The 114741-nt window shown below is 64.0% G+C and carries 95 protein-coding genes, 3 tRNA genes and 1 pseudogene (1 of these 99 only partly in view); 52 read left to right on the top strand and 47 right to left on the bottom strand.

Annotated features, from left to right (window positions below; all coding sequences use genetic code 11):
* Positions 1–135, bottom strand: the 5' end (the start) of a protein-coding gene (locus AC07VL_RS22195) for an aldo/keto reductase (RefSeq protein WP_494807766.1). The gene continues 882 nt to the left of window position 1, outside the view; the window shows 135 of its 1017 coding nt (coding positions 1–135); the start codon lies at positions 133–135; the stop codon falls past the left edge of the window.
* Between the two features lie 102 nt (positions 136–237).
* On the opposite strand from AC07VL_RS22195, the gene AC07VL_RS22190 reads away from it, so the two are divergent.
* Positions 238–1140: a LysR family transcriptional regulator gene (locus AC07VL_RS22190; protein ID WP_494807765.1), complete on the top strand. Its 903-nt coding sequence runs from the start codon at positions 238–240 to the stop codon at positions 1138–1140.
* On the opposite strand, the gene AC07VL_RS22185 is transcribed toward AC07VL_RS22190, so the two are convergent.
* The 3 genes from AC07VL_RS22185 to AC07VL_RS22175 all read right to left on the bottom strand — a co-directional run bounded on the left by AC07VL_RS22185 (position 1137) and on the right by AC07VL_RS22175 (position 2748).
* The gene (locus tag AC07VL_RS22185; protein WP_494807764.1) at positions 1137–1610 is read right to left on the bottom strand and encodes a DUF6328 family protein; all 474 of its coding nucleotides are present in this window, start codon (positions 1608–1610) and stop codon (positions 1137–1139) included. The two genes, AC07VL_RS22190 and AC07VL_RS22185, sit on opposite strands and share 4 nt — an antisense overlap.
* A 74-nt stretch (positions 1611–1684) precedes the next feature.
* Entirely contained in the window at positions 1685–2464 is a 780-nt protein-coding gene (locus AC07VL_RS22180; RefSeq protein WP_494807763.1) for a hypothetical protein, read from the bottom strand.
* Positions 2465–2535: 71 nt separating this feature from the next.
* Positions 2536–2748: a hypothetical protein gene (locus AC07VL_RS22175; protein ID WP_102299139.1), complete on the bottom strand. Its 213-nt coding sequence runs from the start codon at positions 2746–2748 to the stop codon at positions 2536–2538.
* 263 nt (positions 2749–3011) lie between these two features.
* Between AC07VL_RS22175 and AC07VL_RS22170 the strand changes: the two genes are divergently transcribed.
* On the top strand, positions 3012–3431 hold the full coding sequence (locus AC07VL_RS22170) for a YidB family protein (protein ID WP_494807762.1): 420 nt from the start codon (positions 3012–3014) through the stop codon (positions 3429–3431).
* Positions 3432–3555: 124 nt separating this feature from the next.
* Here the strand turns inward: AC07VL_RS22170 and AC07VL_RS22165 are convergent, their stop codons facing one another.
* A complete protein-coding gene (locus AC07VL_RS22165) occupies positions 3556–4653 on the bottom strand; it encodes a LacI family DNA-binding transcriptional regulator (RefSeq protein WP_494807761.1) in 1098 nt (365 codons plus the stop codon).
* A gap of 201 nt (positions 4654–4854) precedes the next feature.
* Positions 4855–6924, bottom strand: a complete 2070-nt coding sequence (locus AC07VL_RS22160) for an Ig-like domain-containing protein (RefSeq protein WP_494807760.1) — start codon at positions 6922–6924, stop codon at positions 4855–4857.
* Between the two features lie 179 nt (positions 6925–7103).
* On the opposite strand from AC07VL_RS22160, the gene AC07VL_RS22155 reads away from it, so the two are divergent.
* From AC07VL_RS22155 to AC07VL_RS22140, 4 genes are all read left to right on the top strand, one after another.
* On the top strand, positions 7104–8354 hold the full coding sequence (locus AC07VL_RS22155; protein ID WP_494807759.1) for an Hsp70 family protein: 1251 nt from the start codon (positions 7104–7106) through the stop codon (positions 8352–8354).
* A 53-nt stretch (positions 8355–8407) separates the two neighbouring features.
* Positions 8408–9037 carry a 3'-5' exonuclease gene (locus tag AC07VL_RS22150; protein ID WP_494807758.1) on the top strand — a complete coding sequence of 210 codons (630 nt, stop codon included), beginning with the start codon at positions 8408–8410 and terminating at the stop codon, positions 9035–9037.
* Positions 9038–9254: 217 nt separating this feature from the next.
* Positions 9255–10655 carry a tetratricopeptide repeat protein gene (locus tag AC07VL_RS22145; RefSeq protein ID WP_494807757.1) on the top strand — a complete coding sequence of 467 codons (1401 nt, stop codon included), beginning with the start codon at positions 9255–9257 and terminating at the stop codon, positions 10653–10655.
* A 99-nt stretch (positions 10656–10754) separates the two neighbouring features.
* On the top strand, positions 10755–11231 hold the full coding sequence (locus AC07VL_RS22140; protein WP_494807756.1) for a DUF4262 domain-containing protein: 477 nt from the start codon (positions 10755–10757) through the stop codon (positions 11229–11231).
* Between the two features lie 75 nt (positions 11232–11306).
* Here the strand turns inward: AC07VL_RS22140 and AC07VL_RS22135 are convergent, their stop codons facing one another.
* Positions 11307–13094: a GGDEF domain-containing protein gene (locus AC07VL_RS22135; RefSeq protein ID WP_494807787.1), complete on the bottom strand. Its 1788-nt coding sequence runs from the start codon at positions 13092–13094 to the stop codon at positions 11307–11309.
* A gap of 475 nt (positions 13095–13569) precedes the next feature.
* Between AC07VL_RS22135 and AC07VL_RS22130 the strand changes: the two genes are divergently transcribed.
* On the top strand, positions 13570–15690 hold the full coding sequence (locus AC07VL_RS22130) for a prolyl oligopeptidase family serine peptidase (protein ID WP_494807755.1): 2121 nt from the start codon (positions 13570–13572) through the stop codon (positions 15688–15690).
* 185 nt (positions 15691–15875) lie between these two features.
* Here AC07VL_RS22130 and AC07VL_RS22125 read toward each other — a convergent pair whose 3' ends face one another.
* The 6 genes from AC07VL_RS22125 to AC07VL_RS22100 all read right to left on the bottom strand — a co-directional run bounded on the left by AC07VL_RS22125 (position 15876) and on the right by AC07VL_RS22100 (position 21740).
* Positions 15876–16754: an STM4011 family radical SAM protein gene (locus AC07VL_RS22125; RefSeq protein ID WP_494807754.1), complete on the bottom strand. Its 879-nt coding sequence runs from the start codon at positions 16752–16754 to the stop codon at positions 15876–15878.
* Entirely contained in the window at positions 16748–18127 is a 1380-nt protein-coding gene (locus AC07VL_RS22120; protein ID WP_494807753.1) for an STM4012 family radical SAM protein, read from the bottom strand. Before AC07VL_RS22120 ends, AC07VL_RS22125 begins: the two co-directional genes overlap by 7 nt.
* Positions 18124–18972, bottom strand: coding sequence for an STM4013/SEN3800 family hydrolase (locus AC07VL_RS22115; RefSeq protein WP_494807752.1), 849 nt, complete (start codon positions 18970–18972; stop codon positions 18124–18126). Before AC07VL_RS22115 ends, AC07VL_RS22120 begins: the two co-directional genes overlap by 4 nt.
* Positions 18965–20047 (bottom strand): STM4014 family protein, encoded by a 1083-nt coding sequence (locus AC07VL_RS22110; RefSeq protein WP_494807751.1) that lies wholly within the window; start codon positions 20045–20047, stop codon positions 18965–18967. Before AC07VL_RS22110 ends, AC07VL_RS22115 begins: the two co-directional genes overlap by 8 nt.
* 21 nt (positions 20048–20068) lie before the next feature.
* Positions 20069–20995 carry an STM4015 family protein gene (locus AC07VL_RS22105; RefSeq protein ID WP_494807750.1) on the bottom strand — a complete coding sequence of 309 codons (927 nt, stop codon included), beginning with the start codon at positions 20993–20995 and terminating at the stop codon, positions 20069–20071.
* Positions 20996–21164: 169 nt separating this feature from the next.
* Positions 21165–21740: a helix-turn-helix domain-containing protein gene (locus AC07VL_RS22100; RefSeq protein WP_152282974.1), complete on the bottom strand. Its 576-nt coding sequence runs from the start codon at positions 21738–21740 to the stop codon at positions 21165–21167.
* Between the two features lie 222 nt (positions 21741–21962).
* Here AC07VL_RS22100 and kbl point away from each other — a divergent pair, with 222 nt between their 5' ends.
* The 3 genes from kbl to AC07VL_RS22085 are packed head-to-tail and all read left to right on the top strand — an operon-like array spanning position 21963 to position 25633.
* The gene (gene kbl, locus AC07VL_RS22095; RefSeq protein ID WP_494807749.1) at positions 21963–23189 is read left to right on the top strand and encodes a glycine C-acetyltransferase; all 1227 of its coding nucleotides are present in this window, start codon (positions 21963–21965) and stop codon (positions 23187–23189) included.
* 30 nt (positions 23190–23219) lie between these two features.
* The gene (locus AC07VL_RS22090; RefSeq protein ID WP_494807748.1) at positions 23220–24185 is read left to right on the top strand and encodes an NAD-dependent epimerase/dehydratase family protein; all 966 of its coding nucleotides are present in this window, start codon (positions 23220–23222) and stop codon (positions 24183–24185) included.
* A 47-nt stretch (positions 24186–24232) separates the two neighbouring features.
* Positions 24233–25633: an L-serine ammonia-lyase gene (locus tag AC07VL_RS22085; protein ID WP_494807747.1), complete on the top strand. Its 1401-nt coding sequence runs from the start codon at positions 24233–24235 to the stop codon at positions 25631–25633.
* Positions 25634–25758: 125 nt separating this feature from the next.
* On the opposite strand, the gene AC07VL_RS22080 is transcribed toward AC07VL_RS22085, so the two are convergent.
* A complete protein-coding gene (locus AC07VL_RS22080; protein ID WP_494807746.1) occupies positions 25759–26499 on the bottom strand; it encodes an AAA family ATPase in 741 nt (246 codons plus the stop codon).
* 298 nt (positions 26500–26797) lie between these two features.
* On the opposite strand from AC07VL_RS22080, the gene thrC reads away from it, so the two are divergent.
* From thrC to moaD, 3 genes are read left to right on the top strand one after another with little or no spacing between them, the layout of a single operon-like run.
* On the top strand, positions 26798–28279 hold the full coding sequence (gene thrC, locus AC07VL_RS22075; protein ID WP_494807745.1) for a threonine synthase: 1482 nt from the start codon (positions 26798–26800) through the stop codon (positions 28277–28279).
* Positions 28279–29505 (top strand): molybdopterin molybdotransferase MoeA, encoded by a 1227-nt coding sequence (locus tag AC07VL_RS22070; protein WP_494807744.1) that lies wholly within the window; start codon positions 28279–28281, stop codon positions 29503–29505. Before thrC ends, AC07VL_RS22070 begins: the two co-directional genes overlap by 1 nt.
* A 10-nt stretch (positions 29506–29515) precedes the next feature.
* Positions 29516–29770, top strand: coding sequence for a molybdopterin converting factor subunit 1 (gene moaD, locus AC07VL_RS22065; RefSeq protein WP_494807743.1), 255 nt, complete (start codon positions 29516–29518; stop codon positions 29768–29770).
* A 50-nt stretch (positions 29771–29820) separates the two neighbouring features.
* Here the strand turns inward: moaD and AC07VL_RS22060 are convergent, their stop codons facing one another.
* Positions 29821–30060, bottom strand: coding sequence for a hypothetical protein (locus AC07VL_RS22060; RefSeq protein WP_494807742.1), 240 nt, complete (start codon positions 30058–30060; stop codon positions 29821–29823).
* 164 nt (positions 30061–30224) lie between these two features.
* On the opposite strand from AC07VL_RS22060, the gene AC07VL_RS22055 reads away from it, so the two are divergent.
* Positions 30225–31466, top strand: coding sequence for a TIGR03862 family flavoprotein (locus AC07VL_RS22055; RefSeq protein WP_494807741.1), 1242 nt, complete (start codon positions 30225–30227; stop codon positions 31464–31466).
* A 153-nt stretch (positions 31467–31619) separates the two neighbouring features.
* Here AC07VL_RS22055 and AC07VL_RS22050 read toward each other — a convergent pair whose 3' ends face one another.
* The 6 genes from AC07VL_RS22050 to hpnC form a co-directional block, all read right to left on the bottom strand.
* A complete protein-coding gene (locus tag AC07VL_RS22050; protein ID WP_494807740.1) occupies positions 31620–32426 on the bottom strand; it encodes a head GIN domain-containing protein in 807 nt (268 codons plus the stop codon).
* Positions 32427–32436: 10 nt separating this feature from the next.
* Positions 32437–33222 carry a DUF1700 domain-containing protein gene (locus AC07VL_RS22045; protein ID WP_494807739.1) on the bottom strand — a complete coding sequence of 262 codons (786 nt, stop codon included), beginning with the start codon at positions 33220–33222 and terminating at the stop codon, positions 32437–32439.
* A gap of 23 nt (positions 33223–33245) precedes the next feature.
* Positions 33246–33401 carry a hypothetical protein gene (locus tag AC07VL_RS22040; RefSeq protein WP_494807738.1) on the bottom strand — a complete coding sequence of 52 codons (156 nt, stop codon included), beginning with the start codon at positions 33399–33401 and terminating at the stop codon, positions 33246–33248.
* A 130-nt stretch (positions 33402–33531) separates the two neighbouring features.
* On the bottom strand, positions 33532–34914 hold the full coding sequence (gene hpnE / locus AC07VL_RS22035; RefSeq protein WP_494807737.1) for a hydroxysqualene dehydroxylase HpnE: 1383 nt from the start codon (positions 34912–34914) through the stop codon (positions 33532–33534).
* Complete coding sequence (hpnD, locus tag AC07VL_RS22030; RefSeq protein ID WP_494807786.1) at positions 34907–35740, bottom strand: presqualene diphosphate synthase HpnD; 834 nt, start codon at positions 35738–35740, stop codon at positions 34907–34909. Before hpnD ends, hpnE begins: the two co-directional genes overlap by 8 nt.
* Before the next feature lie 46 nt (positions 35741–35786).
* Positions 35787–36668 carry a squalene synthase HpnC gene (hpnC, locus tag AC07VL_RS22025; RefSeq protein ID WP_494807736.1) on the bottom strand — a complete coding sequence of 294 codons (882 nt, stop codon included), beginning with the start codon at positions 36666–36668 and terminating at the stop codon, positions 35787–35789.
* A gap of 241 nt (positions 36669–36909) precedes the next feature.
* Here hpnC and AC07VL_RS22020 point away from each other — a divergent pair, with 241 nt between their 5' ends.
* The 3 genes from AC07VL_RS22020 to AC07VL_RS22010 all read left to right on the top strand — a co-directional run bounded on the left by AC07VL_RS22020 (position 36910) and on the right by AC07VL_RS22010 (position 41427).
* Positions 36910–38073 carry an efflux RND transporter periplasmic adaptor subunit gene (locus tag AC07VL_RS22020; protein ID WP_494807735.1) on the top strand — a complete coding sequence of 388 codons (1164 nt, stop codon included), beginning with the start codon at positions 36910–36912 and terminating at the stop codon, positions 38071–38073.
* The gene (locus AC07VL_RS22015; RefSeq protein WP_494807734.1) at positions 38070–41168 is read left to right on the top strand and encodes an efflux RND transporter permease subunit; all 3099 of its coding nucleotides are present in this window, start codon (positions 38070–38072) and stop codon (positions 41166–41168) included. The genes AC07VL_RS22020 and AC07VL_RS22015 overlap by 4 nt, the downstream gene beginning before the upstream one ends.
* Before the next feature lie 176 nt (positions 41169–41344).
* A tRNA-Leu gene (locus AC07VL_RS22010) sits at positions 41345–41427 on the top strand.
* A 57-nt stretch (positions 41428–41484) separates the two neighbouring features.
* Here AC07VL_RS22010 and AC07VL_RS22005 read toward each other — a convergent pair.
* A complete protein-coding gene (locus tag AC07VL_RS22005) occupies positions 41485–43050 on the bottom strand; it encodes a hypothetical protein (RefSeq protein ID WP_494807733.1) in 1566 nt (521 codons plus the stop codon).
* Complete coding sequence (locus AC07VL_RS22000; protein WP_494807732.1) at positions 43013–43195, bottom strand: hypothetical protein; 183 nt, start codon at positions 43193–43195, stop codon at positions 43013–43015. The genes AC07VL_RS22005 and AC07VL_RS22000 overlap by 38 nt, the downstream gene beginning before the upstream one ends.
* A gap of 602 nt (positions 43196–43797) precedes the next feature.
* Here AC07VL_RS22000 and tig point away from each other — a divergent pair.
* From tig to AC07VL_RS21960, 8 genes are all read left to right on the top strand, one after another.
* Complete coding sequence (gene tig / locus AC07VL_RS21995; protein WP_494807731.1) at positions 43798–45138, top strand: trigger factor; 1341 nt, start codon at positions 43798–43800, stop codon at positions 45136–45138.
* Positions 45139–45223: 85 nt separating this feature from the next.
* Positions 45224–45841 (top strand): ATP-dependent Clp endopeptidase proteolytic subunit ClpP, encoded by a 618-nt coding sequence (gene clpP, locus AC07VL_RS21990; RefSeq protein WP_369811567.1) that lies wholly within the window; start codon positions 45224–45226, stop codon positions 45839–45841.
* 199 nt (positions 45842–46040) lie between these two features.
* Entirely contained in the window at positions 46041–47309 is a 1269-nt protein-coding gene (gene clpX / locus AC07VL_RS21985) for an ATP-dependent Clp protease ATP-binding subunit ClpX (RefSeq protein WP_101481168.1), read from the top strand.
* Positions 47310–47582: 273 nt separating this feature from the next.
* Entirely contained in the window at positions 47583–49994 is a 2412-nt protein-coding gene (gene lon, locus AC07VL_RS21980; RefSeq protein ID WP_494807730.1) for an endopeptidase La, read from the top strand.
* 204 nt (positions 49995–50198) lie between these two features.
* Positions 50199–50471 carry an HU family DNA-binding protein gene (locus tag AC07VL_RS21975; protein WP_010398442.1) on the top strand — a complete coding sequence of 91 codons (273 nt, stop codon included), beginning with the start codon at positions 50199–50201 and terminating at the stop codon, positions 50469–50471.
* A 125-nt stretch (positions 50472–50596) separates the two neighbouring features.
* Positions 50597–50673 (top strand) — tRNA-Asp (locus AC07VL_RS21970).
* 18 nt (positions 50674–50691) lie between these two features.
* Positions 50692–50768, top strand: a tRNA-Asp gene (locus AC07VL_RS21965).
* Between the two features lie 423 nt (positions 50769–51191).
* Entirely contained in the window at positions 51192–53114 is a 1923-nt protein-coding gene (locus AC07VL_RS21960) for a SurA N-terminal domain-containing protein (RefSeq protein WP_494807729.1), read from the top strand.
* Positions 53115–53323: 209 nt separating this feature from the next.
* Here AC07VL_RS21960 and AC07VL_RS21955 read toward each other — a convergent pair whose 3' ends face one another.
* Positions 53324–54013 (bottom strand): arylesterase, encoded by a 690-nt coding sequence (locus tag AC07VL_RS21955; RefSeq protein WP_494807728.1) that lies wholly within the window; start codon positions 54011–54013, stop codon positions 53324–53326.
* Here AC07VL_RS21955 and AC07VL_RS21950 point away from each other — a divergent pair.
* Positions 54012–54764 (top strand): ABC transporter ATP-binding protein, encoded by a 753-nt coding sequence (locus AC07VL_RS21950; RefSeq protein WP_494807727.1) that lies wholly within the window; start codon positions 54012–54014, stop codon positions 54762–54764. The genes AC07VL_RS21955 and AC07VL_RS21950 overlap by 2 nt on opposite strands.
* Positions 54765–54911: 147 nt before the next feature.
* On the opposite strand, the gene AC07VL_RS21945 is transcribed toward AC07VL_RS21950, so the two are convergent.
* Positions 54912–56456: an NAD(P)H-hydrate dehydratase gene (locus AC07VL_RS21945; RefSeq protein WP_494807726.1), complete on the bottom strand. Its 1545-nt coding sequence runs from the start codon at positions 56454–56456 to the stop codon at positions 54912–54914.
* Positions 56457–56588: 132 nt separating this feature from the next.
* Here AC07VL_RS21945 and AC07VL_RS21940 point away from each other — a divergent pair, with 132 nt between their 5' ends.
* Positions 56589–60161, top strand: coding sequence for a hydantoinase B/oxoprolinase family protein (locus AC07VL_RS21940; protein WP_494807725.1), 3573 nt, complete (start codon positions 56589–56591; stop codon positions 60159–60161).
* Here the strand turns inward: AC07VL_RS21940 and AC07VL_RS21935 are convergent.
* Positions 60143–61108: an AraC family transcriptional regulator gene (locus tag AC07VL_RS21935; protein WP_494807724.1), complete on the bottom strand. Its 966-nt coding sequence runs from the start codon at positions 61106–61108 to the stop codon at positions 60143–60145. The genes AC07VL_RS21940 and AC07VL_RS21935 overlap by 19 nt on opposite strands.
* 178 nt (positions 61109–61286) lie before the next feature.
* Between AC07VL_RS21935 and AC07VL_RS21930 the strand changes: the two are divergent.
* From AC07VL_RS21930 to AC07VL_RS21920, 3 genes and pseudogenes are all read left to right on the top strand, one after another.
* A pseudogene (locus tag AC07VL_RS21930) lies at positions 61287–62347 on the top strand (NAD(P)-dependent alcohol dehydrogenase).
* A 326-nt stretch (positions 62348–62673) separates the two neighbouring features.
* Positions 62674–65109, top strand: a complete 2436-nt coding sequence (locus AC07VL_RS21925) for a membrane-bound PQQ-dependent dehydrogenase, glucose/quinate/shikimate family (RefSeq protein ID WP_494807723.1) — start codon at positions 62674–62676, stop codon at positions 65107–65109.
* 11 nt (positions 65110–65120) lie between these two features.
* Complete coding sequence (locus tag AC07VL_RS21920; RefSeq protein ID WP_494807722.1) at positions 65121–65771, top strand: TetR/AcrR family transcriptional regulator; 651 nt, start codon at positions 65121–65123, stop codon at positions 65769–65771.
* Between the two features lie 213 nt (positions 65772–65984).
* On the opposite strand, the gene AC07VL_RS21915 is transcribed toward AC07VL_RS21920, so the two are convergent.
* On the bottom strand, positions 65985–67004 hold the full coding sequence (locus AC07VL_RS21915) for a cyanobactin maturation protease PatG family protein (RefSeq protein WP_494807721.1): 1020 nt from the start codon (positions 67002–67004) through the stop codon (positions 65985–65987).
* Between the two features lie 81 nt (positions 67005–67085).
* Positions 67086–68711: a response regulator gene (locus tag AC07VL_RS21910; protein ID WP_494807720.1), complete on the bottom strand. Its 1626-nt coding sequence runs from the start codon at positions 68709–68711 to the stop codon at positions 67086–67088.
* A 320-nt stretch (positions 68712–69031) separates the two neighbouring features.
* Here AC07VL_RS21910 and AC07VL_RS21905 point away from each other — a divergent pair, with 320 nt between their 5' ends.
* Both AC07VL_RS21905 and purL read left to right on the top strand, forming a co-directional pair.
* Positions 69032–70096, top strand: a complete 1065-nt coding sequence (locus tag AC07VL_RS21905) for a GGDEF domain-containing protein (RefSeq protein ID WP_494807719.1) — start codon at positions 69032–69034, stop codon at positions 70094–70096.
* A gap of 193 nt (positions 70097–70289) precedes the next feature.
* Positions 70290–74327: a phosphoribosylformylglycinamidine synthase gene (purL, locus tag AC07VL_RS21900; RefSeq protein WP_494807718.1), complete on the top strand. Its 4038-nt coding sequence runs from the start codon at positions 70290–70292 to the stop codon at positions 74325–74327.
* Positions 74328–74446: 119 nt separating this feature from the next.
* On the opposite strand, the gene AC07VL_RS21895 is transcribed toward purL, so the two are convergent.
* Together AC07VL_RS21895 and AC07VL_RS21890 are read right to left on the bottom strand one after the other, a co-directional pair.
* The gene (locus tag AC07VL_RS21895) at positions 74447–76759 is read right to left on the bottom strand and encodes an AAA family ATPase (RefSeq protein WP_494807717.1); all 2313 of its coding nucleotides are present in this window, start codon (positions 76757–76759) and stop codon (positions 74447–74449) included.
* A gap of 60 nt (positions 76760–76819) precedes the next feature.
* A complete protein-coding gene (locus AC07VL_RS21890; RefSeq protein ID WP_494807716.1) occupies positions 76820–77626 on the bottom strand; it encodes a lipid II flippase Amj family protein in 807 nt (268 codons plus the stop codon).
* A 479-nt stretch (positions 77627–78105) separates the two neighbouring features.
* Here AC07VL_RS21890 and AC07VL_RS21885 point away from each other — a divergent pair, with 479 nt between their 5' ends.
* Complete coding sequence (locus AC07VL_RS21885) at positions 78106–78249, top strand: TerB family tellurite resistance protein (RefSeq protein WP_494807785.1); 144 nt, start codon at positions 78106–78108, stop codon at positions 78247–78249.
* 36 nt (positions 78250–78285) lie between these two features.
* Here the strand turns inward: AC07VL_RS21885 and AC07VL_RS21880 are convergent, their stop codons facing one another.
* The 5 genes from AC07VL_RS21880 to AC07VL_RS21860 all read right to left on the bottom strand — a co-directional run bounded on the left by AC07VL_RS21880 (position 78286) and on the right by AC07VL_RS21860 (position 81617).
* Positions 78286–78810: a hypothetical protein gene (locus AC07VL_RS21880; protein WP_494807715.1), complete on the bottom strand. Its 525-nt coding sequence runs from the start codon at positions 78808–78810 to the stop codon at positions 78286–78288.
* A 97-nt stretch (positions 78811–78907) separates the two neighbouring features.
* Positions 78908–79351, bottom strand: a complete 444-nt coding sequence (locus AC07VL_RS21875) for a hypothetical protein (protein WP_494807714.1) — start codon at positions 79349–79351, stop codon at positions 78908–78910.
* Between the two features lie 172 nt (positions 79352–79523).
* On the bottom strand, positions 79524–79967 hold the full coding sequence (locus tag AC07VL_RS21870) for a hypothetical protein (protein ID WP_494807713.1): 444 nt from the start codon (positions 79965–79967) through the stop codon (positions 79524–79526).
* An 85-nt stretch (positions 79968–80052) separates the two neighbouring features.
* On the bottom strand, positions 80053–80502 hold the full coding sequence (locus AC07VL_RS21865; protein ID WP_494807712.1) for a hypothetical protein: 450 nt from the start codon (positions 80500–80502) through the stop codon (positions 80053–80055).
* Between the two features lie 188 nt (positions 80503–80690).
* On the bottom strand, positions 80691–81617 hold the full coding sequence (locus AC07VL_RS21860; RefSeq protein ID WP_494807711.1) for a helix-turn-helix transcriptional regulator: 927 nt from the start codon (positions 81615–81617) through the stop codon (positions 80691–80693).
* Between the two features lie 692 nt (positions 81618–82309).
* On the opposite strand from AC07VL_RS21860, the gene AC07VL_RS21855 reads away from it, so the two are divergent.
* The 5 genes from AC07VL_RS21855 to AC07VL_RS21835 are packed head-to-tail and all read left to right on the top strand — an operon-like array spanning position 82310 to position 88783.
* Entirely contained in the window at positions 82310–82993 is a 684-nt protein-coding gene (locus AC07VL_RS21855; protein ID WP_494807710.1) for a vWA domain-containing protein, read from the top strand.
* Between the two features lie 14 nt (positions 82994–83007).
* Positions 83008–83766 (top strand): PP2C family serine/threonine-protein phosphatase, encoded by a 759-nt coding sequence (locus AC07VL_RS21850; RefSeq protein WP_494807709.1) that lies wholly within the window; start codon positions 83008–83010, stop codon positions 83764–83766.
* Entirely contained in the window at positions 83763–86087 is a 2325-nt protein-coding gene (locus AC07VL_RS21845; protein ID WP_494807708.1) for a hypothetical protein, read from the top strand. Before AC07VL_RS21850 ends, AC07VL_RS21845 begins: the two co-directional genes overlap by 4 nt.
* A gap of 9 nt (positions 86088–86096) precedes the next feature.
* Complete coding sequence (locus AC07VL_RS21840) at positions 86097–87443, top strand: toxin-antitoxin system YwqK family antitoxin (RefSeq protein WP_494807707.1); 1347 nt, start codon at positions 86097–86099, stop codon at positions 87441–87443.
* Positions 87428–88783 (top strand): toxin-antitoxin system YwqK family antitoxin, encoded by a 1356-nt coding sequence (locus AC07VL_RS21835; RefSeq protein ID WP_494807706.1) that lies wholly within the window; start codon positions 87428–87430, stop codon positions 88781–88783. The genes AC07VL_RS21840 and AC07VL_RS21835 overlap by 16 nt, the downstream gene beginning before the upstream one ends.
* 399 nt (positions 88784–89182) lie before the next feature.
* On the opposite strand, the gene AC07VL_RS21830 is transcribed toward AC07VL_RS21835, so the two are convergent.
* From AC07VL_RS21830 to nadB, 3 genes are all read right to left on the bottom strand, one after another.
* Positions 89183–89758 carry a hypothetical protein gene (locus tag AC07VL_RS21830; protein ID WP_494807705.1) on the bottom strand — a complete coding sequence of 192 codons (576 nt, stop codon included), beginning with the start codon at positions 89756–89758 and terminating at the stop codon, positions 89183–89185.
* 65 nt (positions 89759–89823) lie between these two features.
* Positions 89824–90216, bottom strand: a complete 393-nt coding sequence (locus AC07VL_RS21825) for a hypothetical protein (protein ID WP_494807704.1) — start codon at positions 90214–90216, stop codon at positions 89824–89826.
* 127 nt (positions 90217–90343) lie between these two features.
* Positions 90344–91957, bottom strand: coding sequence for an L-aspartate oxidase (gene nadB / locus AC07VL_RS21820; RefSeq protein ID WP_494807703.1), 1614 nt, complete (start codon positions 91955–91957; stop codon positions 90344–90346).
* A 204-nt stretch (positions 91958–92161) separates the two neighbouring features.
* On the opposite strand from nadB, the gene AC07VL_RS21815 reads away from it, so the two are divergent.
* From AC07VL_RS21815 to AC07VL_RS21790, 6 genes are all read left to right on the top strand, one after another.
* The gene (locus tag AC07VL_RS21815; RefSeq protein WP_494807702.1) at positions 92162–93550 is read left to right on the top strand and encodes a TIGR03013 family XrtA/PEP-CTERM system glycosyltransferase; all 1389 of its coding nucleotides are present in this window, start codon (positions 92162–92164) and stop codon (positions 93548–93550) included.
* Positions 93547–95598, top strand: coding sequence for an XrtA/PEP-CTERM system histidine kinase PrsK (gene prsK / locus AC07VL_RS21810; protein WP_494807701.1), 2052 nt, complete (start codon positions 93547–93549; stop codon positions 95596–95598). The genes AC07VL_RS21815 and prsK overlap by 4 nt, the downstream gene beginning before the upstream one ends.
* A 17-nt stretch (positions 95599–95615) precedes the next feature.
* Positions 95616–96971, top strand: coding sequence for a PEP-CTERM-box response regulator transcription factor (gene prsR / locus AC07VL_RS21805; protein WP_494807700.1), 1356 nt, complete (start codon positions 95616–95618; stop codon positions 96969–96971).
* A 97-nt stretch (positions 96972–97068) separates the two neighbouring features.
* Positions 97069–97512, top strand: coding sequence for a hemerythrin domain-containing protein (locus tag AC07VL_RS21800; RefSeq protein WP_494807699.1), 444 nt, complete (start codon positions 97069–97071; stop codon positions 97510–97512).
* A gap of 39 nt (positions 97513–97551) precedes the next feature.
* Positions 97552–98481, top strand: a complete 930-nt coding sequence (locus AC07VL_RS21795; RefSeq protein WP_494807698.1) for a hypothetical protein — start codon at positions 97552–97554, stop codon at positions 98479–98481.
* A gap of 212 nt (positions 98482–98693) precedes the next feature.
* On the top strand, positions 98694–99263 hold the full coding sequence (locus AC07VL_RS21790; RefSeq protein ID WP_494807697.1) for a DUF1439 domain-containing protein: 570 nt from the start codon (positions 98694–98696) through the stop codon (positions 99261–99263).
* A gap of 8 nt (positions 99264–99271) precedes the next feature.
* Here the strand turns inward: AC07VL_RS21790 and AC07VL_RS21785 are convergent, their stop codons facing one another.
* From AC07VL_RS21785 to lpxO, 6 genes are all read right to left on the bottom strand, one after another.
* The gene (locus tag AC07VL_RS21785; protein ID WP_494807696.1) at positions 99272–100099 is read right to left on the bottom strand and encodes a DUF6624 domain-containing protein; all 828 of its coding nucleotides are present in this window, start codon (positions 100097–100099) and stop codon (positions 99272–99274) included.
* A gap of 337 nt (positions 100100–100436) precedes the next feature.
* Entirely contained in the window at positions 100437–100781 is a 345-nt protein-coding gene (gene fdx, locus AC07VL_RS21780) for an ISC system 2Fe-2S type ferredoxin (RefSeq protein WP_494807695.1), read from the bottom strand.
* A 61-nt stretch (positions 100782–100842) separates the two neighbouring features.
* The gene (locus AC07VL_RS21775) at positions 100843–101229 is read right to left on the bottom strand and encodes a DUF6331 family protein (RefSeq protein ID WP_494807694.1); all 387 of its coding nucleotides are present in this window, start codon (positions 101227–101229) and stop codon (positions 100843–100845) included.
* 86 nt (positions 101230–101315) lie between these two features.
* Entirely contained in the window at positions 101316–103637 is a 2322-nt protein-coding gene (locus AC07VL_RS21770) for a glucose/quinate/shikimate family membrane-bound PQQ-dependent dehydrogenase (protein ID WP_494807784.1), read from the bottom strand.
* A gap of 268 nt (positions 103638–103905) precedes the next feature.
* Positions 103906–104361, bottom strand: a complete 456-nt coding sequence (locus AC07VL_RS21765; protein WP_494807693.1) for a MarR family winged helix-turn-helix transcriptional regulator — start codon at positions 104359–104361, stop codon at positions 103906–103908.
* 133 nt (positions 104362–104494) lie between these two features.
* Positions 104495–105394: a lipid A hydroxylase LpxO gene (gene lpxO, locus AC07VL_RS21760; RefSeq protein ID WP_290606169.1), complete on the bottom strand. Its 900-nt coding sequence runs from the start codon at positions 105392–105394 to the stop codon at positions 104495–104497.
* A 133-nt stretch (positions 105395–105527) separates the two neighbouring features.
* Between lpxO and AC07VL_RS21755 the strand changes: the two genes are divergently transcribed.
* The 8 genes from AC07VL_RS21755 (at position 105528) to AC07VL_RS21720 (ending at position 112466) form a co-directional block, all read left to right on the top strand.
* Complete coding sequence (locus tag AC07VL_RS21755) at positions 105528–105977, top strand: hotdog fold thioesterase (RefSeq protein WP_494807692.1); 450 nt, start codon at positions 105528–105530, stop codon at positions 105975–105977.
* A 250-nt stretch (positions 105978–106227) separates the two neighbouring features.
* Positions 106228–107808, top strand: coding sequence for a methyl-accepting chemotaxis protein (locus AC07VL_RS21750; protein WP_494807691.1), 1581 nt, complete (start codon positions 106228–106230; stop codon positions 107806–107808).
* Between the two features lie 90 nt (positions 107809–107898).
* Complete coding sequence (locus AC07VL_RS21745) at positions 107899–108438, top strand: hypothetical protein (protein WP_494807690.1); 540 nt, start codon at positions 107899–107901, stop codon at positions 108436–108438.
* 217 nt (positions 108439–108655) lie between these two features.
* Positions 108656–109153 carry a VOC family protein gene (locus tag AC07VL_RS21740; RefSeq protein WP_494807689.1) on the top strand — a complete coding sequence of 166 codons (498 nt, stop codon included), beginning with the start codon at positions 108656–108658 and terminating at the stop codon, positions 109151–109153.
* A gap of 111 nt (positions 109154–109264) precedes the next feature.
* Positions 109265–110500: a formate-dependent phosphoribosylglycinamide formyltransferase gene (gene purT / locus AC07VL_RS21735; RefSeq protein ID WP_494807688.1), complete on the top strand. Its 1236-nt coding sequence runs from the start codon at positions 109265–109267 to the stop codon at positions 110498–110500.
* Positions 110500–110946 carry a DUF6678 family protein gene (locus tag AC07VL_RS21730; RefSeq protein ID WP_494807687.1) on the top strand — a complete coding sequence of 149 codons (447 nt, stop codon included), beginning with the start codon at positions 110500–110502 and terminating at the stop codon, positions 110944–110946. Before purT ends, AC07VL_RS21730 begins: the two co-directional genes overlap by 1 nt.
* A gap of 138 nt (positions 110947–111084) precedes the next feature.
* A complete protein-coding gene (locus tag AC07VL_RS21725) occupies positions 111085–111822 on the top strand; it encodes a hypothetical protein (RefSeq protein WP_494807686.1) in 738 nt (245 codons plus the stop codon).
* A 41-nt stretch (positions 111823–111863) separates the two neighbouring features.
* Complete coding sequence (locus AC07VL_RS21720; protein ID WP_494807685.1) at positions 111864–112466, top strand: hypothetical protein; 603 nt, start codon at positions 111864–111866, stop codon at positions 112464–112466.
* Between the two features lie 9 nt (positions 112467–112475).
* Here AC07VL_RS21720 and AC07VL_RS21715 read toward each other — a convergent pair whose 3' ends face one another.
* The 3 genes from AC07VL_RS21715 to AC07VL_RS21705 are packed head-to-tail and all read right to left on the bottom strand — an operon-like array spanning position 112476 to position 114708.
* Positions 112476–113174 carry an ABC transporter permease gene (locus AC07VL_RS21715; RefSeq protein ID WP_494807684.1) on the bottom strand — a complete coding sequence of 233 codons (699 nt, stop codon included), beginning with the start codon at positions 113172–113174 and terminating at the stop codon, positions 112476–112478.
* Complete coding sequence (locus AC07VL_RS21710) at positions 113171–114436, bottom strand: glycosyltransferase (RefSeq protein WP_494807683.1); 1266 nt, start codon at positions 114434–114436, stop codon at positions 113171–113173. The genes AC07VL_RS21715 and AC07VL_RS21710 overlap by 4 nt, the downstream gene beginning before the upstream one ends.
* Before the next feature lie 38 nt (positions 114437–114474).
* The gene (locus AC07VL_RS21705) at positions 114475–114708 is read right to left on the bottom strand and encodes a hypothetical protein (RefSeq protein WP_494807682.1); all 234 of its coding nucleotides are present in this window, start codon (positions 114706–114708) and stop codon (positions 114475–114477) included.
* Positions 114709–114741: the final 33 nt, after the last annotated feature.

Below are 114741 nucleotides of genomic sequence, written 5' to 3'. Positions count from 1 at the left end.
GAAATAGCGGATGCCCGAGTCCCACGCCGCATCGACGGTGGCCAGCGCTTCTGCTTCGGGAATGGCGCGGAACATATTGCCCAGCGGCGCCGTGCCGAAACCCAGTTTGCCTGTCAGTAAGTGTTTGATCGTCATGGTGTTTTCCTTCAATGAGTGAGTGAATGGAGACAGAATAGCTGGACAAGTTAAGCCTGTCCAAGACATAATTTGCGCAACTTGAGTCCTGAAAGGTCTGATATGCTGGACATGCGCCAATTGCAATACTTCATCGCCGTCGCCGAGGAAGAACACGTGGGACGGGCCGCCGAGCGCCTGCATATTTCCCAATCGCCGCTGAGCCGGCAGATCGCCCAGCTCGAAGACAAGCTGGGCCTGACCCTGTTCGAGCGCAGCGCGCAGCGCATCCGCCTGACGCGCGACGGCCATACCTTCCTGGCCGAGGCGCGCGCTTTTATTACCCACGGGAACCGCCTGGAAGCGCTGGCGAAACGCCTGGGACGCGGCGATGAGGGCGGCCTGTGCATCGGCTACATCGAAAACGCCATGCATGCGGGCGTCTTGCCCGATGGCTTGCGCACCTTGCGCGCCACGCGGCCGCAGGTACACGTGGCCCTGTACAACCTGCATTCGGCGGAGCAGATCGAAGGCTTGCGCCAGCGCAGTCTCGATATCGCCCTGCTGTGCGAGCCGCCGCTGCCGAACGACCCCGACCTCGACTGCGCGCAAGTGCTGAGCGACCCCATGCTGCTGGCCTTGCCGCAGACGCACCCGCTGGCGGCCAAGGCGGACCTCACGCCGGACGACCTGGCGGGCCAGGAATGGATTGCCGTGCTGCACAAGGAAAGCGTGCTGAAGCACGATAACTTCATCGCCGCCTGCGCGCGCGCCGGTTTTACGCCCGATATCCGCCTGGAAGCAACGGAGCCGCTGACGGCGCTGGGCCTGGTGGCGGCCGGTCTCGGCATGGCCATGATCCAGCACAGCCTGCGCCAGCACGCGCCGGCCGGCGTCGTCGTGCGCGAATTGCCGTGGTTCAGCTACCGCACGCCCCTGTGGCTGGCCTGGCACAGGGTGAATTTGCGCCCGCTGGTGGGAATTTTCCGCGCAACCCTGCTGGAGCAGGTGGGGGCGATAGCCTAGATTTTCCTGGCATGTTTCAGGTGCAGGGGCAGCCACCACCACATGCAGGCGATGAGCGCGCCCATCAGCGTGCAGGCGGCGATGCCGGCGACGTGGCCGAAGACTTCCGACATCACCAGGTTGGTGCCGAGGATGAAGGCCAGCGCCAGCGAAAAGGCGCCGCACATCATGATGCGGTCGGCTACGCGCTTGAAGCGTTCGCGGTCTTGCAGGGGGCGCATCACGCGGTGCTGGATGGCGGGCGCGCTGAGCAGCACCAGGCTGGTCATGGACAGGAAGAACGTGGCGAGGAAGACGATCTTTTCCGCCTGCACGATCTTCGCGAAGCCGCCGTTGAAGGGCAGGATGATAAGGAAGGCCGTCAGCATCTGCGCGCCGGGCAGCAGGATGCGCAGTTCGCTGAGCAGGTCGGACAGGTCGCCGGCGTCGCCTGGCGGGCTGTCGTCGTCGCGGGGTTGGGCGTGCGGCATGGCGGCATTCCTGGCAGTGGCAATGTGCCCAGTCTACGCACAAGCGCCACGGCCGACTGTGGGCGGGCGCACCTTCAGCCGCATTGCGCGAAGCGCCGCGGCTGGCGCCGGGCGAAGTCGCGCAGGCGCCACAGCGGCGTCGAGACGATGGCGGTGGCGCTGTAGCTGGCGTCGTGGCCGCACTGGCCGCAGGTATGGCGGCGGTGCGGCGCCAGCGCGAAGTCGCCCAGGTCCAGGTGCGGATGGCCGCAGCGGGCGCAGTCGCTGCAGCCCAGCGGCACGCCGGCCTGCAGGGCGGCCAGCCACGCCTGCGCGGCCGGCGGCGTGATATTCAGTTGCACGACGCCGGGGGCAAACAGGCCGGGCAGGGCGCGGCAGTCGATGGCCAGCACCGGCGCATCGCGGGCCAGCAGGGTGCCGCCGTCATCGGCCCTGGCGCGCAGCTGCAGCAAGCCATCCTCGCCCGGGCGCAGGCAGATGTCGTGATGGCGCGCGGGATCGAACCGTTCCGGGTACAGCACATAGCCCATGGGGCTGGCATGCAGGCGGCAGCGCAGCTGGCCGGACGCCTGCCGGCCGGCCACGTCCGCCTGCGTGCCCCAGTAGCACTGGTGCGTGCGGCACCAGTGGCGGGCCGCGCCGTTGCGGAACTTGCCGGCGGGATGCACATCGCACGCGACGATGGCGTCCATGCCCGCGCCGGCGCGAAAGTGGCCCGTGATGTGTTCCGTGGTCGCGGCAAGATGGCCCGTGCTGGCCTGCAGGGGCCAGCACATGCCGGGCAGGGTCAGCGGCGCGGCCAGGCCGGCCTCCGCGCGGCTATCGCCTTGCCAGCCATCAGCGTGCGAAAGCACTTGCCGCAATGCGCAAGCCCGCCGTCACGGGCGGGCCTGGCAGTGTCCAGCATGGGGGGCATGGCCGCGACTTATTCTTCCGTATCGGCCAGGGTGACGATGGCGCGCGCCCATTTCGCGTACTTCAGGTTGGCCAGGTCACGCACGGTCTTGACGTTGAATGCCTGCTTGAGCAGCTCGGCATCCTTCTCGCTCACGCCTTGCAGCGCATCGACGGGGGCATCGGCGATTTCCTTGAACGTCTTTTTTTCGTAGGCCTTGTCTACCGCTTTATTGATGTTCATATCTTGATACTCCTCAGTAAGTGGGAAAATTTATTCTACACGGTTTTGTTTTTGCTCAATTTACGCTTGCATGTTGTGCCGAAGTAAATATGATGGAGGTGGGCGCAGCTGCAGGCTAGCCCGTATTTCAACTGCCTGTTACATTGCAATGATGGCATTTTTATTATTCATAGTATAATTGTTGCACATGTCGGAGATGACACTCCGGCCTTAGCGGATGCCGCAGTGTCGCGGCCCGAATTGATCGCGTTCAGGAGATTACGATGAGTTTGCTAGACCAACTTGCAGGACAGGCGATGAGCGCTTTGGGCAACAAGGGTGCGGATGGGGAAGCCCAGTCGGGGCTGATGGCCAGCGTGATGGAGCTGGTCAACCAGCATGGCGGCTTGCCCGGCCTGCTGCAAAAATTCCAGGAAAGCGGCCTGGGCGACCAGGTGGCCAGCTGGATCGGCACCGGCGCCAATGCGCCCGTGTCCGGCGAGCAGATCAAGGATGCCCTGGGCACCGACACCATCGCCCAGATCGCCGAGAAAGCGGGCGTCGCGCCGGACGCCGCATCGGGCGGCCTGGCGGCCCTGCTGCCGCAGCTGATCGACAAGCTGACGCCGAACGGTCAGGTACCGGAAGGCAATGACCTCGTCAGCCAGGGCTTGAATATGCTCAAGGGTAAGTTTTTCGGTTGATACCCTGGTCCTGAAAGTGAACAACCTCGCAGCGATGCGAGGTTTTTTTATGTGCCAGGTTTTGTGTGCGAACGATGAACGTCTGAAAACGCCCAGGGGCAGGCAACAGCGCCATGGGCGTTTCTCAGGCGGCGGCCATCATGCCGAAACGTTGCGGCTCGGCAGTCAGCCGCGCCGTGCTGCCTTCCACCAGGTAGGAGCAATAGCGGCGCCGCTCGGCGCTGCCGCCGCGCCGTTCCATCAATTCGCCCAGCATGGCGACGGCATCGGCGGCCATTTTCTGCACGGGCTGGCGCAGGGTGGTGATGTCGTAGCTGAGCCAGCCGGACGCTTCCAGCGCGTCGAAGCCGGCCACGGACATCTGCAGCGGCACCTGGATGCCCATCTGGTGGCGCGCCGTGTCCAGGCAGCCGATGGCCATGATGTCGTTGCCGCAGATGACGGCGTCGGGCACGCGGCCCAGGCGGTCGATGACCTTGCGCAAGCCCAGTCCGCCGCTGGCGTAATCGTAGTTGCCGCTGACGACGATGGGCGCGGGCAAGCCCAGGACCAGCAGGCGGTCCAGCACGCCTGCCTTGCGTTCCTGCGCCACGGCCGAATCGCCGGGGCCGTCGATGATGGCGAACTGGCGGTGGCCCGCCTCGGCCAGGCGCGACACGAGCAGTCGCGCCGCTTCCGCCTGGTCGCACAGCACCGCGTGCACGGCGTGTTCGCGGGGGCTGCGGTTGAACAGCACCAGCGGCACCGCGCGCTTGCCGAACTCGGCCATCTGCTCGTCGGACAGGGCGGCGGCGACGATGGCGCCATCGACCTGGTATTGCCACACATCGCTCAAGACCTTGCCGACGTCCGCTTCGCGCTCCAAGGTAAACAACAATAAACGCTTGCCCTGGCGGGCGATTTGCTGGCTCAGGTCGGACAGCACTTGCGGGTAGTACAGGTTGGCCAGGTTGGAAATGATGACGGCAACCAGGTTCGAGCGGCGCGTGATGAGGCTGCGCGCGGCCGCATTGGGGATGTAGTCGAGGGTGATGGCCGCCTGCATGACCTTGGCGTGCGTCGCTTGCGAGACGCTGGCGCCCGGCTTGAAGCAGCGCGACACGGCCGATTGCGAGACCCCCGCCAGCAGGGCCACGTCATACGAGGTGACGCGGCGGGCGGCGCCGGGCAGGATGCAGGCGGTGGTGCTGGAGTTCCGGACGGCAGTATTCTTTTTTCGCATATTGGTCTGGCAAGCAACCTGTCTCAAAGTATTCCTGCAGGCCCGGCCGCTAGTGGCGGCCTGGGCGGAAAGAATGAGCATAACGAAAATATTTCTACGTGGCAAGACTGCATGCTTGTTCACGTTTATTATTTTTGTTGCAAAATAATAGGATGCACTGGCAAGCGGCATGGCCGCCCGTCGCGGCGGGCCGCGCGCGCCTCAGTCGGCGCTGTCGCAGGGGCCGCTGCCATAGGGGCTGATGCGTCCCGGCGGCGGCACCCTGCGCGCGCTGAAGTCGCTGGCCAGGGTGGCCAGCGGCAGTTGCGCCGTGGTGCTCGCTTCCGTGCCGCTCACCGTGCCCCGCACCGTCAGCGCCAGTTGCACCCAGGAACCGTAGTTGCGCGGATAGCTGACGGTGACGGTGGCCATGCCCAGCGCATCGCTGGGGCCGCTGGCGCTGACGGTGAGGGGGATGCCCGGGTCCAGCACGCCATTGCCGTTGCGGTCATAGGCGGCGTCGTAGATGCCGTTGCGCAGCACGTCTTCGTTGGGGCAGCTGTAGTGGGGCAGGGCCAGGCGCCACACGCCCGTGTCGGGGAATTCCGGCTTGTCCGCCTGCCACACATAATAACCCTTGGCATACTGGCCGGGCCAGGCGGCGGCCGTGATGGCGACGCCGGGCACGGCGTTGCCGGCGCTGTCGGAGACGAAGACGGCAAACTCCTTCTGCAGCACGCTGGCCGAATACTCGCGCACCTGGTTACCCGTGCCCAGCTTGATCGACAGGGCCTGGCGCGCCACCGTCAGGCTCACCTGTCCGCTTGCCGCCGCCTGCGCGGCACCGTCGATGCGGGCCTGGATCAGCACGCCGTCGCGGCCGCTGTCGGCCGGTCCCGCCACGTAGACGGCCCGCGCCAGCCCGTCGCTGCCCGTGTAGACGCGGCCCGCCTGCCGCAGGAAACCGCCGCTGGGGTCGCTCACGATGGTAAACACGACGGGCGCATTCTTGACGAGGTTGTTCGTCGCGCCATCGCGCACGACGGCGCTGATGACGCTGGCCTGCTCGCCCGATGCCGCCGTGCTGGCGCGCAGGACGGCCGGTTCGGCCTGCACGGCCAGCTTGCTGGCGCCGCTCAGGGGGGCGACGAACTCCAGCCGCGTCTGCGCCGTGGGGCCGCCCGCTACGGCGGCCGTGACGGTGGCCACGCCCGCATGCGCCGACTGGATATAGCTGCGCGGCAAATTGCCATTGTTAAAGGTCAAGCTGGGCGGCAGCGCCTGGCTGCAGCCGCTGTCGCCGAACAGGCTGCCGCGCGACGTGGCCAGGCTGGCGTTGCCGGACTGCGCCACGCCCGCCTTGTCGTAGCGCACGTCGACGGCCTGGCATGCGAGGGTGGGAATTTCCGGCAGCACGTCCGCGCCGCTGGCGTCCTGGCCGATGGCCGGACTCAGGCGCAGGTCGCTGCCGGCCACGGCATAGGCTTGCGCTGCGCTGGCGCCCAGCGCGCCGGCGGACACGGCATCCTTGCCCAGACCGCCCGCCGTCAGGCGCAGCAGCAGCTGGCCTTGCGCATTGCTGACGGCCGCGCCGCCATCCTTCACGCGCAGGCTGTTGCCGGCGCCCGTGCCGTAGCTGACGGCGGCGCCGGCCACGGGGCGGCGCGCCGAGTCGCGCACGGTGACGGTGTAGTCCGCGCCCTGGCCCAGCAGCAAGGCCGATGGCCCCAGCAGTTCCACCGTGCTGCCCGTCACGGCCACCGTGCCGCTGCCGCTGCGCGCGCCCACCGTGGCCGTCACCGTGATGGGGCGGTTGCCGTTGGCCCCGCCCGTGCCCAGCAGGGCGCGCGCCTGGCCATTCCTGTCCGTCACGCTGTCGACGCTGCCGAGGATGCCCGAATCGGCGGCAAAGGAAATTTTTGCGTTCGGCAAGGCCAGGTTGGCGCCATCCTTGACGAGGGCCGTGACGGCCACCTCGCCGCCGGGCAGGCCCGCCGAGGCCAGTTCCGTGCTGGAAAACACCAGCTTGACGTCGCTGGCCAGGCTGGCCGGCTCGGGCGGCGTGACGGGGGGAATCACCGGAGGCGTCACGGGTGGCGTCACGGGCGGCACGACGGGATCGGGCAGGGTGCCGCCGCAGCCGGCCGTTCCATGCAGGCTACAGCCGCCGGACGCCTGCGTCCCGGCGCTGCCTGCGCCGCCGCAGCCGGCCAGGCAGGCGAGGAAGGCGGCGCACAGCGTGGCCGGCAGGTGGCGCAGGGGGAAGGCGTGGCGCAGGCGGGCGTAGGGCACGATGGATCTCCGGGAGCTTGCCGAATTGCTCGGCGTCAATTTCTAAAGAGTAGCTTTTGCGCGCGGCAGCTACTTGATGCAAAGCAAGCTTGTTGTCCGGGCCATGGCGGAAGTATTTTTCTGGTGCAATGACGTCCGTTCTGATAACATAACGCCCCTTTATTCAGGGAAGGGTCGACATGGCCAATGCTTGCGGCGTCGATTTCGGCACGTCAAATTCCACGGTAGGCTGGGCGCGTCCCGGGCAGAGCACCATGCTCGGCCTGGAAGATGGCAAGACCACCTTGCCATCCGTCGTCTTCTTCAATGCGGAAGACGAGGAAGTCAGTTTTGGCCGCGCGGCGCTGGCCGGCTATCTGGCCGGCTACGAGGGGCGCCTCATGCGCTCGCTCAAGAGCTTGCTGGGCACCAGTCTCATCGATGGCCAGACGGAAGTGGGAGGCCGCGCGCTGCCGTTCCGCCTGTTGCTGTCGCAGTTCATCGGCGAAGTGAAGCGCCGCGCCGAGCAGTCCGCGGGGCGCGAGTTCACGTCCGCCGTGTTCGGCCGTCCCGTCTTCTTTATCGACGACAATGCGCAGGCCGACCAGCTGGCGCAGGATACCCTGGCCGAAGTGGCCCGCTCCGTCGGCTTCAAGGACGTGGCCTTCCAGTTCGAGCCGATTGCCGCCGCCTTCGACTACGAGTCGCAGATCGCCAAGGAAGAACTGGTGCTGATCGCCGACATCGGCGGCGGTACTTCCGACTTTTCGCTGGTGCGCCTGTCGCCGGAGCGGGCGAAGAAGGCCGAGCGCCGCGACGACATCCTCGCCACCGGCGGCGTGCACATCGGCGGCACGGACTTCGATAAATACCTGAGCCTGTCTTCCGTCATGCCCTTGCTCGGCTATGGCAGCCGGCTGCACAACAATAGCGAAGTGCCCTCCAGCTATTATTTCAACCTGGCGACCTGGCACACCATCAACCTGGCGTACACGAAGAAGATCTGGGTGCAGCTGGCCGATGTGTGCCGCGATGCGCGCGAGCAAGACAAAGTGAAACGGCTGCAAACGCTGATCGACGAGCGCGCCGGACACTGGCTGGCCATGAAGGTGGAAGAGGGCAAGATCGCCCTGTCCGATGCGGCAGAAGTGCAGCTGGAACTGGACCGTTTGTCGCCTGCGCAAAGCCTGCTGCTCAAACGCGGGCAGTTCGACGACGCCATCGGCCACCTGTGCGGTTCCGTGGAAGAAACCGTGCTCCGGCTGCTGCGCGACGCGGGCGTGGCGCAGCAAGACGTCGATACCGTCTTCTTCACGGGCGGCTCTTCCGGCGTGCGCCTGCTGCGCGAAAAGATCGCGGCCCTGGTGCCGGCGGCGCGCAAGGTCGAAGGCGATTTGTTCGGCAGCATCGGCGCGGGCCTGGCGCTGGACGCGGTACGTAAATTTGGTTGATAATCAGCACCCATTGAGTATCACCCACTGCTGCACCCACGAAAGAGCGCCCCATGCATGTGTTTGACAAACCGATCGTCATGATCGACTTCGAGACGACCGGCCTGTCACCCGACATGGGCGACCGCATCACGGAAGTGGCCGCCCTGCGCATCGAGGGCGGGCAGATCACGGACCGCTACGTGACCCTGATCAACTGCAATGCGCGCATTCCCGCGTTCATCACGGGCTTGACGGGCATCACGCAGGCCATGGTGGACCATGCCCCGCCCGTGGCGGAAGTGGTGCCGCAGCTGCTCGATTTTATCGGCAGCGATGCCCTGTCGGCGCACAACGCCAGCTTCGATGAAAAATTCCTGCGCGCGGAAAGCGCCCGCCTGAACCTGGCGCCCGCGCACGAGGCGCTCGTGTGTTCCTTGAAACTGTCGCGCCGCGTGTTTCCCGGCCTGTCCAGCTACAAGCTGGGCTTGCTGTCGAGCCAGCTGGGCATCGCCTTCAAGAGCGCCGCCCACAGGGCCGAGTCCGATGCCGAGGTGGCGGCGCAGGTGCTGATCCATATCGGCCGCCATTTGCGCAGCAACTACGGCATCGCCGACGTCGATGCGGGGCTGCTCGTGTCCCTGAACAAGCTGGCGGCGGCGAAGGTCCCGCAATTCCTGCACAAGCACCCGTCGCGCCGCTAGCCGCCGCTATCCCTTGCCGCGTGCCCATTCTGGCGCGCACGCTCCCGTTTCCCCTTGAAGCGAACTCATCAAAGCGATGTAATTTTGTTATTTCCTTTGAGTTCGCTCAAGTCCTCCGCGCCCAGCGAATTTAAAATTTAAGCAACACACGATTTCGCCGCCCTGGGCCGCCGTTTTGCGCGCGCCGCCGGCAAGCGCAATGTGGATGGGGGCGCACATGGACAAGCACCATACTGCCAGAGACAGCCATCAGGCCTACATCTGGTTCCGCACGGCTGCCGAACAGGGCAATCCTTATGCCCAGTTCAATCTGGGGCTGATGTACAAGAAGGGCGAAGGCGTGGCGCACGACGATGCGCGGGCCTTCGTCTGGCTGCGCCTGGCGGCGCTGCAGGGGCTGGCCTTTGCGCAAAACCACCTGGGCGCCCTGTATTACCATGGCCGCGGCGTGGCGCAGAGCGACGAGGAGGCCGTGCTGTGGTTCCGCCGGGCGGCCGCGCAGGGCGATGCCTCGGCCCAGCAGAACCTGGGCCAGATGTACCGCAAGGGACGGGGCGTGCTGCAAAGCGACGAGCTGGCGCTGGCCTGGTTCTACCGCGCCTCCGAGCAGGGCGTGGCCAGCGCGCAGTCGCTGCTGGGCGAAGCGTATGCGCAGGGGCTGGGGGCGAAGAAGAACGATGCCCTGGCCCTGGCCTGGTTCCGCAAGGCCGCCCTGCAGGGCGATGCGCAGGCGCAGCTGAACCTGGGCCTCGTCTACAAGCGGGGCCAGGGCGTGGCGCAAAGCGATGCGCAGGCGCTGGCCTGGTTTCGCCAGGCGGCCGCCCAGGGCCTGGCCGTGGCGCAGCGGCAACTGGGCGTGGCGTACGCGGAAGGCCTGGGCGTGGCGCCCGACCAGTTGCGCGCCTACGCCTGGCTGCAGCGTGCCGCCGAGCAGGACGATGCCGATGCCCAGTTCAACCTGGGCGTGATGCTGGCGCGCGGCCAGGGCGTGGACAAGGACGAGGCGCGCGCCGTCGCCTGGTACCGCCGCGCCGCCCTGCAGGGCCACTGCATGGCGCAATACAATCTGGGCGGCATGTACGCGGGCGGGCGCGGCGTCGCCCGCGACCTGCGCCAGGCCCTCGACTGGTACGCCAGGGCGGCGGCCCAGGGCGCCTCGAATGCCCAGTTCAACCTGGGCGTGATGTATGCCAATGGCCATGGCGTGGCCCGCGACGAAGTGTGCGCCGTGCGCTGGTACCGCACGGCCGCCGAGCAGGGCGATGCCAGCGCGCAAAATAACCTGGGCGTCATGTATGCGAACGGCCATGGCGTGCCGCAGGACGATGGCCTGGCCGTGCACTGGTATGCGCGCGCCGCCGAGCAGGGCCATGCGCTGGCGCAGTACAATCTGGGCGGCATGTACAACGGCGGGCGCGGCGTGGACAAGGACCCCGTGCGCGCCTACATGTGGCTGGCGCTGGCGGCCGACGGTGGCGATGGCACGGCGGCCGGCGCGCGGGAATCCACGGCCGGCAAGCTGGCGCCGCCACAATTGCAGGAAGCCCGGGAACTGACGCGGCAGTGGCGCCTGGCCCATGCACAGGCCGTGCCGCCCGAGCCGCCGCCACGCGCCTGAGGCAGGTCTGCCGTGCCAGCGGACCGCATGCGATAATGGCCGCCCTGCATGCGGTTCGATCCCGCATGCGTTTTCAGGCGGCACAGCGAAAGGACGGCGATGGTAAGGCAGGCAGGCGACGATGCATCCGAACAAAAGGTCATAGACGATATCGCCACCTATGGCTGGCACTGCGTGCATATCGGCGGCGATGAAGAAGGGCCGGGCTACACCTTCACGATAGGCGCTTTCCACAGCTTCGGCTTGCCCGAATTCCTGATCATGGGCTTGCCGCAAGCGACGGCCCACCAGATCGTCGACCTGGCCCTCGATGCGGCGCGCAGCGGCGCCATCACGGATTTCACGCAGAACACGGGCGTCTTGCTCGATGGCCATCAATGCGCCTTCGTGCGCGTGCCCGAGGCGCGCTACCGCGACTGGGCCGGCTATGCGCGCTGGTTTTACCAGGGCAATGACTTTACCTTGTACCAGATCGTCTGGCCATCGCGCGACGGCCATTTTCCCTGGGATGCGGCCGCCGCCCAGGCGTATGTCGCCAGCCAGCCGCTGCTGGGTCCCGCGCCACGGCCGGACTGAACCCGCCCGGGCGCCGGCGCTTGCTGCCGGCGCGTTCCTCAGCGGCGCGGCCAGTTTGCCGGCGTTTGAGCCATCCTAGGCATCCATGCGGGCCGCGCCCATGCCCTGGCGGCGGTCCAGGAACAGGCTGTTGCCGTGGATTTTCTTGGCCTGCTTCTTCGCTTCCGCCGCCCGCGTGGCTATCTGGTGGTGCGTGTAGTACTGGTGCGCCTCGACCTTGATGACGCCCAGCGACAGGCTGATGAGCGAATAGAACACCTTTTTTCCTTGCCGGTCTTCGCTGATATAGCCGCCCCGTTCGCAGTCCACCGTGCTGTAGCAGGCCAGAATGGCGGCCGCAAAATCGTCCAGCATGGCCTGGCAGCGCGCTTCCCAGTCCTCGCTCTGGAACAGGATCATGAAATCGTCGCCGCCGATGTGGCCGATGAAGTCGCGGTTCGGGTCGCAATGGCCGCTGAGGATTTCGCCCGTCAGCTGGATCACGTCGTCGCCCTTGCGGTAGCCATACACGTCATTGAAGGGCTTGAAGTGGTCGAGGTCGCAATAGCAGACCCAGAAGCGGCTGCCGCTGTGCAACAAACGGTCGATGTGTTCGTTGATGGGCACGTTGCCGGGCAGCTGCGTCAGCGGGTTCGCGTAGCGGGCCGCATTGATCTGCATCTGCGTGATTTCGCGCATCAGGTCGTGTCCCGTGCCCATGCCCAGGTAGCGGCCGTGTTCGGTAATGATGAAGCCGTTGAACAAATGGTGGGCATCGGACTGCACCATGGTGTAGCTGAGTTCCTGCAAGCTCGTCTCGTGGTCGGCGATGAGGGGATTGGCATCCATGAACAGGCTGCAGGATTTCTTGCCATACAGTTCCCGCTGGTAGGGGCGGGCGAAGTGGTCGATCATCTCGAAGCGGCTGATCAGGCCCAGCGGCACGCCGTCGTCGACGACGGGGATGATCATCAGCTTCGGTTCCTTCAGGAAAATGTCGTACACCTCGTTATTGTTCTTGTCCGGCGAGACGGCCGCCACCCGGTGCAGCAGCTTGCGGATGCTGGCGCCGTTCTTTTCCAGGCTGCTGCGCTGCGGATATACGGCCACGCCATTGCGCCCCAGCGCCTGCACCACTTCGGCCGGCAGGGCGCGCGCCGGCACCATATTGGGCCGCCCCAGATGATAGCCTTGGCCAAAGGCCACGCCCAGGTCGCGCAGCACGAGCAGTTCCGTCTGCGCCTCGATGCCTTCGGCGATCACCAGCGTGCCCGATTTTTCCGCGATTTCCTGGATGGAGCGCACGAATTGCAGTTTCACGGGGTCATGATTGATGCCCTGGATGAAATGCATGTCGATCTTCACGTATTCGGGCCGCAGTTCCGACCACAGGCGCAGGCTGGAAAAGCCTTCGCCCAGGTCGTCGATGGCGATCTGGAAACCCATGTTGCGGTAATGCAGCACCGCTTCGCGCATCAGATCGTAGTCGTAGGTGGGCTGGTTCTCCGTCAGCTCGATGATGACCCGGTCCGGATTGATGCCGATGTGTTCGATGTATTCCAGGGTTTCGCCATGGCGTGCATTGCGCAGCAGCAAGCATTCCGGGCTGACGTTGAGAAACAGCTTGCCCGGTAGCTGCAGTTCGGCAAAGCGTTCCAGCACCACCTGGCGGCACAGGTGTTCCACTTCCAGGGTCAGGTCGTTCGCGCGCGCCACCTTGAACAGGTTCATTGGCGCGTGCAGGGGGCTGTCCGACGGTCCGCGGATCAGGCCTTCGTAGCCGATGATTTCGCCGCTCTGCATGTGGATGATCGGTTGAAACAGGGCGCTCAGCTTGCGGCCCGCCAGGATTTCGTGCAAGGCATCCGTCCCTTCGATGCTCATGGGTGTTGAAGGTGGCTTCAGATACGCCACATTCGATGGCGTCGCGGCGGCAGGCGCGGTAGTGGCGGCGGGGAAGGCGAGAGTAGGCATAGGGGAGTCTGGCGGCACGGCCTCTGGACGGGCCATGAACATGTTGCCGATAGTAAAGAAGATTTATGACGGCTTGATGAAACGTATTTGCTTTTGACAATATTTATTGCTGACCGTCAGTTTGCCGATTCTTCCCAAAAACGCGATTTATGACGGCGATACACGTGAAATCCCCAAACAAAAGACGGCAAATTCCCCCGATAACTGTGCTTTAAAAGTGCCATTCCGCGCTATGATTTCTCTTGGCGAAAGTCAACATGGGCAGCCGCGGTGCTGGATAGCGCGGCCTGCTTTCTTCGACATCCAACAATGAGACAAACAACCCATGCAATTACGTAGTGCAACCCTCATATTCAGCCTGCTGGCCGCTTTCGGTGGCAATGCCATGGCACAATCCTGCCCGGCCGGCGACGGCACGCCTGTCACGTACCCGGTCAGCAAGAAAGTCGACCAGCAAGACAGCTATTTCGGCACCACCATCGCCGATCCTTACCGCTGGCTGGAAGATGCCAACAGTGCGGAAACGGGCGAGTGGGTCGTGGCGCAAAACAAGCTGACGCAAGCGTACCTGGGCACCATTCCCGAACGCGAAGCGATCAAGCAGCGCCTGACCAAGCTGTGGAACTATGAGCGTTTCTCTACGCCAAGCAAACAGGGTGGCCGCTATTTCTACAGCCGCAATGACGGCTTGCAGAACCAGGCCGTGCTGTACACGGTGAAAAAGCTGACGGACGAACCGCGCCTGCTGCTGGACCCGAACACCCTGTCCACGGATGGCACGGTGGCGCTGGCCGGCACCTCGATCAGCCCGAACGGCAAGTACCTGGCGTATGCCACGGCCGCCTCCGGTTCCGACTGGAACGAGTGGAAAGTGCGCGACATCAAGACGGGCAAGGACTTGACGGACCACATCAAGTGGGCCAAGTTCTCGGGCGCCTCGTGGACCAAGGATAACAAGGGTTTCTTCTACAGCCGCTATGATGCGCCGAACGAGGCGACCAAGCTGGCCGATATCAATTACTTCCAGAAATTGTATTTCCACAAGATCGGCACGCCGCAAAGCGATGACGTGCTCGTCTTCGACCGTCCCGACCAGAAGGAATGGGCGTTCGGCGGCAGCGTCGTCAGCGACGACGGCAATTACCTGATCATCACGGCGTCGCAGGGCACGGAACGCAAGAACCGCGTCTTCTACAAGGACTTGCGCCAGAAGAACGCCAAGGTGGTGGGCCTGCTGGAAGCGTTCGACGCCTCGTATTCCTTCATCGACAATGACGGCCCCGTGTTCTTCTTCAAGACGGACAACAATGCGCCGAAATCGCGCGTGATCGCCATCGACACGCGCAAGCCCGCGCCTGCCGACTGGAAGGAAATCGTGCCGCAAAGCGCGGAAACCCTCGTCGCCGTCAACCTGATCAACAACCAGCTGGTGCTCGATTACTTGAAAGATGCGCAAACGCAAATCAAGATCGTCGACCTGAACGGTAAACTGGTGCGTGAAGTGGCCTTGCCGGGCATCGGTTCGGCCGGCGGCTTCGCGGGCAAGCGTGGCGACACGGAAACCTTCTACTCGTTCACCAGCTTTACGACGCCAGCCACCGTCTACCGCTACGACATGAAGACGGGCAAGAGCACGGTGTACCGCCAGCCGAAGGTCGATTTCGACCCGAACGCCTTCGAGACGCGCCAGCAGTTCTTCACCAGCCGCGACGGCACCAAGGTGCCGATGTTCATCGTCTCGAAAAAAGGCATGAAGCTCGACGGCTCCAATCCCACCTATCTGTACGGCTATGGCGGCTTTAACATTTCCCTGACGCCAAGCTTCTCCGTGGCCAATCTTGCCTGGGTGGAAATGGGCGGCGTCTACGTGATGGCCAACCTGCGCGGCGGCGGCGAGTACGGCGAAGCCTGGCACCAGGCTGGCACCAAGCTGAACAAGCAAAACGTCTTCGACGATTTCATCGGCGCAGCCGAATGGCTGGTGGCCAACAAGGTCACTTCGCCATCCAAGCTGGCCATCGGCGGCGGCAGCAATGGCGGCCTGCTGGTCGGTGCGGCCATGACGCAGCGTCCCGACCTGTTCGCCGCGGCCATCCCGCAGGTGGGCGTGCTCGACATGTTGCGTTTCCACAAGTTCACCGTGGGCTGGGGCTGGGTGCCTGACTACGGTTCCTCGGACGATGCCGAACAGTTCAAGGCGCTGGTGAAATACTCGCCGCTGCACAACCTGAAGGCGGGCGGCTGCTATCCGGCCACCATGATCACGACGGCCGACCACGACGACCGCGTCGTGCCTGCCCACAGCTTCAAGTTTGCCGCCGCCGCCCAGGCAGCGCAAGGCGGCCCGGCACCCGTGCTGATCCGCATCGACAGCAAGGCGGGCCATGGCGCCGGCAAGCCGACGACCAAGCAGATCGAAGAAGTGGCGGACCGCTGGGGCTTCCTCAGCCGTTCGCTGAAGATGACGCCGGTAGCGGCGGAGCCGGCGAAAGTGGCGGCGCAGTAATCTAGCTAAGGACACCGACCCAAACCTACTGCGCGTCGTGATTTACGGCCTGCGATGCTCACTGTACCTTCGTACAGTTGCGCTTCTCGGCCGCAACTCCCTTCCGCTCGCTACGGTTTTGTTCGGCGTTGTAAGTATCGTAATCTGATTGATAAAAAGCGCGGGTGCGGTTGGCCCGCGCTTTTTTACGTCCGGTGCAAGGGCGCGATGCGCGCCAGTACCCCGTTGGCAAACGTGGACTGGAACGGCAAATCCTTGCGCTGCGCGTAGCCGATGTAGCAATCGCACTTGAAGCGGGGGCAGGGGCGTTCCTGCAGCATGTCGGCCAGGTCATCCTCATATAGATTCCCCAGCCGCTCGGGCACGAAATGGCAGCGCGCCAGTTCGCCGTCGCCATCGACGGACAGCGAGGCTTCGCCCGCCAGGCAGGGCTTGCCGCGCGAGGGCGACGGGCGGCGGTTCTGCGCGAACCACGGGTCGATGGCGTCCAGCCAGGCCAGGTCTTGTTCGCCGTAGTAGCCGGGACCGCGCCGGTCGTAGGCGTTCAGCCACAGGTAGACGTGGGCTGGCAGGGCGGCGCGCAGGGCGCGGATGGCGTCCAGGTGTTCGTTCATCGCCACGACGCCGACGGAGTAGCGCACGCCCATGGCGTCCAGGCGCGCGCAGCGTTCGAGAAAGCGCGCCAGGGTCGTCTGGTCCGGGTGGTAGGTGCACCACAGGCCGATCTTTTCCAAGCCATCCATTCCATCCAGCCAGTTCAGGGGGCCGGACAGATTCGTCTGCAGCGCCACCTGGCGCACGTGCGGCAGGCGGGCCAGGGCCTGCATGGCCGTGCGGTAGTGGCTCCGCACCAGCGCTTCGCCCCAGGGCGTGAACAGCACGCCGATGGGGCGCGCTTGCGCCGCCACCCAGCCGGTAAAACGCGCCACTTCGCGCGCATCGCGGGCCAGCGCGGCGCGGCTGTCGCGCTTCTTGGCGAAGGGGCAGTAGCCGCAGGCGTAGTTGCAGCTGGCTAGCGTGCCCCGGTACAGCAGGGACAAGGTGCCCGGCTGCGTTGTCAGCACGCCTGCCCCTCCTGCGCCATCAGCGCGCGCACCGTCTCGGATGCCAGCCAGGGGCCGATGGTGTCGGCATACGAGTAACCACGGTCATTCAGGCGCAGCAGCGGGCCGTCTTCCGCCACCAGGTCCAGGGCGTGCAGCTCGGCCAGTTGCGGCAGGTCCGCTTCGCAGCGCGTGCCGAAGCGGGCCGCGTAGGCGTCGCGGTCCAGGCCCGGCTGCGTCAGCAGCGACTGGATCACGTAGCGGCGGCGCTGTTCTTCCTCGCCCAGCACGTAGCCGTGTTCGGCCTGGGCGAAGCGGGTTTCATCGAGCGCCAGGTAGCGCTCGATGATGTTGACGGTGTCCGTGCGCGCTACCGCGTATTGGCTCGAATAATGCAGGCTGGCCGTGTAGGAGCGGGCGCCTGCGCCCAGGCCCACCATGCCGTCATTCTGGCAGCAGTACGACGGTCCGTCCTGTTCCGGCGCATGGGGGGCGCGGAACATGCGCATGGACACCTGCTCGTAGCCCCGGGCGCGCAAATGGTCGCGCGCGGCCGCGTACAGGGCCAGGCGGCTGTCGCCGTCCTGCGCCAGCTTGATGGGGGCCAGCGACTGCGCGCCCTGGCGGCGCGCCACTTTTCCAAGACCCGTCTGCTCGCGCACGTACAGCGGATACAGATAGAGCTCCTCGGGGGCGAAGGCCAGCGCGCTGTCGATGGAGGCGAGCAGGCTGGCCACGGTCTGCCCGGCGATGCCGTAGATCAGGTCCAGATTCAGGGTGGGAAAGCCGGCCGCGCGTATCAGGCCGATGGCGTGCTGGACGGTGGCGTTCTGCTGGGGGCGGGCCAGGGCGCGCATTTCGCCGGCGGCAAAGCTCTGGATGCCCAGGCTGACCCGGTCGATGCCATGCGCGCGGCAGACGGCCAGGCGTTCCGCCGTGATGGTTTCGGGCGATGCCTCGATGCCGGCCGGCGTGTGCTCCAGGTCGATGCCGAGGATGTCGCGCGCGCCGCACAGCAGGGTGCCCAGCTGCGCGGGCGACAGGTAGGTGGGCGTGCCGCCGCCCAGCGCGAAGCGGGCGAAGCGCCGTTCGCCCAGTGCGCCGTTGAGTGCGCGCATCTGCACCAGCACTTGCTGCACGTAGCGTTCGACCATGTCGGCGCCGGGACGGGCCATGGCGAACAGGTTGCAAAAGCCGCAGCGCATCTCGCAGAATGGAATATGGATGTAGGCGAACAGGGCGGAGCGGTCCTGCCGCGCCCACAGGGGCGCCAGCGGGGCCGCCTGCGGCAGGGCGCGGTAGGCCGCCTTGTGCGGGTAGGAATACGAATAGGCCTGGTAGGGCGTGTGGCGCATGCGCTGCGCCAGGGTGCCCGGCTGTTCGGATGGATTCACGGTGGGGACTCCTTGGGAGGTATATCGGTATCGGGGGCGATGAGAAAGTGCGCATACGGCACGCTCCACACGCTGTCGTGGGCGACTCTGTGGCCCCGGTAGCCGTCTTCGCCATAGGCGCTGCCGTGGTCCGAGCAGACGATGGCAAAGGTGGGCGCGCGCGCGGCGCAGGCGGCAAACAGGGGAGCCAGCGCGCCGTCCACATAACGCAGGGCGGCCGCGTGGCTGTCCAGGCAATCGGCGCGGCAGCCGGGCAGGTAGGCGCGGTTCGGCGCGTGCAGGGCGGCCACGTTGATGAACAAAAAAGTGCGTTGATCGTTTTGCGCCAGCAGGCGGGTCGCCAGCGCCACCTGTTTTTCGGTTGAGTGGCGGCTGGCCACGCCCATGCCCGCGCTCCAGTGGCTTTCCTGGAACAGCGACGGCAGCACCGTGCCCAGCGCCGTCTGTTTGTTGAAGAAGCCCACGCCGCCGATGCAGAGGGTGCGGTAGCCGCGCGCGGCCAGCGCGGCGGGCAGATCCGCTTCCTCGAAGGCAAAGGTGTTTGGCGACGTCGTCTCGCTGCCCGCAAACGCGCTGGCGAACAGGCGCGGATGGCGGCCCGGCGCGGCCGGCGTGGGCAGAAAGCCCGCGAAGAAGGCCTGGTGCGCCGCGTAGGTAAACGTGGCGGGCGAGTGGCGGCGTTCCCAGCCGCCCGGCGGCAGAAAACGCCCCAGCACGGGCAATTCGCCCGCCTCGTACAGCGCTTGCGCCACGTCAAAGCGCAGGGTGTCGAGCGTGAGGAAGACGATGTCGTGGCTGCCGACGACTGCGTGCATGTCGGGGATGGCCGGTGTTTCTTTAAGCATGGGCCAGTTGTGCCGTGTAAGTATCGATGCCTTGCCAGAGCAGGCCGGGCAGCAGGTCGCCGAAGGCGTTCGCTTCCAGCACATGGGCCTGGCCCTGGCGCACGACGAGGTCGTAGCCCGTCACGTGGCTGGCGGGGAAGGCGCGCGCGGCTTGGGCGGCGGTTTGCTCCAGTGCCCGCATGTCGGCGTCGTCCAGCAGGCCCGCCGCCTCGCCGCGCCGATTGTCGAGGTGCAGATTCGTCATCATGTGCTGTCCGATGCGCGCCACCCGGTGCGCGGGCTGGCCCGCCACGGTCACGACGCGCAGGTCGTAGTGGCTGTCGCCGCAGCGCGGCTTGTTCAGCCACGCTTCCCCGTACAGTTCCTGCGTGGCCAGCGCATCGACGAGGGCCGCGATGTCGGCGGCCGTCTCGTAGCGGGCCATGCGCTTGACATTGAACAGGCGCGCCGCGCCGTCCTCATGCTGCAAGGCGGCCGAGGTGGTGGCTTGCTGCCGCCCCGCCTTGTTCCTGCGGTAGGCGATGACGCCGGACGCGGACGAGCCGTAGCGCGGTTTTAAATAGACGCGGTCCAGCTGGTGTTCATGCAGCAGCGACTGCAGGTGCTCGTAGCCGTGCACGGGTCCCAGCAAGACAGGTATCGGCACGCCGTGCGCGGCCAGGTGGCGCTGGCAGGCCAGCTTGTCCGTCATGAGGGTGATCTCGCCCGGCGCATTGAAGACGCGGGCCTGCGGCAGCCGGGCCAGTTGCGTCGCCAGGTCTTGCATGGCATGGGAAAAGCCGGCAAACCACGCATCCATGGCCAGCAGCTGGCCGAGCGCGGGGGCGGCGACCGGCGGGCGGTCCAGCAGGCGGCAGCCCGCCCGCAGCAACAGCAGGTGGGCGGCGGGATCGTCGCCGGGCGGCTCGATTTTGAGTATGCCTGGCTGGCGCAGGGCGTGCTGCAGCAGCGCCGGCCGCGCCAGCCAGTCGCGCCATTCCAGCACCTGCGCGGGCGGCAGGCGCAGCTGCGCGCGCGCCGCCTGCATCAGGCGCACGCGCTTGCTGCCCTGTGTCGCCAGCAGGGTGAGAGGCATCAGCAAAGGATAAAACTCCGCTTATTCGCCCACGGCCACGTAGCGGTAGGTGTCGCCGTCGTCTTCGTCCTCTTCCTGCGGGTCGTCCAGCACCACCTCGAAGGGCAGCGCCTTCAGCTTCGCCTGGTTTTCCTCGGAAATGTAGTGGTGCGACAGGTCCAGGCGCGTCAAGCCGCCCAGCTGCGTGTGCTGGAGCACGGCCACGGCGCCCAGGTCGCCGATGGTGCCCAGCGACAGGTCCAGGGTGTGCAGCTGCGCCACCAGCGGTTCCTCGGCCAGCCACACGGCCAGGTCGTCGGCGATTTGCGCGTCGCGCAGGCCGAGATACTTCAGGGTGGGCACGGTCAGCTGCGCCAGCACCTTGCGGTACAGGTCCACGTCGCCCGAGAAACCATAGTCGTCCGTGCCCAGCCACAGTTCCAGGTGTTCCAGCTGCGGCATGCTCGATTGCGCCAGCGCTTCGGCGATCTTTTGATCGAGGCCGCCCGCTTCGATGGTGAAGCGGCGCAGGTGCTGGTGCGCGAACGGTTCGATGACGAGTTCATTGCCGCCGCGGATGCGCAACTCCTCCAGCAGCGGGAAGGCGTCCAGCAGGGGCTTGTAGCTGCCCTGCACGATCCACGAGATTTCGCATTCCTCGTACGTCATGTCGCCGATGAACAGGGCGCGCAGCTTCGGCAGCTGCGGCGCGTGGGCGATCAGCGCGGCCATCACCTCGTCGGCGCCCGATTCGTAGGGGTCGCCCCACATGCCGATGATCAGCGCTTCGAGCGCGCCTTTGTCGGCCTGGTCGAGAAAGCCGGCGATCAGTTCATCCATCTTGCGCTCGTCGTCGTAGTCGAGCGACAAACGGTAGACGATGTCCGGTGACGCATCGAAGGGCAAATCAGGGTCGTACTGCACGACTTTCTTGTGGTGGAAGGTGGTGGTGCTGTCGGAAATGGTCATCGCGGTGGCTCCGTGTAGGCGTTGGCAGCCTGGATGCCGCGCGTGACCGCGTGACTGGACGAGCCGGGATGTGCCGCGACGCTCTGCGAAGACATCCAGGCCTGGAAATCTTGTCTATACTAAAATCTTAGCATAGCCATATGAACCTATTGCGCACTGCTGGCGGCGCCTACCTGTGGATGACTACGAGCAGCGCCTTGCCCTCGGTCTTGCCCAGATTGCGTATCGTGTGCGGCAAGTCGGCCGGATAGCGCGCCGTGCCGCCATTCTTGACCTTTTTCTTTGCCGCGCCCACTTCCAGTTCCAGGTTGCCGTGGATCACCGTCAAATGCTCGGTGGTGCCCGGGTCGTGCGGCTGCGACGCCAGTTCGCCGCCCGGCGCCAGCGTCACTTCATACCATTCGTACTTGCCCGCCAGTTCCATCGGCCCCAGGATGCGCAGCACGTAGCCCGCGTGGTCGCCGGGCAGGGTGGGGGTTTCGTGGGCGTCCGTGACGCGGATGGTTTCCACGGCTTTTTCCGCGCTGGACAGCAATTCGCCGATCTGCACGCCCAGGGCGTTGGCCAGGCGCCAGGTGATGGCGATGGTGGGATTGGCTTTTTCGCGCTCGATCTGCGACAGCATGGACTTCGACACGCCCGCGATGCGCGACAAATCCTCCAGTGTCAGGCCGCGCGCCAGGCGCAGCCGTTGCAGGGTGGCACCCACTTCTGGGGGGGAATTGGTCGAAACGCTGGTTTTCATCGGCAGGTGGCTTGCAAAGTTCAATAGGCTTGGGTAATATCCACTATATTGAATTTCAGTTCGAAATAGTGGATTTTGAGGAAAAACACGGAAACGTGTAGACTTCAAACAGCGCTTCACGGTACAGCATTGTGCGCGCACCGGTCAAGCGACGGCTTTTCCCCTATGGCGGCTGAAACCACACGCACACCACACGCATCCATCAGGGACACAAGGAATATCATGAGCGAGCAAGCGAAGAACACCTTTTTCAGCGGTCTGCAACAGAATCTCGATCAACTGCGCCAGCAGGGCTTGTACAAGCCCGAGCGCGTGATCGCCTCGCGCCAGGGCGCCGAAGTGGTGTGCGACGATGGCCGTACCCTGATCAATATGTGTGCAAACAACTACCTGGGCCTGTCCGGCGACGTGCAGACGCAGGAAGCGTCTATTGCCGCCACGCAAAAATACGGCTACGGCCTGTCGTCCGTGCGCTTCATCTGCGGCACGCAAACCGTGCACAAGGAACTGGAACAGGCGATTTCCGCCTTCCTGGGCACGGAAGACACGATTTTGTACGCAGCGGCCTTCGACGCCAACGGCGGCGTGTTCGAACCCCTGTTCGATGAAAACGACGCCATCATCTCCGACGCGCTGAACCACGCTTCCATCATCGACGGCATCCGCCTGTGCAAGGCCGGCCGCTACCGCTACGCCCACAACGACATGGCCGACCTGGAAGTGCAGCTTCAGGCGGCGGTTGCCGCCGGCAAGCGCCACAAGGTCATCGTCACGGACGGCGTGTTCTCGATGGATGGCACGATTGCGCAGCTCGACAAGATCTGCGACCTGGCCGACCAGTACGGCGCGCTGGTGATGATCGACGAATGCCACGCTTCCGGCTTCATGGGCGCGACGGGCCGCGGCACGCACGAGCACCACAATGTGATGGGCCGCATCGACATCATCACGGGCACCCTGGGCAAGGCCCTGGGCGGCGCCATGGGCGGCTTTACCTCGGCGCGCAAGGAAGTCATCGACACCCTGCGCCAGAAATCGCGCCCCTATTTATTCTCGAACACCCTGGCGCCATCGATCGCCGGCGCCTCGCTGTCGGTGCTCGAGCGCCTGGCCAAGTCGACGGAACTGCGCGACCGCCTGCATGAGAATACGGCTTTCTTCCGCAGCGAAATCGAGCGCATCGGCTTTACCATCAAGCCGGGCACCCATCCCGTCGTTCCCGTGATGCTGTTCGAGGCCCCCGTGGCACAGAAATTCGCCGCCCGCCTGTATGAACTGGGCGTGCTGGTGACGGGCTTCTTCTACCCCGTCGTGCCGATGGGCCAGGCCAGGGTGCGCGTGCAGCTGTCGGCCGCCCACACCCGCGCACAGCTGGTGCAGGTGCTGGCCGCCTTCGAGCAGGCCGGCAAGGAACTGGGCTTGCTGCCGACAACCACGACTAACAATTAATAATAACTAATAAGATATCAGGACAAGACTATGGAACGCATTTTAGTTATCGGCGCAAACGGCCAAATCGGTAGTGAACTGGTGGGCGCGCTGGCGCAGCAGCACGGCGCGGACAACGTCATCGCCAGCGACATCGGCACGAACAATCTGTACCAGGCCAAGCGCTACGCGCAGCTGAATGTGCTGGACAAGGACGGCCTGGCAAAGCTCATCGCCGACGAGAACATCACCCAGGTCTACCAGCTGGCGGCCATGCTGTCGGCCACGGGCGAAGCGGCCCCGCTGAAGGCGTGGAGCCTGAACATGGATGGCTTGCTCAATATCCTGGAGCTGGCGCGCGAACGGGGCGAAGCGGGCAAGCCGCTGCGCATCTTCTGGCCGTCGTCGATCGCCGCCTTCGGCCCGAACACGCCGCAAGTCAACACCCCGCAAATGACGGTGATGGACCCGACCTCGATGTACGGCATCAGCAAGCTGGCCGGCGAGCGCCTGTGCGAATACTATTTCAACAAGTACGGCGTGGACGTGCGCAGCATCCGCTACCCGGGCATCATCAGCTACAAATCGCCTCCGGGCGGCGGCACCACGGACTACGCCATCGCCATCTTCCACGCGGCCTTGCGCGGCGAGCGCTATGACTGCTTCCTGGACGCGAACACCACCTTGCCGATGATTTACATGCCCGACGCCATCCGCGCCACCATCGAACTGATGGACGCGCCGGCGGCATCGATCAAGATCCGCTCCTCGTACAACGTGGCCGGCGTGTCGTTCAACCCCGAGCAGCTGGCGAAAGCCATCGTGCACATGGTGCCGGACTTCAAGATCAGCTACAAGCCGGACAGCCGCCAGGCCATCGCCGACAGCTGGCCGCAAAGCCTGGACGACAGCAAGGCCGGCGCCGACTGGGGCTGGAAGGCGCAGATCGGCGTCGAGCAGATGGTCACGGACATGCTGGCCAATGTCGACGCAGGGCAGGCGGCCAAGGCAGCCTGAGCACGCACGAGCATTTATAAAAACATACTAATATAAAGAGACACTACATGGATATGAGCGTATTTGACCTGTTCAAGATCGGCATCGGGCCGTCGAGTTCCCACACCGTGGGACCGATGGTGGCGGCGCGGCGTTTTCTGGTCGAATACGGTCCGCTGGACCAGGTAGTGGGCGTCGAGGCGGCCCTGTATGGCTCGCTGGCGCTGACGGGCGTGGGCCATGCCACGGACAAGGCCGTCATTCTGGGCCTGATGGGCGAGACCCCGCAGCACGTGGCGCCCGACGCCGTCGACAGCATGCTGGCCGCCATCGAGGCGGCCGGCGAGATCGCGCTGCTGGGCACGCACGTGGTGCCGTTCACGGCCGCCACTGGCTTGATCTGGCACAAGAGCGAATCCTTGCCCGAGCACCCGAACGGCATGCTGTTTACCTTGAAACTGGCGGACGGCAGCCGCGTCGACAAGGTGTATTACTCGATCGGCGGCGGCTTTATCCGCGAAGCGGGCGAGGCGCAGGCCGAGGCGGCGGTGGAATCGGCCGCTGCTGCCCGCGTCGTCTTCCCTTTCGATACCATGGAGCAACTGCTGGCGCATGGCGTGGAAAGCGGCCTGTCGATCCCGGAAATGCTGCGCGCGAACGAATGCGTCAAGCGCAGCGAGACGGAACTCGATGCAGGACTGGACCGCATCTGGCACGTCATGCGCGACTGTATCGCGCATGGCCTGGAAACGACGGGCAACCTGCCGGGCGGCTTGAACGTCAAGCGCCGCGCCGCCAAGCTGTGGCGCCTGGCGCAGGAAGCCAAGGCGTCCGACAACCGCGCCAACGACTTGCCGCACGACGCCGTGCACCTGGTCAGCCTGTACGCCATGGCCGTCAACGAGGAAAACGCGGCCGGCGGCAGGGTCGTGACGGCGCCGACCAACGGCGCCGCCGGCATCATCCCGGCCGTGCTGCGCTACTACGCGCAGGATTGCCGCCCCAGCGACCCCGTGGGCGGCGTGCGCCGCTTTATGCTGACGGCAGCCGCCATCGGCATGTTGTGCAAACGCAATGCCTCCATCTCGGGCGCCGAAGTGGGCTGCCAGGGCGAAGTGGGCGTGGCCTGCGCCATGGCGGCGGCCGGCCTGGTGGCGGCCCTGGGCGGCACGAACGAACAGATCGAGAACGCGGCCGAAATCGGCATCGAGCACCACCTGGGCATGACCTGCGACCCCATCGGCGGCCTGGTGCAGATCCCGTGCATCGAGCGCAACGGCATGGGCGCCGTGAAAGCCATCACGGCCGCCTCGCTGGCGCTCAAGGGCGACGGCACCCACTTCGTCAGCCTCGACGAAGTCATCGAGACCATGCGCCAGACGGGTGCGGACATGCAGGACAAGTACAAGGAAACGTCCTTGGGCGGCTTGGCCGTCCACGTGATTACTGTCAATCACGCCGCTTGCTGATGTGCCGGTGATGTTGTCGGATTACGCGCGCCGCGCTAATCCGACCTACGCCATGACGCAAGCAACGCAGGTCGGCTTAGCCCGCAGGGCGTAAGCCGACATCACCAAAGCAGCAAGCCACCACCTCACTCCTCCTCAAACAGCTGCTCCAGCCTTCTCGGGTAGTGATTCAGAAAATCGCGCGTCACGGCATAGTGTTCCGTATCCTCATACGCCACTTCGTGGATGCCGCCGCCCGTAAACATCAGGATTTTCGCGTTCGGGTAGGCCAGCAGGATGGGCGAGTGGGTGGCGATGATCAGCTGCGAGTCGTCCTGCACCAGCTGATGGATCACCGATAGCGCGGCCAGCTGGCGGCTGGGCGACAGGGCCGCCTCCGGCTCGTCCAGCAGATACAGTCCCTTGCCCCGCAGCTTGTTGATCAGGGTCGCCATGAACGCTTCGCCGTGTGATTGCGCGTGCAGCGACTTGCCGCCGTAGCCGGCCAGGTATTCGGGCATGCCGTCCATGTAGGTGGCGACGTTGAAAAAGCTTTCCGCGCGCAGGAAATAGCTGTCCTCGGGTTTTTTATAGCTCTTGCTCAGGCGCAAATGCGCATGCAGGCCCGATTCCTCGTCCGATGGCAGGGCGATGCGCACGTTGCGCGTGCCGCCATCCTTGCCGAAGCCCAGCGCCACGGCCAGCGCTTCGAGCATGGTCGACTTGCCGCTGCCGTTCTCGCCCACGAAAAACGTCACGTCGCGGTGGAAGTCCACGTGCACGAAGTCGCGGATGGCGGGGATGGTGAATGGATAGCGGTCCAGGTCGACGACGGCATCGGGGCGCAGGGCGGCGCTTTGCAAATACGGTTTTTTACTCAGCGACATGGCCTGTTCCATGAATGGCCGCAATGCGGCCGACAAGCGCCAGTGTGGCGCAAATCCGGTGCGCACGCCAGCATGCGGGCGCATCTTTATGCGCAGCGTTGATCTCGGCCTGAAAAATTTCCAAAGTGCAATGCTTTTGCCATGATTCCGGCAATGCCGGACGCTGCTGTTTGACAACAGGCGGGGGGGCCAGGGCGCCTGGGTACGCTTGCGATTCGCCTTGGGCAGCGCCTGGCACTATAATATCCGCTGCCATTCATGATCAACCGCACTCAGCTCAACTGGACTCTTCAAATCTATGCATTACGTGTCTACCCGCGCTGACAAAGCGCCATCGAATCTGCAGCAATTCTCCGACATCCTCCTGGGCGGCCTGGCCCCCGATGGCGGACTGTATCTCCCTGAACACTACCCGCAAGTCACTGGTGCCGAGCTCAATGCCTGGCGCACATTGTCGTATGCCGACCTGGCCTACGAAATCCTGAAGAAGTTCGCCACCGATATCCCGGCCGCGGACCTGAAGGCATTGACGGCGAAAACCTATACCAAGGCAGTCTACAAGAACGCCCGCGCCGGCGAAAACGCGGCCGACATCACGCCGCTGCGCGTGCTGGAAGAAAACGTCGTCAAGGGCGGATCGACCACCCTGATCCTGCAGGCGCTGTCGAACGGCCCGACCCTGGCCTTCAAGGACATGGCCATGCAGCTGCTGGGCAACCTGTTCGAATACACCCTGGCCAAGACGGGCGCCGAACTCAATATCTTCGGCGCCACCTCGGGCGACACGGGCAGCGCGGCCGAATACGCCATGCGCGGCAAGAAGGGCATCCGCGTCTTCATGTTGTCGCCGCACAAGAAAATGAGCGCCTTCCAGACGGCGCAGATGTTCAGCCTGCAAGACCCGAACATCTACAACATCGCCGTCGAAGGCGTGTTCGACGACTGCCAGGACATGGTGAAAGCCGTGTCGAACGACTTGGCCTTCAAGGCGCGGCAGAAGATCGGCACCGTCAACTCCATCAACTGGGCGAGAGTCGTGGCGCAGGTCGTGTACTACTTCCGCGGCTACCTGGCGGCCACCACCAGCAACGAGCAGAAAGTGTCGTTCACCGTGCCTTCTGGCAACTTCGGCAATATCTGCGCCGGCCACATCGCCCGCATGATGGGGCTGCCCATCTCGAAACTGGTGGCCGCGACGAATGAAAACGACGTGCTCGACGAATTCTTCCGCACGGGCGTCTACCGCGTGCGCAAGTCGGCCGAAACCTACCACACGAGCAGCCCGTCGATGGATATCTCGAAGGCGTCGAACTTCGAGCGCTTCGTCTACGACCTGGTGGGGCGCGACAGCGAACGCGTGCGCGCGCTGTTCACGAAAGTGGAAACCCACGGCGGTTTTGATTTGTCCGGCAAGCCGGGCAGCGACGGCGACGAATTCAAGTTGGTGGCCAAATACGGCTTCAAGTCGGGCAAGTCCACGCACCAGGACCGCCTCGACACCATTCGCGACGTGGCCGACGACTACGGCATCACCATCGACACGCACACGGCCGACGGCATCAAGGTGGCGCGCGAGCACCTGGAGCCGAACGTGCCGATGATCGTGCTGGAAACGGCGCTGGCGGCCAAGTTCAACGAAACCATCCTCGAAGCGCTGGGCGTGGACGCGGAACGCCCGGCCGGTTTCGAGAACATCGAGGACTTGCCGCAGAAGTTCGTCGTGATGGAGGCCGACGTGGAAAAAATGAAGGCGTACATCGCCGCCAATACGGGCTTGTGATGACGGACGCCAGCACTGTACGTAAACCCATGCTGTCGGTGGCCGAGGCGCAAGCCTTCATGCTGGGCGCGGCGCGCCCGGTGGCCGAGGTGGAGCTGGTCGACACCCTGCGCGCCAACGGCCGCGTGCTGGCGGCCGCGCAAACGTCGACCCTGGACGTGCCCGAGCGCGACAACACGCAGATGGATGGCTATGCCGTGCGCGCGCAGGATTGCGCCAGCGGCGCGGCCAGCCTGCCCGTGTCGCAGCGCATCGCGGCCGGCCACGTGGGCCAGCCATTGCAGCCGGGGACGGCGGCGCGCATCTTCACGGGCGCCTTGCTGCCCGACGGCGCCGACTGCGTGGTGATGCAGGAGCAGTGCAGCGTGCTTGACGGCGTGGTGACGGTGAACCACGTGCCGCAGGCGGGCGAATGGGTGCGCCGCCAGGGCGAGGATATCCGCGCCGGCAGCGTCATCCTCGGTGCGGGCCGGCGCCTGCGCAGCCAGGAAATGGGCCTGGCCGCCTCCGTGGGCCTGGCGCAGCTGCCCGTGCTGCGCAAGCTGCGCGTGGCCGTGTTCTTCACGGGCGACGAGCTGGCCATGCCCGGTGAACCTTTGGCGCCGGGCGCCGTCTACAACTCGAACCGTTTTACCTTGCGGGGCCTGCTGGAAAACCTCGGCTGCGAGATCACGGACCTGGGCATCGTGCCCGACAGCCTGGAAGCGACGAAGGCCGTGCTGCGCCAGGCGGCCCAGGGCAATGACCTGATCATCACCTCGGGCGGCGTGTCCGTGGGCGAGGAAGACCATATCAAGCCGGCCGTGGAAGCGGAAGGGCGGCTGAACATGTGGCAGATCGCCGTCAAGCCGGGCAAGCCCCTGGCCTTCGGCGAAGTGCAGGACGCCTTCTTTGTCGGCCTGCCCGGCAATCCCGTGTCCAGTTTCGTCACTTTCCTGCTGTTCGTGCGTCCCTTCATCCTGCGCCTGCAGGGCGTGGCAGGCGACGTGGCGCCGCGCGGCTACGCGTTGCCGGCCGCTTTCGAGCGCCTGAAGGCGGACAAGCGCAACGAATTCCTGCGCGCCAAAGTCAATGAAGACGGCGAGCTGGAACTGTTCGCCAACCAGAGTTCGGGCGTGCTGACGTCCACCGTGTGGGGCGACGGCTTGATCGATTGCCCGCCGGGACTGTCGATTGCGCGCGGCGACAAGCTGCGCTTCATCCCGTTCAATGAATTGCTGTACTGAGGAAGCCTTGATGAAGATCAATCTGCGATTTTTCGCCAGCGTGCGCGAACTGGTGGGCACGGCCCAGGAAGTGCTGGAAGTGGCCGGGCCGCTGACGGTGGGCGAGGTGAGAACCCTGCTGATCGCCCGCGGCGGCAAGTGGGAACAGGCGCTGGCGCAGGGACGCGCGCTGCGCATGGCGCATAACCAGGTGATGTGCGATGCCGATACCGTGATCGCTGAAGGAGACGAGGTGGCCTTCTTCCCGCCCGTGACGGGCGGCTGACCCCCCCCGTGCTCCAAGGCGGCCACTTCATCGAAGTGGCCGTTTTTGCGTCACGCCCGGGTTTTCGGCTTGCCGGCCGTCGTGTCGCCGCACGCGGCGCAGGCAATGGCCTTCTTGTAGCGCCAGTATTTCGAGCCGATGAAGATGGCCGATGCCACCAGCGACCAGGCCAGCGCGCTGAGGATGTCGGCCCGGCTGGTGGTGCCCTTGCTGTACTCGACCACCGTCAGGATGATGAATAAAATCGAGCTGGCCAGCAAATAGCGGGAAATCCAGAATCCTGCACCCATGTGTTTCTCCTCTCGTCGTCTCATTGTTCCATGAAATAAACCGCTGATCGTCGCAGCATGTCCGCGCAGTATGCCCCATTTTTGGGCGCGAGCGCCATCGGCCGGCCATATCCCGCCCAATCTCGACTAAAATGCCGGGGTTTTCACCGTCTTCCCAGCCTGCCATGACCCAATCGACTTCCCCTCCGTTTCACATCGCCGTCATCGGCGGCGGCCCCGCCGGCCTGATGGCCGCCCAGGCGGCCGCCGACGGGGGCGCCAGGGTGGAGCTGTTCGACGCCATGCCCTCCGTCGGCCGCAAATTCCTGCTGGCGGGGCGGGGCGGCATGAACATCACGCATGCGGAAGGCTACCAGGCCTTCGTCTCGCGCTATGGCAGGCAGGCGCACCGCGTGAAAGCGGCGCTGGACCAGTTCGGCCCGCAAAAGGTGCGCGACTGGGTGCACGGCCTGGGCGTGGACACCTTCGTCGGCTCGTCGAACCGCGTCTTCCCCACGGACATGAAGGCGGCGCCCCTGCTGCGCGCCTGGCTGCACCGCCTGCGCGAAGCGGGCGTGCAATTTCACATGCGCCATCGCTGGACGGGCTGGCAGGACGGCCAGCTGGCGTTTGCCACCCCGGACGGCGAGCGCCTGTGCCGCTTTGACGCCGTCATCCTGGCGCTCGGTGGCGGCAGCTGGGCGCGGCTCGGGTCGGACGGCGCCTGGGTGCCGCTGCTGCAAGGGCAGGGCGTGGCCGTGTCACCCCTGGCGCCGGCCAATTGCGGCTTCGACGTGGACTGGAGCGCGCATTTCAGCAGCCGCCATGCGGGCGAACCGCTGACGACGGTGGCCATCTCGGCGCGCGACAGCGATGGCTGCATGATCCGGCGCCAGGGCCAGTTCGTCATCACGGCGGGCGGCGTGGAAGGCAGCCTGATTTACGCGCTATCGTCCGCCTTGCGCGAACAGATCGCCGCCGAGGGCAGCACCACCATCTGGCTGGACCTGGCGCCCGACCACAGCCATGAGCGGGTGTTCGAGGAAGTGACGCGCCCGCGCGGTGCCCGCTCCATGTCCAGTCATTTGCAAAGTCGGCTGGGCATCAAGGGCGTGAAATCGGGCCTGCTGCGCGAATGCCTGGGCGCGGCCGACTTCGCCGACGAAGCGAGGCTGGCGGCCGCCATCAAGCTGCTGCCCGTCACGCTCAAGCGCCCGCGCCCCATCGATGAAGCCATCAGCAGTGCCGGCGGGGTGGGGTTCGACGGCATCGACGGCAGCATGCTGCGCGCCATGCCGGGCGTCTTCGTCGCGGGGGAAATGCTGGACTGGGAAGCGCCGACGGGCGGCTACCTGCTGACGGCCTGCCTGGCGCAAGGCAAGGCGGCCGGCGAGCAGGCCGTGGCATGGCTGGAAAAGAGTCGCTGAAAGAGAAATGTTTCAACGCCACGACGCAGTTCACAATCGCAGCGGGCGGCGGTGGCTGAGAAGCGCAGCTGTACTCTGGTACGGGGCCGCCGGGGCAGCGAGCATCGCCGGCCGCACATCGCGCCGCGCAGTAGATTGTGAGCTGCGTCATCATTAATGCCAGATGATATCGCCGGAACCGCTTTTCTGCGCATCGCGCTGGCGCGGGTTGCCGTGGACGTGGATGTCGCCGCTGCCGCGCAGGGTCAGGTTGGCGGCGTCGCGCACGAAGACGGTGCTCTGGCCCGAGCCTTGCAGGCTGACGCTGGCCTTGTCGGCGGCCAGGTGTTCCGCATCGATATCGCCCGAACCGCTCAGGTCGGCGCGCACGAACTTGGTATTGCCGCTGGCGGCGATGCGCCCGGAACCCACCATCTCCAGCACCACGCTGTCGCTGTTGCCCGCGTTGATGTCCAGGTCGCCGCTGCCGTTGACGGTGGCTTGCACTTGCTTGTAGCGGCCCGTGAAGCTGACGTTGCCCGATCCCATCAATTCCAGGATAAAACTGTCGCCGGAAAAGCCCGTGATCTTGCTGTCGCCATTGCCGTGCACTTCCAGGCGGACGAGGGCCGGCAGCACCAGTTCTACCTGCAGGGGCTGGCGGTGGTGGAACAGCATGCCTTTCGGGCCGATATGCAGGGTCGTGCCATCGACGTTCGTCTCCACGTTCGACAGCAGGCGCTGTTCGCCGCTCACCTTCAGCGACGGCGTGCTGCCGCGCCGCAGCACCAGGTCGATAGGGCCGGCCAGGTCGATGCTGGTGATGCTGGCGGAAACGGGCCGCGTGTCGCTGCGCACGGCGCGGCCGGCAGCGCTGCTGGGGCTGCTGATGCCCTTGGCGCGCAGGGCCGCATACGACATGGCGATGAGGACCAGGGCCAGCAGGAACATGGACAGGCCCACTTTGAATAAGCGTTTCATGGCAGCCTTTCTAGTGACCTTTGAGGAGGGAGACATTCATGGCGATGTAGCGCTTGATGCCGATCAAGGTATAGCGCGTGACCACCAGGCTGAGCAGGAAGATGACTATGCCGCCGAGCAACATTCCCATGCCAAACACGGTTTGTGTCGTGCGCGCATCGCGGTCCATGTCGGTCGAGATGCGGATGCCGCTGCCGGCCAGCGCCTCGGCCCGTTCGATGACGCGCGAGGACGGCGTCGGCGTCTCCGCCGCGTCCCTGGCGGGGCCGGGCACGTGGTGCACCTCGATGCCCGTGTCGCCGATGGTGATGCGGGTTTCGCGCCGGTCATCGCCGTCGCCGCCGTCGTCATCATGGATGAGCATGTAGCGCAGGGGACCGTCGAGCACCAGTTCGTTGGCGCCGGACAGGCCGCTGGCCGTGATGGCGATGCCGGCCAGGTACAGGCTCAGGCCGACGGCGTACAGCGTGGCCAGCAGGGCCGCATACACGGCGGCGGGCACGACCATGAACAGGTTGAAGATGGCCAGGCCCACCAGCGAGACAAGCAGGCGCAGCAGGTTGACGGGCGTCTTCCTTTGCTCGAAGGCCTGGCGGTGCGTGCTGCTGCGCAGGGTCAGGGCGATTTTCTTCGGATCGCCCAGGTCGTCGGCGATCTCGCGCTCGCTGCGGCCGGCCGCCGCGCCTTCGTTGAAGGTCTGTTCGTAATAGTCGAGCGTCTTGGCCGCCAGGTCGGGCGGCAAGCCCGCCAGCGCGCGCCGCAGCGCGTCGAGAAACTCTTGTTTGTGCATAGTCATGGTTTCGGGTCCGTAAGGCCGTGTCAGCCGACTGCCGGCAGCAGCATGCTTGCCTGGCTCAGCAGCATCGGCGCCTGCCGCGGCTGCTGGCCATCGGCCACGCTGAACACGGCCAGCGCCACGATGAGTACCAGTGCCACGGCTTTCAGGCTGGTTTTCAAGTGCAAGGTGGTGGGCATGGCGTTCCTCGTGGCGGGTGGTTTGTCGATGATCAAACTGTACCCAAGCGGAGGCGGCCGCACCAGCGCGGTGCGACAGAATGCAATTTGGCAGGGTCCAGCGACACCAGGGGAGGATGCACCGTCAAGTCTACTTTACCGTCGCGCCCGTCCTGCCCGCGCCGGCACGCATGGCCCGGGCTGCCGCCACGCCGCTGCGCACGGCCGCTTCGATGGTGGCCGGGTAGTCCTGCGCGCGGTCCTCGCCGGCCGTGTAGTCGCCCGCCAGCAGCAGGCCAGGCACGCCGCTGGCGTTGCCGGGGCGTAGCAGATCGGGCGTGCAGGCAAAGGTGGCGCGCTTTTCCGTGATCAGCTGGGTCCAGGCGGGCTGTGCCAGCTCCGGCCGCCGCAAGACCTGCGCCAACTGGGCGGCGATGGCGTGCGCCAGCGGCCCGTGGCCCTGCTCGGCGGCCGTGCCGGACGCGCTGATGACGACGGCCAGCAGTCCCGCCTGGCGGGCGTCCAGCTGGCCCCGGTCGAAGACGAACTGGCCCCAGTGCTGCAGCTCCGGCGCATCGACGAGGGCGTGGAACGGCAAGTCCAGGCGCACGGCGGCGTCGTACTGCAGGTAGCAGGTGCTGATGGCTTCCGGCGTGAACGCCTGCATGCGGTCAATCGCATCGGCCAGGCGCGCGTCCTGCACGCCTTGCAGCAGGCTGGCGGCCTGCACGGACGAGGTGGCCACGATGATGCCGTCATGCGTGTCGGCATCATCGACTTGCCAGCGGCCATCGGGCAGGGCGCGTACGGCGTCCACCTTGGCGCCCGTGCGGACCTCGCCGCCATGCCGCGCCACGTAGCGGGCGGCCGCGTCGGGCAGCAGGGCACTCAAGTCCGCCTTCGGGACCAGCATGTCGGAGGCGCTGCGGCGGCTTGCCCCCAGGCTGTCGCGCAGCACGTTGATGAAGACGCGGGCCGAGGCCCGCCCGGGCGGGGTATTCAGCGCCGCCAGGCACAGCGGATGCCACATCAGCCGGCACAAAGTGTCCGTCTGGTCGAAACGCTGCAGCAGTTCGCTGACGGTGCAATCGTGGTACAGCTGCCAGCCCATCCAGCGCATGGCCGTGGAAAAGCGCATCAGCGACAGCTTGTCGGCGCGCTGCAGCCCCTTGGCGCGCAGCAAGGCCCACGCCAGGTGCAGCGGCGCGGGCAGGCGCGGCGCGACGAAGTCCATCCCGCCCGAACCGGCCGGATAGCGCATCTGCAGGGGCAGGGTAAGGATCAGCTCGCCAGGGTCCTGGCCCGCCAGTGTCATCAGGCGCAAGGTTTCCGTGTAGGCGCCCAGCAAAATGTGCTGGCCGTTGTCGAGCACGGTATTTTCTCGCTCGACGCGGCGCGCGCGGCCGCCCAGGGTGCGCGCCGCCTCGTAGACGGTGACGGCATGGCCGGCGCGGGCCAGTTCCATGGCCGCCGCGCAGCCGGCCCAGCCTGCGCCGATGACGGCATAGCGCCCCGTCACGGCCTGGTCAGCCACGGACCCAGGTCTTCCACGCCAGCCACAGTTTGCGGATGGGGGTGAGCGAGATGCGCTGTTGCAGCACATGGTAGCCGTCGCGCTCGACTTCGTTGAGCACGGTGCGGTAGATGGCGGCCATGATCAGGCCCGGGCGCTGGGCGCGGCGGTCTTCGGCCGGCAGCAGGGCCAGGGCGTCGTCATAGGCCTGCTGCGCGCGCGCCGCCTGGAAGCGCATGAGGTTTTCGAAGTTGTCGCTGTGGCGGGCGTTCAGCAGGTCGGCCGCCGTCACGTTGAACTGCTGCAACTCGTTGATGGGCAGGTAGATGCGCCCCTTGCGCGCATCCTCGCCCACGTCGCGGATGATGTTGGTCAGCTGGAAGGCATGGCCCAGCTTTTCCGCGTACAGCAGGGTTTCCGGGCGCGTGGCGCCGAAGATGCTGGCCGACAAGATGCCCACCACGCTGGCCACGTGCCAGCAATAGCGGCTCATGGCCTGGTAATCGAGGTAGCGGGTCTGGTTCAAGTCCATTTCCATGCCGTCGATGATGGCCTGCAAATGCTTTTCTTCCAGTTTGTAAACGTCCAGGTGCGGCTGCAGCGCCCGCATCACGGGGTGCGTGGGCTTGCCCTCGTACATGGCCTTGACTTCCTTGCGCCACCAGACCAGCTTGGTGCGTGCCACGGCTTCGTCCGTGCACTCGTCGACCGTGTCATCGACTTCGCGGCAGAAGGCGTACAGGGCCGTGATGGCCTTACGGCGTTCGGCGGGTAGGAACAGGAAGCTGTAGTAGAAGCTGGAGCCGCTCTGGGCGGCCTTTTGTTGGCAGTATTCGTCGGGAGACATAGTCAAAAGAGCAAGGGTTGCAGATCGAAGCCGCTATTCTATCGTCTTACAGAGTGGGCGACGGGGGAAAAGCCGTTTTTACTTGCGTCTCTTGACGCAGGCTTTTGCGCGACATGCGCAGGGCGCGCCAGAATATGATCAGCCAGTCGCGTTTCTCCAGCTTCGGGCGGCGCCGGAAGACGTCGTAATTGACGGCCTCGATACATTCGAGGATGCGCAAGCCCCCTTGCACCACGAGGCGCAATTCCCAGCCGATGCGCCCCCGCAGCCGCAGGGCCAGCGGCGCGCCGGACAGCATCAGGGCCCGCGTGCGCGCCACCTCGAAGCGCATCAGCGCGCTCCACTTGCCGTGCGCCTCGGGCCGCTCGAAGGCGGCGGGCGAGACGGCAAAGCGGCTCAGGTCTTCCATCGGCAGGTAGATGCGCTCCTTTTGCTGGTCGATGGCGACGTCTTGCAGGAAATTAATTAGTTGCAACGCTGAACATATCGCATCGGAATCGCGTACATTCTGTTCATCGGCCGCACCGTACAGGTGCAGCATTAGCAAGCCCACGGGATTGGCGGAACGGGCGCAATAGTCGAGCACGTCCTCGTAGCGGGCGTAGCGCGTCGTTTCCACGTCCTGCCTGAAGGCCGACAATAAATCGCGGAACGGTTTCAGCGGCAGCTGGAACTTGGCGATGACGGCGGCCAGGCGCTCGAACATCGCGGCGTTCTCGCCGGCATGGCCTTCTTCGCGCTCGATGCGGCCCAGCGCCTCTTCGTAGGCGTGCAAGGCGGCCAGGCGTTCGGCCGGCGTGGCGTCGCCCTCATCGGCCAGGTCGTCGGCGCTGCGGGCGAAGGCATAGATTGCCTCGACGGCCGGCACGAGGCGGCGCGGCAGTAAAAATGATGCAACAGGAAAATTTTCGTAATGGTCTACAGGCATTGAATACGCTTCTTTTTGTAATCGCGAGATTAGTGACGCAAAAGTCACTAAAAACTTTTAGGCGCGATTATAATTAATAACCAGAAAGTCAGTAAGAGGCCGCAGCTGCCTCCGATGATCCAGCTGATATTGTCACAAATTTAAGGATATCGCGTGCGGAAAATTTTTCCTGGGGCCGTCCGGCCAGAGAAAAGTTTCCTCACGCAAAAATCCAACAGCCCGCATAGTAAAGGAAAATACCTTGTTTGCCCTGAAAACCCTGCGCCGCGAGACCGGCGCAACCGCTCTTCCTGCCCTGCGCCTGATGGCCGCCGCCGCCCTGGCCGTTTCCCTGGCCGCCTGTTCCAAGCCGGTGCCAAAGGTGGAAGACGTGCGCCCCGTGCGCGCGATTGTGTTGTCCAGTAGTAATGTCGACGTGAGTGCCGAGCTGGCGGGCGAGGTCGTGCCTCGCGTGGCGTCGCAGCTGGGATTCCGCGTGGGCGGCAAGATCGTCGCGCGCAAGGTGGACGTGGGCGCCGTCGTGAAAAAGGGGCAGGTATTGATGCAGCTCGATCCCGTCGACCTGCAGCTGTCGCAGGCGCAGGCCAAGGCGGCGCTGGCCAGCGCGGAAACGAACCGCGACCTGGCACGTGCCGAGCTGAAGCGTTATCAGGACTTGCGCGAGAAAAATTTCGTCAGCCAGGCCGTGCTCGATGGCAAGGACGCCACCTACAAGGCGGCGCAATCGAACGTGGAAGCGGCGCAAGCCCTGTACCGGGGCCAGGCCAACCAGTCCGGCTATGCCAGTCTGCTGGCCGATGCCGATGGCGTCGTCACGCGCATCGATGCCGAAGTGGGGCAGGTGGTGGCGCCCGGCACGCCCGTCGTGGTGGTGGCGAAGTCCGGCGAGAAGGAAGTCGTGATCGGCATTCCGGAAGATAAGGTCGAGACCTTGCGCGGCGTCAAGGATGTCACCGTGCGCCTGTGGGCCGACCCGAAGCAGGCGCTGCCGGGCAAGATACGTGTAGTGGCGCCCGTGGCCGATGCGGCCACGCGCACCTACCTGGCCAAGGTCAGCATCCCCGACGCGCCGCAGGCACGCCTGGGCATGACGGCCGTGGTGCAGTTCGCCTCGCAGACGGCCACGCCGCAGATCAAGGTGCCGCTGACGGCCCTGTTCAACGAGAAATCGCAAAGCTCCGTGTGGGTGGTGGAAAACGGCGCCGTCAAGCTCGTGCCCGTGACCGTCGGTGGCGTGGCCGGCAATGAATTGCTGCTGACTTCGGGCGTGAAGGCGGGCCAGACCGTCGTCACGGCCGGCGTCAACCTGCTCAAGCCGGGCCAGAAAGTCACCATCCTCGGCGCGGAAACGGCCGCGCCGGTGACTGCCGCCGCGTCGCCCGTCAGCGTGGGTGCCGCCAAATGAAGGGCGGTTTCAATCTGTCGCGCTGGGCGCTCGAACATATCCCGCTGACGCGCTACCTGATGGCCGTGCTGCTGATCGGCGGCATGCTCAGCTATGCCAGCCTGGGCCAGGATGAAGATCCCCCGTTCACCTTCCGCGCCATGGTGCTGCAAGCGTACTGGCCGGGCGCCACGGCCCTGCAGATGGCCGAGCAGGTGACGGACAAGCTGGAAAAGAAGCTGCAGGAAACGCCCTACATCAATGAAATCACCAGCTATTCGAAGCCCGGTGAAACCCTGATCCTGCTGGAGTTGCGCGAATCGGCGCCGCCCAAGGAAACGGCCGCCGCCTGGTACCAGGTGCGCAAGAAGATCGGCGACATCAAGGGCACCTTGCCGGCCGGCGTCGTGGGGCCGTTCTTCAATGACGAGTTTGGCGACACGTATGGCTCCATCTTCGCCCTGTCCGGCGACGGTTTTACCTACGCGGAAATGAAGGATTACGCGGACAAGGTGCGCCAGGAACTGCTGGCCGTGGGGCAGGTGTCGAAGGTGGAACTGTTCGGCGTGCAGGATGAAAAGATCAATATCATCTTTTCGCACAAGAAATTCGCCCAGCTGGGCATTCCGTTTGACGCCATCGTGCAGCAACTGTCCGAGCAAAACAGCATCAATGCCACGGGCGTGCTGGTCACGCCGACGGACAATCTGCAGGTGCGCGTGACGGGCGCCATGGCCACCGTCAAGGACCTGGAAAACCTGGAGCTGCGGGCCAACGGCACCACCTTCCGCCTCGGTGACTTTGCCACGGTGAAACGCGAATTCACGGATCCGCCGAAGGACAAGATGCGTTTCAATGGCAAGGAAGTGATCGGCCTGGGCGTGTCGATGGAAAAGGGCGGCAACATCATCGACATGGGCAAGGCCCTGCAGGCAACCGTCACGCGTATGAAGAGCGAGTTGCCGGTCGGCATAGAATTGCAGCGCGTGTCGAACCAGCCTGAAGCCGTGTCCGCTTCCGTGGGCGAGTTCGTGCATACCCTGATCGAAGCCATTCTCATCGTGCTGGCCGTCAGCTTTGTCGCGCTGGGCCTGCACACCAAGCCGCTGCGCATCGACGTACGCCCGGGCCTGGTGGTGGCGCTGACCATCCCGCTGGTGCTGGCCGTCACTTTCCTGTGCATGCGCCTGCTCGACATCGACTTGCACAAGATTTCCCTGGGCGCCCTGATCATCGCGCTGGGCCTGCTCGTCGATGACGCCATCATCGCCGTCGAAATGATGGTGCGCAAGATGGAAGAGGGCATGTCGCGCTTCGACGCGGCCACCTTTGCATACACGTCGACGGCCATGCCCATGCTGACGGGCACCCTGATCACGGTAGCGGGCTTCTTGCCCATCGGCCTGGCCAAGTCGGCTGCCGGCGAATACACGTTTTCCCTGTTCTCCGTGAATGCACTGGCCCTGATCATTTCCTGGGTGGTGGCCGTCGTCTTCACGCCCTACATCGGCTATATCTTGCTGAAAGTGAAACCGCACGCGCATAACGACCATGAACTGTTCGATACGCCGAACTTCCGCCGTTTCCGCCGCACGGTGGCCTGGTGCGTGGAGTGGCGCAAGACGACGATCGCCGCCACCCTGGCCATCTTTGCGCTGGGTATCTACGGCTTTAACTTTATCGAAAAGCAATTTTTCCCCGATTCCAGCCGACCCGAGCTGATGGTGGAACTGTGGTCGCCCGAAGGCACGACGTTTGCTGCCAACGAGAAACAGGTGAAGAAGTTCGAGGCTTTTGTGGGCAAGCTCGACGGCGTGGAAAGCGTCACCAGCTATGTGGGAACCGGTAGCCCCCGTTTCTACCTGCCGCTGGACCAGATCTTCCCGCAGACGAATGTATCGCAAGTGGTGGTCTTGCCAAAGAGCCTGGCCGACCGCGAACGCCTGCGCCAGCAAATCGTCGACGTCTTCAAGAAGGATTTCCCGGAAGTGCGGGGCCGCGTGAAACTGTTGCCGAACGGGCCGCCCGTGCCGTATCCCGTGCAATTTCGCGTCACGGGGCCGGAAGTGGCGGGCGTGCGCGTCATCGCCGACCAGGTCAAGGATATCCTGCGCGCCAATCCGAACACCCTGGGCGTGAACGACAACTGGAATGAATCCGTGAAAGTGCTGCGCCTGGACCTGGACCAGGACAAGATGCGCGCGCTGGGCGTCACCTCGAAAACGGTGATGCAGGCGGCCAATACGATTCTGTCGGGCACCGTCATCGGCCAGTTCCGCGAAGACAATAAGCTGATCGATATCCAGGTGCGCCAGCCGCTGGAAGAACGGGCGACGATTTCCGTGCTGAACGACACGAATATCCCGACGGCGACAGGCAAGTCCGTGCCCATCTCGCAGCTGGCCCGCGCGCATTTCGTGTGGGAACCGGGCGTCGTCTGGCGCGACCGCCGCGAATGGGCCATTACCGTGCAGTCGGACGTGGTCGACGGCATCCAGGGCGCGACGGTCTCGACGCAGCTGGCGCCGCAGCTCGATGCCTTGCGCGCCAAGCTGCCGGCTGGCTACCGCATCACCGTGAAAGGCGTGGCGGCCGACAGCGGCGAGGCGGAAGCGTCGATCGCGGCGAACTTGCCGCTGGCCATCTTCATCATCTTCACCCTGCTGATGCTGCAGCTGCACAGTTTCTCGCGCGCCTTGCTCGTGTTCCTGACGGGCCCGCTGGGCGTGGCGGGCGCCGCCTTTGCCTTACTGCTGCTGCACCGTCCGCTGGGTTTCGTCGCCAACCTGGGCGTCATCGCCCTGTTCGGCATGATCATCCGCAATTCCGTGATCCTCGTCGACCAGATCGAGCAAGACATCAAGGATGGCTCCACGCCGTGGGACGCCATCATCGACTCGGCCGTGCGCCGCTGCCGCCCCATCGTGCTGACGGCGGCCGCCGCCGCGTTGGCCATGATCCCGCTGTCGCGCTCCGTTTTCTGGGGCCCGATGGCGGTCGCCATCATGGGGGGATTGATCTTGGCGACGGCTCTGACCCTGCTGTTCCTGCCAGCCCTGTATGCGGCCTGGTTCCGTGTCAAGAAGCCGGAGCCGGCGAGCGCAAAAGAGGGCTAGGAGGCAGCGCCAAGGTGCAGCCATAAAAAAGGCGGCATTCCTCTGGGAAATCCAGTAGAATGCCGCCTTTGCTTTACCGAGCGCTTGCTCCGGGCTTGTTCAATGAGTCCGCGGTAGCCAGATCGCTCCCGAGTTGTTAAAATCAAGGGAGCAGCCTGTTACAAGCAGTGCAAAATGCGGATGTGGTGGAATTGGTAGACACGCTGGTCTTAGAAGCCAGTGCTTCGGCTTGGGAGTTCGAGTCTCCCCATCCGCACCAGTCCGGGTTGCTCCAGCCCGGAAGTGCAGCACCATCAATATTTTCTCCAAGGCAGCATCAGCCCAGTGCACCGAGGGCGGCCAGTTGCCGGCTCGACTGCTGCACCATCTGCGTGATCAGGGCCTGCGCCTGCGGGTAGCCCGTTCTTTCCATCATGGATACATCCTGTGCCACCGGCAATAGTGCCTGTAGTACATATTGTCGCGTCTGTGACCAGCTTTGCTCCTGCTCCTGCGTCGGCGCTGGCGGAGGCATCTCCCTGTCCAGCAGTTGCAGCGCCGCCTGCGCCATCGCCCGTTCCTGTTTCGCCTGCACGTCCAGCGTGTCGCTGCGGGGCGGCGGCTGCTGCGCAAGATACGTGTCGAGCTTGCGGCTCTGGCGCTCGTACAGGTCGAGCAGCAGGTGGACGGTGGCGCCGGCGGGGCGCCGCTGCGTGTCGAGCGTGTCGAGCACGTCCACCAGCCAGTCCGTCATCTGGCGGCCGGCCAGCCCCAGTTCGGGCCAGGTGACGGCGCGTAACTGCTCGCCCAGGTAGCGGGCCCGGTCGATGGCGCGGCGGCTGCCGCTCATGTGCGTGCCGATGGGGCCATACAGGGGCGCCAGGGCAGCCTCGTGCCGCTCCGCAAGCAGGCACAGCAGAGCCAGCTGGACGTAGACGTGGAAGGCGGCCAGCACGCGGTGGGCATCCCAGTAATGATTGCCGTCCTCATCGGGCGCATTCCACAGCGAACATACCCTGGCCCCGTCCTCGCGTTCATAGCCTGGCAGCAGCAGGCTGTGGCCATGGCGGAAATCGTACAGTTTCTGGTGCAGCGCCTCGTGCAGCAGGTGCTCGGCCAGCCACCAGGGGTTGCCGATCAGTTCCTGGTTCAGGAACACGCTGCCATTGACGCGGAATTGCGAACTGGAAGCCTTGCCGCGCCACGTGCCCAGCGTGGGAAACAGGGCGATCAGCTGCACGTGCGACAGGGCGCTGGCGCTCAGGCGGGGCAGCAGGGCGTCGAGCAGGCGCAGGCCCCGGCGCAGCAGGGCGCGCTCGTGCGGCGTGGGCGTGGCCAGCGGCGCGCCGTAATTATCTTCCATCACGGCAAGAAACGCCGCGGCATAGGGTGTGTCTTGCTGCCAGGCATGCCATATATAAGTGTCATCCTCATGCATGGCGCGTCCGTCGTGCAGCCGCGCCAGGGCGGGCAGGCGGGCCGTCAGCGGTCCTCCCGGCAGGCCGGCGCGCAGGTGTGCGGCGGCGGCCTGGAACAGGGCTGCGCAGCGGGGCAGCGGCAAGCCATAGTCGTCGCCGAGGTGCAGCTGGCGCATGGCGTGCTGCACGGCGCAGCGCAGCACCGTGTCGCTCAGCAGCTGGCGCTGGCGGGCAGGCGCCGCCGCGTCCAGCAGCCGGGCCAGGCTTTCCGCCTCGGGCAGGGCGCTGCCCAGCTTGTGCAGGCGCCGCCGGTAGGCGACGGCCAGCTGGTCGCGGATATAGGTGCTGTCGCCAAAGGCGCGGTGGCGTACCAGCGCCGTTTCGACGGCGTCCAGCATGTCAGGGCCGGGCGGCGCGGCGCGCGGGGTGGGCACAGCCGCTGCCGCGTCAGGCGACGGTGGGATGGTCGTGGTCGTGGTGGCCATCGCCCGTCATGCGCAATTCCATTTCATCGACTTCCGTCTGGATTTTTTGCAGGTCGTCATCGGTGACGCCGTCGAGCAGGCGGCTGAGGACCATTTGCAGCTTGGCTTTGGCGTTGCTGGAACCGCCGGGTGCGCTGTCGCTCATGATGTTTTCTCCCTTAAATTCACTTGGAGAGGGAGCAGGGGACTTAGGTTTGCCTGAAAAATGGCCAAATTGAGGCAAATCAAAGGTTTTTTGCCTTAAATTCTCATCGGGAGCGCATTTCTTTGTTTCGGACGGGGCGACAGTTCGCATATACTACGAGACGAAACAGGCTGGAAAGCCTGTCTCTGGCGAAATGAAGAATGCCGGGGCAAGAGTAAAGACAGGGCAGACCCGGGCTGCGGCGATTCGTTCGCTGCCGCTGGCATCACCTGTGGCCGGGCCGCAAAGCCAGCCACTTCTCCGAAGTCCTTTGTTATAATGCCACGCTTTACCGAATGATGGCCGGCCCTGCGATTTACCTTGAAGCATGGCTGGACGCTCGGAGCCCTGTCGCAGTACTGGACGCGGCGGATTGTTTGGTGCCTGGTGCGGGTTTTCCCCTCAGCCGGGTAGACCAGGTCCATCGTCCTGCTTTCAGTACTTTTACAGATGAATATGCGAGCGAGTGAAGCTGGACCCATGTCTTGCCGCCAGTGATGGCGCAAGGGGTCGGGTCTTCTTCTCTCGTACCAACAGTGTTTATTTTTTGGACGATTTTTTACATGGCAACTGCAGTCGAAACCTTGGGCAAACTCGAACGTCGTATCACGATCTCCTTCCCGCTGACGGACGTCCGCACGGAAGTTGAGAAGCGCCTGAAAGTGCAAGCCCGTACGGCTAAGGCACCGGGCTTCCGTCCGGGCAAAGTGCCGTTGAAAATGGTCGCAGCACAATACGGCTACCAGATCGAATCCGAAGTGCTGAACGACAAAGTCGGCCGCGCTTTCAACGACGCCGCCAACGAAAACAACCTGCGCGTGGCCGGTTTCCCAAACATCGTGCCGAAAGAAGAAGCAGCCGAAGGCCAGCTGGCTTTCGATGCCACTTTTGAAGTGTATCCGGAAGTCGTCATCGGCGACCTGACGGCCGTGGAAATCGAAACCGTGCAAGCCGACGTGTCGGAAGCCGAAATCGACAAGACCATCGACATCCTGCGCAAGCAGCGCGTGCACTTCCACACCAAGGGCGAAGCTGGCGAACACGGCGACGGCGGCGAGGCTATCGCTGCCAACGGCGACCGCGTGACCGTGGACTTCGTCGGCTCGATCGACGGCGTTGAATTCCCGGGCGGCAAAGCCGACGGCTACGCTTTCGTGCTGGGCGAAGGCCGCATGCTGCCGGAATTCGAAGCAGCGACCCTGGGCCTGAAAGTGGGCGAGTCGAAGACGTTCCCGTTGTCGTTCCCTGAGGACTACCATGGCAAGGACGTGGCCGGCAAAACCGCCTCGTTCACCATCACCCTGCAAAAGCTGGAATGGGCGCACCTGCCGGAAGTCGATGCCGAATTCGCCAAGTCCCTGGGCGTTGCCGATGGCGACCTGGTCAAGATGCGCGAAGACATCAAAGTCAACCTGCAGCGCGAAGTCGCTGGCCGCGTGAAAGCACGCAACAAGGAAGCCGTCATGGACGCGCTGATCAAAGTTGCTGAGCTGGAAGTGCCAAAGACCCTGATCGCTCAGGATTCCGAGCGTCTGGCCGAAATGACCCGCCAGGACATGGCGCAGCGCGGCATGAACGTCAAGGACGTGCCTTTCCCAGCAGAACTGTTCGCGGAAAAAGCCGAGCGTCGCGTACGCCTGGGCCTGATCCTGTCGCAACTGGTGGGCGACAACAAGCTGCAGGCAACGCCTGAGCAAGTCAAGGCGCAGATCGAAGATTTCGCCCAAAGCTACGAAGACCCACGCGAAGTGCTGAAGTACTACTACAGCGACCGTCGTCGCCTGGGTGAGATCGAAGCCCTTGTATTGGAAGAAAACGTCGTCACCTACGTGTTGGGCCTGTCGAAAGTTACGACGAAAGCAGTTGCTTTCGACGAATTGATGGGAAGCAACGCACAAGCGTAAACCAGTTGGTATCCGGATGCTTGCTCTTGCCGCAAGGTAAGGGCGGTATCCCCTAACTGCTTCACAAGGAAATGAAATGACAGGTATGAACCGTAATCCGGCGCTGGACACAGAGATGCTCGGCCTGGTGCCGATGGTGGTGGAACAAAGCGGTCGCGGCGAGCGCTCGTATGATATTTACTCGCGCCTGCTGAAGGAACGCTTGATTTTCATGGTCGGCCCGGTCAATGACCAGATGGCCAACCTGGTCGTCGCCCAGCTGCTGTTCCTGGAAAGCGAAAATCCGGAAAAGGAAATCTCGCTCTACATCAACTCGCCAGGTGGTTCGGTCTCGGCCGGCATGGCCATCTACGACACCATGCAGTTCATCAAGCCGGACGTCTCGACCCTGTGCACGGGCATGGCCGCTTCGATGGGCGCTTTCCTGCTGGCCGCCGGCGCCAAGGGCAAGCGTTTCTCGCTGCCGAACTCGCGCATCATGATTCACCAGCCGTCCGGTGGTTCGCAAGGCATGGCGTCGGACATCGAGATCCAGGCGAAGGAAATCCTCTACCTGCGTACCCGCTTGAACGGCATCATGGCCGAGCGCACGGGCCAGACGATCGAACAGATCGCCAAGGACACCGACCGCGACCGTTTCATGTCCGCCGACGAGGCCGTTGAGTATGGTTTGATCGACAAAGTGTTGACCAGCCGCGCTTGATGAGCCCCTACCGGTATTGCTAAGTACGTAAGTAAACGCCCGGGCGATCAAACGTTCGGGCGTTTCGCTTTTATTTCGGGTAGCATGGAGCTTGTGCACGTTGTTGACTTGCGCCATGGGTAGCTGCCTTTCCGGCAACTGCCGCACTCCGGCTTGCGATTTTGCAATATTGTTAATGCAGTTCCAACCAAAATGCCTTATGTCAGACAAAAAATCCTCTAGCGGCGAAAAATTACTGTATTGCTCGTTCTGCGGCAAAAGCCAGCACGAGGTGAAGAAACTCATCGCCGGCCCGTCCGTGTTCATTTGCGACGAGTGCATCGACCTGTGCAACGACATCATCCGTGATGAAACGTCGAGCATCGAGACGGTGACCGGTAGCAAATCCGACCTGCCGACGCCGCAAGAAATTGCCGCCTTGCTCGATCAGTACGTGATCGGCCAGCAGACTGCCAAGCGCATCCTGTCGGTGGCGGTGTACAACCATTACAAGCGCCTCAAGCACCTGGGCAAGAAAGACGACATCGAACTGGCCAAGAGCAACATCTTGCTGGTCGGTCCTACCGGCTCGGGCAAGACCCTGCTGGCACAGACCCTGGCGCGCATGCTCAACGTGCCGTTCGTGATCGCCGACGCCACCACCCTGACCGAAGCCGGTTACGTGGGCGAGGACGTGGAAAACATCATCCAGAAGTTGCTGCAAAGCTGCAACTATGACGTCGAGAAAGCCCAGCGCGGCATCGTCTACATCGATGAAATCGACAAGATTTCGCGCAAGTCCGACAATCCGTCCATCACGCGCGACGTGTCGGGCGAGGGCGTGCAGCAAGCCTTGCTGAAACTCATCGAAGGCACGATGGCATCCGTGCCGCCACAAGGCGGCCGCAAGCATCCGAACCAGGATTTCGTGCAGATCGACACGACCAACATCATGTTCATCTGCGGCGGCGCCTTCGACGGCCTGTCGAAAGTGATCGCCAACCGTTCCGAAAAGAGCGGCATCGGCTTCTCGGCCACGGTGCGCAGCAAGTCGCAAAGCTCGGCCAGCGAACTGATGCTGCAAGCGGAACCGGAAGACCTGGTCAAGTTCGGCCTGATCCCGGAACTGGTGGGTCGCCTGCCCGTCATCGCCACCCTGGCGGAATTGACGGAAGAGGCGCTGATCCAGATCCTCGTCGAGCCGAAGAATGCGCTGATCAAGCAGTATTCCAAGCTGCTCGAGATGGAAGGCGCGGAACTGGAGATTCGTCCGGCCGCCCTGCATGCGATCGCCAAGAAGGCGCTGGCGCGCAAGACGGGCGCCCGTGGCCTGCGTTCCATCCTGGAACACGCTTTGCTGGACGTCATGTATGAACTGCCGAGCGAACAAAATGTGGTGAAAGTCGTCATCGACGAAAATACCATCACCAGCGGCGCCAAACCTTTGTTGATTTATCAAGAGACTGCCAAAGCCTCCGGAGAAAATTGAAAACTGCCGAGACAAATGCATAAAAAGGGTTTTGATTCCTTAATGCATGGCAGTACAATTTAAATCAATGAGTGCAGGCTTCAATCGTAAAGCCACTCGCGGCGCTTAGCTGCGCGTGGCTTTTTTACTGTGACAACTGCACTTGTTACCGTCATGCGGGTGTGTTTTGCGAAATAGACTTTATGTTTGTTTCACAGAATTATTTATTCTCGCCGGTCTTGTGTTTTGGCAGCGAGCGCCAACATCGTAAACACGCTTTCTATAAGGTACGCCATGACAACTTCCAAATTAACTGAGCAAACTCAACTGCCGTTATTGCCGTTGCGGGATGTCGTCGTCTTCCCGCATATGGTGATACCGCTGTTCGTTGGCCGTCCAAAGTCGATCAAGGCGCTGGAAGCTGCGATGGAGCAGGGCAAGAGCATCATGCTTGCCGCTCAAAAAGCAGCCGCGAAGGACGAGCCGTCGCCTTCGGATATCTATGAAATTGGCTGCGTCGCCAATATCCTGCAAATGCTGAAGCTGCCCGATGGCACCGTCAAGGTGCTGGTCGAAGGCGCGCAGCGTGCCCGCATCAACCATATCAGCGATGCGCCGACGCACTTCATCGCCGATCTGACGCCGCTCGAGTCCGAGCCGGGCGACGAGTCGGAAGTCGAAGCCATGCGCCGCGCGATCGTGCAGCAGTTCGACCAGTACGTCAAACTGAACAAAAAAATTCCTCCGGAAATCCTCGCATCCCTGTCGGGCATCGATGACGCCGGCCGCCTGGCCGACACGGTGGCCGCGCACCTGCCCCTGAAGCTTGAGCAAAAACAAGTCATCCTGGAAATTTTCAGCGTGGCCAAGCGCCTCGAGCACCTGCTGGGCCAACTCGAAGGCGAACTCGATATCCTGCAGGTGGAAAAGCGCATCCGCGGCAGAGTCAAGCGCCAGATGGAAAAATCGCAGCGCGAGTACTACCTGAACGAACAGGTCAAGGCGATCCAGAAGGAACTGGGCGAGGGCGAGGATGGTGCCGACCTCGACGAGCTGGAGAAAAAAGTCGCGTCGGCCAAGATGCCGAAGGAAGCGCTCGACAAGGCCACCAACGAGCTGAAAAAGCTGAAATTGATGTCGCCGATGTCGGCAGAAGCCACCGTCGTGCGCAACTACATCGACACCCTCGTCAATTTGCCCTGGAAAAAGAAATCCAAGGTCAATAACGACCTGTCGAATGCGGAAAAAGTGCTCGAAGGCGACCATTACGGCCTCGACAAGGTCAAGGAACGCATCCTGGAGTACCTCGCGGTGCAACAGCGCGTCGACAAGCTGAAAGCCCCCATCCTGTGCTTCGTCGGCCCTCCGGGCGTCGGCAAGACCTCGCTGGGGCAGTCCATCGCCCGCGCGACGAACCGCAAGTTCGTGCGCATGGCCCTGGGCGGCGTGCGCGACGAGGCGGAAATCCGCGGCCACCGCCGCACCTACATCGGCTCGATGCCGGGCAAGATCCTGCAATCGCTGTCGAAAGTCGGCGTGCGCAATCCCCTGTTCCTGCTCGACGAAGTCGACAAGATGGGCGCCGATTTCCGTGGCGACCCGTCGTCGGCCCTGCTGGAAGTGCTGGACCCGGAACAGAACCACACGTTCTCCGACCACTACATCGAAGTCGATTTCGACTTGTCGGATGTGATGTTCGTGGCGACGTCGAACTCGTACAACATTCCGCCAGCCTTGCTCGACCGCATGGAAGTGATCCGCCTGTCCGGCTACACGGAAGATGAAAAGACCAGCATCGCGCAGCGCTACCTGCTGCCGAAGCAGATCAAGAACAATGGCTTGAAGGAAGATGAAATCTCGGTGGCCGAGTCGGCCCTGCGCGACATCATCCGCTACTACACGCGGGAAGCGGGCGTGCGTTCGCTCGAGCGGGAAGTGTCGAAGATCTGCCGCAAGGTGGTCAAGATGCTGCTGCTGAAAAAATCCGACAAGAAAGTCATCGTCAACTCGAAGAACCTGGACAAGTTCCTCGGCGTGCGCCGCTACGATTTTGGTGTCGCAGAGAAAGAAAACCAGGTGGGCCAGGTGGTCGGTCTGGCATGGACGGAAGTGGGCGGTGACCTGCTGACCATCGAAGCCGTGTCGATGCCAGGCAAGGGCGGCGTCATCCGCACGGGTACCCTGGGCGACGTCATGAAAGAGTCGATCGAGGCGGCCCGCACGGTGGTGCGCAGCCGGGCACAGCGCCTGGGCATCAAGGAGGACGTGTTCGAGAAGAGCGACATCCACATCCACGTGCCGGAGGGCGCGACGCCGAAGGATGGTCCTTCGGCGGGCGCGGCCATGACGGTGGCCATGGTGTCGGTCTTCACGGGCATTCCCGTGCGTGCCGACGTGGCGATGACGGGCGAAATCACCTTGCGCGGCGAAGTGCTGCCGATCGGCGGCTTGAAGGAGAAGCTGCTGGCGGCCCATCGCGGCGGCATCAAGACGGTGCTGATTCCCGAGCAGAACGTGAAGGACCTGGCTGACATTCCGGACAACGTCAAGAACAAGCTGGAGATCGTGCCCGTGCGCTGGATCGACAAAGTGCTGGAAATCGCCCTCGAGCGCTTGCCTGAACCGCTGGCGGAAGTGGCTGCCGTGGAAGCCGTGACGGCCGCCGCGGCCAAGCCCGATACGGCTGGCGAGGTGGTAAAACACTAACGTTTTACCCCTGTTTTCCCCAAACAAGCGCTTTTAGAGCGCTTGTTTTATATTGAAACGTGAATTGCGCCCCCAAAGCGCTTGACACATATACAGTGTGGCTTGTTTAATACGCCTGCACATTTTTTTCGCCGGACAGCTGTGGTGCCAAAAGTGCCGCAACGATACGGTAAACGTTTTATACCTTTGTAATTGGGGATGCTAGTGAACAAGACTGAATTGATCGACCACATTGCTGAAAAAGCTGACATTTCCAAAGCCGCCGCTGCGCGCGCACTCGACGCTGTTATCGGCGGCGTGACGGAAACTTTGAAAAACAACGACAGCGTAACGCTGGTTGGTTTCGGTACTTTCTCGGTGAGCGAACGCGCTGAGCGTACCGGCCGCAATCCGCGTACCAAGGAAGCGATCACGATCGAAGCTGCAAAAGTTCCAAAATTTAAAGCTGGTAAAGCTTTGAAGGATGCGGTAAACTAACGGACTTCGGTGAGGTGACAATCACCGGAAACGTTTGGCGGCACTCCAGGGTGCCGCGATTTCAGGGTTGAAGTTCTGCGAATGACGATCCTGAAAACAAATGCAAGCAGTACTGTGTATTTTTCGGAGTGGTAGTTCAGTTGGTTAGAATGCCGGCCTGTCACGTCGGAGGTCGCGGGTTCGAGTCCCGTCCGCTCCGCCAAAAAAAATACGCTCTCAAGGAGTGGTAGTTCAGTTGGTTAGAATACCGGCCTGTCACGTCGGGGGTCGCGGGTTCGAGTCCCGTCCGCTCCGCCAGAATATAGAAACCCGCGCTGCCGAATAAGCAGCGCGGGTTTTTCTTTTATGCGCCCGATTATCTTCGCGCCGCCCGCTATTAAATCCCCGCAGTGCCGTCTTGAATAAGGAGGGCGCGTGCATTTAAATCCCCTTTAAGCTGGAGCGGGTTTAATGGCCGAGCCTGGCGTGCCGCCGGCAATGCCTGCGCCCGTGCCGCCGGGGCAGGGCGCGGCCCCTGATTTACTCTTGCTATAGCGCTATGGGCATTGTAGAATCAGGAGATAATGGCTTGGGCGTCAGAATCCTGCTTTAGTTCCAGCGCCAAGTTGTTGAATCTAAAGGGGAAGTGGACATCTGTCCCGTCCATTCCGCCGAAGAAATCAAGGCGAACGCATGTTCGCCTTTTTTTATAGTGATCCACTCATCCCGAATTGGCTGACCATGTTTGAATTTATTCGTACCCATCGACGCTTGATGCAGTTTCTCTTGATGCTGGTCATCGTCCCGTCCTTTGCACTGGTCGGTATCAGCGGCTACCAAAGCTTCGGCGACGGCGCGAACACCATCGCCAAGGTCGGCGACCAGGTGATCACGCAGCAGCAATATGAAGAAGCGCAACGCCAGCAGATCGACCGCTACCGCCAGATGATGGGCGAGCAGTTCGACCAGAAAATGTTCGATACGCCGGAAGCGCGCCAGAGCATCCTCGACAACCTGATCGCCGAGCGCGCCGTGTCCGCCGAAGTGGGCCGCAGCCACCTGGTCATCAGCGATGCCGTGCTGCAAAAAGAAGTGCTGGCCATCCCTGGCCTGACCTTGCCGGATGGTAAATTCGACCTGGAACGCTACAAGGCCATGCTGGCCGCCCAGGGCATGACGCCGCAGATGTACGATGCGCGTCGCCGCAGCGACCTGGCCCTGCAGCAACTGGCCGGCGCCGTGCAAGGCACGGCCTTCGCCCCGGGCACCGTCACCAAGCGTCTGTCGGACATCACCTCGGAAGAGCGTGAAGTGCAGGAGTTGCTGTTGCCGATCGCCCAGTACGTGTCGGAAGTCAAGGTCACGGACGCCATGGTCAAGGATTTCTATGAGAAGAACGCCAAGTTCTTCATGATCCCGGAACAGGCCAAGGTCGAATACGTCGTGCTCGACGACAGCGCCGCCGGCGAGCAGGTCGACGTCACCGACGCCGACGTGACCAGCTACTACGCGAAGAACCAGAAAGCCTACACGACGGAAGAAGCGCGCCAGGCCAGCCATATCCTGGTGGCAGTCAAGAAAGACGCCTCCGCCGCCGACAAGGCCGCCGCCAAGGCCAAGGCCGAAGCCATCCTCGCCGAAGTGCGCAAGGCGCCAGCCAGCTTTGCCGCCGTGGCAAAGGCCAAGTCGGAAGATCCGGCGTCCGCGGAACAGGGCGGCGACCTGGGCGTGATCGGCAAGGATGGCTTGCCGACACCGCTGCTCAATGCCGTCGCGAAACTCAAGCAAGGCGAAATCAGCGATGTCGTCGCTTCCGATTTCGGCTACCACATCCTGACCGTGACCTCGCTCAAGCCGCAGCACGTGCGGACGCTGGATGAAGTGCGCGGTGAAATCACGGCCGACCTGCGCAAGCAATTTGCTGCCAAGAAATACTCGGAAATGGCGGAAACCTTCACCAACACCGTGTACGAGCAATCGGACAGCCTGAAGCCTGTGGCCGACAAGCTGAAACTGAAAGTGGAAACCGTGGCCAACCTGTCGCGCACGCCGTCGCCGGCACTGGGCACGGCGCCGTTCAACAACGCCAAGTTCCTCGCCGCCATCTTCTCGAACGACTCGCTGAAGGACAAGCGCAACACGGAAGCCGTGACCGTGGCACCAAACGTCCTGATCGCTGGCCGCGTGGTGGAATTCAAGCCGGCATCGAAGCGTCCGCTGGCCGACGTCGAAGCCATGATCCGCCAGCGCGTGACCATGGAAGAAGCGGAAAAGCTGGCGAAGAAAGCGGGCGAAGCCAAGCTGGCCGCATTGAAGGCCTCGGGCGATGCCACCGGTTTCGGTGCCGCGCAATGGGTGTCGCGTAGCAAGCTCGACGGCATCAACCGTGCCGCCATCGCGCAAGTCATGAAGGCCGACACGAGCAAGCTGCCAGCCTACGTGGGCGTCGAATTGCCCGCCCTGGGCTATGGCATCTACCGCATCGGCAAGGTGCAGCAGCCGGCCCAGGTGGACGAGGCGCGCCGCCAGCAAGAGAAAGACCAGATCAGCTCCATCCTGGCACAACAGGAAATGTTCGATTACGTCGAGTACCTGAAATCGAAGGCCAAGGTGAAGATCGTCAAGCCATTGACGGCACCAGCCGCCGCGCCGGAAGCGCCGTAATTAGTTTCCATGCATAAAAATAGCCGCTCTTGAGCGGCTATTTTTTTGTCTGCGAGTTGTGAACCTTGTTTAACCCAAGGGCGCAAGACTGGGGGGGAGGGCGGCCGCTTCGCGGTCGCAATACCTTCCATTGGAGCGTATTGCCCCTCAGGGACCGCCCCCGGCAACCCGGCCTTCGGGGTGAAAATTGAGCGAGCATCTGAGCCGGCTTACTTGGCCCCCAGCAACGGCGCCAGGCGCGGCCAGATGTTGTTCAAGATTGCCGGATGCGCCTGCGCATTCGGGTGCATGCGGTCGGCCTGGAACAGCTGTGGCTGGTCGGCGATGCCTTCGAACATGAAGGGCACCAGCGGCGCCTTCCATTCCCTGGCCAGCTTGCCGTAGATGGCATGGAATTTGTCGCCATAGTCGCGGCCATAGTTGGGCGGCATGCGCATGCCCACCAGCACCACCTGCGCGCCTCCCTTTTTCGACGCCTCGCCCATGGCGCGCAGGTTCGCCTCGGTGGCGGCCAGCTGCAGGCCGCGCAAGCCGTCGTTGGCGCCCAGTTCGATCAGCACGACGTCGGGATGGTGTTTCGCCAGCAGCGCGGGCAGGCGGGCGCGGCCGCCGCTCGTCGTCTCGCCGCTGATGCTGGCGTTGACGATGCGCGTGTCGTTCTTTTGCGCCTGCAGCCGCCGTTCCAGCAGCGCCACCCAGCCCGTGCCCCGCGCCAGCCCATATTCGGCCGAGAGGCTGTCGCCGAGCACCAGCAGCGTTTTTGGTGCAGAATAGGCGTTCGTCATGCCTGACACCATGAGCAGGGCTGCCGCAGGAAGCAAGGCCAAGGCGCGCCGCCGCGACGGATTGCCGCCCTTGACACTTATTTGTTCACGTAATTTCTTAAGATAGATCAGCATGCCCGAATTCCCTAAAGCGACTTCCACCAGTTTCCTCCCGTCTGACGCGGCGGCCCAGCGGCCCGCCGCAGCCAACAGCCAAAATGCCCGGCCAGCCATCGAAGTGGTCCAGTTGGCCAAGCGCGTCCCCGATGCCGATGGCGAGCTGACCATCCTGCACCGCGTCGATTTTACCGTGCAAACGGCCGAGACGCTGGCCATCGTCGGCGCCTCCGGTTCCGGCAAGTCCACCTTGCTGGGCTTGCTGGCGGGACTGGACACGCCCAGCGAAGGCAAGGTCATGCTTGACGGCACGGATATCTTCGCCCTCGACGAAGATGGCCGCGCCGGTTTCCGCAAGGAAAAACTGGGCTTCGTCTTCCAGTCCTTCCAGCTGCTGGCCCACCTGACGGCGCTGGAAAACGTCATGCTGCCGCTGGAACTGCGCGGCGACCCGCAGGCGAAGGAAAAGGCGCAAGCCATGCTGGGGCGAGTCAACCTGGGCAGCCGTTTGAAGCACTACCCGAAATACCTGTCCGGCGGCGAGCAGCAGCGCGTGGCGCTGGCCCGCGCGTTCGTCACGGAGCCGCCTTTGCTGTTTGCCGACGAGCCGACGGGCAGCCTGGATGCCGCCACCGGCGAGGCCGTGATCCAGCTGATGTTCGAGCTGAACCGCGAGCGCGGTTCGACCCTCGTGCTGGTCACGCATGACAGCTCGATCGCGGCCCGCTGCGGACGCACCATTACGATTGCGGCGGGCCGCCTGATCTAGATACACCTGACATTACCTACCGCGCGTCGCGCTTTGCGGCCGGCGATGCTCACTGTGCCAGAGCACAGTTGCGCTTCTCGGCCACAAATCACTGACGCTTGCTACGGTACTGTCAGGCGTCGTGACATTCCTTGTAATACGTCGTTATTACACCGACAAGGCATTGATCAACTTGCGGATCGCGGGGATCAGTTCGCCCGCCGTCAGGCCGATGGGGCCGCTGCCTGCCGCCACCAGCGCATCGGCGGCCGCGCCATGCAGCCACACGGCGCCAAGCGCCGCTTCCCATTCCGGCCAGCCCTGCGCCAGCAGGCTGCCGCACAGGCCCGCCAGCACGTCGCCCGTGCCGGCCGTGGCCAGGGCGGGGCCGCCCGTGTTGTTGATGACGATGCCGCCATCGGGCGCGGCGATGACCGTGCCCGAGCCTTTCAGGACGACGATGACGCCCAGCTGCGCGGCCAGCTGGCGCGCCGCGCCCGGGCGGTCGGCCTGCACCTCGGCCACCGTCAGGTCCAGCAGGCGCGCCGCTTCCAGCGGATGCGGCGTCAGTATCGTCGCCCCGGCCCCCGTGCGCGTGGCCAGCGCCGACTGCAGCTCCGGCTCGGCCGCCATCAGGTTCAGCGCGTCGGCGTCCAGCAGCAGGGGGCTGTCGCTCTCGAACGCCCGCTGCAGCAGTTCCACCGTATCGGCGTCGTCGCCCAGGCCCGGCCCCGCCACCAGCGCGGCAAAGTGCAGGCCCGAGAAATCCACGTCCTGGGCGCGGCGGCACATCAGCTCCGGCTGGCCGCTGTCGAACGGGGGCGGCGCGTCGGGAAAGGCGATGTACACGCGCCCGGCGCCCGCATGCAGGGCCGTGCGGGCCGACAGGATGGGCGCGCCCGCCATGCCGTGCGCGCCGCCGATGACGGCCACGCTGCCGTAGCTGCCCTTGTGCGTATTCTGCCGGCGCGGCTGCAACTGGCGCGCGAACAGGTGCAGGCCGTTCAGCTGCGCCTTCGCCGGGGGCAGCAGGGACGGGTCGATGGCCAGGCTTGCCACTTCCACCTCGCCCGCGTAATCGCGCCCATTTGCCGTGTGCAGGCCCGGCTTGTCGCCGATGAAGGTGAGCGTGTGCGTGGCGCGGATGGCCACGCCGTCGACGGCGCCCGTGTCCGCGTGCAGGCCGCTGGGCACGTCGAGCGCCAGCACGGGGCAGTCCAGCTGGTTCACCAGTTGGACTACCTCGCGGCATTCGCCGTCCAGCGGGCGCGAGGCGCCGATGCCGAACAGGCCGTCGATCACGAGGTCCCACGGCGCGGCGCCGACCGCCGCCGAGGCCATGCTGGTGTCGGCCTCGATGAAGCGCGCGGCGCTGCCGCGGGCGCGGGCGAGCGCCAGTTCCCGCTCGGGCGAGGTGGCGCGCGCCTCGGGCGCCAGCCAGACGAGCACTTCGAGGCCGCTGCCGGCCAGGTGGGCAGCCGCTTCCAGCGCGTCACCGCCATTGTCGCCGGGGCCGGCCAGCACCAGCACGCGGCGGTGGCCCGCGCCATCGCCGTCGTCCTGGCGGTGCAGCAGTTTCAGGGCGGCGCTGGCGGCGGCCTGGCCGGCGCGCTGCATCAGCAGCCCTTGCGGCAGGTCGCGCATGGCGGCTTGTTCGATGGCGCGCAGTTCGGCGATGGCGTACAGCGGTGTTGCAGAGTCTATCAGGGTCATGGAGCGTGTTCCGTTAGTCAGCATGTCTTCAACATAAGGCCGAAGCGGGCGAAAGGCAAGGCGCGCACGCCTGAAACGGGTCCCTGTTTGGCGGCTACAATAGCCATCTCACATAAGCGCGGGGGCAGGACGATGGACTGGCAATTCTGGATCGACCGGGGCGGCACCTTTACGGACATCGTGGCGCGCCGCCCTGACGGCAGCCTGGCCACGCACAAGCTGCTGTCGGAGAATCCGGGCCAGTACCGCGACGCGGCCCTGGCCGGCATGCGCCAGCTGATGGGCCTTGCGCCCGGCGCGCCCCTGCCCGTGGAACGGGTGGGCGCCATCAAGATGGGCACGACGGTGGCGACGAACGCGCTGCTCGAACGCAAGGGCGAGCCCACCGTGCTGGCCATTACGCGGGGCTTCCGCGACGCGCTGCGCATCGCCTACCAGAACCGCCCGCAGCTGTTCGCGCGCCAGATCATCCTGCCGGAACTGCTGTATGGCGATGTGATCGAGATCGATGAACGCCTGGGCGCCCACGGCGAGGTGGTGCTGGCACTCGACGAGGCGGCCGCGCGCGCCGCGCTGGAACAGGCCCATGCGCGCGGCCTGCGCGCCATCGCCATCGTCCTGATGCACGGCTACCGCCATCACGCGCACGAGGCGCGGCTGGCGCAGCTGGCGCGCGAGGTGGGCTTTACGCAGGTGTCCGTGTCGCACGAGGTCAGCCCCATGATGAAACTGGTGGCGCGCGGCGACACCACCGTCGTCGACGCCTATCTGTCGCCCATCCTGCGCCGCTACGTCGACCAGCTGGCGATGGAGCTGCCCGGCGTGCACCTGCAATTCATGCAGTCGAACGGCGGCCTGACGGATGCGCGCGCCTTCCAGGGCAAGGACAGCATTTTGTCCGGCCCCGCCGGCGGCATCGTCGGTATGGTGCGCGCCAGCGCGCTGGCCGGCTTCGACAAGGTCATCGGCTTCGACATGGGCGGCACCTCGACGGACGTGTCGCACTACGCGGGCGAGTTCGAGCGCGTCTTCGAGACGCAGATCGCCGGCGTGCGCATGCGCGCGCCCATGATGAGCATCCACACGGTGGCGGCGGGCGGCGGCTCCATCCTGCATTTCGACGGCGCCCGCTACAGGGTGGGGCCGGACAGCGCGGGCGCCAATCCTGGCCCCGCCAGCTACCGGCGCGGCGGCCCGCTGGCCGTCACCGACTGCAACGTCATGCTGGGCAAGCTGCAGCCCGCCTTCTTCCCCCGCGTCTTCGGCCCGGACGCCAATGAAGCGCTGGATGCGGCCACGGTGCGCGCCCAGTTCGAAGCGCTGGCGCGCACGGTGGGGAGCACGGCGGAGCAGGTGGCCGAAGGCTATGTCGCCATCGCCGTGGGCAATATGGCCAACGCCATCAAGCAGATTTCCGTGCAGCGCGGTCACGACGTCACCGACTATACCTTGACCAGCTTTGGCGGCGCGGGCGGCCAACATGCCTGCCTCGTGGCCGATGCGCTGGGCATGCGCACGGTGTTCATCCACAGCCTGGCGGGCGTGATGTCGGCCTACGGCATGGGCCTGGCAGACCAGAGCGCCATGCGCGAGCGGGCCATCGAGGCGGCGCTGGGCGCGGACCTGGCCGCCGATTTCGCGCAGCTGGGCGAACTGGCGCAGGGCGACTTGCTGCGCCAGGGCGTGGAACGGGAGCGCATCGCCCTCGTGTCGCGCGTGCACCTGCGCTACGAAGGCACGGATACGGCCCTCGTCGTGCTGTCCGATACGGCCGCAGGCATGCAGGCGCAGTTCGAAGCGGCGTATAAAAAACGCTTTTCCTTCCTGATGCCGGCGCGCGCCCTGATCGTCGAAGCCATTTCCGTGGAAGCCATCGGCGCGTCCGACGCGCCGCAGCCTGCCGCACCGGCTTACGCGGCGCGCATGGGCGCGCTGGCGCCCGAGGCGACGGTGGCCATGTACTGCGCCGGCGCCTGGCGCGACAGCGGCCTGTATGGGGCGGACAGCCTGCGCCCCGGCGATATACTCGACGGCCCGGCCATCGTCAGCGATGCCAACGCCACCACCGTCATCGAGCCGGGCTGGCGCGCGGAAGTGACGGCGCACGGCCATTTGATCTTGCGCAAGGTCGTCGCCGTGCCGGAGCGTGTCGCCATCGGGACGAATGCCGACCCCGTGATGCTGGAAATTTTCAATAACCTGTTCATGTCGATCGCCGAGCAGATGGGCTTGCGCCTGCAGAATACGGCCCATTCCGTCAACATCAAGGAGCGCCTGGACTTCAGCTGCGCCATCTTCGACGCCCAGGGCCAGCTGATCGCCAACGCGCCGCACATGCCCGTGCACCTCGGTTCCATGGGCGAGAGCATCCGCACCGTCATGACGCGCAATGCCGGCAGCATGCGGCCCGGCGACGTCTTCATGCTGAACGACCCGTATCACGGCGGCACGCATCTGCCCGACGTGACTGTCATTTCGCCTGTGTTTGACGAAGCGGGCGCCGCCATCCTGTTCTACGTGGGTTCGCGCGGCCACCACGCGGACATCGGCGGCACCACGCCCGGCTCCATGCCGCCCGATTCCACGCGCATCGAGGAAGAGGGCGTCCTGATCGACAATTTCAAGCTGGTCGACGGTGCCACCGGTTTGCTGCGCGAAGACGACACCCTGGCCCTGCTGGCGGGCGCCAGCTGGCCGGCGCGCAATCCCCGGCAAAACCTGGCCGACCTGCGGGCCCAGGTGGCGGCCAACCAGAAGGGGGCCGAAGAACTGCATAACATGGTCGCGCATTTCGGTTTGCCTGTCGTGCAAGCCTACATGGGCCACGTGCAGGACAATGCCGAGGAAGCCGTGCGCAGGGTCATCACCACGCTGAAGGATGGCAGCTACGCGCTGAACCTGGACAACGGCGCGCAGATCCAGGTGGCGATCAGGGTCGACGCGGCGCGGCGCAGCGCCGTCATCGACTTCACGGGCACGTCCGCCCAGCTGCCGAACAATTTCAACGCGCCGTCCGCCGTCTGCATGGCGGCCGTGCTGTACGTGTTCCGTACCCTCGTCGACGACGACATTCCCCTGAACGCGGGCTGCCTGAAGCCTTTGACGGTGATCATCCCACCCGGCTCCATGCTCAACCCCCGCTTTCCCGCGTCCGTCGTCTCGGGCAACGTGGAAACGTCGACCTGCATCACCAACGCCCTGTACGGCGCGCTGGGCGCCATGGCCGCCTCGCAGGGCACGATGAACAATTTCACCTTCGGCAGCGCCAAATACCAGTATTACGAGACGATTTCGGGCGGCTCGGGCGCCGGCCCCGGTTTCCATGGCACGGACGTAGTGCAGACCAATATGACCAATTCGCGCCTGACGGACCCGGAAATTCTGGAATGGCGCTTCCCCGTGCGCCTGGACAGCTACGGCATCCGCGCGGGTTCCGGTGGCGCGGGGCGCTGGCATGGCGGCAATGGCGGCGTGCGCCGGATGCGCTTTCTGGAACCGATGACGGCGGCCATCCTGTCGAACAACCGCATCATTCCCCCGTTCGGCATGGACGGCGGCGAGGCGGGCGCGCTGGGGTGCAACTACGTCGAGCGCGTGGACGGCACGGTGGAGCACCTGGCGCATATCGGCAAGACCGACATGCAGGCGGGCGACGTGTTCGTGATTGAAACGCCGGGCGGTGGCGGCTACGGCAAGACGGAATAGGCCAGGTCAGCACTGGCGCCGGCACCGGCGCCGCTCAGCTGCGCCCTCACCTGGCCCACGTCGCGCATGGGCGCGCGGCCGAACTGGCGGCTGTATTCGCGGCTGAACTGCGATTCGCTGGCGTAGCCGACGCGGTAGCCGGCCGTGCCGGCGTCGATCTGCTCGACCAGCATCAGCCGCCGCGCTTCCTGCAGGCGCAGCAGCTTCTGGTACTGCATCGGCGTCATGGCGGTAATCGCCTTGAAGTGGTGGTGCAGCGAGGACATGCTCATGTTCGCCATGCCGGCCAGGTGCTCGATGCGCAGGGGCTGGGCGTAATGCTGCTTGATCCAGTCGATGGCCTGGCCCACCTGGTGCGACTGGCTGCTGGCCAGGGCCATGTGGCGTAGGCGCGCCCCCACGGGCCCGTTCAGCAGGCGGTAGGTCAGTTCGCGGCGGATCAGGGGCGCCAGCGCGGCGATGTCGTCCGGCTTGTCGAGCAGGCGCACGAGGCGCAGCATGGCGTCGAGCAGGTCTGGGGAGACATCACTGACGGAAATGCCGCGCGTGGCGGGCAGGATTTTCTGCTGCGCCGCGCCAGCTGCGCCGCTGGCGCTTTCGCTGTCGAGCAGCGCCGCCACGTCGGCGATGTCGATGCCCAGCACCACGCACAGGTGCGGCGCCGCCTCGCTCGCCTCCACCACGCGCACCTGCACCGGCAGGTCGACGGATGTGAGCAGGTACTGCATGCGGCTGTAGTGGAAGGTTTCCGTGCCCAGGGTGACCTGCTTGCCCCCTTGCGCGATCAGCGCCACGCTGGGACGCGCCGCGTGGAACAGCGATTCCGTGACGGAGGACTGGCGGTGGAAGGTCAGGTTGCCGATGGCCGTCGCGTAGTCGCCGTTGCGGGGCGCGTGGCGGCTGATCAGGGCGGCGATTTCATCTTGCGGGGGAATTGGTGTGGACATGGAGGTCAGTATGCGTGAGGCGAGGAAGGGCAGGGGCTGATCTTACGCAGATTTGGAGGATCGTGCAAAGGTCTTGCAGGATCGCGGTAACGGCGGCGCGGCATCTGGGGCACACTTGGGCAATCGCATGCACGGCACGCGTCCCCCCTCGTTACACATTACAGATACAGGAGTTTTCATGACCACCATCGCCAAAGGCTACGCCGCATTCGGCCCGACTTCCGCACTGCAACCGTTCACGTTCGAGCGCCGCGCCCCGCGCGCCGACGACGTGGCCATCTCGATCAAATACTGCGATACTGCGGCGTGTGCCATTCCGACATCCACCAGGCGCGCGACGAATGGGGCGGCGCTGCCTTCCCCATGGTGCCCGGCCATGAAATCGCCGGCGTCGTCACGGCCGTCGGCGCCAATGTGACCAAGTTCAAGGTGGGCGACCACGTGGGCGTGGGCTGCTTCGTCGATTCCTGCACCACCTGCAAGACGCGCAACGTGGACCTGGAACAGTACATGCCAGGCCTGATCCAGACCTACAACGGCCTGGAAGCGGACGGCAAGACGGCCACGCAGGGCGGCTACTCGGACAGCATCGTCGTCAAGGAAGGCTATGTGCTGTCGATTCCCGACAACCTGCCGCTGGACGCCGCCGCGCCGCTGCTGTGCGCCGGCATCACCCTGTACTCGCCGCTGAACCACTGGAAAGCCGGCCCTGGCAAGCAGGTCGCCATCCTGGGCATGGGTGGCCTGGGCCACATGGGCGTGAAGATCGCCCATGCCATGGGCGCCGAAGTGACGGTGCTGAGCCAGACCCTGTCGAAGCGCGAAGACGGCCTGCGCCTGGGCGCCGACCATTACTACGCCACCAACGACGCGGAAACGTTCAGCAAGCTGGCTGGCACGTTTGATCTGATCATCTGCACCGTGGGCGCGGCCATCGACTGGAACCAGTACATCAACCTGCTGAAAGTGGACGGCAACATGGTCATCGTCGGCATCCCGGACGGCGCCGTGCCGCCCGTGAGCGCCTTCGGCCTGGTGGGCGCGCGCCGCAGCCTGTCCGGCTCCATGATCGGCTCGATCAAGGAAACCCAGGAAATGCTCGATTTCTGTGGCAAGCACAATATCGTCTCCGACATCGAGATCATCCGCATCCAGGATATCAACGAGGCATTCGAGCGCGTGGTCAAGAGCGATGTGCGCTATCGCTTCGTCATCGACATGGCGTCGCTCGCGGAATAACAGGGGAACACCCGAGAAAAAGCCCAGGGCGTTGTTGCCGCGTCTCGCCGTACTATTCGTACTGTCTTCGACGCGGCGCCTAGCCCTGGGCATTTTTCGGGCGTTCCGGCGGCGCTTGCTCCAAAGCCAAAGCCAAAGCCTGAACAGCGCCTCCGCCACCGTATCTTCCCGTCCCATCCCATCCCAAAATCAAGCTTCTGCGTCAATTTTTCTTTCCTTGCGTCAAAAATCGGCATAAAATGAAACCGTACAGTACAGTTTCACTACGTAGATTTGAACAATCAGCCATCCCCGTGCCTGGGCAGGGGAGGCGTCTTGGATAAAAAATGGACACTACAACAAAGAATGGAACGGCGGCGATCCCGCCCGTCTCCAGGGGCAAGCGCATTGCCCTGGCGGTTTTCGGGATTTTCCTGGGATGTTCCGGCCTGGCCCTGGCGGCCGGCGGCATCGAACTCATTACCCTCGGCGGTTCCTGGTATTACCTGCTGGCCGGTCTCGGCCTGCTCCTCGCCGGCGTGCTGTACCTGCGCCGCAAGCGGCTGGCCAGCGCCGTCGTCGCCGTGCTGGTCGTCGGCACCCTGATCTGGGCCGTGTGGGAAATCGGCTTCGCCTTCTGGCCCATGGTGCCGCGCCTGGCGCCATTGCTCGTCATTGGCCTCGTGGCGGCTCTCGTGCATCCGTGGCTGCAGGGACAGGCGCGCAATGCGCGTCCGGGGCAGTCGCGCGGTTTCGCCGCGCTGTTCGCCGTCGTGCTGGCGGCCGGTTTCGCTTCCATGTTCAAGCCGCACGGCGTGCTGGAAGCCACCGTGCAGCCGCAGCAGGATGCCGTGACGGCCGTCAATGACGGCAGCGCCAACTGGGCGCATTATGGCTATGGGCCGCACGGCACGCGCTTCGCCCCGTACACGCAGATCGACAAGCGGAACGTCGGCCAGCTGCAGGTGGCGTGGAGCTACCGTACGGGCGAGCTGGCCGAAGGCGCGTCGGAATCGCAGAACACGCCGCTGCAGATCGGCGACACCGTCTACACGTGCACGCCGACGAGCAAGGTCGTCGCGCTCGACGCGGACACGGGCAAGGAGCGCTGGAGCTACGATTCGCGTCCCGCCAACACCAAGACGTGGAACCGCTGCCGCGGCGTCGGCTACTACGAGCCGGCCGCGGTGGCAAAGCCGTTCCGTTTCGAAGGCATGCAGGCGGCCGGCGCGCCGCAGGCGGGCGTGTGCGCCAAACGCATCGTGCAAGTGACCATGGATGCGCGCCTGATCGAGATCGATGCGCAGACGGGCAAGCTGTGCGAGGGCTTCGGCGACCAGGGTTCCGTCGACCTGATGACGGGCCTGGGCAAGGTGCGCGCCAACGTGCCGTACTACGCCTACACGTCGGCGCCGACCATCGCGCGCAACCTGATCATCCTCGGCGGCTGGGTCTTTGACGGCCGCTCCGTCGACGAGCCGTCCGGCGTCGTGCGCGCCTACAGCGCCGACACGGGAGAGCTGGTGTGGGCCTGGGACCTGGGCAATCCGGCCATCACCAAGCTGCCGCCGGAAGGGCAGACGTACACGCGCAGCACGCCGAACATGTGGTCCACGCCCGCCGTCGACAATGCCCTGGGCCTGGTCTACCTGCCGCTGGGGAACGAGCAGCCCGACTTCTGGGGCGGCAAGCGCCCGCCGCTGACGGAGAAATACTCGTCGGCCATCGTCGCCCTCGACATGGCCACGGGCCGCGAGCGCTGGACCTTCCAGACCGTCCACCACGACATCTGGGACTACGACGTGGCCGCCCAGCCGGCCCTGTATGACGTCCCGGACGGCAAGGGCGGCACGATTCCCGCGCTGGTGCAGCTGACCAAGCGTGGCCAGATCTTCATGCTGGACCGCCGCACGGGCAAGCCCATCGCCAACGTGGTGGAAAAACCCGTGCCGCAGGAGCACGCGGCCGGCGACTGGGTGGCAAAAACGCAGCCATACTCCACCGGCATGCCGGCCCTGGGCGCGGAGACCCTGACGGAGCGCGACATGTGGGGCGCCACCTTCTTCGACCAGCTGGCCTGCCGCATCCGCTTCCGCAAGCTCAATTACCAGGGCGAGTTCACGGCGCCTGCTACCCGTGAAACCCTGATCTATCCGGGCTACTACGGCGGCTTCAACTGGGGCGGGGCGGCCGTCGATGAAAGCAATGGCTATATGTTCGTCAACGATATCCGCATGCCGCAAGTGGTCAAGCTGGTGCCGCGCGAGACGGTGGACGTGGCCAAGCTGACGTCGGGCCACGGCGTGGGCAGCACCTATCCCATGGATGGCACGCCCTTTGTCATCGACCACAAAGCCTTCAATTCGCCGCTGGGCATACCCTGTCAAAGCCCGCCCTGGGGCGTGTTTGCCGCCATCGACCTCAAGACGCAGAAGAAAGTGTGGGAACGTCCGGCCGGCACGGTGCAGGACGCCGTCATCAACGGCATGCGCGCGCGCCTGCCCATCCCGCTGGGCATGCCGACCCTGGGCGGCGGCGTGAGCACGGCATCGGGCCTGGTGTTTTATGCGGGCACGCAGGATTACTACCTGCGCGCCATGGATATCGCCACGGGCCATGAAGTGTGGAAGGCGCGCCTGCCCGTCGGCTCGCAAGGCACGCCGATGACCTATGTGTCGCCCAAGTCGGGCCGCCAGTACGTCGTGGTGGTCGCGGGCGGCGCCCGCCAGAGCCCGGACCGGGGAGATTACGTGATAGCATACGCGCTTCCCACGACACCGTAAGAGTTTGCTTCATGCCCCAGTTGCGCACCGTTCCCGCTTCCCCGACGACCCGAAGCGAGGAGCGGCGGCGCAAGCTGCTGGTGGCGGCGGCGGACCTCTTCCTCGCCTCCGGCTACGATGGCGTCAGCATGGACGCTATCGTGGCGGCGGCGGGCGGCTCGAAAGCCACGGCCTACCGCTACTTCGGCAGCAAGCAGGAGCTGCTGGTGGCCGTGGTCGAATACCTGTGCGCCGATTTCATCATCGCGCTGCGCCAGCTCGATACGTCGCAAGTCGGCCTGGAGCAGGGCTTGCAATTGATCCTCGATGAACTGGTGGCCGTCGTCACCAGCCCCCGCCACGTGGACTTTTACCGCCTCGTCGTCACGGGCGCCGCCGCCGTGCCGGCCGTGGGCCAGACCTGGTACGAGCACGGCCCGCAAGTGTGGCACGCCTTGATCCTGCGCCTGCTGGAGCAGCAGCGCGCCCAGGGCCGCATCGCGCCCGACACGTCCTTGTCCAACCTGCCGCAGATCCTCTTCGACGCCGTTTTCTCGCACCTGACCACGCGCACCGTCATGCTGGGGCAGGGCGGCAGCGCCGCTGCGTTCCGGCCCCTGATCGCGGAGCTGATTGAATTGGTGGTGGCACGGGTGGAGCGCAGGGCGGTCATCCGACAATAGTTGCCCGACCTATGGCGACGCCGGAAGGCGAGCAGTGACAGGGAACAGGCGCCCATCGTGCATCACTGCTTCAGCAAGAGCATCGTCCTGCCAGCAAGCCGCCCGCCATCCTGTCGCTCGCTGCCGTATGCAGCTGCCTGCGACCCAAGGCTGGCGTGTCAATCGCGCCTAAGCTCAGGCGCTCAACCTTGATCGGCAAGAATGGCTCGCCTGTCAGACCTTACTTGTGTCCCACGACTTCGGCTCGCCTATCATGACGGGAATGACATCGCTGACGTCGATGGTGTAGCAGACGATACGCATGGCACGGCGGTAGTTTTCTGGATCAACGAAAGCCAGTTTGACGTCCCAGTAATCGGAATCCGGGCGGCACGAGGGGCTTTTCTCGACGGTGATTCGGTCCAGCTGCCGGATGCCGCCGCTACTGTCGGCAAGCAGATCTTGTGCGAACGTCTTGACCGTCACGGCATTGAGGGCGACGAAATTGACGGCGCGGTCGGATGACCACATGCCCATGTTGCGCACATGGTAGTCGAGCTGGTTCAGGAATCCGCGCAGGCCGCTGCGCAATTTGGCCACCCGCTCAGGGGGCAGGTTGGCGCCCGCTACCTTGACCGCGTCCCCTATCACCTTATCGACATCATGGTAATGCAACCCGCACGCCAGCGCCGACACGACCGGCACCACTCGGCCCGAGTACAGCCGCACCGATTTCGTCAAATAGCCAGGGATGGAAGCGCGCGCGATAGAAGCGGTGCTGCCGTCACCCTTCAGCTGGCCTTCCAGTGCTCTGGTGAGCAGCGCATAAGTATCGCGGGCGAATGGTTCGCCTGGTTCAATCGCGTACACCTGCGTCATATCGATATTCAAGGTCCAAATCAGCATGCGCGTTTCGGCTTCGCGTTTTGCGAGGAAATCAAGCAATTCCCCGGCATTGAACGGGCTTTGATCCATCTCCATCGACTGGATAAAATGATCCATGCGGGCCTGGGTGCCGAAGTCATAGCCAATCTTGCCAGTCGCAAATATCAGCGACTTGTCGGATGGCTGCCAATCGCCCGCGACCGGGGCGGCGATGCCGCCTTGCTTGCCTGAATCGACGCCCGATGCCGGCACCGGGGGCGCTTCCCCTCTCACCGGCGTCTGGGCGTGTGCCGCAAGGCCCTGGCCGGCCTTCGGCGCGCCATCCATACAGGCGCTGTCGTCCGGCGTTCCCTGCTCATCGTTCGTCATGTTTTTCCATCAATAGAGCCGAAAACGGGCGCCAGGCAAGCTACATGTCCTGCACGGCTATGGCGTAGTCAAGGGCAGCAGTCAGGTCGCAATACCATACTTGTGCTGCGTGGCCGCATACTGCTGCCGGAGCGACTCCAGCTTCGGATGCTTGGGGTCGATCTTGCGGATCACCTGCATCTGGTGCTGCGCCTGTTCGGCCAGCGGCGCTTCCCAGCCCAACATGTTGAGTTGGCGCAAGATGGCGTCGACGGAGGCGAACAGCACAGGCAGGTTGCCCGGCGTCTTGCGCAGGGCCTGGCGCAGCACGAAGACGGCGCCCTTGAATTCGCCGCTTTCCGACTTGCTGGCCGCATCCTGCATCAGTTCCTGCACCTGGTTCGTGATCTGCTGGCCCATGCCTTGCGCCAGGTCATGGCGGCCCGCCTTTTCAAACACGTCCACGGCCGCTTCCATGGTCACGTCGCTGTCCGCTTCGTTGACGAGCTTCATCATGACGTCCGACGCGGCCTGCTCCAGGTTGTTTTTCAGGCAGCTTTGCACGAGGCCCACCTTCAGCTGCGTCGACAGGCCCCGCGCGCCGTCGAGGGCGGCGGCGGCCAGCTGCAGTTCGCTGGCGGCGGCGATGTCGTTGCCCGACAGTTCATGCAGCATGGCGGCCGAGATGGCGCGGCACGCTTCCACGTTGGCGCCGCCCCGCAGCGAGCGCTCCATGTCGCGCAGCACGCCGCTCGCCTGCGGCGCATCGCCCTTCTTGACCAGCGTTTTGAGCAGGTTGACGTGGTCTTCCGGGTCGCGGAATTCCGAATATTTGGCTTTCGTCACCACCTGCTTGTAGGCCCGTTCGGCCGCGCCGATATCGCCCGTGTCAAACGCGATGCCGCCCAGGTGGCGCAGGCGGCGCACCATGTGCGGCGAAATGGCCACGGCGTCCTCGAGGATCTTCTTCGCCTGCAGCTGCTGGCCCATGGCTTCATGGTTTCTTGCCAGCAAGTCGTAGGCGGCCATGAAGCGGGGATTCTGCTCGACCAGTTCCAGCAGCGCCTCCTGCGCCTCTTCGTGGCGCTGCTGCTCGAACAGCGTGCGCGCCAGTCCCAGGTGGGCCCAGGCCATGGGCCGCGTGGCCAGGGTGTCGGCGTAGATCTGTTCCGCTTCGCGCCACTCGCCCAGCGTCAGGTGCAGCTCGGCGCGCAGGCGGGCAAAGTCGGGCGCCAGGCGCGGATGCTGCAGTTCGCCCGCGCGGCAGCTTTTCACGGCTTCGCGCAGGTCGCCCTTGTCGATCAGCTGGTAGGTGGGCAGGAAGATGGCGCGCCGCTCGATGGCGCGCGCGATGCGCCCGCTCAGCACGTCGACCGTAAACGGTTTTAATATGTAGTCGGACGGCGCCAGTTCGGCCGCGCTGATCACCTTGCTGTGGATGGCTTCGGACGTCAGCATGATGAAGATGGTCCACAGGCCGATCAGTTTGTGGTGGCGCAAGTCTTCCAGCAGCTGCTGGCCGTCCTGGCCGTCCGTGCCACTACCAAGGTCGTATTCGCACAGGATGATGTCGAACGGTTTTTTCGTCAGCAGGCGGATGGCCGTGCCGGCATTGACGGCATATTCCACCTTGGTGATGGCTGCCTGGTTCAGCATATTGTGCAGATTGCCCCGCATGCTGGGGTTCGGGTCGACGATCAGGACAGATAAGTCGCTAGTTTCTGGCATTGTTCAGCTCTCGTTCATCTGTGCGGTCATCCGCGGCGCCATTCTTGTCGGTGCCTGGCAGAATTGTTTTTATCAGCATACTGCAAAGCCGCCCGACACTGCCAGCAAAATGCAAGCTATTGAACGCAGGGCAGGGCGGCGTTGTATTTCATCGGGGCACAGGCCGGCAAATCGGCCGTGGCCGCCACATTCCCGCACAGATAGTTCACTTGCATGATAGTATCCTAAATACAACTAATGTTGATTGCCGCGCTATCTGGTGGCCAGGCTTGCGCAAGGCTGCACCGGGCGCCGCGTCTCACTATTGTGTCGAACCCGCCATGCGTTTTCCAGATTTCTCTACCCTGCGGCGCGTCGCCGTCCCCCTCGCGTTTGGCGGCAACAGCGAACAGCAGCACACGTATTTTGCGGAACTGCACCGCGTCGGCCTCGTCACGCAGCTGCTGGGCATCGTCGCCTTCAGCCTGACCTGGCTGCTGATGCCGCCCGCCTACCATCCGAACCTGACGCACGCCTGGCTGGCGCTGGCGGGCATGTTGATGAGCCTGGTGGCGCGCTACCGCTGCACCACCTTGCCCGTGCTGACCGTCACGGGCGCCTGCGCCGTGCTGGCGCTGACCTTCGGCCTGCGCACCATGGCCGACGCCGTCCACCATGCCAGCTTCTGGGTCTTGCCCGTGGGCGTCTTCATGACCCTGGCCATCGCCTCCATCTTCAATGGCGGCCTCAGCTACCTGGCCGTGGTGGCGGGCGTGTGGTGGAACGTGGGCCACGGCCTTTATCCCGTCAACGCAGGCCTGCCCGACGCATCGTGGGTGCCGCTGATGATCGTCGTCAGCGTGCTGTTCGGCCTGGCGCTGAACGTGAGCTTCAGTTTATTGCGCTTGCGCAATTATCACTCCCGGGTGGAATTGACGCGGCTGGCCTTCCAGGATGGCCTGACGGGCCTGAACAACCGCCGCATGTTCACCCAGCGGGCCCAGCAGATGCATGGCGCGTCCCAGGGTGGCAGCCTGTATTTCCTGATGATCGATATCGACGATTTCAAGACCATCAACGACCAGCAGGGGCACGACGCGGGCGACGACGTGCTCGTGCGCACGGCGGCCATCATCGCCGACAAGGCGCAGGGCCACCTGTGCGGCCGCCTGGGCGGCGAGGAGTTCGGCATCGTCTACGCGGGCAGCCGCGAACAGGTGCGCGCCTTTGCCGGCAGCCTGGTCGAGGCCGTCAGTCAGGGCTTCCTGGCCGTGCAGTTCGTCTCGATCAGCGTGGGCGTGGCGGAACTGGACCGGGGCAGGGAGCTGGGCCACAGCTACCGCCTGGCCGACGAGGCGCTGTACCTGGCCAAGCGCCAGGGCAAGAACCGCTACGTGATCGCCTGACGATCCGGCGCAGCTTGTTGCAAGTTGGCAAAAACTGCCCGTTCCACGGGCAACATGGCCGCAAAGCCATAAGTTCCGGTCATAAAGCAGGGGTAAAACGGGTATAATGCGCGCAAAGGAAATTTGCCGTACGAAAGATATTGTCATACCTACCTTTAACCCGCAGCCACGCTGCATCAACCACCTTCCAACCATGTTGATACTGCCGGGTTCCAATGCCCTGTCCCATTTCCGTAGCCACCGTCTGTTAAGCCAACTGCAAGCCGTCTCGCCTGCGATTGTTGCCGTACAAGCACGCTATGTCCATTTCATCGATGCCAGCGCGCCTCTCAGCAACGACGACAGCACGCGCCTGGGCGCCTTGCTGACGTACGGCGAGCCGGCCCAGGCCGACAATACGGAAGGCGCCGCCGAAGAATTCTTCGTCATCCCCCGTTTCGGCACGATTTCGCCGTGGGCTTCGAAAGCCACCGACATCGCGCACAACTGCGGCATGGCGCACATCAAGCGCGTCGAGCGCGGCATCGCCTTCCGCATCAACCTGAAATCGGGCATCCTGGGCAGCGCCATCGGCGCCGGCAAACTGACGGACGCGCAAGTACAGGCCGTGGCCGACCTGCTGCACGACCGCATGACGGAATCCGTGCTGCGCAGCGCCGACGACGCCAAGGACCTGTTCCGCACCCTGGAAGCGCGTCCGCTCGAATCGATCGACTTGCTGGGGCAGGGCAAGGCCGCGCTGGAAACGGCGAACGTCGAGCTGGGCCTGGCGATGTCGGAAGACGAGATCGACTACCTGGACGCCGCCTTCACCAAGGCCGGCCGCAACCCGACGGACGTGGAACTGATGATGTTCGCGCAGGCGAACAGCGAGCATTGCCGCCATAAGATCTTCAACGCCGACTGGACCATCGACGGCGTGGCACAGCCGAAATCGCTGTTCGGCATGATCAAGAACACGCATGAACTGCAGCCGAAGGGCACCGTCGTCGCCTACAGCGACAACTCGTCCATCATGGAAGGCGCCACCGTCTCGCGCTTCTACCCGCGCGGCGACAAGCACGAATATGCGGCGTCAAACGAACTGACGCACACCCTGATGAAGGTGGAAACGCATAACCACCCGACGGCCATCTCCCCATTCCCCGGCGCCTCCACGGGCGCGGGCGGCGAGATCCGCGACGAAGGCGCGACGGGCCGCGGCGCCAAGCCGAAGGCTGGCTTGACCGGTTTCACCGTGTCGAACCTGTCGCTGCCGGATGCCGTGCGCAGCTGGGAAACGGCCGCTTCCGTGACGGCGCCGCTGGCGTCGCGTACTGAGGCAGATCAATACGGCAAGCCGGAACGCATCGCTTCGCCACTGCAGATCATGATCGAAGGTCCGTTGGGCGGCGCCGCGTTCTCGAACGAATTCGGCCGTCCAGTCCTGGGCGGCTACTTCCGCACGTATGAACAGAACGTCGGCACGGACAAAGACGCCGTCTTCGGCTACCACAAGCCCATCATGATCGCTGGCGGCATCGGCAATATCTCGGCGCAGCACACGCACAAGAACGACATCCCCGTCGGCAGCCTGCTGGTGCAGCTGGGTGGCCCGGGCATGCGCATCGGCATGGGCGGCAGCGCCGCCTCGTCGATGACGACCGGCAGCAACACGGCCGACCTGGACTTCGACTCCGTCCAGCGCGGCAATCCGGAAATGGAACGCCGCGCCCAGGAAGTCATCAACGCCTGCTGGCAAATGGGCGCGGACAACCCGATCATCTCCATCCACGACGTGGGTGCGGGCGGCTTGTCGAACGCTTTCCCGGAAATCACCAACGACGCCAAGCGCGGCGCGATTTTCGACCTGCGCAAGATCCCGCTGGAAGAATCGGGCATGGCGCCGAAGGAAATCTGGAGCAATGAATCGCAGGAACGCTACGTCCTGGCCATCGCGCCGGAAAACCTGCCATTATTCAAAGCCATGTGCGAACGCGAACGCTGCCTGTTCGCCGCCGTGGGCGTGGCCACCGAAGAGCGTCAATTGAAGCTGATCGACCCGGAACTGGGCAACGAACCGGTCGACATGCCGATGGACGTCTTGCTGGGCAAGCCGCCAAAGATGCAGCGCGACGTGGTCCACGTGGCCAACGATTTCCCGGCGATTGACCTGACGGGCATGGACCTGGTTGATGTGGCGCAAAAAGTGCTGCTGCTGCCGACCGTGGCCGACAAATCCTTCCTGATCACCATCGGCGACCGCAGCGTGGGCGGCATGACCGTGCGCGACCAGATGGTGGGACCGTGGCAAGTGCCGGTGGCCGATTGCGCCGTCACCACCATGAGCTTCGAGGGCTACCTGGGCGAAGCGATGGCCATGGGCGAACGCACGCCGCTGGCCGTCATCGACGCGGCAGCGTCCGGCCGCATGGCCGTGGGCGAAGCCGTCACCAACATCGCCGCCGCCGCGATTGCCGACATCTCCGACATCAAGCTGTCCGCCAACTGGATGGCCGCCTGCGGCCAGCCTGGCCAGGACGCGGCCCTGTACGACACGGTCAAGGCTGTCGGCATGGACCTGTGCCCGGCGCTGGGCATCAGCATCCCCGTCGGCAAGGATTCGCTGTCGATGCGCACGACGTGGAAAGACGAGGGCACGGGCGCGGCGAAATCCGTCACGTCGCCCGTGTCGCTGATCGTTTCCTCGTTCGCGCCCGTTCTTGATGTGCGCAAGTCGCTCACGCCGCAGCTCAAAACGGACCAGGGCGACACGTCCCTGATCCTGATCGACCTGGGTCGCGGCAAGAACCGCCTGGGCGCCTCCGCCTTGGCGCAAGTCATGGGGCAGCTGGGCAACGCCACGCCGGACGTGGACAGCGCGGAAGACCTGAAAGGCTTCTTCGCCGCCATTCAAAAGCTGAACAGCGACGACAAGCTGCTGGCCTACCATGACCGTTCGGACGGCGGCTTGTACGCCACCCTGACGGAAATGGCCTTCGCCGGCCACACGGGCATGTCCGTCAACCTGGACATGCTGACCATGGAAGGCGAGCACTCGAGCGACTGGGGCGACGCCAAGAACTGGGCCGGCCAGGTGGCGGAACGCCGCAACGAACTGACCCTGCGCGCCCTGTTCAGCGAAGAGCTGGGCGCCGTCATCCAGGTGCGCGCGGAAGAAAAGTCGCTCGTCATGGACGTACTGCGCACGTTTAACCTGGGCGCCTGCAGCCATATCATCGGCAAACTGAACGACCGCGACGTGATCGAATTCACGCGCGACGCCAAGCTCATTTACACCCAGCCGCGCGCGGACCTGCACCGCCTGTGGAGCGAAACGAGCTGGCGCATCGCCCGCCTGCGCGACAATCCGGCCTGCGCGGACGCCGAATACGACCGCCTGCTGGACGTGCAAGACCCGGGCATGTCGCCTATCGTCACCTTCGACCAGAACGAGAACATCGCCGCGCCATTCATCGCCACCGGCGTGCGCCCCCGTGTCGCCATCCTGCGCGAGCAAGGCGTCAATTCGCACATCGAGACGGCCTACGTCATGCACCAGGCAGGCTTTACTGCCGTCGACGTGCACATGAGCGACCTGATTGCGGGCCGCGTGAAACTGGACGACTTCCAGGGCGTCATCGCCGTGGGCGGCTTCTCCTACGGCGACGTGCTGGGCGCGGGCGAAGGCTGGGCGAAAACCATCCTGTTCAACGCCAGCCTGGCGGAACAGTTCGCGCGCTTCTTCAACCGCACGGACAGCTTCGGCCTGGGTATCTGCAACGGCTGCCAGATGATGAGCAATTTGAAGTCCATCATCCCAGGCGCCCACGCCTGGCCCAAGTTCACGCGCAACAAGTCGGAGAAATTCGAAGGCCGCTTTGCCATGGTCGAAGTGATGGATTCCCCATCGATCTTCTTCAACGGCATGGCCGGCACCCAAGCCGGCATCGCCATCGCCCACGGCGAAGGCTACGCCGACTTCTCGCAAACGGGCGACATCACCCAGGTCACGAAAGCCATGCGCTTTGTCGACAACAAGGGCGCCGCCACGGAAGCGTATCCATACAACCCGAACGGCTCGCCGGAAGGCATCACCTCCGTGACCACGCCAGACGGCCGCTTCACCGTCCTGATGCCGCACGCGGAGCGCGTGTTCCGCAGCGTCCAGCAGTCCTACCACCCTGAAGCATGGGGCGAGGATTCGCCATGGATGCGCATGTTCAGGAATGCACGGAAGTTTGTGGGGTAATTAGTTACGTTACTTGCGGCGCGGCGTCTTGGTTCGAGACGCTGCTACTGGGGTAGAAATGAGAAAGCCGCTGTCGGGAGACAGCGGCTTTTTTTATTGCAATCTTGATTTTTATATTCTTACTGTGCCGATGCTACTTCAACCATTTCGCTGTAATGTACTTTGTCTATCTCTTCGATCCATTTAAATATATCACCAATAACACTATGGCTTTCTCCTGCAAGATTTTCCGCTGCTTCTTCATTTACTTCTATAACATCACTATGCGAGTACTTATTAATGAATCGATAAATTTTTTCTTTTGTTTCCGGTGTTGTTATAATGCAATTTTTGAGACCACTTTCCATTAATGTACTTATGTCGGATCGGCCTTTTGGAAACTTAAAAGTAAAAAATGATTCAACTAATTTTCTGGCTAAATTTGCAGTTAGAAATGCTTCGTCGCGGTCTAGGGTAGCTTTTTCTTTGTAAAAATATAGTCTCTCGAATATGTAATGATATTCGGAATTGTAGTCGGTTAGTGACTTGTCTGCATTTGTTAGGACTGATGTTCGTGGAAGGATTGGAGATGTGTCTATTTTATAAAAGAAAGAAATAGGATCTTTTTTAGGCGTTGAGCGAAGTCTGTTTTTGTTTGTTCCATAAAACCAATCTCTGACTAATTTATAATATGTAAAATTGTGAGTCAAAACAAATAACTGCTTTGCATTCAAACATTTGTTTTTTAAGAATGAGTAGGAATGAAAAAGATGATTTGAGTCAAAACTTGATACTGGATCATCTACGACAATTATGGTTTCATTAATTTTATTATTGTTTTCTTCAAGTTTTGTAATGAAGTAGATGAAAGCTATCGCCGTTTTTTCTCCCTCACTCAAATTTCCATCATGTGCCCCATCGTTGTTTCTAATTATCTCATATCCCTTTCTTTGTTTATTGAATTTTAGGCATAACTCACTTCGTCCGATAAATTTATGGAGTGATTCATTGAATTTTTCGGCGCCAATGGATTCATTGGATAGCGATTGTTCTAATAGTTTTATATTTCCTGATAATTCATTTATTTTTTCTGATATTTTCTTTGATGAATCTTTTTCAGCTATTATTGTATTTTCTTTTTTCTTGTAGTCAAAGGATATCATTTCATTGGCTGCGTAATGTAACTCCAAGGCCTCTTTACTTTTTTTTGTTTCGCTTGAAAAATTATCTGTTTTTTTATCGTGCTTATTTAATATCTCTTCAATATTTTTAAACGTTGAGTTTAGTGATGATATCGAATCACTGTCTATTTCAGCTATTGTTATGTCTGACCTGAAGCTATTGTTAATTTTCAGATTGAGTGAATTTTGCCATTGCTTTATTTGTTTATTTATGTTCTCTGTTGCTATTTTATTTTCATCTAGGGCATTTTTATAAATGTCGATAAATTCCTTATATAAATTGGATGGCAATGGAAAGCTTGCTTGTGGAATAAGTTGATTCTCCAACCATTCATTTGCACTTTCTAATCTCGTTTTGAATATTTTAAATTCTTCACTAAAGTGATTTTCAATCTCATTTAGCCTGGCTTCTGATATTTTGCTTCCACAAAATTCGCAATTTTCCGAATCATGCGATTTGTGAATATTTAATCCGGATTGAATCCATGCTTGAATATCTCCATTCTCAGTTAATCTTTTTATTGTTTTACTGATGGCCGTTGTTTTGAGCAAGTCTAGTAATCTTGCGGCTGCTTTCTTATAATATTCTACATCGATATCAGTTTTTGAAAACCTTATAGCTGCCAATTTATCTGATTTTGCTGCGTTTGTATGCTCTATTATTTTTTGTTTTTCTAGTATGGAAGACTTTTCTTCTATTTTTTCTTTGTTTTTTTGGATGAAAGAGTCGAGTTTTCTTTTGTCGTAATTTAAATAATACGTATCACTGGTATCAATTGATTGTAAACCTGTCTTGATATGACGGGCACTGTCCGTCATGAATTTTGACTGGTCAGCTTCTAATTTTTCCAAAGCTTTCTTGTCAGACTTTGCTTTATCTTCTTTTTGTTTTAATTCTACTTTTAAAGCATCAAGTTTTTTTATATCTTCAATTCTTTCCTTTGCAACAAGCAGTATGCTTTTTACTGAATTATCCGAATCTATGTTGTCCTGGATAAATTTTTGATTGAAAACTTGTATATTTAAATTGTGATTTAATATGGTTTTCTCATCAATCAAATTACCATCATGTGTTTCTATTAAAAATTCAGATCCGATAAATTTCAGATGGGGTGTCTTTTTTTCTAATGATGAAAATAAAGTGGATAGGGTGGATTTCCCTGTCCCGTTCCAGCCATATATCAAGTTATATTTTCCGAAGTCTTGTGTGAGGTTGTTTGTATAGTTTTTAAATATCCCAAAATTTTTTAGTTTTTTAATGGCTTTAATCATTGATTTCCCCCAATTTTTAAAAATATTACAATATTATATATTTTCTGTATTTCAATATTTTTACAATCCCTTTGCCACCCCCACAATCACCACCGCCGACGGCACCAATAAAAACTGCGCGATCAGCGTCCCTGCCAATCGGCTTCCCACCAGCCACACCACCGCGCGCCTGAACTGCGATTCCTCGATCTTGCCCTCGATGACGTCATCCGTCATGCCCGACATGTGCGGGTCGATGAAGACGGCCATCATGATGGTGGCGCCGCCGTTGATGATCGAGGAGAGGGTGCTGGAGGTGACGCGCACGCTGGGGTCGAGCACGCCTGCGTACAGGGCGGCGAAGACGCCGACCGTCCACAGGGCCGTGGCGATGACGTTCATGGCTGTCATGGAGAGGGAAACGCCGGATTGTTGGCGCAGGCCCGTGACGTTGGCGGGCTTGGGCAGGCTGGCGGAGGTCTTGAGGTAGGACAGGCCGCCCTTGAAGACGGCGTGCAGCAGCAGTTTCGGTACCGACCTGTGGACCTGGAAGTGTTCGACGGCGCGGCAGAAGGCGCGCTGGAAGGTGGGGATGAGTATTGCTCCGACGATCGTCGCCAGGCTGGCGGAGAACAGCAGCCAGCGGAAGTCGCCCAACAGCGTGCCGGCGGCCACGTGCTGGTCGATGCCCGTTTCCACGCGTTTGGCGAGGAATGGTCCTAAAAACGAATTCGAGGTGCGCGACAGTAGCATCAGAATGCTGAACAGGGCCAGCGAGACGGCGATGCGCCGCGTGCGGATGCCAGCGATGCGCACGGAATAGGCGAGGGTGCCGATAATGTGGATGATAAATGTCAGTGCGCAAATCAACAGCAATTGCTTGTCCATCACAACCTTGCAGTAAAGAAAAATGTCATTCCATGCTGCCATGGAGTTACTTATTTTTCAACTGCAAATAAGTTAATTTTCAAGTTAATTCGTTTTCGTCGTGATTTGTGTATTTGTATGCTGACGGCAGTTTTTCACCCCAAGGCAAAAACTGGGGTCAGTCCCTGCAGGGGGCATATCCACCAGTGGGGGATATGCCGATCACGAAGTGACTGACCCCGGCCTTTGCCTGTGGGTGAGATAAATGCCACCAGTGAGCGTATGGCGTGGTTCCATTGCTTGTATTTCAAGCTTGCTCCGTCAACCATCCCTGGTGGCGGCAAGACTTGCCGCTCGATATGAATCAAGCAAGCCGGAGGTACGCCATGAGTTTCGATTCCTTTTTGTCCAAGCTGAAGTCCAAGGCCAGCGAACTGAAAACCGAGGCCTTGAAGTACAAGAACAAGGATTTCCTCAACGCCGCGATGGCCTGATCGGCCCTGATCGAGACGTCGCGCCTGCTGGCGCGCATGATCATCGCCGTCGCTGCGTCGGACGGCAATTTCGATGCCAACGAGCAACGCGTGGCTGGCAAGATCGCGCGCGAGCCGGGCTTGACTCCTGCGGAGTTCGAGCTGCAGTAAAGCCGGGCCAGCCGAGACCGACTGGGGCTGGCTAGCTTAACTCTTGCCCCACCACGGCGGCGTGCTTGACGACCAGGTGCACGCCATGTCCACTTCGCTGATCCTGTGGCGGATCTCGATCACCTGTCCGGGGTGAAACGGGCCGCGTCGCCAGTCGCCGGAATCAAAGACGTAGCCTTTGCCCTTGATGCAATGCGTGGTCGGATGGTTGCCGATGGGACCGGTCGAGTGCAGGGTGACGCGCACTTCGCCGTTGGCGTCCAGCGGGGCGTCGCCGCCCATGAAGAGGGTATCCGAGCCGACGTCGCAGACACGGGTGCTGCCTATCTTGCTGCAGTGCTTGACGTATGTTTGCTGGCGCGCCTGGGCCAGGTAATCGTCATGCCGCATGGGCTTGCCATCGTCATAGGTAAAGCGCAGGACGACTGGCGTGGGCTCGCTGGCAGGATGGCGCATGGTACTGGTGCAGGCGGCGCTGACCAGCGCCAGCAGGGGCCAGGCCAGCAGGCGCAGGCCGCGCCGCAGCATGGAGAGGGATAGACTGCCGGAGGGATGCCGCATGTGCCGTTGCCATTTGTCTCATGAATTTGGCGGCGATGATAGCATGCGATATCGGCCGCGCCGCGCGCGATGGCAGCGCGACAGGCCAATCCGCACCTCAACGCGATGCCAGCCCGATGGTCTGCACGCGGGAGGGCACGATGTCGGCGCCCGACACGTTCTGCGATGGCACCACCATCACCAGTTCGCCATCGACGCTGCCGTCATCGTGCTGGTCGATGCGCACCTTCAGCTGGCGGTCCAGCGCGACGAAGGCGTTGCGGTCGGTGGCGACGATGCGGTGCTCTTCCTGCTTGCCGATGCGCGCATACATGACGGCGCCGCCGAGGCGCAGCTCCAGCGTGCCGCCATTCGACAGGTCATAGGCGCCGACGAATTTCTTGAAATCCTGGCGCATCATGTAGCGCGGGTGGGCGGGCACGTCGATGCGCAGGGCGTTGCCCGGCACGGTGACGGTGTGTTCGGGCGGCAGGGTCTGCGCGGTAGCTGCCGTGCTGGCGGCAGCGAGGCACAGGAGTGTGCCCAGGATGATGGTTTTCATGGTGTCGTCCTCGTTGTTTGCCGGCCTATGGCGAATGATGCGCGCGGGCATCGGGCAGGAACCAGTCTAGGCGCAGGTTTGACGACGCGCCTCCTTCATTCGATGGAGATAGCTTGAAATATTGCATGGCGATCGTTGAGGCGGCACTGGCCGGTCAGCAAGCGCAGCACGTTCAAGGAACCGGCTGCCGGCAGTCAGCGGGCCGATGCTGGCGCGCGGCGTGCGGCATTGCGCCGTGATTCATTTCCAGCAGCACTTGCTTGCACAGCACGCCGTAGCCCACGCCCGTGCCGCGCCGGTGTTCGGCCTGGTCGTAGGCGGCGCTGATGTCCTGCCATGCCACGCTGCCGGGCAGGGGGCGCAGGCTGTCGTCCAGGTCCATTTCGAAGCGGATAAAGCAGCCGTCCGCGCTCAGCAAGGTGCCGTGGATGGCGGGCAGGCCGGGGCAGGCCAGTTGCAGGTCGAGCATGATGGCCGCGTCCAGCGCCACGCCGTGGCTGGCCGCGCATTGCTGCAAGGCGTCGGGCAGGGGCAGCGCGCGCCACCAGGCTGCCGTCTGGCGGATGGCCGCCAGCGCCTGCGCGTTTTGTTGCTGGACGGAAAGTTGTTTGCTCATGGCTGCCATGTCCTCCGGCGGCGGGGTGGCGCGGCTACGCCTGCCTGCCCCGTCATCGTGCCATCCGCCCCATCGCCGTGCCTCTTCAGCGCGAGGCCAGGCTCAGGTTTTCGACGTGCGCAGGCACCAGCTCGCCGCTGACCAGCCTCTCGGCCGGTACCTGCATCAGCACTTCGCCGCCCACGCTGCCGTCGTCGCGCAGGTCGATGCGCATGGCCAGCTGCCGGTCGAGGGCAACGAAGCGGTTGCTGGCGGTGGCGACGATGCGGTGTTCATCCTGATTGTCGATGCGCGCATACATGATGACGCCGACATTGCTGGCGTTGCGCAGGTAGAGCACCTGCCCGTTCGACAGCTCGTAGCCGCCGCGGAACGGCGAAAAATCTTCCCGGTTCATGACGTGGCGGTGGGCCGGCAGTTCGATCGTCAGCAGGCGTCCGCCCGGGACGACGACGGTCTGGCTGTCGGGAAGCGATTGCGCATTTGCCAGCAAGGCGCAGACGCCCAGGGTGCCGGCGAGTATCCATGTTTTCATTTTTCTACCCATCCTTGATTAGTGGCGCCGTCCGCTGCCGGCGCGGCGATGTCGATGCGGATGCCAGGGAAAGCCAGGCCGGACTGCCTGTGCGCGCTGCGCTCCACATGGGCAGGGCACAGGCAGGCGGCCCTGTTAGTGTAGGCAGGCGAGTTGCGCCGCGCATCATCCGATCGGATGACGCGGCCTCAAGCGTCGAGCATGGCCAGGTGCGCCGTCGCGCCGTGGATCAGGGCGATCAGTTCGCCCTGGTGCCGCGTATCCGTCTTCAGGTAGGCGTGGTGCAGGTGCGTCTTGACGGTATTGACGCTGATGCCGCAGCGGGCGGAGATTTCGCCGATGGTGGCCCCCTGCGCCAGGGCCTTGCCCACCTGCGCCTCGGCTTGCGTCAGGTCAAACAGCTGGCGCAGGGCGGGCACGGACATGGCCGAGCGGGCCGGGTCGCGCGCGATGACCATGGCGCAGGGAACGGGCCAGGCGGGAAATGGCGCCACCGTCAGCACGAGCGCCCGGGCCTGGCTGCGCGGCAGGCGCAGCGACTGGCATTGCGGCGCGCCGTCCATGCTGGCGATGACGAGGCGCACGGCGCGCGCCAGCGCGGGCGGCGGCCCCTGCCGCAGGGGCGCATCGAGCAGGGCGTGGCCGGCGGCGCTGCCGAACAACACGCCGAGCTGGCCGTCGAGCAGCAGCACGGCCGCGCCCATGGCGTCCAGCGCCGCCATGCCGCAGCGCCCGGCCAGGCTGTCGTCGTGCAGGCGCTGGCGCAGGCGCAGGGCGCGCTGCAGCGGCGGCACGAGGGCTTGCAATGGGGTGTCGGCCTGGCAATCGTCGTCGCGCGGCCCATGGCAGCGATAGATGGCCAGCACGGCCAGGCTGCGCGCATCGATGGGGATCATGGCGCCCAGCGGCAGGCCCGCGCCGGACGGCAGCGCGGTTCCGCCCAGCAACTGGCCAGGCGCCCCGTCGCGGTACAGGGTGAGGGTGGCGCCGGCGGCGTCCAGGCTGCGGGCGATGTCGCGGCACAGCTGCGGCCAGCAGGCGTCGTCGCCCGCCGCCTCCAGCAGCTTTGCTATCAATTCGCCCGTAAGGCCCTGGGCCGGGAGTGGCGCCGTCATGCTGTCCCCATTCGCTCGTTGCGCAGTATCGCCTGGAGCGCCGGCGCGTGCCTGGATAAGGATTGCGATGCGGCACGGACCGGGCAGCCTTCGTGCGGGACGGGTCCGGCGCGGCCATCTGGCGTGGCATCTATCAAGATAGTACAAAGACATCGTTGCCGCAATGGGCGGGGGCGAGGGGCCGGCTGCCGATGGACGTCACGGACCTTCGGACATCTGGCGTTTCAGGAGCGAGCGGGATTTTTCATCGCTGGCGCGTACTTCCGGAATCCAGGCCAGCGGCCCCACTCATCCCCTTGATCCGGCACTTCCGGTACCCGCTCGCGCACCGCAATGCCGTCCCCGCGATGACATGCGGCATGGTGACGAGGAAGCTTCCAATGGACGTAGGCGCATTGGCTGCCGAGTAGAGTATTGTTGACATTTGATACAGGAAGCCTGTTGGCGAACCCTGATGCTGTGGCAATCGATGGCTGCTGCTGGAGAGCCAGGACGGATCAGTGTACGCAGTTGTTGTTTTCAAAGCAAGTAAGCTGTTCTGTCAGGCAGGCTGAACAATCCTCGCAACAATTTTCGCGAAAACGAATCATGCCCATGGTGGCCAGCGGAATCCGATGCAATCGGACGCATGGAAAACATATCCATAGGGTAAGCTCTCGGGCTAGGCTATTTCGCAACTCTATCAAAAACACATGACTTCCATAATGATCCCCGACGTCGCCCTGGTCGACAACACCGAACAACGCACGCCGCTGGTGCTCGTGCTGGACTGCTCCGGCAGCATGGACGGCGAGCCCGTCGCGCTGCTCAACGAGGGCCTGGCCTTGCTGGAACGGGAATTGAAGTCCGACGTGATCGCGTCCAAGCGCGTGCGCATCCTCGTGATCCAGTTTGGCGCACACGACGAAGCCGTCGTCGCCAGCAGCTGGTGCGACGCCATGGATTTCACGGCACCCGTCCTGGTCGCCAATGGCACCACGCCGACGGGCGCGGCCGTGGAACTGGCCCTGGCCGAGATCGAGCAGGAAAAGCAGCGCTTCCGCGCCGCCGGCGTGGCGTACACGCGGCCATGGCTGTTTTTGATGTCCGACGGCGAGCCGACGGACCGCTGGCAGCATGGCGCCCAGCAGGCGCGCGCGGCCGAGCAGGGCAATAAAGTGGCGATCTTCCCCATCGGCGTGGGCGAGCACGCGAATATCGATACCCTGGGCGAATTTTCCAGCCGGGGCGGGCGGGGCGTGAAGCAGCTGAAAGGCTTGCAGTTCCGCGAACTGTTCCTGTGGCTGAGCGCCAGCATGCAGGTGGTGTCGCAGTCGCGCCCGGGCGCGCAGGCGCAACTGGCCTCGACGGACGGCTGGTCCGTCGTGAATACGTGAAAGCCCGCTGATCCATGACCGCAGTACAGACTACCTGGCGCGTGTTCGGCGCGTCCGTCACGGGCAAGGCGCACCTGGATAAAGACATCCCTTGCCAGGACGCCCACGCGCACGCCGTCGTGGGCGATGTTCTGGTGGCCATCGTTTGCGACGGCGCCGGTTCGGCTCGCCTGAGCGAGCAGGGCGCACAGTTTGTTGCCGCGCACACCGTGCAGGCGCTGGCCGGGCGGCTGGAACAGGGCGCCACCGTGCAGGATCTGCACGACGGCGCGCTGGCGGGCACGCTGGCGCAGGTGCGCGCCGCGCTGGACGACATCGCCCGCGCCGCCAACGCCACCCTCGATGACTACGCCAGCACGGTGGTGGGCGTGCTCATGGGGCAAGATGGCGGCTTCTTTTTCCACCTGGGCGATGGCCTGGGCGTGGCGCAGCTGCGTGACGGTGGCGAGCTGATCTCGCTGCCCGCCAACGGCGAATACGCCAACGAAACCTATTTCCTGTCCGGCGCGCGCTGGCGCGAACAGCTGCGCCTGCTTGCGATTCCGCAAGCCGTGCGCGGCGTCGTGCTGATGTCGGACGGCTGCATGCCCTTTGCCATGAGCAAACACAATGCGGGCCTGTACGCGCCCTTCATGGATGCCGTGCAAGGCTATCTGCGTACGGTGGCGGGCGTGGAGCTGGGCAATGCGGCGCTGGCGGCCACCCTGGCCGACCCGCGTACGCACCAGATCACGGGCGACGACAAGACCCTGCTGCTGGCCTTGCGCGCATGAGCCGGAAGCAGGGAGTCGCGCCCGGCTTGAGTCCGGGCGGCAAGATCTGGCTGGACAAGGTGCGCAGCCTGGTGCTCGGCAAGCTGATCAAGAGCGGCGGCGCGGGCAGCGTGTATCTGTTGCCCGGTGCGCCCGCGCAGGTGGCCAAGCTCTACCACCCGTACCTGGACCGGGCCGCCAACCGGCGCAAGCTCGAAGCGATGCTGGAACTGTCGCCCGAGCTGCCCGATCAATTAGAAAACGGCAAGCGCTACGTGCAGATCGCCTGGCCGCAGGCGGCCGCGTTCGACGGCCAGGGCGGCTTTGCAGGTTTCGTCATGCCCCTGCTGGACATGGCGCAAACGGCCGAGCTGGAACAGATCATGCAGGAGCGGCAAGCGCGCGCGGCGGGCTTGCCCACGGGCCTCGGTCCCAAGCTGACCCTGGCCGCCAACCTGGCCGCCGTCCTCGACGCGCTGCACCAGCAGCAGCATTACGTGGTCGACCTGAAGCCCGTGAACCTGCGCTTTTACCGCGATTCGCTGTACATCGCCATGCTCGATTGCGACGGTTTCAGCATCCAGGGCCATGCGGAGCGTTTTCCTGCCGAGCAATTCACGGCCGACTACCTGGCGCCGGAATTCCAGCGCAAGGGCATGCCGGCGGGCGCGGAGCTGGCGCAAGACCGGTTCGCCCTGGCCGTCGTCATCTTCCAGTTGCTCAACTTTGGCATCCACCCGTACAGCGGGCGGCCCGGCCATGCGCAGGCGCCCACGGACATTCCCGGCCGCATCCGCGACGGCTATTACGCCTACGGCGTGCAGCGCCACAAGAATATGGCGCCCAACGCCACCAGCGGCCACGCGCTGATGCCGCCGGAATTGCGCGCCATGTTCGACCTTGCGTTCTCGCAATCCCCCAAACGGCAGCGGCCATCGGCGGCGGACTGGGCGCTGTTGTTGCGCGGTTATGCGCAGCGCAGCGGCGGCAAGCTGACTGTTTGCGTCGTCAATCCCGAACACCAGCATTTCGCGGGCCTGGGCTGCGCCGCCTGCGCGCGCGAGCAAGTCATCGCCGCGGCCGCGCAGGCGTCCGTGCAGGCGCAGCAGCAACCGAGTTCCTTGCCGCAGCCGCGCAGCTCCCGCCGCACGGCGCCGGGGCAGGCGCCGGCCGCCATGCCCCTGGCTGGCAGTGGCGGCATCACGGGCAAGGGCTGGGCCGTCGTGGTCGTGCTGATCGTGCTGTTCCTGATCGGCTTTACGGCCTGGACTTCCTCGTCCGACGAAACGAAGGACCAGGCCGCGCTGCAGGCCCAGGCCGACCGGGCGGCTGGCCTGGAAGCATTCAGCTGGCGCCCCCGCAAGGCGGCCGGCTTCCTGCCGTCCGATGCGCGCAAGGCCGTGCGCAGCCTGTCGCAGGCGGTCAGCAAGGGCGACGACGATGCCGTCACGCGGGGCTTGCAGCTGCTGTACCGTTCCGGTCAGGAAAAGTCGCCTGTCTACGGCGGCGACCGCACGCAGGCGCAGCTGCGTGCCTCCTTGCTGGAAGGACTGGGCTGGGTACCCGGCTATGAGCCGGCGCTGGTCGCCAGCTATCTTGATCTGCTGCAAGCGAACCCGCGCGACCATCTGGTGGCGGCGGCCATGGGCCGCATGCACCTGAGCCTGAACGAAGGGCAGGCGGCGCGCCAGTACTTCGAGCAAGCCGTGTGGGCGCACCCGACGGATGGCACGGCCTGGCTGGGCATCGCGGCGGCGGCCCTGCTGCGCGGCGGCGACGAGCGCGAGGCCGCCAACCTGGTGGCGCTGGCGCAACTGACGGCTTACCGTTATGCGGTGGAGCACGCCTTGCCAGCCGAGCCGGGCCAGCCGTCCGACCATGGCGTGGCGCGCATGGCGCAGCGCATGAACCTGGCCGCCAGGGTGCTGCGCCTGGCCCAGCCGGGCGCCTACCAGAAGCGCTGGGACAAGGCGCTGGCCGATGGCGCGCTGCTGGCGGCCAGGCTGAAAGCCTTGCCGCCCTTGCGCGACCAGGTCGGCGGCGTGCTGCGCGAGACGATGACGACGGTTGAATACGGCGTGCTGGACGAAAAGCATGCGACGGGCGAAAACCGCCTGACCCTGACGATTGCCGCCGACGGCACTCTCAGCCATGCGGCGGCCGAGTTGCCGATGGAACCCATGCTCAACAAGGTGCTGCTCGACAGCGTGAAGCGCTGGACCTATTTGCCGGCCGTGCAGCACGGTCAATTGCGCGATGCCAAGGTGGTGGTGCTGGTGCGCTACCGCGATGGCCGCGTCAGCTTCGCGCCGGGCGGTGTGTCCGTCGCGCCGGATAATTAAAGGAATGGCATGAAAATCAAGACCTTATGCGCGCTGCTGGGCGCTTGCCTGCTGACCCCGGGCATGGCGCAGGCGGACATCGTGCAGCGCCAGGTGCTGGCCAGCATGGCTGCCGAACCCGACAGCGAAGGCGGCGATGTGTTCACCATAGCGGGCACGACGGCCTGTGGCGGCAGGCAGATCCGCATGGATGCCCGCTCGGTGAACCTGGACGAGGCGCCTTACGCGGCGCTGAAGGCCGAACTGGCCCGGCACATCCGCAGCAAGACGCCCATGCTCGTCACCTTGAAAAATTGCCCCGAGGATGCGAGTGTACCCATCGTGCGCCAGATCGCCGCCTGCACGCCAGCCGATTGCACCGATGGCCGGGCGCGGCTGTACCTGCACGAACGTTTCTTTCCCGTCGAGCAGGAGCAGGCGCCCAACGTGCTGCTGTTACCCTTGCCGAAAGGCAAACTCCCAGGCACGTGGAAGGTCGATATCTATAGCGTCGCCGGCCACAAGCTGCGCCTGTCCGGCCAGGCCAACCGCGCCGATTATGCCTCCGGCGAGCTGGTGGGCGGCTATGTCACGTACTACCCGGATGGCAAGATCGAGAAGCAGGTGGCGCAGGATGGGCAGGGCCGGCAGCACGGCGTCGGCAGCAAGTATTATCCGGACGGCACCCTGGAGCTGCGCGGCAACTGGCGCCACGGCATGCCCGAGGGCGAGCACCAGCAATTTCACGCGACGGGCAAGCTGCGCGAGACGAGCAGCTACCGCGACGGCCAGCGCCTGGACGGCCCGGTGCAGACCTTCGATGAAAATGGCAAGCCGAGCACGAGCTACACCTTGCGCGGAGGGAAGATGGAAGGCGAGATGCTCACGTATTTCCCGGATGGAAAAATCTCCAGCCGCTCGGAAATGCACGATGGCAAGTCCAATGGCGTGACGACGAATTACTACCCCGATGGCGCCGTGCACGCCAGAATGACGCAGGTCAACGATTTACCGACGGGCGAGGCGCTGGAATTCTATCCAGACGGCAAGGTGCAAAGCCGCCAGCAGTATGGCGAGAAGGGCGGGCTGCTCAAGCTCCAGCGTTACAGCCCCCAGGGCGTGCTGGTGCTGGAACGACGCTGGGATGCGCAATGGCGCGAACAGGGCACATCGCGCTCGTGGTACGAAAGCGGCAAGCCCGAGCAATCGATCGACTACGTGAACGACCGGCGCGACGGCTGGAGCCGCAGCTGGCGCGAGGATGGTAGCCTGAAAAGCGAATGCCGCTATGTGGCCGGCAAGGCGCAGGGCGGTTGCGGCGAGCCGTTGCCATCGCAGGAACTGGAACGCAAGGAGCAGGCATGGCGCGCATTGTGAAGCACGTGCTTGGCGCCATGCTGCTGTGGCCGGCGCTGGCCAGCGCCGAGATCGAGCAGCGCCAGGTCGTCAGCGCCATCGCGGCGGCGCCTGGTGGCGATGTGCTGACCCTGGCCAGCGACAGCGGCTGCGGCGGGCGCCAGGTGCGCATGGATGCCCGTTCGGTCGGGCTGGATGCGGCGCAATACGCGGCCATGAAGCAGCAGCTGGCGCCGCTGATACGCGAGGCGACGCCCTTGCTGATGCGCATCCCGTCGTGTCCGGCGCCGGGCGCAGCGGCGGCCATGCCCGAAGTTAGCAAACTGGGCGGCTGCGAGCCGCAAGCGTGTGCCGATGGCAAGGCGCGCCTGTACCTGAACGACAATCTGCGGCGCGGCGAAGTGAAGGAGCATGCGCGCTATGCGCTCGTCGTGCCGCTGCCGCCAGGCAAGACACCGGGCACCTGGCAAGTCGCGGTATTCCACGTGCGCGAAGGCGAGCCGACGCGGCTGTCGGGCCAGGTCGACGGCCCCGATTACCTGCGCGGCAAGCTGGTGGGCAACTACAGCATGTATTACCCGCATGGCCAGGTCGAACTGCAGGTGGAGCAGGACGGGCGCGGCGTGCCAGAGGGCATGCAGACCCGCTACTATCCGGACGGCCAGGTTTCCATGCGCGGCACGTGGCGCAATGGCGTGCAGGAGGGCGAGGAGCAGACTTATCACCAGAGTGGCAAGCTGATCGAGTCACGCACCTACCGCAACGGCGCCCGCGCCGATGGCTTGATGGAAACCTTCGATGAGCACGGCAAGCTGCGCACGCGCATGACGCAGCTCAAGGGCCAGGCGGAGGGGGAATTGCTGCTGTTTTATCCCGATGGCAGCGTGGAAAGCCGTAGCCTGTATGTCAACGGCATCAGGACGGGACCGGGCACGGAATATTTCCCGGATGGCAAAGTGCGCAGCACGGGCAGCTATGTCGATGGCAAGCCTGCCGGCGAAAGCGTCGAATATTATCCGGACGGCAAGGTGGCCAGCCGGCGCACGCACAGTGGCCATTACGTGCTGCGCAGCGAACAGCGTTTCAGCCCCCAAGGTGTGTTGCTCGTGCAGAAACAGTGGAACGAGGGCGGCCGCGAGGAGGGCGCTTTGCGCTCCTGGTATGCCGATGGCAAGCCGCGCCAGCTGATCGAATACGTGAACGGCGAGCGCCAGGGCTGGACCCGCCACTGGCACGCGGATGGCAGCCTGGAAAGCGAATGCCGCTATGTGGCGGACGAGCCGCAGGGTGAGTGTACGGGGCATTCCGCCACAATGTCGTACACGGAGGATGGGATTGAGTTCGAGATGCCGGAATCGTGAACAGGGAAAATCATGGCCGTTCGATCACTGATGCGTGGCCTGCCTTTTTTGCGAGACAGGTACAGGTATGGGAATGACACTGGTTGGCGTCCACGGTTCGTCCGGTCGCAGCACTGTGCTGCTGGCGTCAAACACCGCTGCCAGCCTGGACGGGACCTTGGCGCATGGCCATTTGTGGCGGACCGGGCCTGTTGTGGCCGGCTGCTTACGCCGCATAGCCGACGGTCAGGTATCGCGCGCCTTCAAGACAAGGGCTAGCGGTCCGCCCCGGCTCGCCGGCTGCTGCCGGTTGTGATGGTGGCGCACTTTCATTTGCGTGGAAGTCTTTTTCTTTTTTTTTACGGGTTGGTGACTTGGACCATATCGGCATTATGCAACGTCACAATTAATCTCAACGGTTCATGGATGATTGGTGAGCGGTTCAACATACACCTGGGCGGACCTGTCCGCCATGCGTGGTGAGAAACCTCGTTCGATGAGAACGCAGGCAGTGGCGTCGCGGGAGAGGTTGGCAGGTCTGCGCGAGTACAACGATGAAAACATAGTTTTCAATTCGACATCACTTAACGACGAAAAAGCTGCGCGGGCGGCATCAACATCGGCGGCCGATGTGACTGGGATGTTGTCGATTGCTTGTTGCTTGGTGAAACGGAAAACGTGCGTCGGGATCAACAAGGCGATTTCTACGGCCTTGGCTCGGCCCTGTAAATCATATGGAAGATCGTATTCACGATGAATCGCCCCCAAAAGGACGTTGGCAGTTGTGCACACCGTTCGCATCGACGTCGCCTTGGCGTCGATTACCGAGATCATCACGTATGACGGTGAAGTCGAGTCATTGCGAAGAGCGGATTCAAAGTTCTTACTTTCCTGTGCCGAATTCGCTCTAGAGTATGTCTCCGCTGCGGATACCGTGCTCATCGCGATGACAAACAATGTGGCAATGTAAATCAATTTCTTAGGTGGACGTACCATTAGTAACTTCCATTCATCGTTCTGGCTACACTGTCTGTGACTGCTTCTGGCCGCTTGAAGCCACCTCAAATTCCATACCTGTTCCGGGCAGCGGCCTCAAGCTCAGACTGCGGCAAGCCTGCCTGCCGCCAGAATTCAAAAAAATACTCCAAGGTTTCGGCAGCAGCGCCACTATCCATGGGATGCAAGACGCATATGGCCGTTCTTATTTTCAAAACGTCCGGCTCATCCGACTGGTCTCGCCCTTCGATTGCTCGCCAGAGGCGTACACGCTCAGCGATGACTTCCTCAGCCGTCGCCGCACCGGTCATGTATCGATACGCCACCGTTGCCGCTGACCTGGCAAGCGCAGGCAATTGCTCAGTCACACTTCCAATCGCCTCAATCATGAAGCGCTGAGCTGAAGATTGTTCTGCAGGGGCAGACGCAATGGCATCAAAAAGTTTCCTATTTAACATTTGCGTTGGGTTTCGGTGATTGCGCGATGCCTGCAGCGGGGCCGCCTGTGGCAAATGGCGGCACACTGCCGTGTTTCATCGCACGATGCGCCTGCTGTCGGCATCAGCAGGCGGTCGTGTTCGTCGACTAGCGATGCGGCGGCGTCAGCACGCTGGCAATCGCCTTGGGCAAGGTTTCCGGATAGTCGCGGCTGAAGTGCAGGCCGCGGCTTTCGCGGCGGGAGAGGGCGCTGTTGACGATCATCGAGGCCACGTCGACGAGGTTGCGCAGTTCCAGTAAATCGTGCGTGATGCGGAAGTTGCGGTAGTACTCGTCGATTTCTTCCTTCAGCAGGGCGATGCGGTGCTGCGCCCGCTCCAGGCGCTTGGTGGTGCGCACGATGCCCACGTAATTCCACATGAAGCGGCGCAATTCGTCCCAGTTATGCGAAATCACCACTTCCTCGTCCGCATCCGTCACGCGGCTTTCATCCCAGTCGGGCAGGTAGGGCGTGCCCAGCTTTTCCTTGCTTTCGATATCCTGCGCGCAGGCGCGGCCGATGACGATGCATTCCAGCAAGGAATTCGATGCCAGGCGGTTCGCGCCATGCAGGCCCGTGCACGCCGTTTCGCCCACGGCGTACAGCCCGGGCAAGTCGGCGCGGCCCGACAAATCCGTCACGACGCCGCCGCACGTGTAGTGGGCGGCGGGCACGATGGGAATCGGCTGCTTGGTGATGTCGATGCCCAGTTCCAGGCAGCGCGCATAGATGGTGGGGAAGTGTTCGATGAGGAATTCGGCCGGCTTGTGGCTGATGTCCAGGTGCACGTAATCGAGGCCGCGCTTCTTGATCTCGAAGTCGATGGCGCGCGCCACCACGTCGCGCGGCGCCAGTTCGGCCCGCTCGTCGTGGGCCAGCATGAAGCGCGTGCCTGCTGCCGCGCCCGCTTCGGGCGGCAGTTTCAGCAAGCCGCCTTCGCCACGGATGGCTTCGGTGATCAGGAAGGATTTCGCGTACGGGTGGTACAGGCAGGTCGGGTGGAACTGGATGAATTCCATGTTCGACACGCGGCAGCCGGCGCGCCAGGCCATGGCGATGCCGTCGCCGCTGGCCGTGTCGGGATTCGTTGTATATAAATACACCTTGCCGGCGCCGCCCGTGGCCAGCACCGTGTGCTCGGCAGCAAAGGTCAGCACCTTGCCCGTTTGCTCATCCTGCACGTACAGTCCGTGGCAATGGGGCTGCGCGTTGCGCTGGGCCGGTTTCATGCCCAGCTTGTCGGAGGTGATCAGGTCGATGGCGCAATGGTGTTCGAACAGGGTGATGTTCGGATGCGAGCGCACCTTTTCTTCCAGGGTCACTTGCACGGCGTGGCCCGTGGCGTCGGCCGCGTGGATGATGCGGCGCTGGCTGTGGCCGCCTTCGCGGGTCAGGTGGAAGCCCAGTTCGGCCGAGGCGTCGCGCGTAAACGGCACGCCTTGTTCGATCAGCCATTCGATCGCTTCGCGGCCGTGCTCGACGATGTAGCGCGTGGCGCTCTCGTCGCACAGGCCGCCGCCGGCGATCAGGGTGTCTTCGATATGCTGCTGGTGGCTGTCGCCCGAGTCAAGGACGGCCGCGATGCCCCCTTGCGCCCAGTTGCTGGCGCCATCGAGCAGGGCGCGCTTGGAAATGATCGCGACGGTGCGCGTTTCAGCCAGATGCAGTGCAACCGATAAACCCGCCAGGCCACTGCCGACAATCGCTACATCAAATTTCATGACATTTATCTCGTTTAGGGGAAGCATACTATAGTCCATTTCACATCAATCGGTAATGTGTTGAGATAAATTCTGCCGATGAAAGATAGGCTGTGCAGTAGCTTGTGACGCATCAATGTCTTTGCGGAACAGTCCGCCATGATGGCAAGACCGGCAGCAGACCGCCTTGCGGGCGGCCCGGTGCCTTTTGCCGCAGGAGGTCCCATGATCCGCATCTTCAGCCATTACGTGTCGAAAACAGCGTTTATCCTGCTGTTGCTGGAAATCCTGATCCTGCTGCTGTCGGCCACCCTCACGTCCCTGCTATGGCTGGCGGACGGCAGCCGCCTCGTGCGGGTGAGCGAGGTCTACCTGTCGTCCACCATCTTCACCCTCGTCATCGTGCTCAGCATGAGCGCGCTGGGCATGTACCAGCACCGTTCGCGCGAAGACATCCGCAACACCCTGCTGCGCATCCTGCCCTCGTTCGCGCTGGGCTTTGCCGTGCTCAGCGTGCTGATACGCTTCGTTCCCTCCCTGCATTTCGGGCGCGGCAGCGTGCTGATCTTCGGTCTGGGCGCCATCGGCGTGCTGCTGGCGCGCCTGGTGGTGTTCAAATCCTCGCAGTCGGCGCTGATGGAGGGCCGCCTCATCCTCGTAGGCGGCGGCGCCCTGGCGCGCGAATGCATGGACTTGGCGGCCAGCAAGATCGGTTTCCACCAGTTCACGGTGGTGGGCTGCATCGACGTGGCGGGCGAGCAGCGCTGCGTGCCGGCCACGGCCCTGCTGCCGGCCGAACCATCCCTGCTGGCCATGGCCCAGCGCCACGATGCGCATGAAATCGTCGTCTCCGTCAGCGACCGGCGCAATGGCGCATTTCCCGCCAAGCAACTGCTCGAATGCGCGCTGGGCGGCGTGAAGGTGATCGACGCGGCCACCTTCTTCGAGCGCGAAGCGTGCCAGATCCGCATCGATTCCCTGCAGCCCAGCTACCTGATCTATGGCGGCGGCTTCGACCAGAGCTTTGTCCGCGCCGCCTCGAAGCGCCTGTTCGACCTGGCCGCCAGCAGCGTCATCTGCCTGGCGGCGCTGCCCGTGATGCTGGCGGCGGCCGTCTGCATCCGCCTGGAAGACGGCGGCCCCGTGTTTTACCAGCAGGAGCGGGTGGGGCGCGACGGCTTGCCGTTCAACGTGCTGAAGTTCCGCAGCATGCGCTGCGATGCCGAGCGCGAGGGCAAGCCCGTGTGGGCGCAGGCCGACGATGCGCGCATCACGCGCGTGGGCAAGCTGATCCGCAAGCTGCGCATCGACGAACTGCCGCAGATGCTCAATGTGTTCCGCGGCGAGATGAGCTTTGTCGGCCCCCGTCCCGAGCGCGCATATTTTGTCGAGCAATTGAAGGAGCAGGTGCCGTACTACAACATTCGTCACAACATCAAGCCCGGCATCACGGGCCTGGCGCAGGTGCGCTACCAGTATGGCGCCTCCGTCGACGATGCCGTGAAAAAACTGCAGTACGACCTGTATTACGTGAAGAACAACAGCCTCTTCCTCGACTTGCTGATCCTGCTCGACACGGTGCAGGTGGTGCTGTTTGGCAAGGGCAGCCGATGATGCGGGCGCAGCCGGCCTGGCTGGCGGCGGCCGACGCGGCGGCGCTCAGCCACGGCCTCGCCTCGCTGGCGTTTTTCGCCCTGGCACTGCTGCTCATCAGCAACTGGCGCGCGCGGCAGCATGCACGTGCCTTGCTGGCTGCCTGCCTGGCGACGGGGGCCTGGGCCACGGGCACGGTGGTGCTGGTGCTGCTGGAGCGGCGCCTGGCGCCGGCCGGCGATGCGCTGGAAACGCTGCGCACCCTGGCCTGGCTGGTCTTTTTGCTGCTGCTGATGGCGCCAGCGCGGGCGCGCCTGCGCGCCATCGTGGCGGGCATCGCCGTCATCGCTCTGGCGCCGTGGCTGTGCTCCGTGGCCTCGTCCTGGCTGGCGCTGCCTTTGCCTGCGCGCATCATCGCCAGCGCCTGCCGGCTGCTGCTGGCCGTGCTGGGCATGCTGCTGGTGGAACAGTGGTACCGCAACACGCCGCCGCTGACGCGCTGGGGCATCAAGTTCGCCTGCCTGGGCGTGGGCGGCCTGTTTGCCTATGACTTTTACCTGTACAGCGACGCCTTGCTGTTCCGCGCGATCAATGAAGATATCTGGGCCGCGCGCGGCATCGTCGACGCCCTGTGCGCGCCGCTGCTGGCCGTCTCGGCGGCCCGCAATCCGGGCTGGGCGCTGGGCCTGTCCGTCTCGCGCCAGATGCTGTACCGCTCGGCGGCCCTGCTGGGCTCGGCCATCTACCTGCTGGCCATGGCGGCCAGCGCCTATTACCTGCGCTATTTCGGCGGCACCTGGGGCGCGCTGATGCAGATGGCCTATCTGGGCGGCGCGGCAATGCTGCTGGCGGGCGTGCTGTTTTCCGGCAGCCTGCGCGCCAAGCTCAAGGTCAGCATCAACAAGCATTTTTATAATGCCATCTTCGATTACCGCGAGGAATGGCTGCGCTTTACGCGGGCCCTCTCCGAGGATGGGCCGGCCCTGGGCGAACGGACGATACAGGCCGTCGCGCAACTGGTGGAAAGCCGCGCCGGCGCCCTGTGGATCTTGCGCGAACAGGGACAGTTTGCCCCGGCCGCCAGCTGGAACTGGCCGCCGCCGGCCTGGAGCGAGCCGGCGTCCGGTTCCCTGTGCCAGTTCCTCGAAGCAAGGCAGTGGGTGATCGACGTGCCCGGCTGCAGGCAGCATCCGCGCCAGTACGGCGGCTTGATCCTGCCGCCCGCGCTGCTGGCCCTGCCGGACGTGTGGCTGCTGGTGCCCCTGATGCTGCACGGCCAGCTGTTCGCGTTTGTCGCCCTGGCGCGGCCCCGCACGCCCATCGGCCTGAACTGGGAGATCCGCGACGTGCTGAAAATCGCCGGCAGCCAGGCCGCCAGCTACCTGGCGCACCGCGAATCGCTCGACTCGCTGATGGTGTCGCGCCAGTTCGAGTCGTTCAACCGCATGTCCACCTTCATCGTGCACGACCTGAAAAACCTCGTGTTCCAGCTGTCCCTGTTATTGAGCAATGCGGAAAGGCACCGCGCCAATCCCGCCTTCCAGGAAGACATGCTGGGCACCCTGGACCATTCCGTGCAGAAAATGAAGACCCTGCTGCAAAAGCTGGCGCTGGGCGAAGCGGCCGAGGCGCCCGCGCCCTTGCAGCTCGATGGCCTGCTGCGCCAGGCCGTGGCGGCCAAGGCCAGCCTGGCGCCCACGCCGCGGCTGGAAATCGTCGATGGCGGCCTGACGGTGCTGGCCCACCGGGCGCGCCTGGAACGGGTGCTGGGCCATCTGATCCAGAACGCCATCGAAGCGACGCCCGGCGATGGCACGGTGGCCGTGCGCCTGCTGCGCGAACGCCAGAGCGCCGTCGTGGAGCTGGACGATACGGGCCAGGGCATGAGCGAGCAATTCATCCGCGAACGGCTGTTCAAGCCCTTCGACACGACCAAGACGGCGGGCATGGGCATCGGCGTGTTCGAGAGCCGCGAATACATCCGCGAAGTGGGCGGCAGCCTGGAAGTGCGCAGCGCGCCGCAGGCGGGCACGACGTTCCGCGTGATCCTGCCCCTGCACGCCGCGTGACACCAGAAAGGACAAGCATGGCCAAGCAAAAACTGCTCGTCATCGAAGACGATCCCGGCCTGCAAAAGCAGCTGCACTGGAGCTTTGACGCCTACGAGGTGCTGCTGGCGGGCGAGCGCGAAGCGGCGCTGGCGCTGGTGCGGCGCCACCAGCCGGCCGTCGTGACGATGGACCTGGGCTTGCCGCCCGACCCGGACGGCGCCACGGAAGGCCTGGCTACCCTGCAGCACATCCTCGCGCTGGCGCCGGACACGAAAGTCATCATTCTGTCGGGCAACCAGGAGCGGGCGCATGCCTTGAAGGCCATCGCCCTGGGCGCCTACGACTTCCACCAGAAGCCTTTCGATGCGGACATGCTGGGCCTGGTCATCGCCCGCGCCTTCTACCTGCACGCCATGCAGCAGGAAAACCGCCGCATGCTGCAGACGCAGGCCGATTCGCCCCTGGCCGGCATCGTCAGCCGCGATCCCGGCATGCTCAAACTGTGCCGCAGCGTGGAAAAAGTGGCGCCCTCGTCGGCCAGCGTGATGCTGCTGGGCGACTCGGGCAGCGGCAAGGAATTGATTGCGCGGGGCCTGCACGCGCTGTCGAGCCGCCACGCGCAGCGTTTTGTCGCCATCAATTGCGCGGCGATCCCGGACAACCTGCTGGAAAGCGAGCTGTTCGGATACGAGCGGGGCGCGTTCACGGGCGCGGCCCGGCAAACCCTGGGCAAGATCGAACTGGCCCACGGCGGCACCTTCTTTCTCGACGAGATAGGCGACATGCCGATGGCGCTGCAGGCGAAACTGTTGCGCTTCCTGCAGGAACGGGTGATCGAAAGGGTGGGCGGGCGGGGCGAGATCGCCGTCGACGTGCGCATCGTCTGCGCCACGCACCAGGACCTGAAGGTGCTGGCGGCACAGGGGCGTTTCCGCGAAGACCTGTTCTACCGCCTCAGCGAAATCGTCCTGCGCATTCCGCCCTTGCGCGAGCGGGCCGGCGACGCCGCCCTGCTGGCCCAGCATTTCAAGAACAAGTTCTGCGCCAGCGAAGGGCGCGGCAGCCTGCACTTCAGCGCCGGCGCGCTGCAGCTGATTGAAAGCTATGGCTGGCCCGGCAACGTGCGCGAGGTGGAAAACTGCATCAAGCGGGCCGTCATCATGAGCGACGGCCCGCAGATCGCCGCCGACGACCTGGGCTTGCCCGCCAGCGCCCAGGCGGCGCCCGCGGATGAACCGCTGAACCTGCGCCAGGCGCGCGACGCGGCCGAATACAAGGTCATGGTGCGCGCCCTGGCGCGGGCCGACGGCAATATCGCCAGGGCCGCCGACCTGCTGGGCGTGAGCCGGCCCACCCTGTACGACCTGATGAACCACCACGGCATCAAGTAGGCAGGCAGTGTATTAAAAATCAAGATTGTGTAAGGCGTCGCACATACGCTGGCGCCGCCGTGGCGCATCCTTGCCTCATCTACAACGAGGAGGCGCCATGAATGCGATCAGTTTATTGATGAAGGACCACAAGGCCGTCAAGGCCCTGTTTGCCGAATATGAAGGCTTGAGCGACCGCTCCTTTGCGACGAAGAAAAGGCTGGCCGACCAGATCTGCCAGGAACTGACCGTGCACACGCAGCTGGAAGAAGAAATCTTCTATCCGGCCGTGCGCCGTCCCATCCACGATGGCGACCTGATGGACGAAGCCGTCGTCGAGCACGCCAGCGCCAAGGAGCTCATCGCGCAGATCGCAGCGATGGACCCGGCCGACGACCTGTACGACGCCAAGGTCAAGGTGCTGTCCGAGCAGATCGAACACCACGTCAAGGAAGAGGAAAACGACATGTTTCCCAAGGTGCGCCACACGGCCGTCGACCTCGACGCGCTGGGCCAGGAAATGGCGGCGCGCAAGGAGCAGCTGATGGGCGCACCTGCCTGAGCACTGCATAAAACCAATTACCAACCAAGGGAGTATTCCATGCAAGCTACACAATTGTCCGTTTCGGACTTGAACAATCCGGGCGTGTCCTGGGGCGCCGTGCTGGCGGGCGCTGCGGCGGCGGCCGCCTTGTCCTTCATCCTGCTGATCCTCGGCGTGGGCCTGGGCCTGTCGTCCGTGTCGCCTTGGTCGTTCAATGCGACGGCCATCGGCGTGTCCACCATCGCCTGGCTGGCCTTCATGCAGCTGGCCGCGTCCGGCATCGGCGGCTACATGGCGGGCCGCCTGCGCGTGAAATGGAGCGCCATCCATACGGATGAAGTGCATTTCCGCGATACGGCGCACGGCTTGCTGGCCTGGGCCGTGGCGACCCTGGTCACCGTGGCCCTGCTGGCGGGCGGCACGCGCGCCGTGCTGAGCGGCGCCATCGATGCGGGCAGCGGCGTGGCGGCGGCTGTTGCCCCGGCCGTCGGGGCGGGCGCAGCGGCGGCCGGCGCCAAGGCGGGCGAGGGCAGCAGCGCCAATCCGCTCGACTATTTCTCCGACATGCTGCTGCGCGCCGCCCCGGCGCCTGCCGCTGCCGGCACGCCAGCCGTCACGGACCCCGGCGTGACGGTCGCCGACCAGCGCGTCGAGATCGGCAAGATCTTCGCCACGGGCCTGTCCACGGGCAGCCTGTCTGCCGATGACCGCGCCTACCTGGGCCAGCTCGTGGCCAAGCGCACGGGCCTGAGCCAGGCGGAAGCGGAAGCGCGCGTCGATGCCGTGTATGGCCGCGCCGCCAAGGCCGCCGCCGATGCCAAGGCTGCCGCCCAGCAAACTGCTGAAACGGCGCGCAAGGCGGGCGCCCATACGGCCCTGTGGATGTTCGTGGCCCTGCTGCTGGGCGCCTTCGTGGCCAGCCTGGCGGCAACGTTTGGCGGCCGCCAGCGCGACCATGAACGCGTGCTGCGCCACGTCACCATTTAATCATCCCCCCATCATTCAAGGAGTCTGCCATGCGTTCCATCCTCTTGCTGCTGCTGGGCATCCCGCTGCCCATCGTGATCCTGATCGCCCTGTTCGTGCGTTAAGCGGGCAAGCGTAAAAAAAACCGGCCTCCGCTGCAAGGCGGGGCCGGTTTTTTTGTGTGAAAGCGGGCGCGTGTGTAAGATAGCGCCATCTTTCCACCGAGACCATCCATGAACGTGAGCATCATCCGTCCCTTGCTGAAAACCGCCGCCGTCGCCGCCGCTGCCTGCGCCGTGCTGGCCTCGTGCTCCACCCTGATCGGCCCGCGCGACGTGAACGTGCCGCTCGCCAAGATGCAGCAAGGCCTGGAGCGCCGCTTTCCCATCGACAAGCGCGTGCTGTCCGTGCTGGACGTCAAGCTGACGCATCCGCAGCTGTCGCTGCAGCCCGAACGCGAGCGCGTCGCCCTCAGCATCGATGCCAGCGTCGCGCCGCCCTTCATCCGCCAGAACTGGCGCGGCAACCTGGCCATGTCCGGCCGCCTCGTGCTCGATCCCCGGCGCAACGCCGTCTACCTGAGCGAAGCGAGCGTGGACAAGGTGAGCATCGACGGCATGGACGAGTCGCAGCAGCGCCAGTTCGCCAAGGTGGCCAGCCTCGTGGCCGACCAGCTCATGCATGAAACACCCATCTACACCTTCAAGCCGGACGAACTGCGCTACGCGGGCGTGCAATTCGTGCCGACGCAGATCCGCACCACGGGCAGCGGCTTGACGGTGACGTTCGAGCCGGTGAAATAAGGCATCCGTTAGTCGGCCACGGGCCGTTCTTTGGTTTCCTTGGAAACATAGTCCAGGCCAAAGCGTTTCGCGTAGTCGGCCAGCGGTTCCATGCCGATGCTGCGGCGGCGCGCGTCGACCTGCGCCTCATCCTCGATGGGCGCCAGGCGCAGCGGATTGGTATGCACCTGGCTGCCGTACAGCTGCGGCTTGCCGTCGGCGATGCGCACACGGTCCTCGAGCATCGCCAGATGGCTGCCCATGGCGTCGCCGCGCCTGACCGCGTCGCGCAGCAGCGGCAGGTAGGTGCGCTGGCTGGCGTGATCGGCGTGCTGCAGGACGAGGAAAGCGGTCTGCGACCCGGCGCCGGCGAAGCGCAGGCCCGGCCAGCCGTAGGCAGCGATGATTTGCGCCAGCCGCGTCATGTTGGCGCTGTCCAGGGCCGTCTGCTGCTGCCATTCGGCCGGGGTGAGGTCGCCGCTCGGCGACCGTCCTCGGTACAGCTGGTCGGAGCCGGCCATCGCCTCGATGTCGCGGACGGCTCTGGCCCGTTCGGCACTGATCGCCTCGGTACTCAGCACGAGCTCTTCGCCGAAGACGATGATCTGCTGCCCGGCCGGCGGCGTGAAGCGGCCTTGCACGTTGCCCGTGTAGCGGGCATGGTGCGCGCCGCTCTCCATGGCGTTGGCGACGGCCGACAGCGCGATCTTCGTGCCGATCGGGAAGATCAATCCGGCAACAGGCTTGCCGGCGGAATGGAGCGACATGGTGGTCTGTGTCAGCGCATCATCCGCATGACTGGAATGGGCCATGCCGCCAAGAATAGCGGCGAGCAGGCAGCAGGCGGGCAGTTTCATGCAGGCTTTCTATCGGGGTGATACGGAATCATAGCGTGCCGCAGGCAGTGGTTGTCAGGTTTTCTGCCTGGCCATGCCGGCCGGCCCCGCAGCATTTTATTTCATTTTGGCAATGTGAACTGTTCAATAAGATGATGCGGAATATAGGCGACGCACACTCGCTGCCCCGATGTTCGGCGCCACCCTGGCAGCATGCACGAGTACGCCGATGCCGTCGACCGCGGAGGCAACGCCTTGCCGCGAAACGGGCTGGACGAATGCAGCCGATTCCAGGCTGGGGCAGCTCGACTGCGGTCCTGTCGCCGCCACTGCCAGGCAGGCTGCAGCGGGCGCCCCGTCATGAGCCGGGCACCTCCCTCGCATGATTGAGGGTGTACCTGGGCAGTTCCAGCGTCACGTCCTGCGTGCTCAGGCGCGCTTGGCACGCCAGGCGTGACCGGGGCTGCAAGCCCCAGGCCTGGTCGAGCATGTCTTCCTCATAATCGCCCAAGCCGCTGAGCGAGCCGAAACCCTGCACCACGATGACGTGGCAGGTGGAGCAGGCGCCCACCTGGCCGCAGGCGTGTTCCATGTCAATCTGATGCTGCAGCAATGCGTCGCACAGGCTGGTGGCCTCGGGCGCGTCAAATACGGCGCCGTCGGGCGCCAGGTCGGGGTGGGGCAGTACGGTGATTTTTGGCATGCGGGATTCTCCTCGGTTATCTTGCAATACCGTCACCTTGGACCTTCCCGCCTTGGCAAGGTCAAGTCCCTGCGACGATGCACGCGTCGAGATGCTCGAGCAACTGCAAGAACACGCGTTTATCCGCAAAGTGGTTCATCGTGTTACTCAGCAAGACATCGCCGGCCACCGCCGTCACGGCCGCCTTGGCCGCTGCGCAGGCGGCATGCAGCTGCGCGCGATCAAGTTCCAGCAAGGCCGTATCGATGGCTGCGCGCGTAAAATCGTAGGCGTCGAAGCCGCAGCAGCCGGCCACGCAATGCGTTTCCAGCCGGCAGATCAGCGGCCACAGTTCTCCCAGCAAGGCATCGATGTCGATCGCCTGGTCATAGCGGCCGTCAAGATCGATGAATTCGATCCATCTGTCGTCGGCAATCTGGATATCGTACTGGCGGTCGCGTTCGGGCATTTTTCAAGATTCTCCTGGTCGGTGGCATGGCATTATAAAAAAAACCGCCCGAAGGCGGTTTTTTTTACAGGCGATGGCGCTGCCGCCTATTTCTTGTCGGGCAGGGCGTAAGCGAGCACGTAGTCGCCGCGGTCCGGCGACTGGCGCGCGCCGCCGGCGCTGACGACGATGTACTGCTTGCCCGTCTTCGGCGAGACATAGGTCATGGGGCCGGACTGGCTGCCCACGGGCAGGCGCTGCTTCCAGATTTCCTTGCCGGTGGCGCTGTCGAAGGCGCGCAGGTAAAAATCCTGCGTGCCGGCAAAGAACAGCAGGCCCGATTGCGTCGACATCGACGCGCCCAGGGTCGGCATGCCGATGGGAATCGGCATTTTCATGCGGATGCCCATCGGACCCGTATCCTGCACCGTGCCGACGGGCACCTGCCAGACGAGCTTGCGGGTTTTCAGGTCGATGGCCGACATGGTGCCGAAGGGCGGTTTCTGGCAAGGAATGCCCGCTTTCGAGAGGAAACGTTCGCGCATGGCGCCAAATGGCGTGCCTTCCTGCGGAACGACGCCCATCTCGATGCCGCTGGCGTTTTTCGGAATGGCGGCGCGGGGGATCATGTAGTTGGCCAGGCCCAGGCGCATGTCGTTGACGAACATGTAATTGGTGGTCGGGTCGACGGAGACGCTTCCCCAGTTCATGCCGCCCAGCGAGCCGGGGAATTGCAGCGAACGGTCCAGGCCCGGCGGCGTGTACACGCCTTCGTGGCGCATGCCCTTGAATTCGATGCGGCACAGCAGCTGGTCAAAGACCGTGCCGCCCCACATGTCGGACTCGTGCAGGGTGGCATTGCCGATCGACGGCATGCCGACGGAAAACGGCTGCGTTGGCGAATAGCGCTCGCCGGGCACGTTGCCTTGCGGCACGGGACGTTCTTCCACGGGGGCGATGGGCTGGCCCGTGACCCGGTTGATGAGGAAGATCTCGCCCTGTTTCGTCACCTGCGCCAGCGCTGGCAGGGTGCCGCCCTTGCCGTCAGGAATGTCGTACAGCAGCGGCTGGGCCGGTAGGTCGAAGTCCCACAGGTCGTGGTGGGTGGTCTGGAAGGTCCAGCGCACCTGGCCCGTTTTCGCGTTGACGGCGACGATGGACGAGCTGTACTTGTCGTCGAGCGCCGTGCGCGTGCCGCCGAAGAAGTCGGGCGTCGCATTGCCGGTCGGCAGGTAGATGGTGTCCAGCTGGGCGTCATACGACATGGCCGACCACACGTTTGGCGTGCCGCGCGTGTAGGTTTCGCCCGGCGGCGGCAGTTTCGTGATGGCCGGATTGCCCGGGTCCCAGGCCCAGGCCAGTTCGCCCGTGCGCACGTCGTACGCGCGCACGACGCCGGGCGGCTCGCCCGTGGAGAAATTGTCGGCCACGCGGCCCCCGACGACGATCAGGTCGCCCGCGATCAGCGGCGTCGACGTCTGCTGGTAGTAGCCGGGCTTGACTTCGCCCATGCCCACCTTCAGGTCGACGATGCCGCGCTCGCCGAAATCGGCGCACGGCTGGCCCGTGGCCGCGTCGAGCGCGATCAGGCGCGCATCGATGGTGGGCAGGAAGATGCGCTTGCGGCAGGCGGCCGGCGCGGCGCCGGCGGACGCCGTGGCGGGCAGCGATTGCGCGGCGGGCGCTTCATGGTAGCCCAGGCCGCGGCAGCGCTGCCAGTTCGGCGCGGAACCTTGCGGGTCGTACTTCCACCGCTCGGCGCCCGTGTCCGCGTCCAGGGCCAGCACCTTGCCGTAGGCCGTGCAGACATACAGGGTGTCGCCCACCTGCAGCGGGGTGTTCTGGTCTTCCGCGCCGGAGCCATTGCTTTGCGGCACGTCACCCGTGTGCGCCGTCCAGGCCAGGGTCAGCTGGCCGACGTTGCCCTTGTTGATCTGGTCCAGGGCGGCGAAGCGGTTGCCGGCCGTGGTATTGCCCCAGTGCAGCCAGTTCTTCTGTTCCTTGCCGGGCGCGACGGGCGTCACGCCTGCCACCACGTCCGCCTCGATGACGGACTTGGGCAGGAAGAAATTGACGCCCGTGACGGCCAGGCAGACGGCGATCAGGCCCGCCAGCGCGTGCGCACCCTTGCCAGCAGGCAAGCCGGCGGCGCGGCGCAGGCCTGGATAGGCGAGCGCCACCAGCAGGGCCAGTACGCCGAAGACGAACAGGCGCGACACGAGGGGCCAGAAGTTCCAGCCCGCGTCGATGGGCGCCCAGATCAGGGCGACGATGAAGGCGGCGCCGAACAGCAGGGCGCCGGCCGGCTTGCTGCGCCAGACGAGCACGCCCGATGCCAGGGTGGCGATACCCATCGGCAAGTAAAACCAGCTGCCGCCCAGGTAAGCCAGGCAGGCGCCGCCGACGGCGAGGAAGAGGCCGGATGCCATGAGCAGCAGGGCCGGCAGGTAGCGCAGCGGCGACGCGGCGGCTGCAGGTGGGGATGAACTGTTGTGGTTCACGATGGTTCCTTTTGTGTTGTTGAGCGGGCGGCCTGGTGCTGCCCGATGGTGCTGGCCATGGTGTTAACCCAGCAAGAGCCGCCAGCCGCGCCGGGCGAGGCGCGGCCCGGGGCAGGCCGGGTGCGGCGGGCGGCATGGCCATGTCGGCTGGATATAATCTAGCGCAATCGGACCGGCCCCGGCGCACGCCGGCCCGTCAGCCCGAACCGGGCGCGGCGTTCTTGCTGTCGAGATTGGCGATGATGCGGCTGAGCATGGACAGCAAGGCGCGTTCTTCCTCGGCGCTGAAACCGGCGAGGGCGGCGCGGTTGCTGGCATGAATGGCTTCCTTGATCAGGGGCGATTGCTGCAGGGCGGCCGGGGTAAGGCCGAACAGGCTGCTGCGCCCATCGCCGGGGTCCGCCTGGCGGCTGACCAGGCCGTCACGTTCCATGCGCGCCAGGGTGGCCGCCATGGTCGGCTGCTCGACGGCAGCGGCGGCTGTCAATGTTTTCTGCGTCAGCAACGCGCCGTTGGCCAGTTCGTAAAACACGGGCAACTGGCCGGGCGCCATGCCGACGGGCTTGAGCTTGCGCTCGATGACCCTGGCAAAGAGGCGTGCCGCCCGGCTGGTCATGTGGCCGGCGGACTGCGCTTTCTGGAAGTCGATCATGGGACGCTTTCAGTGAAAACAATATAGCATGCTATCATAATTTGATTATGTATAGCAGGCTATGTATTTTTCGTCCTGTCCGTAAACGCAAAAAAACCGCCCGCAGGCGGTTTTTTCATGCCGGAAGCTGGCACTAAATGAAATAGATCAGGGCGATGATGCCCACCACCAGCGCCACGCGCGTCACCTGGTAGGCCGTCTTGTTCCACGCCTTGAAGCGGCGGCGGTACTGGCCCATGGTCCAGGAAATCTGGAACAGCTTGCTCACGCCGCCCACCTGGTCGCCCAGTTCGTTGGGCGAGGCGGCCGCCGTCATCAGGGTGCGGCCCAGCCAGCGGTTCAGCGCCTGCGCCCAGCGGTAGCGCATGGGGCGCTCGATGTCGCAGAACAGGATGATGCGGTCGCTGTCGGCGTCGTTGCGGGCCCAGTGGATATACGTTTCGTCGAACATCACGGCCTGGCCGTCGCGCCAGCTGTGGCGTTCGCCATCGACGTCGATGAAGCAGCGGTCGTCGTTCGGGGTCTGCAGGCCCAGGTGGTAGCGCAGGGAGCCGGCAAACGGGTCGCGGTGCGGGTTGAGCTTGCCGCCTTGCGGCAGTTCCGCGAACATGGCGGCCTTGATCGATGGAATCGATTGCAGCAGGGCATAGGTCTGCGGGCACATCTGCTGTGCCGACGGGTGGTTGGCGTCATACCATTTCAGGTAGAAACGCTTCCAGCCATACTTGAAGAAGGAATTGAAGCCCACGTCATTGTTCTTTTCGGCCGCCTTGATCTTTTTCATTTCCTGCATGCGCAGCGCTTCATCGCGGATGACCTGCCAGTTCTGCTGCAGCGGCGCCAGTTCCGGGAATTGCTCGACGGACAGATATGGCGTGGCCGGCACCTTGGAAAAGGTGTGCATGAACAGGTTCAGCGGCGACATGAACGAGGAGTGATCGAAGATCTGGCGACGGAACGGCAGGCGCACCTTGCCCCGAAAATGAATATGTAAGACGGAAAACACAAAAATGCCCAGCAAGGCCCACTTCATACCTAACCCCGATTGTAAAGAATGCGGCAATTATAACCAGTTAATGCCATGGCCTCCTGCACCTGGGTGAAGGAATCATGAAGCGGCGCGCAGGGCTACAATACCTCACTTTCATCACTGACGAGGGATAAGAATGGAAATCTGGCACGCACCGCTCGACCTGGCCACGCTCAATGCCGCCAGCGAAGGCACGGCCATGCGCCACCTGGGCATCGCCTTCACGGCCTTCGGGCCGGACTGGATCGAGGCAACCATGCCCGTCGACCACCGCACCATGCAGCCGTTCAAGCTGCTGCATGGGGGCGCCTCCGTGCTGCTGGCCGAGACCCTGGGCAGCATGGCGGCGAATGCCTGCCTCGACAGCCGCCGGCAGGTGAGCGTGGGCCAGGAAATCAACGCCAACCACGTGCGCGGCGTGCGCGGCGGCCACGTCACGGGCCGCGCCACGCCCATCCACCGTGGCCGCACCAGCCAGGTTTGGGAAATCCGCATCGCCGACGAGCAGGGCCGACTGTGCTGCATTTCGCGCATCACCATGGCTGTCATCGATGCGCCCGGGGCAGGCGGAGACGGCGCCTCTTGACTTGCGTCAAGGCATTTGAAGTGAACGCGTGGAATCATCCAGAACGCTGTTCGCTTATAATTCAGTGTGCTCATGAGCCGCGCGGAGCTTCCGCGCGCGCCCACATTGCCCCGAAATAGAAGCTGACTGCCCAAAAAACGCCAGTTGGAGGCCCGGCCTGCGCCATGCAGGACCGGCAAGACGACGGCGAGCAGACCGCCGGTCCCGCTGGACCGGCAAACAATCAACTTTACACAGGGCAATAACAACAATGAAGTCATTCAATCGCCTGACGATAGGCGCACGCCTGAGCGCAGGCTTTGCCGCGCTGGTCCTCCTGATGCTGGTGCTGGCCGCCTTTGCGCTGCTGCGCATGGGCGCCATCGCCGGCGCCATGGAGGCGCAGGAAAAAGTCCAGCTGGAAAAACTCGAACCGCTGTACGTGGCGCGCGAAGCGCTGGACCAGACGGGCCTGGCAGCGCGCAACGCCTACATCTTCCATGACCAGGCCGCCGCCGCGAAGGAACTGGATATCCTCGACAGCCAGAAGGCGCTGTACCTGGATGCGCTGGCCCGCCTGGCGCCCAGGTTCGCCGGCGACGCCATGTTCGACAAGGTCAGCAAGGGCTTGCAGGCCATGGCGCAGGAACTGCAGCGTCCGCGCCAGTTCCGCGCGGCGGGACAGATGGAACAGTACGGCACTTTCCTCGTCGACGAGTGCAGCCCCCTGCGGCGCCAGATCGTCGCCGATATCGATGCCGTACTGAAATCCGTGCAGCGCGAATCGGAACAGGCGAGTGCGGACGCGCGCGCCATCCATGCCCAGTCGCTGCGCTGGATCGGCGTGCTGGCCGCGCTGAGCATACTGGTGTGCATCTTCGTCGCCACCGTCATCACGCGCGGCCTGCTGCGCCAGCTGGGCGGCGAACCGGCGTATGCGGCCGCCATCGCGGGCCGCATCGCGCAGGGCGAACTGGCCATCGACGTGCACACGCGCGACGGCGACGACAGCAGTTTATTGTTTGCCATCAAGACCATGCGCGACAACCTGGCCGCCATCGTCGGCAAGGTGCGCCACAGTACGGAAAGCATCGCCATGGCATCTACGGAAATCGCCTCGGGCAACCGCGACCTGTCGCAGCGCACGGAGCAGCAGGCCGGTTCGCTGGAAGAGGTGGCCTCGTCGATGGAAGAGCTGATTTCCACCGTGCGCCAGAATGCGGACCACGCGCAGCAGGCCAACCGCCTGGCGCGCGAAGCGTCGCACGTGTCGGAGCAGGGCGGCAAGGCCGTGGCCGAAGTGGTGCACACCATGGGCCTGATCAATGCCTCGTCGAACAAGATCGTCGACATCATCGGCGTGATCGACAGCATCGCCTTCCAGACGAATATCCTGGCCCTGAACGCGGCCGTGGAAGCGGCGCGCGCGGGCGAGCAGGGGCGCGGCTTCGCCGTCGTGGCCACGGAAGTGCGCAGCCTGGCGCAGCGTTCCAGCGCCGCCGCGCGTGAAATCAAGGCGCTGATCGACGATTCCGTCAGCAAGGTGGGCACGGGCACCGTGCTCGTCGAGCAGGCGGGCGCCACCATGCATGACGTGGTGGCCGGCATCGGCCGGGTGACAGGCATCATGGCCGAGATCAGCCATGCCACGCAGGAGCAGGGCGCCGGCATCGAGCAGGTCAACCGCGCCATCGTCGACATGGACCGGGTGACCCAGCAAAACGCGGCCCTGGTGGAGCAGGCGGCGGCCGCCGCGCACGAGCTGCAGCAGCAGGCGGCGCAGCTGGAGCAGGAAGTGGGCATCTTCAAGCTGGCCAGGCCGGCCGGCGGCCCGCTGCGCCTGGCGGCCTGAGACGGGGCAGGCGCGGGGCATGCGACACGCCGCGTGCCGGACGTGCTTTTACGCGCTACAATGAAAGCTGGACCACCGCCAGGACTTTCCATGCAAGTGCGCAGCAGCCACGATATGTCCAGCCCGGACGATGCCGACAAGCCGGCGCCGCCCGTGCTGCAGCAAGCCCTGGCCGGCCTGGGCTGGGGCCTGCTGACCTGTCTGCTGTGCTTTGCCATCCTGTTCCTCACCAAATGGCTGCTGCCGCCCGAATACTGGGGCGCGCATACGGGCCTGGCCAAGTTCAAGCGCGAAGTGTCGCTGCCCATGCTGGTCTTCTGGGTGGTCATCTATTCTCCCATCCTGGAAACCTTCCTCGGCCAGCTGCTGCCGCTGGAAATCCTCAAGCGCCTGGGCGCGGGCCGCCGCCTGAGCGTCTTTGTCGGCGCCGTCCTGTGGGGCATCGTGCATTACATCAGCGGCGGCTTGCTGCATGCCATCGTCGCGCTGGGTTCCGGCGCCATGTTCAGCCTTGTCTACCTGCGCTGCCGGGGGCCGGGCGTGGCCGCCGCCTACACGACGACGGCGTTTTCGCGCGCCTGCAACAACATCGCCATCCTCGTGGCCGTGTTCTACGGCTTCGACGGCTGAGTCACGCCGTTCCTGGCAAAGACGGCAGCGTGACCGGCGCGGCCTGAGGGGGCGCCATTGCGCGACAGCAATATGCCGATCTGCGCGCCATGCGGCTGCGAAAGTGACTATATTGGAGAGGTGCCGGCAGCCTGCCGGCGCACTGCTTGTTCAGCGGCCAATCATCGGCTATTCAGCGACTACGCAGCGACTACGCAGCGCGACCAAGGGAGACATCATGCACAGCATACAAAAGATTACCCCGTGTTTATGGTTCAACGGCCACGCCGAGGCGGCGGCCCTGTTTTATACGGGAATTTTCCCCAATTCGAAGATCGGCCAGGTGCTGCGCTACGGCGAGGAAGGCCGGGAAATCCACGGCCAGGAGCCGGGCAGCGTCCTGACGGTGGCGTTCGAGCTGGACGGCCAGACCTTCACGGGCTTGAACGGCGGCCCCCTGTTCCAGTTTTCCGAAGCCATCTCCTTCCAGGTCAATTGCGAGACGCAGGACGAGGTCGATCATTACTGGACCCAGCTGTCCGAAGGCGGGCCGCTGGAGGCGCAGCAGTGCGGCTGGCTCAAGGACCAGTTCGGGGTGTCGTGGCAAATCGTGCCCACCATCATGATCAAGCTGCTGACGGACCCCGATCCCGTCAAGGCGCAGCGCGTGATGAAAGCCATGATGGGCATGAAAAAAATCGACATCGACGCCATCAAGCGCGCCTACGCGGGCTAGCCTGGCGCGCGCGGCAGGGCGCGGGGCGCACGCCAGCCGTGCGCCCTGTCCAAGATGGCCGGCATTTGTTATAGTCCCAGCCATCTTTCCATCCCCCAACAGACCCTGCCCATGACTACCAGCACCATTCCTACCGGCACCATCGCGCCGCGCACTTTCGGCACGCCCCTGTCTTCCACCGCCATCAAGGTCATGCTGCTCGGCTCCGGCGAACTGGGCAAGGAAGTGATCATTGCGCTGCAGCGCCTGGGCGTGGAAGTGATCGCCGTCGACCGCTACCCGAACGCGCCGGGCCACCCCGTGGCGCACCGCTCGCACGTGATCGACATGAGCGACGGCGTGGCCCTGGCCGCCCTGATCGACCTGGAAAAGCCGGACCTGATCGTGCCCGAGATCGAAGCCATCGCCACCGATACCCTGGCGGCGCTGGAAGCGGCGGGGCAGATCACCTGCATCCCGAACGCGCGCGCCGCCGTGCTGACCATGAACCGCGAAGGCATCCGCACCCTGGCCGCCGAGACCCTGGGCGTGGCGACGTCGCCCTACCGCTTCGCCAGCAGCCTGCAGGAGTTGCAGGCCGCTTGCCAGGAAATCGGCTTTCCGTGCGTGGTAAAACCCGTCATGTCCTCGTCGGGCAAGGGCCAGTCCAAGCTGGACGGCCCGCAGGACGTGGAAACGGCGTGGGCCTACGCGGCCAGCGGCGGCCGGGTCGACACGGGCAGAGTCATCGTCGAGGGCTTCATCGACTTCGACTACGAAATCACGCTGCTGACGGTGCGTGCCGTGGGCGCCTCGGGACAGATAGAAACGCAGTTCTGCGAGCCGATCGGCCACCTGCAGGTGCAGGGCGACTACGTGGAATCGTGGCAGCCGGCCCGCATGGCGCCGCTGGCGCTGGAGCGCGCGCGCGACATCGCCCGCAAGGTGACGGACGACCTGGGCGGCCTGGGCCTGTTCGGCGTGGAGCTGTTCGTCAAGGACGACATGGTGTGGTTCTCGGAAGTGAGCCCCCGTCCGCACGACACGGGCATGGTCACCATGGCCAGCCAGGTGCAGAGCGAATTCGAACTGCACGCGAAAGCCATCCTGGGCCTGCCCGTCAACGTGGCCTTGCGCTGGCCCGCCGCCTCGGCCGTCATCTACGGCCAGGTGGAGGCGAAGGGCATCGCCTTCGAGGGCGTGGCGGATGCCTTGAACGTGCCGGGCGCCGACCTGCGCCTGTTCGGCAAGCCGGAATCGTTCGCCCGCCGCCGCATGGGCGTGGCGCTGGCGACGGCCGACGATACCGACACGGCCCGCGCGCGCGCCGTGCTGGCCGCCTCGAAAGTCAAGCCCGTCGCCCGTTGATGGCTTCGATCGCCGATGCCAGCCTGCCGCAGGCCGACGCCGGCGGCGACGCCATCAAGCGCAAGCTGCGCGGCCACATCGCGCGGCGCAATTTGTCCGGCTCCGCCAACGACTGCAAGTGGAACGAACTGCTGGCTTTCATGCGCGGGCGCGCCGACTGGGTGCCGTCCTACCGCTACGGTTCCGTCTCCGGCTACGTGTCGGGCTGGGACACGGAGTGGGATTATCACCCGCCATTCCCGTTCATGGGCGTGGAATGGTTCGACATCAGCCTGTACTCGGAAGAACGCGTGGCCATGCTGCTGCCGAAGACCATCATCGACCACGGCGTGTGGATCGTGCCGGAGCTCCAACGCATCGGCTTCGATTTCGAGGTGCGGGACCGGGTGGCGCGCATCTGGGGCTATTTGCCCCGCAATTATCGCGACTTCCCGCCTGCTGATTGACACCCGACCAACCCTGCTGCGCGTCGGTATAGGCGGCCTGCAATGCTCACCGTACCAGAGTACGGTTGCGCTTCTTAGCCACCTCTCCCTTCCGCTCGCTACGGTTTTGTCAGGTGTCGTAAATAATAGATTAATAACATGCCTGAAAACGCTATTCCACAAGTATCGCAACCGGATGACGCCGTCACCGGCAAGGCCGCGGGCGCGCAGATGCTGGCCACGGCCTGCGCCGCGCGCGACGCCTTCTATGCCACCCTGGGCACTTTGGATGCCGACGTGCTGGCGCCGCTGGTCAACCCCGCCTTCATGGGCGGCCCGCGCTGGCCGTCGCTGCGCCAGGCCTGGAGGGTGATCCGCCGCGCCGACACCATCGTTATTGCCAGCGATGGCTTGAGCGATCCGTTCGAGGATGACGACGACGTGTTCGTGCCGCGCGGCCACTTGCTGGAAGTGTGCATCGAGGCGCCGCTGTCCGCCTTCGACGGCGATCCAGTGCAAGCATCGTGGCTGTTCGACGTGATCTACCAGGTCAGCCAGAACGTGGCCGACCATGGCTCCATCGACTTGCTGGTGCAGCGCCACGGCAGCGTGTCGATGGTGCTGGACGTGCGGGATGCGCCGGCAGGCCTGGAAGACGAGGACGGACAGGTGGGCGCGCTGCTGGCCCAGGGCGCGGCCGGCATTCCAGCGTCCTTCGGCACGCCATATGGCGCAGTGCTGCTGCTCACCGTCACCGCGCTGCAGCCGGCGGAAATGACGCATATCGGCGCGGCCGCCGACAAGGCGCAGTCGCGGCGCGACCTGGCCGCCGCGCTGGCCGCCTCGCCCACGGGGCATCTGAGCGTGGCCAGCCGGCCGGCCGTCATTCCCCGCTAAAACCTGAGAATAATTTCAGGTACTTTCCTTCGGTTTTAAATATGGATATTGTATTATTTCTGGTCGGTGCCTTTATACCATTTTCCATCGTCATAGTGCTTTTTTATAATATGACCTGGCGCTGGAGGGCATCGCCGTCATTCATGTTTTATATCGGGATTGGACTTTTAATTTTTTCATTTTCCTTGCATACTTTTTTGGACGAAAATATTTTGAGCCATCAAAAAATGATGGAAAATCATGTGAAAAATCTTTCGCCAGATTTTATAAGGCTCACTCAAGATACATTCTGGTCTAACGTCAAGTTGCAGAAGTTGCTGGAGTTTCTGTCGATTCCCTTGTCCATTTCACTGATAGTCACTGCTTTTTTGAACAAGGCAGAGGCGAAATTTCAAACGGAACTTACGCGTTATCGAGATCAATTTGATATATTGCAACAGTTTGAAATTGGCCTCGAGAAGGCTCAGGATGAACTGCAAGTTCTGTTGCTCAATGATGTTTGCGCGCAAACGATTGAGGATAAAACCCAGGAAGTTGATGGTCTGAAACGCGAATTGCATTTTTTGCATAGAGAACTTATCGAGGATTTCTCTCATCTGATAAAGGCAGACGTAATCAAACGGCCAGAGCGGCGGCGTAATTGATTTTCTGTTTTATTCGACTTTAGGCGTCGGTGTCTCTGCTGGCTTCGACACTGGCTCCGGTGCGGGCTCAGACTCCGGCTCCGGCTCCGGCTCCGGCTCGCGCCACTTGCCCGCCGCCTTCAGCTTGTTCCTCAGCCCTGGCAGGGGAAAGCCCAGGGCGTAGGCTTTTTGCGCGTGCGCGCTGGCCTTCTCGTATTCCTTCTTCTTGACATACATCAGGCCCAGGTTGTACTGGATGGTGGCCTGTTCGGGCGCCAGGCGGCTGGCAGAGTCCAGCTGTTCCAGCGCCGCCGCATCCTGGCCCATGGCCAGCAGGTAGCTGCCGTACACCATGCGTGCCGTCACGTCGTGCGGGGCGTAGGCGATGGCGCGCTCGAAAAAGCAGCTGACCGTGTAGCGGGCGCCGGGCGGCTGCGGGCTTTTCAGGCGCAGGCCCAGCTTGGCCATCGACGCCAGCGCCCGGTGGTGGTTCGGGAAGTGTTCCAGCGTGTAGCCGATGTCGGCGCCCAGGCTGCCCGTCATGCCTTGCGTGAGCGTTTCCACGGCGCGCGAGAAATGGAATTTCTCGACCACGGACAGGCCGCCGCGGTCTTCCGCGCTCGTGTAGTCGCCGCCTGGCGTGTGCTTGACGTAGGGCGGGCAGTCTGCCGCCGCCAGGGCGCTGCCGCCGCCGGCGGCCAGGGTGCAGGCGAGGATCAGGTGTTTCATGGCGTACTCCTGTGGCTGACCTGGTCCAGCAAGTCGGCCAGGGCATTGCTGCGGGCTTGCCGCGATTGCAGGGCGATGGTGGCGGGGCTGGCCAGCGGCGCGCGGCCCTGGCGCGCCAGTTCCAGGAAACGCTGCAGGGCGCGCGCGCAGTCGCCGCTCGAGGCCAGCTGGCCGAGCGTGTCGATGCCGCAGTGGCGCAGCTTGGCCGCGCTGTCGCCGGCCAGGTCCGTCAGCGCCAGGATGGGGCGGCGGCTGCGCAGGTATTCATACAGTTTGGCGGGGATCTGCGCGTTGCAGTTGGCCGCCTGCAGCAGCAGCAAGCCGTCGGCGCCCTGCATTTCCCGCAGCGCCTCGGCGTGCGGCAGCAAAGGCGCCAGGCGCACCAGGTCGGCGATGCCGTAGTCGGCCAGCAGGCCGGCCAGCCACGCGTCGTGGCCCGTGGCGCGCAGCACCAGCTGGAAGGTGCGCGCGTCCAGCACGCCGTCGCGGCGCAGCCGGGCCAAGGCCTGGAACAGGGGCCGCGGATCGCGCTCGGACGGGTAGACCACGCCGCTGTGCAGCAGCAGGAAGCGGCGGCGGTGGCCCTGCGGCCCCGGCAGCCCTTGCAGCGTTTGCGCACCATCCTCGCCATCGAGTTCGTCGTCATGGCCGTTTTCGATCAGCGCAAAGCGTTCGTGCGGCAGCTGCGCCAGGCGCCGCCGGTGCGCGTCCATGGCGCCCGGCGTGGTGCAGACGATGGCCGCGCTGCGCGCCGCGATGCGCTGCTCGATCCACGCGTGCATGCGGTGCAGGCGAGGGTCGGGCGGATACGGCGCCAGCGGGTCGCTGTCGTCCAGCATGGGGTCGCGCTGGTCGGCGATCCACGGCAGGCCGCTGAGTTTTTGCAGGGTCAGGGCGATCAGGTGCGCCGTGGCGATGGGATACGTGGACCAGATGGCGTCCGGGCGGTACTGGCGGATCAGCCGCAGGCCGGCCGGCACGGCGCTGAGCCACCAGGAACTCCAGCGGTCGGGCAGCGCCAGGCAGCGGGGATAGCGCCCGGCGATGGCCAGGTGGCGCGCCGCGTCCAGCGCCAGGGTGCGCCGCACGGTGGTCTGTGCGCCGATGCGCGCCAGCTGCGAGCCGCCGTGCTGCGCGTAGGCCAGGGGGCCGGGGCTGAGCACCAGCGGCTGCCAGCCGCAGTCGGGCAGGTGGCGCGCGAAGCCCAGGGTGCGCAGGATGCCGCTGCCGCCGGCCAGCGGCGGGAAGTGATACGCCACCATCAGCACCCGCCTTGGTCGGGCCGCGGTCGGCGCGCCCGCTACCATGACTGCAGCCAGCGCGCGCACAGCTGCTCCACGTCGGCGCGCCAGGCGGCGCTGGCAAAGGTATGGTTGGCGCCATCGACCCGCGCCTGCGTCCACTGGGCGCGGGCGGCCACGGCGCGCCAGTGCGCGTCGGCGGCCAGCAGCGCGCTCCATTCGCGCGCGCCCAGGTCGTCGCCGGACAGGATGAGCAGGACCTTGCCCTGGAATTGCGTCAGGGCCCGCAGCATGGCCGGCGCGGGCGCGTCGGGCTACTGCGCCCC

Source organism: Janthinobacterium sp. GW821-FHT03C08 (genome assembly GCF_059420905.1).
The sequence above is the reverse complement of the archived record's forward strand: the minus strand, read 5'-3'. Positions and strand labels throughout refer to the sequence as shown.

What these genes read in the sequence shown, in the direction of transcription:
- AC07VL_RS21795 (WP_494807698.1), top strand. Translation starts at nt 97,552, where the DNA reads ATGCAAGCTACACAATTGTCCGTTTCGGACTTGAACAATCCGGGCGTG.
- AC07VL_RS21835 (WP_494807706.1), top strand. Translation starts at nt 87,428, where the DNA reads ATGGCGCGCATTGTGAAGCACGTGCTTGGCGCCATGCTGCTGTGGCCG.
- AC07VL_RS22090 (WP_494807748.1), top strand. Translation starts at nt 23,220, where the DNA reads ATGGAACGCATTTTAGTTATCGGCGCAAACGGCCAAATCGGTAGTGAA.
- AC07VL_RS22005 (WP_494807733.1), bottom strand. Translation starts at nt 43,050, where the DNA reads ATGGCCACCACGACCACGACCATCCCACCGTCGCCTGACGCGGCAGCG.
- AC07VL_RS21960 (WP_494807729.1), top strand. Translation starts at nt 51,192, where the DNA reads ATGTTTGAATTTATTCGTACCCATCGACGCTTGATGCAGTTTCTCTTG.
- AC07VL_RS21765 (WP_494807693.1), bottom strand. Translation starts at nt 104,361, where the DNA reads ATGATCGACTTCCAGAAAGCGCAGTCCGCCGGCCACATGACCAGCCGG.
- AC07VL_RS22015 (WP_494807734.1), top strand. Translation starts at nt 38,070, where the DNA reads ATGAAGGGCGGTTTCAATCTGTCGCGCTGGGCGCTCGAACATATCCCG.
- prsR (WP_494807700.1), top strand. Translation starts at nt 95,616, where the DNA reads ATGGCCAAGCAAAAACTGCTCGTCATCGAAGACGATCCCGGCCTGCAA.
- AC07VL_RS21800 (WP_494807699.1), top strand. Translation starts at nt 97,069, where the DNA reads ATGAATGCGATCAGTTTATTGATGAAGGACCACAAGGCCGTCAAGGCC.
- AC07VL_RS22110 (WP_494807751.1), bottom strand. Translation starts at nt 20,047, where the DNA reads ATGCCTCTCACCCTGCTGGCGACACAGGGCAGCAAGCGCGTGCGCCTG.
- lon (WP_494807730.1), top strand. Translation starts at nt 47,583, where the DNA reads ATGACAACTTCCAAATTAACTGAGCAAACTCAACTGCCGTTATTGCCG.
- AC07VL_RS21910 (WP_494807720.1), bottom strand. Translation starts at nt 68,711, where the DNA reads ATGCCAGAAACTAGCGACTTATCTGTCCTGATCGTCGACCCGAACCCC.
- AC07VL_RS22040 (WP_494807738.1), bottom strand. Translation starts at nt 33,401, where the DNA reads ATGCCCACCACCTTGCACTTGAAAACCAGCCTGAAAGCCGTGGCACTG.
- AC07VL_RS21770 (WP_494807784.1), bottom strand. Translation starts at nt 103,637, where the DNA reads ATGGCATCCGGCCTCTTCCTCGCCGTCGGCGGCGCCTGCCTGGCTTAC.
- AC07VL_RS22070 (WP_494807744.1), top strand. Translation starts at nt 28,279, where the DNA reads ATGACGGACGCCAGCACTGTACGTAAACCCATGCTGTCGGTGGCCGAG.
- AC07VL_RS21775 (WP_494807694.1), bottom strand. Translation starts at nt 101,229, where the DNA reads ATGCCCGAACGCGACCGCCAGTACGATATCCAGATTGCCGACGACAGA.
- AC07VL_RS21915 (WP_494807721.1), bottom strand. Translation starts at nt 67,004, where the DNA reads ATGACGAACGATGAGCAGGGAACGCCGGACGACAGCGCCTGTATGGAT.
- AC07VL_RS21950 (WP_494807727.1), top strand. Translation starts at nt 54,012, where the DNA reads ATGCCCGAATTCCCTAAAGCGACTTCCACCAGTTTCCTCCCGTCTGAC.
- AC07VL_RS22105 (WP_494807750.1), bottom strand. Translation starts at nt 20,995, where the DNA reads ATGACCATTTCCGACAGCACCACCACCTTCCACCACAAGAAAGTCGTG.
- AC07VL_RS22100 (WP_152282974.1), bottom strand. Translation starts at nt 21,740, where the DNA reads ATGAAAACCAGCGTTTCGACCAATTCCCCCCCAGAAGTGGGTGCCACC.
- AC07VL_RS21720 (WP_494807685.1), top strand. Translation starts at nt 111,864, where the DNA reads ATGGATATTGTATTATTTCTGGTCGGTGCCTTTATACCATTTTCCATC.
- hpnD (WP_494807786.1), bottom strand. Translation starts at nt 35,740, where the DNA reads ATGTCTCCCGACGAATACTGCCAACAAAAGGCCGCCCAGAGCGGCTCC.
- AC07VL_RS21875 (WP_494807714.1), bottom strand. Translation starts at nt 79,351, where the DNA reads ATGAAAACCATCATCCTGGGCACACTCCTGTGCCTCGCTGCCGCCAGC.
- kbl (WP_494807749.1), top strand. Translation starts at nt 21,963, where the DNA reads ATGAGCGAGCAAGCGAAGAACACCTTTTTCAGCGGTCTGCAACAGAAT.
- AC07VL_RS22055 (WP_494807741.1), top strand. Translation starts at nt 30,225, where the DNA reads ATGACCCAATCGACTTCCCCTCCGTTTCACATCGCCGTCATCGGCGGC.
- AC07VL_RS21825 (WP_494807704.1), bottom strand. Translation starts at nt 90,216, where the DNA reads ATGTTAAATAGGAAACTTTTTGATGCCATTGCGTCTGCCCCTGCAGAA.
- AC07VL_RS22175 (WP_102299139.1), bottom strand. Translation starts at nt 2,748, where the DNA reads ATGAACATCAATAAAGCGGTAGACAAGGCCTACGAAAAAAAGACGTTC.
- AC07VL_RS21865 (WP_494807712.1), bottom strand. Translation starts at nt 80,502, where the DNA reads ATGAAAACATGGATACTCGCCGGCACCCTGGGCGTCTGCGCCTTGCTG.
- AC07VL_RS22190 (WP_494807765.1), top strand. Translation starts at nt 238, where the DNA reads ATGCTGGACATGCGCCAATTGCAATACTTCATCGCCGTCGCCGAGGAA.
- AC07VL_RS21755 (WP_494807692.1), top strand. Translation starts at nt 105,528, where the DNA reads ATGGAAATCTGGCACGCACCGCTCGACCTGGCCACGCTCAATGCCGCC.
- AC07VL_RS22170 (WP_494807762.1), top strand. Translation starts at nt 3,012, where the DNA reads ATGAGTTTGCTAGACCAACTTGCAGGACAGGCGATGAGCGCTTTGGGC.
- AC07VL_RS21740 (WP_494807689.1), top strand. Translation starts at nt 108,656, where the DNA reads ATGCACAGCATACAAAAGATTACCCCGTGTTTATGGTTCAACGGCCAC.
- AC07VL_RS22000 (WP_494807732.1), bottom strand. Translation starts at nt 43,195, where the DNA reads ATGAGCGACAGCGCACCCGGCGGTTCCAGCAACGCCAAAGCCAAGCTG.
- thrC (WP_494807745.1), top strand. Translation starts at nt 26,798, where the DNA reads ATGCATTACGTGTCTACCCGCGCTGACAAAGCGCCATCGAATCTGCAG.
- AC07VL_RS22050 (WP_494807740.1), bottom strand. Translation starts at nt 32,426, where the DNA reads ATGAAACGCTTATTCAAAGTGGGCCTGTCCATGTTCCTGCTGGCCCTG.
- AC07VL_RS21745 (WP_494807690.1), top strand. Translation starts at nt 107,899, where the DNA reads ATGCAAGTGCGCAGCAGCCACGATATGTCCAGCCCGGACGATGCCGAC.
- AC07VL_RS21725 (WP_494807686.1), top strand. Translation starts at nt 111,085, where the DNA reads ATGCCTGAAAACGCTATTCCACAAGTATCGCAACCGGATGACGCCGTC.
- AC07VL_RS22155 (WP_494807759.1), top strand. Translation starts at nt 7,104, where the DNA reads ATGGCCAATGCTTGCGGCGTCGATTTCGGCACGTCAAATTCCACGGTA.
- purT (WP_494807688.1), top strand. Translation starts at nt 109,265, where the DNA reads ATGACTACCAGCACCATTCCTACCGGCACCATCGCGCCGCGCACTTTC.
- AC07VL_RS21890 (WP_494807716.1), bottom strand. Translation starts at nt 77,626, where the DNA reads ATGGACAAGCAATTGCTGTTGATTTGCGCACTGACATTTATCATCCAC.
- AC07VL_RS21785 (WP_494807696.1), bottom strand. Translation starts at nt 100,099, where the DNA reads ATGAAACTGCCCGCCTGCTGCCTGCTCGCCGCTATTCTTGGCGGCATG.
- AC07VL_RS21750 (WP_494807691.1), top strand. Translation starts at nt 106,228, where the DNA reads ATGAAGTCATTCAATCGCCTGACGATAGGCGCACGCCTGAGCGCAGGC.
- AC07VL_RS22060 (WP_494807742.1), bottom strand. Translation starts at nt 30,060, where the DNA reads ATGGGTGCAGGATTCTGGATTTCCCGCTATTTGCTGGCCAGCTCGATT.
- fdx (WP_494807695.1), bottom strand. Translation starts at nt 100,781, where the DNA reads ATGCCAAAAATCACCGTACTGCCCCACCCCGACCTGGCGCCCGACGGC.
- AC07VL_RS21815 (WP_494807702.1), top strand. Translation starts at nt 92,162, where the DNA reads ATGATCCGCATCTTCAGCCATTACGTGTCGAAAACAGCGTTTATCCTG.
- AC07VL_RS21855 (WP_494807710.1), top strand. Translation starts at nt 82,310, where the DNA reads ATGACTTCCATAATGATCCCCGACGTCGCCCTGGTCGACAACACCGAA.
- AC07VL_RS22080 (WP_494807746.1), bottom strand. Translation starts at nt 26,499, where the DNA reads ATGTCGCTGAGTAAAAAACCGTATTTGCAAAGCGCCGCCCTGCGCCCC.
- AC07VL_RS21945 (WP_494807726.1), bottom strand. Translation starts at nt 56,456, where the DNA reads ATGACCCTGATAGACTCTGCAACACCGCTGTACGCCATCGCCGAACTG.
- nadB (WP_494807703.1), bottom strand. Translation starts at nt 91,957, where the DNA reads ATGAAATTTGATGTAGCGATTGTCGGCAGTGGCCTGGCGGGTTTATCG.
- AC07VL_RS21845 (WP_494807708.1), top strand. Translation starts at nt 83,763, where the DNA reads ATGAGCCGGAAGCAGGGAGTCGCGCCCGGCTTGAGTCCGGGCGGCAAG.
- lpxO (WP_290606169.1), bottom strand. Translation starts at nt 105,394, where the DNA reads ATGAAGTGGGCCTTGCTGGGCATTTTTGTGTTTTCCGTCTTACATATT.
- AC07VL_RS21880 (WP_494807715.1), bottom strand. Translation starts at nt 78,810, where the DNA reads ATGCGGCATCCCTCCGGCAGTCTATCCCTCTCCATGCTGCGGCGCGGC.
- AC07VL_RS22165 (WP_494807761.1), bottom strand. Translation starts at nt 4,653, where the DNA reads ATGCGAAAAAAGAATACTGCCGTCCGGAACTCCAGCACCACCGCCTGC.
- AC07VL_RS21790 (WP_494807697.1), top strand. Translation starts at nt 98,694, where the DNA reads ATGAACGTGAGCATCATCCGTCCCTTGCTGAAAACCGCCGCCGTCGCC.
- AC07VL_RS22115 (WP_494807752.1), bottom strand. Translation starts at nt 18,972, where the DNA reads ATGCTTAAAGAAACACCGGCCATCCCCGACATGCACGCAGTCGTCGGC.
- AC07VL_RS21860 (WP_494807711.1), bottom strand. Translation starts at nt 81,617, where the DNA reads ATGACGGCGCCACTCCCGGCCCAGGGCCTTACGGGCGAATTGATAGCA.
- AC07VL_RS22130 (WP_494807755.1), top strand. Translation starts at nt 13,570, where the DNA reads ATGGCACAATCCTGCCCGGCCGGCGACGGCACGCCTGTCACGTACCCG.
- AC07VL_RS21705 (WP_494807682.1), bottom strand. Translation starts at nt 114,708, where the DNA reads ATGCTGCGGGCCCTGACGCAATTCCAGGGCAAGGTCCTGCTCATCCTG.
- AC07VL_RS21925 (WP_494807723.1), top strand. Translation starts at nt 62,674, where the DNA reads ATGGACACTACAACAAAGAATGGAACGGCGGCGATCCCGCCCGTCTCC.
- AC07VL_RS21730 (WP_494807687.1), top strand. Translation starts at nt 110,500, where the DNA reads ATGGCTTCGATCGCCGATGCCAGCCTGCCGCAGGCCGACGCCGGCGGC.
- AC07VL_RS22045 (WP_494807739.1), bottom strand. Translation starts at nt 33,222, where the DNA reads ATGACTATGCACAAACAAGAGTTTCTCGACGCGCTGCGGCGCGCGCTG.
- AC07VL_RS21905 (WP_494807719.1), top strand. Translation starts at nt 69,032, where the DNA reads ATGCGTTTTCCAGATTTCTCTACCCTGCGGCGCGTCGCCGTCCCCCTC.
- AC07VL_RS21955 (WP_494807728.1), bottom strand. Translation starts at nt 54,013, where the DNA reads ATGCTGATCTATCTTAAGAAATTACGTGAACAAATAAGTGTCAAGGGC.
- AC07VL_RS21920 (WP_494807722.1), top strand. Translation starts at nt 65,121, where the DNA reads ATGCCCCAGTTGCGCACCGTTCCCGCTTCCCCGACGACCCGAAGCGAG.
- clpX (WP_101481168.1), top strand. Translation starts at nt 46,041, where the DNA reads ATGTCAGACAAAAAATCCTCTAGCGGCGAAAAATTACTGTATTGCTCG.
- AC07VL_RS22145 (WP_494807757.1), top strand. Translation starts at nt 9,255, where the DNA reads ATGGACAAGCACCATACTGCCAGAGACAGCCATCAGGCCTACATCTGG.
- purL (WP_494807718.1), top strand. Translation starts at nt 70,290, where the DNA reads ATGTTGATACTGCCGGGTTCCAATGCCCTGTCCCATTTCCGTAGCCAC.
- AC07VL_RS21895 (WP_494807717.1), bottom strand. Translation starts at nt 76,759, where the DNA reads ATGATTAAAGCCATTAAAAAACTAAAAAATTTTGGGATATTTAAAAAC.
- AC07VL_RS22150 (WP_494807758.1), top strand. Translation starts at nt 8,408, where the DNA reads ATGCATGTGTTTGACAAACCGATCGTCATGATCGACTTCGAGACGACC.
- AC07VL_RS21830 (WP_494807705.1), bottom strand. Translation starts at nt 89,758, where the DNA reads ATGGTACGTCCACCTAAGAAATTGATTTACATTGCCACATTGTTTGTC.
- tig (WP_494807731.1), top strand. Translation starts at nt 43,798, where the DNA reads ATGGCAACTGCAGTCGAAACCTTGGGCAAACTCGAACGTCGTATCACG.
- AC07VL_RS22085 (WP_494807747.1), top strand. Translation starts at nt 24,233, where the DNA reads ATGGATATGAGCGTATTTGACCTGTTCAAGATCGGCATCGGGCCGTCG.
- AC07VL_RS21840 (WP_494807707.1), top strand. Translation starts at nt 86,097, where the DNA reads ATGAAAATCAAGACCTTATGCGCGCTGCTGGGCGCTTGCCTGCTGACC.
- AC07VL_RS21870 (WP_494807713.1), bottom strand. Translation starts at nt 79,967, where the DNA reads ATGAGCAAACAACTTTCCGTCCAGCAACAAAACGCGCAGGCGCTGGCG.
- AC07VL_RS22135 (WP_494807787.1), bottom strand. Translation starts at nt 13,094, where the DNA reads ATGAGCATCGAAGGGACGGATGCCTTGCACGAAATCCTGGCGGGCCGC.
- AC07VL_RS21940 (WP_494807725.1), top strand. Translation starts at nt 56,589, where the DNA reads ATGGACTGGCAATTCTGGATCGACCGGGGCGGCACCTTTACGGACATC.
- AC07VL_RS21935 (WP_494807724.1), bottom strand. Translation starts at nt 61,108, where the DNA reads ATGTCCACACCAATTCCCCCGCAAGATGAAATCGCCGCCCTGATCAGC.
- AC07VL_RS22140 (WP_494807756.1), top strand. Translation starts at nt 10,755, where the DNA reads ATGGTAAGGCAGGCAGGCGACGATGCATCCGAACAAAAGGTCATAGAC.
- AC07VL_RS21715 (WP_494807684.1), bottom strand. Translation starts at nt 113,174, where the DNA reads ATGAAACACCTGATCCTCGCCTGCACCCTGGCCGCCGGCGGCGGCAGC.
- hpnC (WP_494807736.1), bottom strand. Translation starts at nt 36,668, where the DNA reads ATGCCTGTAGACCATTACGAAAATTTTCCTGTTGCATCATTTTTACTG.
- moaD (WP_494807743.1), top strand. Translation starts at nt 29,516, where the DNA reads ATGAAGATCAATCTGCGATTTTTCGCCAGCGTGCGCGAACTGGTGGGC.
- AC07VL_RS22185 (WP_494807764.1), bottom strand. Translation starts at nt 1,610, where the DNA reads ATGCCGCACGCCCAACCCCGCGACGACGACAGCCCGCCAGGCGACGCC.
- AC07VL_RS21710 (WP_494807683.1), bottom strand. Translation starts at nt 114,436, where the DNA reads ATGGTGGCGTATCACTTCCCGCCGCTGGCCGGCGGCAGCGGCATCCTG.
- AC07VL_RS21850 (WP_494807709.1), top strand. Translation starts at nt 83,008, where the DNA reads ATGACCGCAGTACAGACTACCTGGCGCGTGTTCGGCGCGTCCGTCACG.
- clpP (WP_369811567.1), top strand. Translation starts at nt 45,224, where the DNA reads ATGAACCGTAATCCGGCGCTGGACACAGAGATGCTCGGCCTGGTGCCG.
- prsK (WP_494807701.1), top strand. Translation starts at nt 93,547, where the DNA reads ATGATGCGGGCGCAGCCGGCCTGGCTGGCGGCGGCCGACGCGGCGGCG.